The 115,343-nt window shown below is 72.5% G+C and carries 95 protein-coding genes (1 of these 95 only partly in view); 63 read left to right on the plus strand and 32 right to left on the minus strand.

Translation table 11 applies throughout. The features are described 5' to 3' along the window. The 3 genes from ACFPLC_RS36135 to ACFPLC_RS36145 form a co-directional block, all read left to right on the plus strand. Window positions 1–201, plus strand: partial view of a pyruvate dehydrogenase gene (locus tag ACFPLC_RS36135; RefSeq protein WP_378192524.1) — the end only. Its footprint begins 1,533 nt before the window's first position; only the last 201 of its 1,734 coding nucleotides appear in the window; its start codon lies beyond the left edge, outside the window; it ends in the stop codon at window positions 199–201. A gap of 134 nt (window positions 202–335) precedes the next feature. After that, window positions 336–1,361, plus strand: coding sequence for a hypothetical protein (locus tag ACFPLC_RS36140; RefSeq protein ID WP_378192526.1), 1,026 nt, complete (start codon window positions 336–338; stop codon window positions 1,359–1,361). 89 nt (window positions 1,362–1,450) lie between these two features. Beyond that, complete coding sequence (locus ACFPLC_RS36145) at window positions 1,451–2,119, plus strand: HNH endonuclease family protein (protein ID WP_378192528.1); 669 nt, start codon at window positions 1,451–1,453, stop codon at window positions 2,117–2,119. On the opposite strand, the gene ACFPLC_RS36150 is transcribed toward ACFPLC_RS36145, so the two are convergent. Next, the gene (locus ACFPLC_RS36150) at window positions 2,116–2,868 is read right to left on the minus strand and encodes a fructosamine kinase family protein (RefSeq protein ID WP_378192530.1); all 753 of its coding nucleotides are present in this window, start codon (window positions 2,866–2,868) and stop codon (window positions 2,116–2,118) included. The two genes, ACFPLC_RS36145 and ACFPLC_RS36150, sit on opposite strands and share 4 nt — an antisense overlap. A gap of 54 nt (window positions 2,869–2,922) precedes the next feature. Between ACFPLC_RS36150 and ACFPLC_RS36155 the strand changes: the two genes are divergently transcribed. Beyond that, the gene (locus tag ACFPLC_RS36155) at window positions 2,923–3,279 is read left to right on the plus strand and encodes an MmcQ/YjbR family DNA-binding protein (protein ID WP_191309524.1); all 357 of its coding nucleotides are present in this window, start codon (window positions 2,923–2,925) and stop codon (window positions 3,277–3,279) included. On the opposite strand, the gene ACFPLC_RS36160 is transcribed toward ACFPLC_RS36155, so the two are convergent. From ACFPLC_RS36160 to ACFPLC_RS36170, 3 genes are all read right to left on the minus strand, one after another. Next, on the minus strand, window positions 3,204–4,061 hold the full coding sequence (locus ACFPLC_RS36160) for a GNAT family N-acetyltransferase (RefSeq protein ID WP_378192532.1): 858 nt from the start codon (window positions 4,059–4,061) through the stop codon (window positions 3,204–3,206). The two genes, ACFPLC_RS36155 and ACFPLC_RS36160, sit on opposite strands and share 76 nt — an antisense overlap. A gap of 41 nt (window positions 4,062–4,102) precedes the next feature. Then, window positions 4,103–6,169, minus strand: a complete 2,067-nt coding sequence (locus ACFPLC_RS36165; RefSeq protein WP_378192764.1) for a putative Ig domain-containing protein — start codon at window positions 6,167–6,169, stop codon at window positions 4,103–4,105. A 218-nt stretch (window positions 6,170–6,387) separates the two neighbouring features. Next, entirely contained in the window at window positions 6,388–9,363 is a 2,976-nt protein-coding gene (locus ACFPLC_RS36170; protein WP_378236046.1) for an AfsR/SARP family transcriptional regulator, read from the minus strand. Window positions 9,364–9,596: 233 nt separating this feature from the next. Between ACFPLC_RS36170 and ACFPLC_RS36175 the strand changes: the two genes are divergently transcribed. Continuing rightward, window positions 9,597–10,094: a DUF488 domain-containing protein gene (locus ACFPLC_RS36175; protein WP_378236047.1), complete on the plus strand. Its 498-nt coding sequence runs from the start codon at window positions 9,597–9,599 to the stop codon at window positions 10,092–10,094. Between the two features lie 80 nt (window positions 10,095–10,174). Here ACFPLC_RS36175 and ACFPLC_RS36180 read toward each other — a convergent pair whose 3' ends face one another. Together ACFPLC_RS36180 and ACFPLC_RS36185 are read right to left on the minus strand one after the other, a co-directional pair. Next, window positions 10,175–12,505: a glycoside hydrolase family 2 protein gene (locus ACFPLC_RS36180; RefSeq protein ID WP_378192538.1), complete on the minus strand. Its 2,331-nt coding sequence runs from the start codon at window positions 12,503–12,505 to the stop codon at window positions 10,175–10,177. Between the two features lie 76 nt (window positions 12,506–12,581). Further along, window positions 12,582–13,628 carry a LacI family DNA-binding transcriptional regulator gene (locus tag ACFPLC_RS36185; protein ID WP_378192540.1) on the minus strand — a complete coding sequence of 349 codons (1,047 nt, stop codon included), beginning with the start codon at window positions 13,626–13,628 and terminating at the stop codon, window positions 12,582–12,584. 174 nt (window positions 13,629–13,802) lie between these two features. Between ACFPLC_RS36185 and ACFPLC_RS36190 the strand changes: the two genes are divergently transcribed. Genes ACFPLC_RS36190 through ACFPLC_RS36230 form a run of 9 tightly spaced genes read left to right on the plus strand, consistent with a single transcriptional unit; the run spans window position 13,803 to window position 24,757 of the window. Then, the gene (locus ACFPLC_RS36190) at window positions 13,803–15,320 is read left to right on the plus strand and encodes a sugar ABC transporter ATP-binding protein (protein ID WP_378192542.1); all 1,518 of its coding nucleotides are present in this window, start codon (window positions 13,803–13,805) and stop codon (window positions 15,318–15,320) included. Continuing rightward, window positions 15,317–16,357, plus strand: coding sequence for an ABC transporter permease (locus ACFPLC_RS36195; RefSeq protein ID WP_378192544.1), 1,041 nt, complete (start codon window positions 15,317–15,319; stop codon window positions 16,355–16,357). The genes ACFPLC_RS36190 and ACFPLC_RS36195 overlap by 4 nt, the downstream gene beginning before the upstream one ends. Continuing rightward, on the plus strand, window positions 16,350–17,348 hold the full coding sequence (locus ACFPLC_RS36200; protein WP_378192546.1) for an ABC transporter permease: 999 nt from the start codon (window positions 16,350–16,352) through the stop codon (window positions 17,346–17,348). The genes ACFPLC_RS36195 and ACFPLC_RS36200 overlap by 8 nt, the downstream gene beginning before the upstream one ends. Window positions 17,349–17,353: 5 nt before the next feature. Continuing rightward, on the plus strand, window positions 17,354–18,415 hold the full coding sequence (gene rhaS / locus ACFPLC_RS36205) for a rhamnose ABC transporter substrate-binding protein (RefSeq protein ID WP_378192548.1): 1,062 nt from the start codon (window positions 17,354–17,356) through the stop codon (window positions 18,413–18,415). Continuing rightward, on the plus strand, window positions 18,415–18,750 hold the full coding sequence (locus ACFPLC_RS36210; protein WP_378192549.1) for an L-rhamnose mutarotase: 336 nt from the start codon (window positions 18,415–18,417) through the stop codon (window positions 18,748–18,750). The genes rhaS and ACFPLC_RS36210 overlap by 1 nt, the downstream gene beginning before the upstream one ends. After that, the gene (gene rhaI / locus ACFPLC_RS36215) at window positions 18,747–19,910 is read left to right on the plus strand and encodes an L-rhamnose isomerase (protein ID WP_378192551.1); all 1,164 of its coding nucleotides are present in this window, start codon (window positions 18,747–18,749) and stop codon (window positions 19,908–19,910) included. The genes ACFPLC_RS36210 and rhaI overlap by 4 nt, the downstream gene beginning before the upstream one ends. 2 nt (window positions 19,911–19,912) lie before the next feature. Continuing rightward, window positions 19,913–21,931 (plus strand): bifunctional aldolase/short-chain dehydrogenase, encoded by a 2,019-nt coding sequence (locus ACFPLC_RS36220; RefSeq protein ID WP_378192553.1) that lies wholly within the window; start codon window positions 19,913–19,915, stop codon window positions 21,929–21,931. A 10-nt stretch (window positions 21,932–21,941) separates the two neighbouring features. Further along, window positions 21,942–23,360, plus strand: a complete 1,419-nt coding sequence (locus ACFPLC_RS36225; protein WP_378192555.1) for an arabinose isomerase — start codon at window positions 21,942–21,944, stop codon at window positions 23,358–23,360. 44 nt (window positions 23,361–23,404) lie between these two features. Continuing rightward, the gene (locus ACFPLC_RS36230) at window positions 23,405–24,757 is read left to right on the plus strand and encodes a rhamnulokinase (RefSeq protein WP_378192766.1); all 1,353 of its coding nucleotides are present in this window, start codon (window positions 23,405–23,407) and stop codon (window positions 24,755–24,757) included. Here ACFPLC_RS36230 and ACFPLC_RS36235 read toward each other — a convergent pair. The 4 genes from ACFPLC_RS36235 to ACFPLC_RS36250 form a co-directional block, all read right to left on the minus strand. After that, a complete protein-coding gene (locus ACFPLC_RS36235) occupies window positions 24,754–25,350 on the minus strand; it encodes a mycothiol-dependent nitroreductase Rv2466c family protein (protein WP_378192557.1) in 597 nt (198 codons plus the stop codon). The genes ACFPLC_RS36230 and ACFPLC_RS36235 overlap by 4 nt on opposite strands. Before the next feature lie 66 nt (window positions 25,351–25,416). Continuing rightward, a complete protein-coding gene (locus ACFPLC_RS36240; RefSeq protein WP_378192558.1) occupies window positions 25,417–26,025 on the minus strand; it encodes a response regulator in 609 nt (202 codons plus the stop codon). Next, a complete protein-coding gene (locus tag ACFPLC_RS36245) occupies window positions 26,022–27,083 on the minus strand; it encodes a sensor histidine kinase (RefSeq protein WP_378192560.1) in 1,062 nt (353 codons plus the stop codon). Before ACFPLC_RS36245 ends, ACFPLC_RS36240 begins: the two co-directional genes overlap by 4 nt. Window positions 27,084–27,093: 10 nt before the next feature. Continuing rightward, window positions 27,094–27,468, minus strand: coding sequence for a hypothetical protein (locus ACFPLC_RS36250; protein WP_378192562.1), 375 nt, complete (start codon window positions 27,466–27,468; stop codon window positions 27,094–27,096). A gap of 132 nt (window positions 27,469–27,600) precedes the next feature. Here ACFPLC_RS36250 and ACFPLC_RS36255 point away from each other — a divergent pair, with 132 nt between their 5' ends. Next, entirely contained in the window at window positions 27,601–28,641 is a 1,041-nt protein-coding gene (locus ACFPLC_RS36255; protein ID WP_378192564.1) for a LacI family DNA-binding transcriptional regulator, read from the plus strand. 192 nt (window positions 28,642–28,833) lie between these two features. Beyond that, on the plus strand, window positions 28,834–32,043 hold the full coding sequence (locus tag ACFPLC_RS36260; RefSeq protein WP_378236048.1) for a TIM-barrel domain-containing protein: 3,210 nt from the start codon (window positions 28,834–28,836) through the stop codon (window positions 32,041–32,043). A gap of 139 nt (window positions 32,044–32,182) precedes the next feature. Here ACFPLC_RS36260 and ACFPLC_RS36265 read toward each other — a convergent pair whose 3' ends face one another. Both ACFPLC_RS36265 and ACFPLC_RS36270 read right to left on the minus strand, forming a co-directional pair. Further along, window positions 32,183–32,713 carry a DUF305 domain-containing protein gene (locus ACFPLC_RS36265; protein WP_378236049.1) on the minus strand — a complete coding sequence of 177 codons (531 nt, stop codon included), beginning with the start codon at window positions 32,711–32,713 and terminating at the stop codon, window positions 32,183–32,185. Then, window positions 32,710–33,642, minus strand: a complete 933-nt coding sequence (locus tag ACFPLC_RS36270) for a DUF1996 domain-containing protein (protein ID WP_378192569.1) — start codon at window positions 33,640–33,642, stop codon at window positions 32,710–32,712. Before ACFPLC_RS36270 ends, ACFPLC_RS36265 begins: the two co-directional genes overlap by 4 nt. Window positions 33,643–33,856: 214 nt before the next feature. On the opposite strand from ACFPLC_RS36270, the gene ACFPLC_RS36275 reads away from it, so the two are divergent. Next, window positions 33,857–35,989, plus strand: coding sequence for a discoidin domain-containing protein (locus ACFPLC_RS36275; protein ID WP_378192571.1), 2,133 nt, complete (start codon window positions 33,857–33,859; stop codon window positions 35,987–35,989). A gap of 1 nt (window position 35,990) precedes the next feature. Here ACFPLC_RS36275 and ACFPLC_RS36280 read toward each other — a convergent pair whose 3' ends face one another. After that, a complete protein-coding gene (locus tag ACFPLC_RS36280) occupies window positions 35,991–36,329 on the minus strand; it encodes a VOC family protein (RefSeq protein ID WP_378192573.1) in 339 nt (112 codons plus the stop codon). Window positions 36,330–36,432: 103 nt separating this feature from the next. Here ACFPLC_RS36280 and ACFPLC_RS36285 point away from each other — a divergent pair, with 103 nt between their 5' ends. From ACFPLC_RS36285 to ACFPLC_RS36300, 4 genes are all read left to right on the plus strand, one after another. Beyond that, complete coding sequence (locus ACFPLC_RS36285; RefSeq protein ID WP_378192574.1) at window positions 36,433–37,269, plus strand: helix-turn-helix transcriptional regulator; 837 nt, start codon at window positions 36,433–36,435, stop codon at window positions 37,267–37,269. 326 nt (window positions 37,270–37,595) lie between these two features. Next, a complete protein-coding gene (locus ACFPLC_RS36290) occupies window positions 37,596–38,030 on the plus strand; it encodes an XRE family transcriptional regulator (protein WP_378192576.1) in 435 nt (144 codons plus the stop codon). Between the two features lie 20 nt (window positions 38,031–38,050). Beyond that, a complete protein-coding gene (locus ACFPLC_RS36295) occupies window positions 38,051–38,641 on the plus strand; it encodes a hypothetical protein (RefSeq protein ID WP_378236050.1) in 591 nt (196 codons plus the stop codon). A 9-nt stretch (window positions 38,642–38,650) separates the two neighbouring features. Further along, entirely contained in the window at window positions 38,651–39,712 is a 1,062-nt protein-coding gene (locus tag ACFPLC_RS36300) for a hypothetical protein (protein WP_378192580.1), read from the plus strand. A gap of 8 nt (window positions 39,713–39,720) precedes the next feature. On the opposite strand, the gene ACFPLC_RS36305 is transcribed toward ACFPLC_RS36300, so the two are convergent. Next, on the minus strand, window positions 39,721–40,233 hold the full coding sequence (locus tag ACFPLC_RS36305) for a 2'-5' RNA ligase family protein (RefSeq protein WP_378192581.1): 513 nt from the start codon (window positions 40,231–40,233) through the stop codon (window positions 39,721–39,723). Window positions 40,234–40,365: 132 nt separating this feature from the next. Next, window positions 40,366–40,785: a hypothetical protein gene (locus tag ACFPLC_RS36310; protein ID WP_378192583.1), complete on the minus strand. Its 420-nt coding sequence runs from the start codon at window positions 40,783–40,785 to the stop codon at window positions 40,366–40,368. Between the two features lie 155 nt (window positions 40,786–40,940). Between ACFPLC_RS36310 and dinB the strand changes: the two genes are divergently transcribed. From dinB to ACFPLC_RS36335, 5 genes are all read left to right on the plus strand, one after another. Continuing rightward, window positions 40,941–42,131, plus strand: a complete 1,191-nt coding sequence (gene dinB, locus ACFPLC_RS36315; RefSeq protein ID WP_378192585.1) for a DNA polymerase IV — start codon at window positions 40,941–40,943, stop codon at window positions 42,129–42,131. Window positions 42,132–42,760: 629 nt separating this feature from the next. After that, entirely contained in the window at window positions 42,761–43,171 is a 411-nt protein-coding gene (locus ACFPLC_RS36320; protein ID WP_378192587.1) for a histone-like nucleoid-structuring protein Lsr2, read from the plus strand. Between the two features lie 465 nt (window positions 43,172–43,636). Continuing rightward, window positions 43,637–44,935, plus strand: a complete 1,299-nt coding sequence (locus ACFPLC_RS36325) for an OFA family MFS transporter (RefSeq protein ID WP_378192589.1) — start codon at window positions 43,637–43,639, stop codon at window positions 44,933–44,935. Window positions 44,936–44,945: 10 nt separating this feature from the next. Continuing rightward, window positions 44,946–45,086: a hypothetical protein gene (locus tag ACFPLC_RS36330; RefSeq protein ID WP_378236051.1), complete on the plus strand. Its 141-nt coding sequence runs from the start codon at window positions 44,946–44,948 to the stop codon at window positions 45,084–45,086. Further along, the gene (locus ACFPLC_RS36335; protein ID WP_378236052.1) at window positions 45,053–45,682 is read left to right on the plus strand and encodes an MFS transporter; all 630 of its coding nucleotides are present in this window, start codon (window positions 45,053–45,055) and stop codon (window positions 45,680–45,682) included. The genes ACFPLC_RS36330 and ACFPLC_RS36335 overlap by 34 nt, the downstream gene beginning before the upstream one ends. A gap of 30 nt (window positions 45,683–45,712) precedes the next feature. On the opposite strand, the gene ACFPLC_RS36340 is transcribed toward ACFPLC_RS36335, so the two are convergent. After that, window positions 45,713–46,450, minus strand: a complete 738-nt coding sequence (locus ACFPLC_RS36340) for a GntR family transcriptional regulator (protein WP_378192593.1) — start codon at window positions 46,448–46,450, stop codon at window positions 45,713–45,715. A 168-nt stretch (window positions 46,451–46,618) separates the two neighbouring features. Here ACFPLC_RS36340 and ACFPLC_RS36345 point away from each other — a divergent pair, with 168 nt between their 5' ends. The 14 genes from ACFPLC_RS36345 (at window position 46,619) to ACFPLC_RS36410 (ending at window position 62,631) form a co-directional block, all read left to right on the plus strand. Beyond that, window positions 46,619–47,608: a 2-dehydropantoate 2-reductase gene (locus ACFPLC_RS36345; protein WP_378192595.1), complete on the plus strand. Its 990-nt coding sequence runs from the start codon at window positions 46,619–46,621 to the stop codon at window positions 47,606–47,608. Window positions 47,609–47,620: 12 nt separating this feature from the next. Then, entirely contained in the window at window positions 47,621–49,117 is a 1,497-nt protein-coding gene (locus tag ACFPLC_RS36350; protein ID WP_378192597.1) for a molybdopterin oxidoreductase family protein, read from the plus strand. A 1-nt stretch (window position 49,118) separates the two neighbouring features. Further along, complete coding sequence (locus ACFPLC_RS36355; protein ID WP_378192599.1) at window positions 49,119–50,864, plus strand: NAD(P)H-dependent oxidoreductase subunit E; 1,746 nt, start codon at window positions 49,119–49,121, stop codon at window positions 50,862–50,864. Then, window positions 50,861–51,718: a 2Fe-2S iron-sulfur cluster-binding protein gene (locus ACFPLC_RS36360; protein WP_378192601.1), complete on the plus strand. Its 858-nt coding sequence runs from the start codon at window positions 50,861–50,863 to the stop codon at window positions 51,716–51,718. Before ACFPLC_RS36355 ends, ACFPLC_RS36360 begins: the two co-directional genes overlap by 4 nt. A gap of 138 nt (window positions 51,719–51,856) precedes the next feature. Continuing rightward, complete coding sequence (locus ACFPLC_RS36365; RefSeq protein ID WP_378192603.1) at window positions 51,857–52,669, plus strand: hydroxypyruvate isomerase family protein; 813 nt, start codon at window positions 51,857–51,859, stop codon at window positions 52,667–52,669. Next, on the plus strand, window positions 52,666–53,553 hold the full coding sequence (locus tag ACFPLC_RS36370; protein WP_378192605.1) for an NAD(P)-dependent oxidoreductase: 888 nt from the start codon (window positions 52,666–52,668) through the stop codon (window positions 53,551–53,553). Before ACFPLC_RS36365 ends, ACFPLC_RS36370 begins: the two co-directional genes overlap by 4 nt. 1 nt (window position 53,554) lies before the next feature. After that, window positions 53,555–55,243: a glyoxylate carboligase gene (gene gcl / locus ACFPLC_RS36375; protein WP_378192606.1), complete on the plus strand. Its 1,689-nt coding sequence runs from the start codon at window positions 53,555–53,557 to the stop codon at window positions 55,241–55,243. 241 nt (window positions 55,244–55,484) lie between these two features. Further along, entirely contained in the window at window positions 55,485–56,354 is an 870-nt protein-coding gene (locus ACFPLC_RS36380; RefSeq protein WP_378192608.1) for an FAD binding domain-containing protein, read from the plus strand. Then, a complete protein-coding gene (locus tag ACFPLC_RS36385; RefSeq protein ID WP_191305953.1) occupies window positions 56,345–56,815 on the plus strand; it encodes a (2Fe-2S)-binding protein in 471 nt (156 codons plus the stop codon). Before ACFPLC_RS36380 ends, ACFPLC_RS36385 begins: the two co-directional genes overlap by 10 nt. Next, the gene (gene pucD, locus ACFPLC_RS36390) at window positions 56,812–59,103 is read left to right on the plus strand and encodes a xanthine dehydrogenase subunit D (RefSeq protein WP_378192610.1); all 2,292 of its coding nucleotides are present in this window, start codon (window positions 56,812–56,814) and stop codon (window positions 59,101–59,103) included. Before ACFPLC_RS36385 ends, pucD begins: the two co-directional genes overlap by 4 nt. A 1-nt stretch (window position 59,104) precedes the next feature. Further along, entirely contained in the window at window positions 59,105–59,587 is a 483-nt protein-coding gene (locus tag ACFPLC_RS36395; protein WP_378192612.1) for a nucleoside deaminase, read from the plus strand. A 113-nt stretch (window positions 59,588–59,700) separates the two neighbouring features. Further along, window positions 59,701–61,146 (plus strand): NCS2 family permease, encoded by a 1,446-nt coding sequence (locus ACFPLC_RS36400; RefSeq protein WP_378192614.1) that lies wholly within the window; start codon window positions 59,701–59,703, stop codon window positions 61,144–61,146. Between the two features lie 10 nt (window positions 61,147–61,156). Continuing rightward, a complete protein-coding gene (locus ACFPLC_RS36405) occupies window positions 61,157–61,534 on the plus strand; it encodes an allophanate hydrolase-related protein (RefSeq protein ID WP_191305957.1) in 378 nt (125 codons plus the stop codon). Next, window positions 61,531–62,631, plus strand: a complete 1,101-nt coding sequence (locus tag ACFPLC_RS36410) for a glycerate kinase (protein ID WP_378236053.1) — start codon at window positions 61,531–61,533, stop codon at window positions 62,629–62,631. Before ACFPLC_RS36405 ends, ACFPLC_RS36410 begins: the two co-directional genes overlap by 4 nt. On the opposite strand, the gene ACFPLC_RS36415 is transcribed toward ACFPLC_RS36410, so the two are convergent. Continuing rightward, on the minus strand, window positions 62,610–63,605 hold the full coding sequence (locus ACFPLC_RS36415) for an aldo/keto reductase (protein ID WP_378192618.1): 996 nt from the start codon (window positions 63,603–63,605) through the stop codon (window positions 62,610–62,612). The two genes, ACFPLC_RS36410 and ACFPLC_RS36415, sit on opposite strands and share 22 nt — an antisense overlap. Window positions 63,606–63,690: 85 nt before the next feature. On the opposite strand from ACFPLC_RS36415, the gene ACFPLC_RS36420 reads away from it, so the two are divergent. Both ACFPLC_RS36420 and ACFPLC_RS36425 read left to right on the plus strand, forming a co-directional pair. Beyond that, window positions 63,691–64,386, plus strand: a complete 696-nt coding sequence (locus ACFPLC_RS36420) for a TetR/AcrR family transcriptional regulator (protein ID WP_378236054.1) — start codon at window positions 63,691–63,693, stop codon at window positions 64,384–64,386. Window positions 64,387–64,671: 285 nt separating this feature from the next. Beyond that, window positions 64,672–66,897, plus strand: coding sequence for a glycoside hydrolase family 15 protein (locus ACFPLC_RS36425; RefSeq protein WP_378192622.1), 2,226 nt, complete (start codon window positions 64,672–64,674; stop codon window positions 66,895–66,897). Between the two features lie 21 nt (window positions 66,898–66,918). Here the strand turns inward: ACFPLC_RS36425 and ACFPLC_RS36430 are convergent, their stop codons facing one another. Both ACFPLC_RS36430 and ACFPLC_RS36435 read right to left on the minus strand, forming a co-directional pair. Then, the gene (locus ACFPLC_RS36430) at window positions 66,919–67,788 is read right to left on the minus strand and encodes an NAD(+)/NADH kinase (RefSeq protein WP_191305962.1); all 870 of its coding nucleotides are present in this window, start codon (window positions 67,786–67,788) and stop codon (window positions 66,919–66,921) included. Then, window positions 67,785–68,786 (minus strand): SPFH domain-containing protein, encoded by a 1,002-nt coding sequence (locus ACFPLC_RS36435; protein WP_378192624.1) that lies wholly within the window; start codon window positions 68,784–68,786, stop codon window positions 67,785–67,787. The genes ACFPLC_RS36430 and ACFPLC_RS36435 overlap by 4 nt, the downstream gene beginning before the upstream one ends. 78 nt (window positions 68,787–68,864) lie before the next feature. On the opposite strand from ACFPLC_RS36435, the gene ACFPLC_RS36440 reads away from it, so the two are divergent. Continuing rightward, a complete protein-coding gene (locus ACFPLC_RS36440; RefSeq protein ID WP_378192626.1) occupies window positions 68,865–69,542 on the plus strand; it encodes an NUDIX hydrolase in 678 nt (225 codons plus the stop codon). Between the two features lie 27 nt (window positions 69,543–69,569). On the opposite strand, the gene ACFPLC_RS36445 is transcribed toward ACFPLC_RS36440, so the two are convergent. The 3 genes from ACFPLC_RS36445 to ACFPLC_RS36455 all read right to left on the minus strand — a co-directional run bounded on the left by ACFPLC_RS36445 (window position 69,570) and on the right by ACFPLC_RS36455 (window position 75,000). Next, on the minus strand, window positions 69,570–72,407 hold the full coding sequence (locus tag ACFPLC_RS36445) for a glycoside hydrolase family 2 TIM barrel-domain containing protein (protein ID WP_378192628.1): 2,838 nt from the start codon (window positions 72,405–72,407) through the stop codon (window positions 69,570–69,572). A 99-nt stretch (window positions 72,408–72,506) separates the two neighbouring features. Continuing rightward, window positions 72,507–73,508, minus strand: a complete 1,002-nt coding sequence (locus tag ACFPLC_RS36450; RefSeq protein WP_378192630.1) for a LacI family DNA-binding transcriptional regulator — start codon at window positions 73,506–73,508, stop codon at window positions 72,507–72,509. A gap of 103 nt (window positions 73,509–73,611) precedes the next feature. Then, window positions 73,612–75,000 carry an amino acid permease gene (locus tag ACFPLC_RS36455; protein WP_378192632.1) on the minus strand — a complete coding sequence of 463 codons (1,389 nt, stop codon included), beginning with the start codon at window positions 74,998–75,000 and terminating at the stop codon, window positions 73,612–73,614. A 150-nt stretch (window positions 75,001–75,150) separates the two neighbouring features. Between ACFPLC_RS36455 and ACFPLC_RS36460 the strand changes: the two genes are divergently transcribed. Then, window positions 75,151–76,056, plus strand: coding sequence for a glutaminase (locus ACFPLC_RS36460; RefSeq protein WP_378192634.1), 906 nt, complete (start codon window positions 75,151–75,153; stop codon window positions 76,054–76,056). 12 nt (window positions 76,057–76,068) lie between these two features. On the opposite strand, the gene ACFPLC_RS36465 is transcribed toward ACFPLC_RS36460, so the two are convergent. From ACFPLC_RS36465 to ACFPLC_RS36475, 3 genes are all read right to left on the minus strand, one after another. After that, window positions 76,069–76,686, minus strand: a complete 618-nt coding sequence (locus ACFPLC_RS36465; RefSeq protein WP_378192636.1) for a helix-turn-helix transcriptional regulator — start codon at window positions 76,684–76,686, stop codon at window positions 76,069–76,071. Then, window positions 76,683–77,792, minus strand: a complete 1,110-nt coding sequence (locus ACFPLC_RS36470; RefSeq protein ID WP_378192638.1) for a threonine synthase — start codon at window positions 77,790–77,792, stop codon at window positions 76,683–76,685. Before ACFPLC_RS36470 ends, ACFPLC_RS36465 begins: the two co-directional genes overlap by 4 nt. A gap of 126 nt (window positions 77,793–77,918) precedes the next feature. Continuing rightward, entirely contained in the window at window positions 77,919–78,065 is a 147-nt protein-coding gene (locus ACFPLC_RS36475) for a hypothetical protein (protein ID WP_378236055.1), read from the minus strand. Between the two features lie 496 nt (window positions 78,066–78,561). Between ACFPLC_RS36475 and ACFPLC_RS36480 the strand changes: the two genes are divergently transcribed. From ACFPLC_RS36480 to ACFPLC_RS36510, 7 genes are all read left to right on the plus strand, one after another. Next, window positions 78,562–85,341: an SDR family NAD(P)-dependent oxidoreductase gene (locus tag ACFPLC_RS36480; RefSeq protein ID WP_378192640.1), complete on the plus strand. Its 6,780-nt coding sequence runs from the start codon at window positions 78,562–78,564 to the stop codon at window positions 85,339–85,341. A 5-nt stretch (window positions 85,342–85,346) separates the two neighbouring features. Further along, window positions 85,347–89,684: a beta-ketoacyl synthase N-terminal-like domain-containing protein gene (locus tag ACFPLC_RS36485; protein ID WP_378192642.1), complete on the plus strand. Its 4,338-nt coding sequence runs from the start codon at window positions 85,347–85,349 to the stop codon at window positions 89,682–89,684. After that, on the plus strand, window positions 89,681–89,986 hold the full coding sequence (locus tag ACFPLC_RS36490) for an acyl carrier protein (RefSeq protein WP_378192643.1): 306 nt from the start codon (window positions 89,681–89,683) through the stop codon (window positions 89,984–89,986). The genes ACFPLC_RS36485 and ACFPLC_RS36490 overlap by 4 nt, the downstream gene beginning before the upstream one ends. Then, window positions 89,983–90,789: an alpha/beta fold hydrolase gene (locus ACFPLC_RS36495; RefSeq protein ID WP_378192645.1), complete on the plus strand. Its 807-nt coding sequence runs from the start codon at window positions 89,983–89,985 to the stop codon at window positions 90,787–90,789. Before ACFPLC_RS36490 ends, ACFPLC_RS36495 begins: the two co-directional genes overlap by 4 nt. Then, the gene (locus tag ACFPLC_RS36500; RefSeq protein WP_378192647.1) at window positions 90,789–91,955 is read left to right on the plus strand and encodes a glycosyltransferase; all 1,167 of its coding nucleotides are present in this window, start codon (window positions 90,789–90,791) and stop codon (window positions 91,953–91,955) included. Before ACFPLC_RS36495 ends, ACFPLC_RS36500 begins: the two co-directional genes overlap by 1 nt. 137 nt (window positions 91,956–92,092) lie before the next feature. Further along, window positions 92,093–92,929 (plus strand): SDR family NAD(P)-dependent oxidoreductase, encoded by an 837-nt coding sequence (locus ACFPLC_RS36505; RefSeq protein WP_378192649.1) that lies wholly within the window; start codon window positions 92,093–92,095, stop codon window positions 92,927–92,929. Between the two features lie 62 nt (window positions 92,930–92,991). Then, window positions 92,992–95,022: a DHA2 family efflux MFS transporter permease subunit gene (locus ACFPLC_RS36510; protein ID WP_378192651.1), complete on the plus strand. Its 2,031-nt coding sequence runs from the start codon at window positions 92,992–92,994 to the stop codon at window positions 95,020–95,022. A gap of 30 nt (window positions 95,023–95,052) precedes the next feature. Here ACFPLC_RS36510 and ACFPLC_RS36515 read toward each other — a convergent pair whose 3' ends face one another. Next, window positions 95,053–95,889, minus strand: coding sequence for a PHP domain-containing protein (locus ACFPLC_RS36515; RefSeq protein ID WP_378192652.1), 837 nt, complete (start codon window positions 95,887–95,889; stop codon window positions 95,053–95,055). Window positions 95,890–95,929: 40 nt separating this feature from the next. On the opposite strand from ACFPLC_RS36515, the gene ligD reads away from it, so the two are divergent. Beyond that, entirely contained in the window at window positions 95,930–96,874 is a 945-nt protein-coding gene (gene ligD, locus ACFPLC_RS36520; protein ID WP_378192654.1) for a non-homologous end-joining DNA ligase, read from the plus strand. A 69-nt stretch (window positions 96,875–96,943) separates the two neighbouring features. On the opposite strand, the gene ACFPLC_RS36525 is transcribed toward ligD, so the two are convergent. Continuing rightward, window positions 96,944–98,140 (minus strand): thiolase family protein, encoded by a 1,197-nt coding sequence (locus ACFPLC_RS36525; RefSeq protein ID WP_378192656.1) that lies wholly within the window; start codon window positions 98,138–98,140, stop codon window positions 96,944–96,946. A 130-nt stretch (window positions 98,141–98,270) separates the two neighbouring features. Between ACFPLC_RS36525 and ACFPLC_RS36530 the strand changes: the two genes are divergently transcribed. The 5 genes from ACFPLC_RS36530 to ACFPLC_RS36550 all read left to right on the plus strand — a co-directional run bounded on the left by ACFPLC_RS36530 (window position 98,271) and on the right by ACFPLC_RS36550 (window position 106,402). Then, window positions 98,271–98,708, plus strand: coding sequence for a winged helix-turn-helix transcriptional regulator (locus ACFPLC_RS36530; protein ID WP_191305981.1), 438 nt, complete (start codon window positions 98,271–98,273; stop codon window positions 98,706–98,708). Window positions 98,709–98,899: 191 nt separating this feature from the next. Continuing rightward, window positions 98,900–102,475: a discoidin domain-containing protein gene (locus tag ACFPLC_RS36535; RefSeq protein WP_378192658.1), complete on the plus strand. Its 3,576-nt coding sequence runs from the start codon at window positions 98,900–98,902 to the stop codon at window positions 102,473–102,475. A gap of 56 nt (window positions 102,476–102,531) precedes the next feature. Then, window positions 102,532–103,320, plus strand: coding sequence for an SDR family oxidoreductase (locus ACFPLC_RS36540; RefSeq protein ID WP_378192659.1), 789 nt, complete (start codon window positions 102,532–102,534; stop codon window positions 103,318–103,320). 72 nt (window positions 103,321–103,392) lie between these two features. Then, a complete protein-coding gene (locus ACFPLC_RS36545) occupies window positions 103,393–105,696 on the plus strand; it encodes a glycosyl hydrolase family 95 catalytic domain-containing protein (protein WP_378192661.1) in 2,304 nt (767 codons plus the stop codon). Between the two features lie 37 nt (window positions 105,697–105,733). Further along, window positions 105,734–106,402 carry an HAD family hydrolase gene (locus ACFPLC_RS36550; RefSeq protein ID WP_378192663.1) on the plus strand — a complete coding sequence of 223 codons (669 nt, stop codon included), beginning with the start codon at window positions 105,734–105,736 and terminating at the stop codon, window positions 106,400–106,402. 6 nt (window positions 106,403–106,408) lie between these two features. On the opposite strand, the gene ACFPLC_RS36555 is transcribed toward ACFPLC_RS36550, so the two are convergent. Next, window positions 106,409–106,570 (minus strand): hypothetical protein, encoded by a 162-nt coding sequence (locus tag ACFPLC_RS36555; RefSeq protein ID WP_191305986.1) that lies wholly within the window; start codon window positions 106,568–106,570, stop codon window positions 106,409–106,411. A gap of 152 nt (window positions 106,571–106,722) precedes the next feature. Between ACFPLC_RS36555 and ACFPLC_RS36560 the strand changes: the two genes are divergently transcribed. Then, window positions 106,723–106,941, plus strand: coding sequence for a hypothetical protein (locus ACFPLC_RS36560; RefSeq protein WP_378192665.1), 219 nt, complete (start codon window positions 106,723–106,725; stop codon window positions 106,939–106,941). 66 nt (window positions 106,942–107,007) lie between these two features. Here ACFPLC_RS36560 and ACFPLC_RS36565 read toward each other — a convergent pair whose 3' ends face one another. After that, window positions 107,008–108,183 (minus strand): CaiB/BaiF CoA transferase family protein, encoded by a 1,176-nt coding sequence (locus tag ACFPLC_RS36565; RefSeq protein WP_378192666.1) that lies wholly within the window; start codon window positions 108,181–108,183, stop codon window positions 107,008–107,010. A 127-nt stretch (window positions 108,184–108,310) separates the two neighbouring features. Here ACFPLC_RS36565 and ACFPLC_RS36570 point away from each other — a divergent pair, with 127 nt between their 5' ends. Next, entirely contained in the window at window positions 108,311–109,234 is a 924-nt protein-coding gene (locus ACFPLC_RS36570; RefSeq protein WP_378192668.1) for a LacI family DNA-binding transcriptional regulator, read from the plus strand. Here ACFPLC_RS36570 and ACFPLC_RS36575 read toward each other — a convergent pair. From ACFPLC_RS36575 to ACFPLC_RS36585, 3 genes are all read right to left on the minus strand, one after another. Next, the gene (locus ACFPLC_RS36575) at window positions 109,213–109,821 is read right to left on the minus strand and encodes an HAD family acid phosphatase (protein ID WP_378236056.1); all 609 of its coding nucleotides are present in this window, start codon (window positions 109,819–109,821) and stop codon (window positions 109,213–109,215) included. The two genes, ACFPLC_RS36570 and ACFPLC_RS36575, sit on opposite strands and share 22 nt — an antisense overlap. Before the next feature lie 88 nt (window positions 109,822–109,909). Then, window positions 109,910–110,116, minus strand: a complete 207-nt coding sequence (locus ACFPLC_RS36580) for a hypothetical protein (RefSeq protein WP_378236057.1) — start codon at window positions 110,114–110,116, stop codon at window positions 109,910–109,912. A gap of 239 nt (window positions 110,117–110,355) precedes the next feature. Continuing rightward, window positions 110,356–110,937, minus strand: a complete 582-nt coding sequence (locus ACFPLC_RS36585; protein ID WP_378192672.1) for a dihydrofolate reductase family protein — start codon at window positions 110,935–110,937, stop codon at window positions 110,356–110,358. A gap of 101 nt (window positions 110,938–111,038) precedes the next feature. Between ACFPLC_RS36585 and ACFPLC_RS36590 the strand changes: the two genes are divergently transcribed. The 4 genes from ACFPLC_RS36590 to ACFPLC_RS36605 all read left to right on the plus strand — a co-directional run bounded on the left by ACFPLC_RS36590 (window position 111,039) and on the right by ACFPLC_RS36605 (window position 115,336). Next, window positions 111,039–112,046, plus strand: a complete 1,008-nt coding sequence (locus ACFPLC_RS36590; RefSeq protein WP_378192673.1) for a sigma-70 family RNA polymerase sigma factor — start codon at window positions 111,039–111,041, stop codon at window positions 112,044–112,046. Between the two features lie 57 nt (window positions 112,047–112,103). After that, window positions 112,104–113,042, plus strand: coding sequence for a PfkB family carbohydrate kinase (locus ACFPLC_RS36595; RefSeq protein WP_378192675.1), 939 nt, complete (start codon window positions 112,104–112,106; stop codon window positions 113,040–113,042). Then, window positions 113,030–113,770, plus strand: a complete 741-nt coding sequence (surE, locus tag ACFPLC_RS36600; RefSeq protein WP_378192676.1) for a 5'/3'-nucleotidase SurE — start codon at window positions 113,030–113,032, stop codon at window positions 113,768–113,770. Before ACFPLC_RS36595 ends, surE begins: the two co-directional genes overlap by 13 nt. A 204-nt stretch (window positions 113,771–113,974) precedes the next feature. Continuing rightward, window positions 113,975–115,336, plus strand: a complete 1,362-nt coding sequence (locus tag ACFPLC_RS36605) for a beta-1,3-glucanase family protein (protein WP_378192678.1) — start codon at window positions 113,975–113,977, stop codon at window positions 115,334–115,336. The last annotated feature ends 7 nt before the right edge of the window (window positions 115,337–115,343 follow it).

Consider the following 115,343-nt stretch of genomic DNA (forward strand, 5'->3'; position numbering starts at 1 on the left):
CTGGAGAAGGCGTTCGCCCACCCCGGCCCGGCGGTGGTCGAGGTGGTGACCGACCCGAACGCGCTGTCGATCCCGCCGCGGATCACCGGGGAGATGGTGCGCGGGTTCGCGCTGGGGGCGACGAAGACGGTGCTCAACGGCGGTGTCGGCAAGATGGTCGACCTCGCCCGCGCCAACCTCCGCAACACCCCGCGGCCGTAGCCTCCGGGAGAGGCGGGTGCGGTCCACTGTGGACCGCACCCGGGGTGCCGGCCGGCCTCGGCTACGCACGGTGGTGATCGACCACTCGTTCGGCTGCTGGGGGCGCGGTGGGGTTGCCTCTTACCGTCGAGGGAGTGCTCGCCGTCGGCGTCGTGGGAGGTGTGACCGGCGTGCTCGTGGCCCTCCAGCGAACCGGCGAAGACCGCCCGCTCCCCCCGGCGGCGGCGCACCTGGTGGCGTTGCTGCGATCGTGGGGCCCGGGCCCGGAACACCTGACGGGGCTGGCACTGGCGGGCATCACGCTCCCCGGCCGGCTCGGCCCCCGGGTGGTGGACGCGCTGGTGTTCACCCGCTGCGGAGTGGTGGTCATCGCGGCGCACGAACCCGGCCCGGCGGAGTGGCCGGGCCCGGGCGACCGCACGGGGGCGGCGGTGGCGGCGGCCAGGGGAGCACTGGCCGGCCACGAAGGCGGGCGGCACGTGACGGGCCTGGTCGCGGTGGTTCCCCCGGCGGGAGTGCCCGGGAGGGGGAGCGCGCAGGACCTGCGGTTGGGCGAGTGGGCGGCAGTCAGGCCGGAGAGCGCACCGCAGATGGCCGCCGGTGCGGGCGAGCCGACGGCGGTCCCGGAGGTGGGTCCGCCCGAGATGACGGGTCACGCACGGGAAGCCGAGCGGGCGGACAGCGTCGAGACAAGCCCTGCGCAGCAGCCCGCTCTGCGGTGGCCCGACCCGCACCCCGTGCCCGGCGTCGCCGTCGTTCTGGCCGATCCGCGTGGGCTGCGGCGGATCATCGCCCAGCACAACCGGTGGCGGACCGTCTGGTCGGCCGATGACGTTCTCGATGCCTGCTACGCCCTCTCCCTCGCGCACCTCGCCCCGCCGCGGGCCGCGCTCATCGCCGACGGGTTCCCGGCGCGGCTTCCGGTGCTCGACCGGCTGCCCGAACTGCCCGCCGTGATCGCCGTGCCGCCGCCGGAACCGCCGCCGGTGGCCGTCGAAGACGATCCCGGCGTGTGGACTCCATCGGCGCGGGCGGTCGTCTTCCCGCGGCAGCGGCCGATCCGGCAGATCCCCTGGGGCCTGCTCTTCGTGCTCGTCGTGCTGGTCACCATCGGCGTCGTCGCCGCTGTGTTCGTCGGGCAGGTCTTCCACGGCTCTTGACCCGATTGGATCGCGTCAACTAGGCCATCTGCACCGTTTCCCGCACGCGTCGGCTGGGCACCTCCCGGTAGATGTGAAAGGGGTTCACGATGCCGCGCACCCGAGCGCTTGTCCTGCTCGCCGTCCTCGCCGGATCCTCCCTCACCGGGTGCAAGCTCGCCGACGAGCTGGCGTCCGGAGCCGGGCCGGTGACGCGGGGACCCGAAACGGCCGCCGCGCCGCGGATCGCGCCCGCCGACGCGCGGAACGAGCTCGCGGCTCTGCAGGTCGCCGTGCGCGGCACCATGGACGGCTACAGCCGGGACGAGTTCCCGCACTGGGACAAGGTCGACGCGAACTGCGACGTCCGCGAAGAGGTGCTCAAGCGCGACGGCAAGGACGTCCAGACCGACTCGCGCTGCGCCCCGAAATCCGGCACCTGGGTCAGTCCCTACGACGGGGAAACGTGGCACAAGGCGTCCGATGTGGACATCGACCACACGGTTCCGCTCGGGCAGGCCTGGATCAGCGGCGCGAAGAGCTGGACGCGGGAACGGCGCGAGCAGTTCGCGAACGACCTCGTCCGCCCGCAGCTGAAAGCCGTCACCGACAACCTCAACGAACAGAAGAGCGACAAGGGCCCGGACGAGTGGAAGCCGCCGCTCGTGTCGTACTGGTGCGCCTACGCCACCGATTGGATCGTCGTGAAGCACGACTACGGCCTGACGATCACCGTGCCCGAACGGGCCGCCCTGGAGTCGATGTTGCAGCACTGCTAGAACGAGCGGGCCGCCGCCACCGCCTGCGCGGCGTAGGACTGTCCGAACAGGACGGTGTGCACCAGCAGCGGGAAGAGCTGGTGCAGCCCGATCCGGTCGCGCCGGCCGTCGGCCAGTGGCGCCGACTCGTCGTAGGCGGCGATGACCCGATCGAGGTGGGGGCAGCCGAAGAGGTGCAGCATCGCCAGGTCCGTCTCGCGGTGCCCTCCGTGGGCCGCCGGGTCGATCAGCCACGCCTCGCGCCCGTCCCACAGGACGTTGCCGTTCCAAAGGTCGCCGTGCAGCCGCGCGGGCGGCTCGGCCGACGCCGGGATCCGGGCGCAGGCCCGTTCGAACAACGCCGCTTCGGCCGGCCCGAACGTCCCGGCGTCCACCGCCAGCCGCACGTAGGGCAGCACGCGATCGGCGGCGTACCAGGACGCCCAGTCGTCCGCCGGGACGTTGGCCATCGGCGCCCGGCCGATCCACGCCTCCGTGGGTCCGTCCGGCGGCGGGGCGCCGAAGGCCGGGGCCCCGGCGGCGTGCAAGCCGGCCAGCCCGCGACCGAAGCGTTCCGCCGCCGCGGCCGACGGGCGCCCGGCCGGGACGCGGTCGATCACGAGCTGGTCCTGGTCGAAACTCCGCACGGTGGGCACCGGCACCGTGCCCGCGGCCGCGAGCCAGCGCAGGCCCGCCACCTCGGCCACCGTCGCGCCGGGAGCGTGGCCCCGCTTGACCACCACCTCACGGCCGTCTTCGGACTCGCTCATGTCCCGCACGGTACCGGCGCGCTACGGTGGTCGCCGGAGACAGGGGGAACGACGGTGACGGTGCAGGTCCGGGAACTCGAACAGCTGCTCGGAACGCTGGCGGAGGTCCAGCGTTCGGAGGCGCGCGACTACTCGTCGTTCAGCGTGCGCGGCAAGCGATTCGGGTACTTCTGGCCGCGGACCCGGACCGTCGGTCTCAAGCAGACCGTCTCCGAGCAGCTGGCGCTGGTTTCCGAGCGGCCGGACGTCTTCGAGGTGCAGTTCACCGCGGGCGGCTTCGGCTGGGTCGTCGTCTACTTGGACGGTATCGACGCCGACGAACTCGCCGAGCTCCTCTACGAAGCCTGGCGGCTCTCCGCTCCGGAGGACCTGGTGGCGGAGGTGCCCTTCACCAGGATCGCCCGCGCGTAGAGCAGGTCGAACCCCTGCCGCTGCGCGTTCTGGTGCGACTTCGACCCGGGCTGCGTGGTGACGACGGCGAGGTCGCACCCGGCCTCGGCGGCCGCCGCGAGCCGAGCCTGCAGCAGGGCGGTCTGGACGCCGCGGCGGCGGTGGGCGGGCAGGGTCGCCGCGCCGCTGAACTGCGCGATCCCGTCGGTGACGCGGAAGCTCGCGCCGCCGGCGAACTCGCCGTCCCGCTCCGCGAGGTACCGCCGGACGCCTGCCATGTCCCGCAGGGCGTTCACGAGCAGGTCGCGGGGGAAGTCTTCGTGCGAGGGCACGCCTTGCTCGTCGGCCACCAGGGACGCTTCGGCGACCGCGGACAGCCAGGTCTCCAGCTCGTCGTCGCGGCAGGCCCGGACACCTGCGGGGAAGCCGCCGTTCCCGATCCGCCGCCCGAGCACGTTCTCGTAGGACTCCAGGCGGTAGCCCCGGGCGGTCAGGAAGGCGCCCACCGCCGGGTCGGCGAGCTGGGAGAGTTCGACCTGCACCGGCGCGCCCCGCTCGGCGAAGGCTGCTTCGACCTCGTCGAGACCTTCGGGCAAGCCCGCGAAGCCCAGTCCGGCGATCTTGTTGAACGGCGAGCCCGCCTCGGCGAAGGTCGTGACACCCCCGGCGAGCGGGCGGGTGAAGCCGCGGCCATCGCCGAGCCGCCGCCGGGCCGCGTCGGCGCACGCGCTGACGAACCGCGTCTCCGCGCGTTCGATGCGCTCGGCCAAGCCGACGTCACAGAAAAGCCGTTCCCCGTCCACGTCCCCACAGTGGCGGACGCGGACGGGGAACGCCAACCGGTTTAGCCCTCCACGCGGTGCGAAGCCCAGAACGACGTCAGGTCGGTCGACCCGGCCGCCGCCTGCGCCGCGGCCTTGAACTCCGCGGTCGTCGACACGCCGTACCAGTGCGACTGGGCGTAGGACTTCAGCAGGTTCGCCATCGCCGTGTCGCCGATCAGCCGCCGCAGGTCGTGCAGGGTGCACTTGCCGTAGTTGTAGACCACTGTGGAGTACCGGGACGAGTGCGCGTCCCAGTAGGCCATCGAGTTGGTCAGCTTCTCCGCGCTCGACTGCCACGTGATGCCGCAGCCGCTGCCGGTGATCCCGCGGTAGAGGTCGGTGGCGTAGTCGGTGAAGCTCTCGTCCAGCCACGGGGAGTTGTACTCGTCGTCGCCGACGATCCCGTAGAACCACTGGTGCGCCAGCTCGTGGGGGAGTGCCGTGGTCGAGACGAGGTCGAGCACGAAGCCCGGGTACTCCATGCCGCCGAACCAGAAGTTGTTGTCCAGCACCACGTCGACTTCACCGTAGGGGTAGTCGCCGAACCGGCCCGAGTGGACGTCGATGGAGTCGGCGGCCAGGGACAGCATCTGGTTCGCGCTGCTGGTGGAGATCCCGCTGACCGAATAGACGTTGACGCGCACGCCCTTGCCGGACGTCGTGGTGATCTTCGCGAACGGCCCGGCGGCCCACGCGAAGTCCCGCACCTTCGCCGCGACGGCGTGCGTGGTGGTCGTGGTGCCGCTGGTCGTCTCGGTCGAGGTGCCGGTGGCCGGGGTGAGCAGCGACGCCGGGTGCACGAGGGTGACGTCGAAGTCGCTGATCACCGTGTAGAACGACTCGCCGTTGTTCGTGTACGGGTCCAGGTGCCAGCCCGCGCCGTCGCGGACGGCGAGCACCGGCAGCGCGTTGCCGATCATGTTGTACGCGCCGTCGTGGCCGAACCGGTCGGCGCCGCTCGGCACGACGATCTTCAGGTCGAACCCGATGGTCGCCGACTGGCCCTGGGCCAGGGGCGCGGGGAGCGTGATCTTCATGGCCGTGCAGTTGACGCTCAGCGCGGACGCCGTGCCGCCGGTGACGTTCGTGACGGTGATCGGCGTCGTCGGGCAGGCGCCGTGGTAGTTGTCCCAGAGCCGCAGGTACACCTCGGGCAGCGCGGTCGAGGAGCCGTTGGTGAAGCTGACGCTCTGGTGCCCGGTCCACGTGTCGCCCGCGGTGTTCGACGTCAGGTTCACCGCGTAGGCGGGGTTGACCGGCGTGCGCGTCGAGTCGGCGGGGGCGGCCGAGATCGTCCAGGTGAAGGTGGCGCTGCCGCTGTTGCCGGCCGGGTCCGTGGCCGTCACGGTCACCGAGGAGGTGCCCGCGGTCGTCGGCGTGCCGGTGATCTTGCCGGTGCTCGCCCCGATCGTCAGGCCCGCGGGCAAGCCGGTGGCGCTGTAGGTGAGCGCGTCGCCCTGCGGGTCGCTCGCCTGGATCTGCAGCGACGCGGCCTGGCCGACGGCGCCGGTCTGGGCGCCCGGTGCGGTGACGACCGGGGACTGCGAGGTCCCGGTGGTGGTCAGGGAGAAGTCGTCGAGGACGAAGTTGGTGGCCAGGCTGGAATCCTCGGTGCCGGTGACCTTCAGCGTCACGGTCTGGCCGAGGTAGCGGGAGACGTCCACGGTGCGCTGGACGTAGCCGGTGTTCTTGTCCAGGTTGGAGTAGCTCGCCAGGGTGTCGGAACCCGCCTGCACCACCAGCTTGTCGTACTTCGTGCCGGTCGTCGTCTCCTTGGTGTCGATGTGCTGCCACCACGAGAGCGTGGCCGACGCGCAGCCGGCGGGCAGCGTCAGCGACTGGGACAGGGTGTCGGTGTGCGTGCTGCCGGTGCCGTCCAGGCGGGCGAGCATCGTCCCGCCGTGCGCGGGTTGCGCCGTGGTGGCCGCGGTGATGACGCCGCTGGTCTGGGTCCACGGCGCGGTACCGCTCTCGAACCCGCCGTTGCCGACGATCTGGTCACCGCAGACCGCGGCGGCCTCGGCCGGCGCGGCGACGGCGACGGTGCCCAGCAGGCCGATGGCCACGCCGAGCACGGCAGGAAGCACCCTCGATCTCATGGAGGTCGTCCTTTCCCGGCTCCGCCCGTGGGAGCCAGGAGAAGCGTCCCCTTCGGCCCGGAAGGGCGGAACCCGCCAAGAGTCGGGTTCCGTGCCGCTTTCGTCGTGTATGCGCGGCAAAGTCCGGCTGTGCACCACTTTGCGAGCCGAGCAGTCTGCCGCAGCCGGTCGTGAGTGGTAAGGCGGGTTCTAACCCTCCTTGCCACTCACGAGGGGTCGAGGACGCGGGCGGCTCGCGTTTCCAAGGGCCGGTAGCCCGCCTGGGCGGCGAGCTTGACCGCCGCTTCGCCGTGGGTGCGCGCCATTTCGGTGTCGCCCACGGCGAGCGCCGCTTCGGCGAGGCCGGTCAATGCCGCGGCTTCACACCACGTGAAGCTCGTTTCGCGGGCGATGTCCAGTGCCGCCGTCAGGTGCTCGACCGCCTCCGCCGCGCGGTCCAGCCGGAGGCACGTTTCGCCGAGCGCGGCCAGCGCCGACGCCTCGGTGCCACGGTCGCCGATGCGGCGGGTCAGCTCCACGGCGTCGGCCGCGTCGGTCAGCGCCCGGGTGGCGTCGCCCGCCCGGGCCTCCATGACCGCGCGGCCGGACAGCGCCGCCGCTTCGCCGTACTGGTAGCCGAGTTCCCGGTTGGCCGTCAGGGCCCGCTCGTAGAAGTCGGCCGCGACGGCGTGGCCGAGATCCCGGTGGACGTGCCCGAGGTCGACCAGCAGCACGGCGACGCTGAACCGCGCGTCGTCGCGTTCGGCGATCTCGAGCGCGCGGGAGAAGTGGCCGAGCGCGGCGTCGAAGTCGCCGACCTGGCCGCAGGCGAACCCGAGGTTGGCCAGTGCCATCGTGATGCCCGGCATGGCCGCTTCTTCGCACAGCCGCAACGCTTCCAGGCCGCACGCGATCGCTTCGTGCGCGTCGCCGAGGCGCTGGAGCACGGCGCTGAGGTTGTTGAGCGCCGCGGCGCGCCCGGCCGGCCACTCCGCCGCCAGGCCGTCGGCCAGCACCGTCGTCAGGTGGGCGCGGGCGTCGGCGTAGCGGCCGCTGTTGACCCCGGCGAGCGCGATGGACAGCCGCATCGCCGCCTGCGCCTGCCGGTCGCCGTCGGCCTGGGCGGCGGTCAGCGCCGTCGTGGCCGTGTCGATCCATTCCGTGTGGTGACCGCGGTGGTGGAAGAAGGCCCGGAGCGCGTCGGCCAGGTGCCACGCGTATTCGCGCGGCCCGTGCGCCGCCGCGTGCTCGACGGCGGCGGCGAGGTTCGGCCACTCGGTGTCCAGCCAGGCCAGCGCGTCTTCGGTGCCTTCGAACACCGTTTCGGGATCGGGCCGGGGGAGCCGGAGGAAGTGCGGGATCAGCAGGCGGCCGGCCGCGTCGGCCGTCGCGAGGTAGTGGTCGAACAGCCGTCGCCGCGCCGCCGCCCGTTCGGCGGGGGTGTCGTCGGCCGCGACCCGCCCGCCCGCGTAGCTGCGCAGCAGGTCGTGGAAGCGGTAGCGGCCGGGCAGGTGCCGTTCGACGAGGTTGGCCGCGGCGAGGGCCTTGAGCTGCCGGCCCGCCCGGCCGTCGGCGACCTGGGCGAGCCGGGCGGCCACCGGCGCGGTGAACGTCTGGCCCGGCACCAGCGCCAGGCGCCGGAACAGCAGCCGGTGTCCGGCGGGCAAGGCGCGGTACGACACGGAGAACGCCGTCGTGACCGCGCTTTCTTCGGCACCGTCCACGCTCAGCCCGGCCAGGGGATCGCCGTCGGCGAGTTCCCGCGCCAGCTCGGCGATGCCGGACACCTCGCCGGCGCCGAGGTTGGCCGCGGCCAGCCGCAGCGCGAGCGGGAGGTGCCCGCACAGCCGGGCCAGCTCCGCCGCCGCGGCCGGCTCCGCGGCGACCGCGGGGGGCCCGAGCACGGTTTCCAGCAGCTGCCGGGAATCCTCGGCCGGCAGCACGGACAGCGGCACCGCCCGCGCGCCGGTGCGGGCGATGAGGTCGCCGAGCCGCTGGCGGCTGGTGATCAGCACCGTGCCCGACGGCGGCAGCAGCGGCGTCACCTGGGCGCTGTCGCGCGCGTTGTCGAGCAGGACCAGGACCTGCCGGTCGGCCAGCAGCGAACGCCAGAGCGCGGTGCGGCCGTCCGGGTCCGGCGGAATCGCGCGCGGGTCGGTGCCCAGCGCGCGCAGCAGCTGCGCGGCCGCGACGGCCGGGGTCAGCGGCTCGTGGTCGGGGTCGAACCCGCGCAGGTCGAGGTAGAGCTGGCCGTCACCGAACCGGTCGCGGACGCGGTGCGCCCAGCGGACGGCGAGCGCGGTCTTCCCGACGCCCGCGGTGCCGGTGACCACGCGGATGTCGGCGCCGGGGCCGGGAGCCGCCGGTTCGTCGAGCCGGGCCAGCTCGGCGGCGCGGCCGGTGAAGCCGCGGACGTCGTGGGGCAGCTGGGCCGGGCGGACCGGTTCCGGTGGCGGCTCCGGCACGAGGTCGAGCGCGGGGTCGGCGGCGAGGATCGCGGCCTCGAGCCGGGTCAGGTCCGGCGACGGGTCGAGCCCGAGGTCGGCGACCAGCCGGGCGCGCAGGGCGCGGAACGCGGCGAGGGCGTCGTCGGTGCGGCCCTCGCGGTGCAGGGCGAGCATGAGCTGGCCGACGAACCGCTGGCGGAACGGGTGCGCGGCGACCAGCGTCGTCAGCTCGGCGAGCAGGTCCCGGCCCCGGCCGAGCCGCAGCTGCGCGTCGATGCGGTCTTCCAGCGCGCTCCAGCGGGCTTCGGTCAGCCCGGCCAGGAGCAGCTCGGCGACCGCGCCGGACGCGGTGCCGGCGAGGGCGTCGCCCCGCCAGAGCGCGAGGGCCTCGTCGAACAGCTCGACGGCGGCCTCGTCACCGGCCGCGCGAGCCCGGCGGACCAGTGCGGTGAACCGGTGGGCGTCGATCGTGTCCGGGTCGGCGCGCAGGACGTACCCGTGCCCCTCGGTGACGAGTTCGGGGCCGCCCGCGGTGCGGAACACCGCGCGCAGGCGGGAAACCAGCGCCTGGACGGTGTTGCGCGCGCTCGCCGGGGGATCGTCGGGCCAGAGCAGGTCCACGAGGTTCTCGACGGTGACCGGGCGCGGGGTTTCGAGGAGCAGGACGGCGAGGACGAGGCGCTGCTTGCGGGAGCCGAGGTCGACCGGGTCACCGTCCGCCGTCGCCTCGACGGCGCCGAGGACGCGGAACTCCACCCCGTCACCTCCACTCACCCGATCGGGGGTGCAAGCGTACTGCAAGCGTGGTGCAGTCCCGGTCCGCCATCCTGACGGGGCTGCAGGACATGCTCCCGACGATGTCCACGGCCGGCTCGGTCGCCGGGGAACCGGCGGATTCGGCTGTCGTTGTTCGCGGGCGGCACGAGCTGGGGGTAGGACCACCGCGGCGACCCCTCCACGGTCGCCGTGGTGGCCCTTTTTTTCGTTCGTTGCCCAGGGCAGCTTCCGCCGCAGGCTGTGGCGCCCGGTCCATCCTCCCGGGCGCGGCGATCACGGATGGTGACCACCACGGCGTTCCGGTGGCGGAGGGCGTTCGCCGGACGCAGAATGCGCGCATGCAGCCGACGGTCGTCCGGGTGGCGCGCCTGGCCGACCCGGCCGGACCCGCCGACGGCGTCCGCGTGCTCGTCGAACGGCTCTGGCCCCGCGGCACGGCCCGCGCCGCGGTGGTCCTCGACGGCTGGTACCGCGGCTTGGCCCCCTCCGACGAGCTCCGCACGTGGTACGGCCACGACCCGGAGCGGTTCGCGGAGTTCGCCGAGCGTTACCGGGCGGAGCTGCGCGAGCCCGATCGGGTGGCGGCGCTGGAGCGGCTGCGGGCCCTGGCCGGTGACGGCCCGGTGACCTTGCTGACGGCGAGCGGGTCCCCCTCGATCAGCCAGGCGGCCGTGCTGGCGGCGGTGCTCACCGGAGCCGAAATGCAGTGAATGACTCATTCCTGGCCTCCGACGCCAGGAATGAGTCATTCACTGCACCCGGCCACGCTGCCGCCGGTCGGCGTGCGCGGTCAGGAGCGGGTGGCGTTCGGGGTCACCTGGACCGTGGCCGTGGCCGAGCCGAGGGTGTCGTGCGTGGCCGTGAGCACCAGTGTTCCGGGCGGTCCCGCGGACGGGCGCAGCCACACCGCCGCCGCGCCGCCGGTGGCGCCGAAGTCGAGCACCGGGTCGCCGATCAGCTCGCCCGGGCCGGTCAACGTCAGCCGCACCTCGCCCGCCGTTCCCGCGCGCAGCGTCCCGAAGCGATCCGTCGCCGCCACCACCACCCTGGTGGCGTCGCTGCCGTCCGAGCGGAGTTCCGGGTCGTCCGGCACGCAGCTGAGCACGTCCGCACCGCGGTCGCCGCTGAAGCGCCGGCTGACGACCAGCCGCCCGCCCGCGTAGCCGTCGATGCGCAGCTCGGGCCGCCGTCCCTTCGGCACGGCCAGGTCCGCGGCGAACGGCGGGTACCGCAGGTGCGGGAAGTCCGCTTTCCGGCTGCGGGCCTCGCCCGCGGGCCGGCCGTCGAGGAACAGCAGCAGGCGCTCGCAGTTGGACCAGATCGTCGCCCCCGGCCCGGGACCGGACGGCTGGGCCGTGAAGTCCCAGGCGAAGCCGGGCTCGGCGACCGCCCGGACCCGCGGGTCGCCCTGCGAGGCGTAGAAGGCCGCGGCGGGCTTGGCGATCCGGAAGATGTCCGACACCCCCGCGTACTTCACCCCGTCGACCGACCGCTGCCAGCCCGAGGGGTAGTCGAACGCGCACCACGCGAGCAGCCCGCAGTACCGGTCGTCCGCCGCCGCCAGGTCGTGGGCCTTCGCGTGCAGCTCCGCCTGCTGCTCCCGGACGCCGGGGGCGTCGGTGCGGCGGTACGCCCGGGCCCCGGCGAGCGTGCCGATCGTCTCCGTCACCAGGTACGGCACCCCCGGCCGCGGCGGGCGCAGCCGGAAGGGCGTGCCGCGCCGGGCGGTGTAGTCGTTGTAGGCCAGGATTTCGACGTCGCTGCCGGCGAACCGCCCGAGCGTGGTGCTGGCCAGCGCGCCGCTCGTCGGCCGGGACGGGTCGAGCCGCCGGGCGAGCTGCCCGGTCCGCTGGTACATCGCCGTCGTGCCGTTGGCCTCGTTCACCCGGGTGCCCCAGACGACGATGCTCGGGTGGTTGCGGTCGCGCACGACCATTCCCTCGACGTCCGCCAGGTTCCGGCGCTGCCAGGCGTCGTCCCCGACGTGGCCCCAGCCCGGGATCTCCTCCCACACCAGCAGGCCCAGCTCGTCGCAGGCGTCGAGGAACGCGCTCGACTGCGGGTAGTGCGAGCAGCGGACCATGGTGCAGTTCAGCTCGCGGCGCAGGATTTCGGCGTCACGCCGCTGCACGCGGTCCGGCAGCGCGCCGCCCGCGAACGGGTACCACTGGTGGCGGTTGAGGCCGAACAGCCGGAGCCGCCGTCCGTTGAGGAAGAAGCCCTCGGTGGTGAACCGCGCGTCGCGGAACCCCGTCCGCACCACCCGCTGGTCCAGGGTTCGCTTCCCGGCTTCGACCGTCACCACGACGTCGCACAGGGCAGGATCCTCGACGTCCCAGAGGCGCACCCCGCCGAGCCCGCCGACGTCGAACTCGACCGTCCTGCCCCGCACCGGCGCGGCACCGCGGGCGAGTTCGCGGCCCGCCTGGCGCACCGACGCGGTCACCTGCCCCACGACGGGCACGTCGAGCGTGCACGTCAGGTGCAGCGACCGGCCGGGGGAGAGGACGTCGACGGGCCGGGCGAAGACGTCGGCCAGCCGGATGCGGGGCACCGCGCCGACCGTGGCGGGGCGGTAGATCCCGGCCGGCTGGAAGAAGTCGATCACCGACGGCCCGCCGCGCGGCAGGTTCGGCGGGACGTCCAGCGCCCACCGCCCGTCGACCACCACGGCGAGCACGTTGTCGCCCGCCACGACGTCCGGCAGCTCCACTTCGAACGGCAGGTAGCCGCCCTCGTGCGTGGCGACGAGCCGGCCGTTGAGGTGCACCTCGGCGTTGGTCATGACGCCGTCGAAGCGGGCGGTGTGGCGTTCGGTCGCCGACCCGGTGAAGTGCTTGCGGTAAATCCACCGGTCCTGCCAGGACGCCGGGTCCCACCCCGTCCACGAAAGCGGGGTGACGCAGTGGGGCAGCTGCACCGGCGAGAGGTCGATCTCGTCGAAGCCGAGTTCGGTACAGCCGTCGTCGTACCGTCCGAACAGCCAGAAATCGCCCAGCTGCGCGGAACCCGCGCCGGCCGCGACGTGCCCGGCCGAGCCCGCGACGACGGCGCCGAGCAGCGCGGCCCCGCTCGCGGTCAGGAATCCGCGCCGGGACAGCCGTGGTTGCCAGTCGGCCATTCACGACCTCCGTGCTCGGGCTCCCCTGGGATATCGCCGGTGACCGGTAAGACGTCACAAACGATCAGCGGGTTGCTCAGCGCAAGGTGGAGGCGCGGACCACCAGCTCCGGGGTGAACACGACCTTCCGGTGTTCGTGGGCGGTTTCGGACGCTTCCGCCAACAGCAGTTCCACGGCCGTGCGGCCCAGGCGCCGCCGCGGCTGGCGCACCGACGTCAGCGGAACCGCGGCCGCCGCGGCGAACTCGATGTCGTCGTAGCCGACGATCGCCAGGTCGTGCGGGACGCTCATGCGCAGGTTCGCGCACGTCTGGAGCAGGCCGAGGGCGACCAGGTCGTTCGCGCAGAAGGCGGCGGTGGGGCGGACCGGCGCCGGGAGGCCCGCCAGCCGCTCGCCCGCGCCGCGGCCGTCGGCCACCGTCAGTGCCGTGGTCGTCAGGTCGACCAGGTGGTCCGGGCCGAGCCCGGCCGCGTCCAGCGCCCGCAGCGCACCGAGCCGCCGGTCGCGGACCTGGCCGACGGTCGTGTGGTTGCCGATGAAGGCGATCCGCTCGTGGCCCTGTTCGACCAGGTGCCGCACGGCGATCTCCCCGCCGTAGACGTCGTCGACCGCCACCGAGCAGTGCGTCGTGCCCGCCGGCGTCCGGTCGACGACGACCACCGGCGTGCCGCGGCGCGCGATCTCGCCCAGCAGCGGGGCGTCGGGGTCGACCGGCGTGATGAGCACGCCTTGCACGCGCTGCTGTTCGAGGCGTCCGAGGTAAGCCTCTTCCCGCGCGGGCTGGTGCGCGCTGTTGCACAGGAAGAGGGAGAGGCCGCCCTCACCGGCGGCGTCCGCGGCGTCTTCCATGCCGGCCGCGACGTCGGTGAAGAAGGGGTTGCTGCCGTCGAGCATGACGTAGGCCAGCACCCGGCTGCGCCCGGCCCGCAGCTGCCGCGCGGATTCGTTGCGCACGAAGCGGAGTTCGGCCATCACGGCCTCGACCCTGGCCCGGGTGGCCGGGCTGACCCGATCGGGCCGGTTGAGCACATTGGACACCGTGCCGAGGGAGACGCCGGCCGCCGCCGCGACTTCCTTCATGCCCGCCGCGCGGGGCTCGGCACCGGGCTCCCTGACCACCATCGCAACCCCCTCTTCGATCAGCATTGCGCGGCCCGGTTGAAACGTAACATCACCAGGAAGGAGCTGGTGAAGATGCCGTTTGGCCACGCCTTCGCCGATCCATTGACTTCTCGTTCCGTCGCATAGTAGCTTCACCGCACCAGATTTGTGAAACCTTTCAATCCGGAGGTCGCGATGACGCGGCAGGACCCCGCCGGAGCCCCTCTGCTGGAGGTGCGCGGCGTGACGAAGTCGTTCGGCGCGGTCGCGGCCGTCGCCGGCGTGAGCTTCGGGCTGCACGCCGGGGAGGCCCACGCACTGGTCGGGGAAAACGGCGCCGGAAAGTCCACGATCGTCAAGATGCTGGCCGGGGTGCACAAGCCCGACGACGGCACGCTGTTGCTGGACGGCGAGCCGGTAGAGTTCGGCTCGCCCGCCGACGCCAAGGCGGCCGGCATCGCGGTGATCTACCAGGAGCCCACGCTGTTCCCGGACCTGAGCGTCGCGGAGAACATCGTGATGGGCCGCCACCCGCGCAAGAGCCTCGGCCGGATCGACCGGGCGGCGATCCGCGCCGAGGCCGAGCGGCTGTTCGCCCGCCTCGGCGTCCGGATCGACCCCGCCCGGCCCGCCAGGGGTCTGTCGATCGCCGACCAGCAGATCGTCGAGATCGCCAAGGCGCTCAGCGCCGACGCCCGCGTGCTGGTGATGGACGAGCCGACCGCCGCGCTGACCCGGATCGAGGTCGAGCGGCTGTTCACCGTGGCCAGGGCGCTGCGCCAGGAGGGCGCGGCCATCATGTTCATCTCCCACCGCTTCGAGGAGATCACCGAGCTCTGCCAGCGCGTGACGATCATGCGCGACGGCAAGCACGTCTCCACCGACGCCCTGGACGACGTCACGGTCGAAGAGATGGTGAAGCGGATGGTCGGCCGCGATCTGGACGCCCTGTTCCCCAAGCAGGACGTCGAACCCGGCGCGGTCGTGCTCGAAGTCGAAGGCCTGGCCCGGGAAGGCGTGTTCCGCGACATCTCCTTCTCCGTGCGCGCCGGGGAAATCGTCGCGTTCGCCGGGCTGGTCGGGTCCGGCCGCTCGGAGGTCGTCCAGGCCGTCTTCGGTGTCGACGAGCGGGACGCGGGAGTCGTCAAGGTGAGCGGCAAGAAGCTGAAGCCGCACTCCTCGCGCGCCGCGATGGCCGCCGGGATGGCCCTCGTTCCCGAGGACCGGCGTCAGCAGGGCCTGATCATGGACCTCTCGATCGAGCGGAACGTGACGCTGCCGCGCTCGCGCGCGCTGTCGAAGCTCGGCTTCCTCACCGGCGCGAGCGAACGGCAGGAAGCCCGGCACTGGACCGAGCGGCTGCGCACCAAGTACCGCCGGCTCGGCGACCCCGTCGGCACGCTGTCCGGCGGCAACCAGCAGAAGGTCGTGCTGGCCAAGTGGCTGGCGATGGCGCCTAAGGTGCTCATCGTCGACGAGCCGACGCGCGGCATCGACGTCGGCACCAAGGCAGAGGTCCACCGGCTGATGTCCTCGCTGGCCGCCGAAGGGGTCGCGGTCGTCATGGTGTCTTCGGAACTGCCGGAGGTGCTGGGCATGGCCGACCGCGTGCTGGTGATGCGGGAGGGCCGGGTCGTGGCCGAGCTCCCGCGCGCCGAAGCGACCGAAGACTCCGTCATGTTCGCCGCGATGGGGCAGGGGGCCGCCGCATGACCGTGACGAAGGAGGCGCCCGTGACCGCGCAGGCCACCGTCCACTCCGGACGCTCGTGGACCGCGAACGTGCTGAAGGCCCGCGAATCCGGCATCATCCTCGCCCTCATCGTCCTGGTCGCGTTCACCGCGACGCAGAACTCGCGGTTCCTGTCCGGGCAGGGCATCCGCGACATCCTGCTCGGCACGGCCATCCTGGCGGTGCTCGCGGTCGGGCAGGCGATCGTGATGATCACCCGCAACATCGACCTCTCGGTCGGCTCGGTCCTCGGCCTGTCCGCGTTCGCCGTCGGCACGCTGATGAAGGACCACCCAGGCCTGCCGGTGATCGTCGCGATCCTCGCCGGGCTCGGCGTCGGCGCGGTGTGCGGACTGGTCAACGGCGCGCTCGTGCGCTTCGGCCAGGTGCCCGCGCTGGTCGTCACGCTCGGCACGCTCTACGCCTACCGCGGCGTCAGCTACTTCTGGGCCGGTGGCCAGCAGATCAACGCCGACAAGCTGCCGGCGTCCTTCCTGGACTTCGGCACCGCGTCGCTGCTCGGCGTGCCGTGGCTGGTGCTCATCGCGGTGCTGGTCCTGGTCGCCGCTGGGATCGTGCTCCGGAGCTACCGCGCCGGGCGCGAGCTGTACGCGATGGGGTCGAGCCCGCAGGCCGCGCAGCTGGCCGGCATCCGGGTCGGCCGCAACACCAGCGCGGCCTTCCTGGTCAGCGGCGCCCTCGCCGGGCTCGCCGGAGTGTTGTTCGCGGCCCGGTTCGGCACCGTGGACGCGGCCGCCGGCACCGGCTACGAACTCAACGTCGTCGCCGCGGCCGTCGTCGGCGGGGTCGCCGTGTTCGGCGGCAGCGGCTCGGTCTGGGGCGCGGGCCTCGGCGCGCTGCTGCTGACCGTCATCGGCAGCGCCCTGGCCGTGCTCGACATCAACCAGTTCTGGCAGCAGGCCATCGTCGGTGCGCTGATCCTCCTCGCCATCGGCGCGGACCGGCTCGTCGCCGTCCGGGTCGCGAAAGCACTGAAGAAGAGGGACGCCCATGTCTGACCGAGGGAACCGGCTCGGCCGGCTGCTCAGCTGGGACGCCGCCGTCGTGCTGGTGACGGTGATCGTGCTCGTCGTCGCTTCTGGCGCGGTCGAGAACTTCGGCACCAGCCGCAACTTCACCTTCCTGCTGCTCGACCTGCTCCCGATCGCGCTGGTCGCGCTGCCGATGACGTTCATCATCGTCACCGGCGAGATCGACCTCTCGGTGGCGAGCACGCTCGGCCTGACCTCGGCGGTGATGGGCTCGCTGTGGGACGCCGGGATGACGATCGAGACGATCATCCCGCTCTGCATCGTGCTCGGCGCGGTCCTCGGCGCGCTGAACGGCTTCTTCGTCACCGTGCTGAAGCTGCCGTCCCTCGCCGTCACGATCGGCACGCTGGCGCTCTACCGCGGGCTCGCGTTCGTGGTGCTGGGCGACGGCGCGGTGGCCGACTTCCCCCGCGACTACACGACCTGGGTCACCGGGACGATCGGCGACGGCCCGATCCCGAACGTCCTGATCCCGCTGGTCGTGATCGCCCTGATCTTCGGCGTGGTGCTGCACGCGACCCCGATCGGCCGCGGGGTGTTCGCGGCCGGCGCGGGGGAGCAGGCGGCCCGGTTCGCCGGCATCCGCACCGGGCGGCTCAAGTTCTGGCTGTACGTCGTGAGCGGCGCGGTCGCGGGTCTCGCCGGGGTCCTGTGGACGCTGCGGTACTCCAGCGCCCGCGCCGACAACGGGTTCGGCCTCGAGCTGGCCGTCGTGGCCGCCGTGCTGCTCGGCGGCGTGTCCATCTTCGGCGGCAAGGGCACGCTGCCCGGCGTGCTCGCCGGGGTGGTCCTGCTGGCCTCCCTGCAGAACGCGCTGCGCCTGCAGGACGTGTCCAACGAAGCCCTCAACATCGTGACCGGCGTGCTCCTCATCGTGTCGGTCCTGCTCCCCAACATCGTGACTTCGGCTCGCACGGCAGTGCGTCGCCGTCGGCAAGCGGTAACTCCGGAAAGGTGACGAAGATGTCCCGACGGTTCCTCACCGGCGCACTGTCGGCCGGGCTGGTGCTGGTCCTGGCCGCGTGCAGCGGCACGACCAAGAACGACAACGCCGGCTCCGGCGGCCGGCAGTCCACCGCCGCGGCCAACCCGAACGCCGCGGCCGCCACCGGCGTCAAGATGGCGTTCCTGCCCAAGCAGCTCAACAACCCCTACAGCGACATCGAGGTCAGCGGCGGCAAGGCGGCGCTCGAAGAGCTGAAGGGCGAGTACAAGCTGGTCGGGCCGAACGACGCCAGCGCGTCCTCGCAGGTCAGCTACATCAACACGCTGATCCAGCAGCAGCAGGACGTCATCGGCATCGCCGCGAACGACCCGAACGCCGTGTGCCCGTCGCTCAACCAGGCCCGCAGCGCCGGCATCAAGGTCGTCGCGTTCGACTCCGACGCCGCCAAGGACTGCCGCGACGTCTTCATCAACCAGGCCACCACCCAGGGCATCGGCGAGGCGCTGGCCAAGCAGGCCAAGGACCTCTCCGGCGGGTCGGGCGAGATCGCCGTCCTGTCCGCGACGCCGAACGCCACCAACCAGAACGCCTGGATCGAGGTCCTCAAGAAGGAACTGGCCAAGCCGGAGTACTCGGGCCTGAAGCTGGACAAGATCGCCTACGGCAACGACGACGACCAGAAGTCGTTCCAGGAGGCCCAGGGCCTGCTCCAGTCGTTCCCGAACCTGAAGGTGATCGTTTCGCCGACCACCGTGGGCATCGCGGCCGCCGCGCGGTACGTCAGCTCCTCGAGCTACAAGGGCAAGGTCGCGGTGACCGGCCTCGGCACGCCGAACCAGATGCGCGCGTTCGTCAAGGACGGCACGGTGAAGCAGTTCGCGCTGTGGAACCCGGCCGACATCGGCTACCTCGCCGCCTACGCGGGTGTCGCGCTCAAGTCCGGCCAGATCACCGGCAAGGAAGGCGAGAAGTTCAAGGCGGGCAAGCTCGGTGACTACACGATCGGCGCCAACGGCGAAATCGTGCTCGGCCCGCCGACGACGTTCGACGCGAACAACATCGACAAGTTCAACTTCTGATGCCCCGGTACTGCTTCTGCCTCCAGGTCAAGCCCGACCGGAAAGCCGAGTACGCCGAGCGGCACCGGGCGGTGTGGCCCGAGATGCGGCAGGCCCTGCACGACACCGGCTGGCGCAACTATTCGCTGTTCCTCCGCGACGACGGCCTGCTGATCGGGTACGTCGAGGCGGACGACCTCGAAGCCGCGCGGGCCGCCATGGCGGAGACCGACGTCAACACCCGCTGGCAGGCGGAGATGGCGGAGTTCTTCACCGGTCTCGACGGCGGCCCGCCGGACGAAGGGTTCCAGCTGCTCGACGAGGTCTTCCACCTCGACGTCCGGGAAGGACAGTGATCGCTGTGGATATCAAAGCGGCCCTGCGGGCGCAGCGCATCGAGACGCCGTCGTGGGCGTACGCGAACTCGGGCACTCGGTTCAAGGTGTTCCCGCAACCCGGGGTGCCGCGCACGCCGGAGGAGAAGATCGCCGACGCCGCGGTGGTGCACAAGTTCACCGGGGTGGCGCCGAGCGTGGCGCTGCACATCCCGTGGGACAAGGTCGACGACTACGCCGCGCTGACCGCCTACGCGCGGGATCTGGGTGTGGAGATCGGGGCCATCAACACCAACGTGTTCCAGGACGAGGACTACAAGCTCGGTTCGGTGACCAACCCGGACGCCGGGATCCGCCGCAAGGCGACCGACCACCTCCTCGAAGCCATCGACATCATGGACGCCACCGGCTCGCGCGACCTGAAGCTGTGGTTCTCCGACGGGATCAACTACCCCGGCCAGGACGACCTCCGGGACCGGCAGGACCGCCTCGCGGCGGCGCTGAAGGAAACCTACAACCGGCTGGGCGAGCATCAGCGGATGCTGCTGGAGTACAAGCTGTTCGAGCCCGCGTTCTACGCCACCGACGTCCCGGACTGGGGCACGTCCTACGCCCACTGCATCGAGCTGGGGGAGCGGGCGACGGTCTGCATCGACACCGGCCACCACGCGCCGGGGACGAACATCGAGTTCATCGTGGCGTTCCTGCTGCGGGCGGGGAAGCTGGGCGCGTTCGACTTCAACTCCCGCTTCTACGCCGACGACGACCTGATGGTCGGGGCGGCGGACCCGTTCCAGCTGTTCCGGATCATGTACGAGATCGTCCGCGCCGACGCCCTCGATCCGGCGTACGGGATCGCGTTCATGCTGGATCAGTGCCACAACATCGAGGCGAAGATCCCGGCGATCATCCGGTCGGTGATGAACGTCCAGGAAGCGACCGCGAAGGCACTGCTCGTGGATCGGCCCGCGTTGCGCGCGGCCCAGCAGTCGGGGGATGTGCTCGGCGCGAACGCCGTGCTGATGGACGCCTACAACACCGACGTCCGGCCGCTGCTGGCCGAGCTGCGGGAGGACGCCGGGCTGGACCCGGACCCGATCGCTGCCTACGCCCGCAGCGGGTACCAGGAGAAGATCGTGGCCGAGCGCGCCGGCGGCACGCAGGCCGGATGGGGAGCATGAGGATGACCGTGCCGGAGCAGCTCATCGCGCGCAGCAACGCGCTCGGGGCCGACCCGCGCAACACCAACTACGCCGGCGGCAACACCTCCGCCAAGGGCGCGGTGACCGACCCGGTCACCGGCTCGCCTGCCGACGTCCTGTGGGTCAAGGGCTCCGGCGGCGACCTCGGCACGCTGACCGAGGCCGGGCTGGCGGTGCTGCGGCTGGACCGGCTGCGGGCCCTGGTGGACGTGTACCCCGGTGTGGAGCGCGAGGACGAGATGGTCGCCGCGTTCGACTACTGCCTGCACGGCCGGGGCGGGGCGGCGCCCTCGATCGACACCGCGATGCACGGTCTCGTGGAGGCCCCGCACGTCGACCACCTGCACCCGGACTCCGGGATCGCCCTCGCGACGGCGGCCGACGGCCCGGCGCTGACCAAGGAGTGCTTCGGCGACCGGGTCGCCTGGGTCGACTGGCGGCGGCCCGGGTTCCAGCTGGGCCTGGACATCGCGGCGGTCAAGGCGGCCAACCCGCAGGCCATCGGCGTCATCCTCGGCGGCCACGGCATCACCGCGTGGGGCGCGACCTCCGAGGAGTGCCAGGCCAACTCCCTCGAGATCATCCGCACGGCCGAAGCCTTCCTGGCCGAGCGGGGCGCTCCCGAACCGTTCGGCCCGGTCGTCCCCGGCTTCGAAGCCCTCCCCGAAACCGAGCGGCACGCCCGCGCCGCGGCGCTGGCGCCGGTGATCCGCGGCCTGGCCTCGACCGACCAGCGGGTCGTCGGCCACTACACCGACAGCGACGTCGTGCTGGAGTTCCTCTCCCGGGAGAAGCTGGCGCCGCTCGCCGCACTCGGCACCTCGTGCCCGGACCACTTCCTGCGCACCAAGGTCCGCCCGCTGGTCGTGGACCTGCCCGCGACCGCCCTCCTGGACGACGTCGTCGCGCGGCTGAAGGAACTGCACGCGGAATACCGCGACTCCTACCGCGCCTACTACGACCGGCACGCCGACGCCGATTCGCCCGCCATGCGCGGCGCCGATCCGGCCATCGTGCTCGTCCCCGGTGTCGGGATGTTCTCGTTCGGCAAGGACAAGCAGACCGCGCGGGTGGCGGGGGAGTTCTACGTCAACGCCATCAACGTCATGCGCGGCGCCGAAGCCGTCTCCACCTATGCGCCGATCCCCGAAAGCGAGAAGTTCCGGATCGAATACTGGGCCCTCGAAGAGGCCAAGCTGCAGCGCATGCCCAAGCCGAAACCGCTGGCCGGGCGGATCGCCCTGGTCACCGGCGCCGGTTCGGGCATCGGCAAGGCCATCGCGCAGCGGCTCGCGGCCGAAGGCGCGTGCGTGACGATCGCCGACCTCAACGGCGACGCGGCCGCGGAGGTCGCGGCGGAGATCGGCGGCACGGCCGTCACCGCCGACGTCACCGACGCCGCGGCGGTCCAGGCCGCGATCGACACGACCGTGCTTGCCTTCGGCGGGATCGACCTGGTGGTCAACAACGCCGGGCTGTCCATTTCGAAGCCGCTGCTGGAGACCACCGAACGCGACTGGGACCTGCAGCACGACGTCATGGCCAAGGGCTCGTTCCTGGTCGCCCAGGCGGCGGCCAAGGCGATGATCGGCCAGGGCATCGGCGGGGACATCGTCTACATCTCGTCGAAGAACTCGGTGTTCGCGGGCCCGAACAACGTGGCCTACGGCGCCGCGAAGGCCGACCAAGCCCACCAGGTCCGGCTCCTGGCCGCCGAACTCGGCGCGCACGGCATCCGCGTCAACGGCGTCAACCCCGACGGCGTGGTCCAGGGCTCCGGCATCTTCGCCGGCGGCTGGGGCGCCCAGCGCGCGGCCGTCTACGGCGTTCCCGAGGAGAAGCTCGGCGAGTTCTACGCCCAGCGCACCATCCTCAAGCGGGAAGTGCTGCCCGAGCACGTGGCCGCCGCGGTGTTCGCCTTGACCGGCGGCGAGCTGACCTACACCACCGGCCTGCACGTGCCGGTGGACGCCGGAGTGGCCGCCGCGTTCCTGCGCTGAAGGAGGACCGATGATCGACCGCATCACCCCGCGCCGCACGCGGGTCGGGCTCGTGTCCGGTGGGCTCGGCGCGTACTGGCCGCAGTTCCCGGCCCTGCTGCCGCAGCTGCAGGCCTCGGCCCGGCGCGTCACCGAGCGTCTGTCCACGATGGACTGCGAGGTCGTCGACGCCGGGTTCGTTTCCGACCCCCGGGAGGGCGCGGCCGCGGCGGAAAAGCTGCGGGTGGCCGGGTGCGACCTGATCATCGGGTTCCTCACGACGTACCTGACGTCCAGCATGCTGGCGCCGGTCGCGCAGCGCTCGGGCGCGCCGGTGCTGCTGCTGAACCTGCAGCCCACCGAGGTGATGGACCACGAGTCCTTCGACACCGGCGCGTGGCTGGCCTACTGCGGCGCCTGCCCGCTGCCCGAGATGGCCAACGCGTTCCGGCGCCTCGGCGTCGAGTTCCGCTCGGTGTCCGGCTACCTCGAGGACGAGCGCGCCTGGACGCGGATCTCCCGCTGGATCAAGGCCGCCGGAGTGCGGGCGGCGCTGCGCCGCGGTCGCCACGGCCTGCTCGGGCACCTGTACCCGGGCATGATGGACGTCTCGGCCGACCCGACGCTCGTCTCGGCCCAGCTCGGCGGGCACGTCGAGATCCTCGAGGTCGACGACCTGCGGGTGCGCGTGGAGAAGGTCACCGAGGCCGAAACGAAGGACCGCGTCGAACTGGCCCGCGAAGTGTTCACCGTGGACGAGTCCGTCGTGGACGAAGACTTCGCCTGGGGGGCCCGGGTTTCGGTGGCCCTCGACCGGCTTGTCGACGACTTCTCGCTCGACTCGCTGGCCTACTATCACCGCGGCCTAGACGGCGAGACGCACGAACGCGTCGGCGCCGGGTTCATCCTCGGCGCGTCCCTGCTCACCGCCCGCGGCATCCCGGCGGTCGGCGAGTACGAGCTGCGGACGTCACTGGCCATGCTGGTCATGGACCGGCTCGGCGCGGGCGGCTCGTTCACCGAGCTGCAGGCGCTGAACTTCCGCGACGGCGTGGTCGAGATGGGCCACGACGGCCCGGCCCACCTCGGTATCAGCGCCCGCAAGCCGCTGCTGCGCGGCCTGGGCGTCTACCACGGCAAGCGCGGCTGGGGCGTGTCGGTGGAGTTCGACGTCAAGCACGGGCCGGTGACGCTGTGCGGGCTCGGCCAGGGCCGCGACGGGACGTTCACGCTCGTCGCCTCGGAAGGCACGGTGGTGCCCGGGCCGCTGCTGCGGATCGGCAACACGACCTCCCGCGTCGACTTCGGCTGCGACCCGGGGGAGTGGACCGACGCCTGGTCGGCCAGCGGCATCGCGCACCACTGGGCGCTGGGTACCGGCCACCGCGTCGCCGAGCTGACGGCGGTCGCGGACCTGCTCGGCCTGAAGCTGACGGTGGTCCGCCCGTGAAACGAGTCGCGGCCGTCGACCTCGGCGCGTCCAGCGGACGGGTGATGGCCGGGACCGTCGGCTCGTCGGTGCTGGAGGTCTCGGAGGTACGGCGGTTCGCCAACGGCGGGATCCAGGCGGGCCCGGTGCTGTACTGGGACGTCCTGGGTCTCTACCGCGAGACCGTGGCCGGAATCCGCGAGGCCGGGCATCTGGACGGCGTCGGCATCGACTCGTGGGCGGTCGACTACGGGCTCCTGGACGAGCGCGGCGCACTGCTCGGCAACCCCGTCCACTACCGCGACCCGCGCACGGACGGGATCACCGTCCCGGTGCCCGACCGGGAACTGTACGACGTGACCGGGCTGCAGCAGCTGCCGTTCAACACGCTGTACCAGCTGGTGGCCGAAGGCGACCGGCTCGCCGCGGCGCGGACCGTGCTGCTGATCCCCGACCTGCTGAACCACTGGCTGACGGGAGAGATCGGGGCGGAACGCACCAACGCGTCGACCACGCAGCTCTACGACGTCCGCGCGCGGACCTGGGCCACCTCGCTCGCCGACCGCGTGGGGATCCCGCCGCGGCTGCTCCCGCCGTTGCGCGACCCCGGCACGGTGGTGGGCACGGCCCGCGAACTGTCCGGTTTGCCGGTGATCGCGGTGGGTTCGCACGACACGGCGTCCGCGGTGGTCGCCGTGCCCGCTTCGCCCGGCACGAACTTCGCGTACATCTCCTCGGGAACGTGGTCGTTGGCGGGCTTGGAGCTGCCGGCGCCGGAGCTGAGCGACGCCGCCCTCGCGGCGAACTTCACCAACGAGGGCGGCGTCGACGGCACGATCCGCTTTCTCCGCAACGTGATGGGCCTGTGGGTGCTGTCGGAGACGCTGCGGACGTGGTCCACTTCGGACCTGCCCGGCCTGCTCGCGGCGGCGGCGGCCGCGCCCGCGCTGGCGGCGGTGGTGGACATCGACGCCCCGGCGTTCCTGCCACCCGGTGACATGCCGGCGCGCCTGGCTGCCGCTTGCGAGGCGACCGGCCAGCGGCCGCCTGCGGAGCGGGCCGCGGTGGTCCGGTGCATCCTCGACAGCCTCGCGTTGGCCTACCGCCGCACGCTGCGGGAGGCGGCATCGATCACCGGCCGCACGATCGACGTGGTCCACATCGTCGGCGGCGGGGCGCGCAACGAACTGCTGTGCCGGTTGACGGCGGACGCGTGCGGAGTGCCGGTCCTGGCGGGCCCGGTCGAGGCTGCGGCGCTGGGCAACGTCCTGGTCCAGGCCCGGGCGCTGGGGGAGGACCTGCCGGATCTGGCGTCGATGCGGGCGTTGGTGCGGGAAACCCAGGAGGTCCGGCGCTACGAGCCCTCGGGTGTCGGGGATTGGGACGCGGCGGAGGCCCGTCTGACGCGAAACACCTAGCTCGTCACCGGCCGGCCGCGGCCCCGCTTCAGCTCGGAAAACCCGGGCGTGCCGGTCACGAGCAGCACGCCGTCCCACAGCCGTCCGGCTTCCTCACCGCGCGGGACCGGGCTGACGACCGGGCCGAAGAAGGCGTGGCCGTCCACGTGGATCGCGGGGACGCCGAGGTCCTCGCCGATCGGGTCGAGCGCCGCGCGGTTCCCGGCACGCAGGTCCGCGTCGAGGTCCGGCGACTCGGCGGCGTCCGCCAGCGTTGTGGGCAGGTCCACCGAGGCCAGCGCGGCGACGATCGTTTCGCGCGTCACCGGTTCCTTGTCGCGGTGGAAGCGCGTGCCGAGCGCGGTGTAGAGCTCGCGCAGGACCTCGTTCCCGTGCGCCCGCTCGGCGGCCAGCGCGACACGGGCGGGGCCCCAGCGCTCGTCGAGCCAGCCGCGGTACCAGTCGTCCACCTCCCGCCCTTCGTTGTGCAGCGACAGGCTGAACACGTGGAACCGCGTCCGGACCTCGCGGACGGCCTCCACCTCCAGCAGCCACCGGGAGGCGATCCACGCCCACGGGCACACCGGGTCGAACCACAGGTCAACGGTTTTCACCCGGCCAACCTAGGGTGGCGGGCGGCCCGGCAGAAGATCCAATTCCGGGCGGGCGGACCGGGCCAATCAGAGCCAGCCGCGCTCGTCGGCGATCCGCACCGCCTCGACCCGGTTGCGTGCGCCGGTCTTGGCGATCGCCGCCGAGACGTAGTTGCGCACCGTCCCTTCGGACAGGTAGAGCCGGGACGCGATCTCGGCGACCGTGGCGCCGGTCCGGGCGGTGACGAGCACGTCGCGTTCCCGGGCGGTCAGCGGCGACTCGCCCGCGGCGAGCGTGGCGACCGCCAGCGCCGGGTCGACCACGCGCTCACCGGCCCGCACGCGGCGGATCGCGTCGGCGAGGACGTCGGCCGGGGCGTCCTTCACGACGAACCCGGCCGCGCCCGCGTCCATCGCGCGGCGCAGGTAGCCCGCCCGGCCGAAGGTCGTGAGCATGACGACGCGGCAGCCCGGCACCTGCGCGGCGAGCACCGCCGCGGCGGAAAGACCGTCCAGGCCCGGCATTTCGATGTCGAGCAGGGCCACGTCGGGGCGGTGCTCGCGGGCCGCGGCGACGACCTCGTCGCCGCGGCCGACGGAGGCGACCACCTCGAAGTCGTCCTCGAGCGCGAGGAGCGCGCACAACGCCTGGCGGACCAGCTCCTGGTCGTCCGCGAGCAGCAGCCGGATGGTCACACCGTCACCCGCAGCCGCCAGCCGCCGGGCCGCACCGGCCCGGCGCCGAACTGCCCGCCGGCCGCGTTGACCCGCTCGCGGAGGCCGGCCAGCCCGGAGCCTTCCCCGGCGGACCCGCCGACGCCGTCGTCGACCACCTCCACAGTGGACTCCGAGAGGGTGACCGTGCACCGGGTCGCGCGGGCGTGCCGGGCCACGTTGGTCAGGCCTTCCCGCACCACCCACCCGAACAGCTCCTGGTGCGCCGGGCCGACGACGTCGGTCGCGGTCGGCAGGTCGGCGGTGACGCCGCACGCGCGCAGCAGCTCGCGCCCGCGCGCCAGTTCGCCGGCCAGGGTGACCTCGCGGTAGCCGGACACCGCCGCGCGGACGTCGGTCAGCGCCTGGCGGGCGAGCGTTTCGACGGCGGTCATCTCCTCGCCCGCGCGGGCCGTGTCGGCGTCCACGAGCCGCCGGGCCAGGGTGCTCTTGACGGTGATCGCGGTGAGCGAATGGCCGAGCAGGTCGTGCAGGTCCCGGGCGATGCGGGTGCGCTCGGCCTCCGACGCCAGCCGCGCGACCTCGGCACGCGCCTCGACGAGCGCGGCGTTGGCCCGGATCGCCTCGGCGAACGCGGACACCATGAGCACGGTGAACACGAGTGCGACCGCCTGCGTCCACGCCGGTCCGCCGGGCCAGGGGCCGATGACGGCGGCCAGTGCGGCTGCGGCCACCAAGCCCGCCCCAACGCGGCGGGGGAGCCGGGGCACGGCCAGGGAGAGCACGACGGCGGCGAGGAAGAACGCGTCGGCCTGGGCGAACGGGAACGCGGCGGCGAACAGCACCGCACAGCCGCCGGTCAGGAGCCAGAACGGCCGCGTCGCCCGTCGTGCGGCCGCAGCCGCGGCGAACAGGTAGCTCACGGCGAACGCGGCCACGACCAGGCATCCCGCGAAAGCGTTCGAGGAGTGCTGCAGCACGCTCGCCATGGTCACGGCGGGATAGACGAGCATCCCGGCGTCGAGCAGCCGCAGCCGCCAGCCGTGCACCCAGCGCTGCACGTCCCTCGTCCCGTCCACCTCCGGCACGCTACCGGGCCCGGACCCGCCGTCCGTTGACGAGCACCGTGACACCGAGCAGCAGCAGCCCGCAGACGGCCTGCTCGATCCGCAGCCACACCGGGAACAACCCGGGCAGAGCGACGATGACGACGATCGCCACGAGCATCGCCGCGGCGACGATCCGCAGCCTCAGCAGGCCCTTCCGCGACCCGCGCGCCGCGCTGCGGGCGAAGGCGAACGTCAGCAGCGAACTGGCGACGACGAGGGTGGCGCGCACCCAGACCGCGTCGGTCACCAGGGCGTGGTCGTTCCGGAGGAGCACGATCGCGACGAGCGTGAGGACGCTGAGGACGGCGTAGCCGCCGGTGAGCAGGAGAACGGGCCGGAAGGCGGTGGTGGTCATGCCGGAAACGCTGGTCTCGCCGGTGGTCCGGGGGCAGTGCCGTCCCGCACCGGGCGCCCATGACATTTGTCATCGGCGCGCCGCCGGTCCCAAGGCTGGGAGAGCGCTCTCACAGCGTGCTACAAAGAAGGGGTGACGACGCACCCGCCCTCGGCGCCGCCGACCCTGGAGGACGTCGCGCGGGTCGCCGGCGTCTCGCGGGCCACGGTGTCCCGCGTGGTCAACAGCGTGCGCAACGTCGACCCGAAGCTGCGGGAGACCGTCGAACGCGCGATCGCCGCCACCGGGTACGTGCCGAACCGCGCGGCCCGGTCCTTGGTCACGCGCCGCACGGGTGGGATCGCGCTGGTGGTGTCCGAGCCCGAACGGCACATCGAAGCCTTCGGCGGCGTGTTCGGCGACCCCTTCTTCGGCCGGGTCGTCGAAGGTGTGATCGCGCACTTGCGCCCGCAGGGCCTGCACCCGATCCTGATGCTCGTCGACAGCGACGAAGAGCGGGAGAAGCTCGTGCCGAAGCTGCGGCAGGAGCAGGTGAGCGGGGTGCTGCTGATCTCGCTGCACCCGGCGGAGGACCCGCTGCCGCGGATGCTGACCGACGCGGGTGTCCCGACGGCGCTGTTCGCGCGGCCGGGCCGCCCGGCGCCGGTGAGCTACGTCGACGTCGCCCACCAGGACGGCGCCCGGCTGGCCGCGGACCGGCTGGTGTCCCGCGGGTGCCACCGGGTCGCGACGATCGCGGGCCCGGCGGGGACACCGGCTGGCCAGGACCGGCTGGCCGGGTTCCGCGACGCGATGGCCCGCCACGGTCACGCGTACGTGGCGGTCGCCGAGGGCGACTTCACCGAGCACGGCGGCGAGCGCGCGATGGAGCGGCTGCTGGCCGAGGAACCGGCGCTGGACGGGCTGTTCGTGGCCAACGACCTGATGGCGTACGGCGCCCTGACGGTGCTGCGCGAGGCGGGCCGCCGGGTCCCGGACGACGTGGCGGTGATCGGCTTCGACGACAGCCGGGTGGCGCTGAGCTGCCGCCCCAGACTGACGACGGTCCGCCAGCCGGTCGAGGAAATGGGCGCGGCGATGGCCCGGATGGTCCTGGACCGCATGGCCGACCCGCAGCGGCGTGCGGAATCGGTGATCTTCGACCCGGAGCTGGTGATCCGCGAGTCGGCTTGAGCGAGCCGTCCAGTACCACCCCCGTGACCGGTTCGCCCCGGTACTCCGCCCGCGTGGCCTGCCGGGCAGTGACACGGGCTGTCCGGACAGATCTTCCCGCTGGCCTGGACATCCGCCCAGCGCCTGTGCTCAGATCGGAACGCCTTTTCCAACGTTGTAAAACTGGTCCCCTGACCGGAACGGAGTTCCGCCGTGCGGCCGAGAGCAGTCAGATCCCTCCACCTGGTGAGCGTCCTGGCGGTCGCCGCCGCGGTCGTCACCGTCGCGGCGCCCGCCGACGCCGGACCCGCCGCGCGCGGGACCGTCGCGGCGGGGAACGCGCGCTTCCAGGTCCTGTCCCCGACCTTGATCCGCACGGAGTACGCGGGCGACGGCCGGTTCACCGACGCCGCCACGTTCAACGCCGTCGGCCGCGGCTCGTTCACGCCCCCGCCGTTCACCGCCACGACGGCGAACGGCGTCCTGACCATCCGCACGAGCGCGACGACCCTGACCTACCAGCTGAACTCCGGTCCGTTCGATTCCGGCAACCTGCAGATCAAGACCACGGCGGGCGCACCGGTGACCGCGGCGCCGTGGCGCCACCTGACCTGCGCGACCGGCGCGCTCTGCGAGGCCGAAGACCTCACGGCCGACGGCCTGGGCGTGGCCACCGACCACACCGGCTACACCGGCGAGGGCTTCCTCGCGGGCTTCGAGAGCACGGGGACCTCGGCCACCGCCGACGTCTCCGCCGCCACGGCCGGGACGTACAACGTCACCGCCCGCTTCGCGAACGGCACCGGCGGGGACGGCCAGCACGTCACGCGCACCCTGAGCGTGTCCGTCGACGGCGGCGCGGCCCAGAAGCTGACCCTGCCCACGACGGCGGACTGGAACAGCTGGGCCACCGCCTCGGTGCCGGTCACCCTCACCGCGGGCCGCCACAACCTCCGCCTCGAGCGGACCGCGAGCGACTCCGGCAACGTCAACGTCGACGCGATCGCGGTGCTGCCGCCCGGCGCGTCCTTCCCGCCGGCGTCGGCGCGCGCGATCACCGGCTGCGCCCTCGACGTCAGCTGTGAAGCCGAATCCGGCCTTCGCACGGGCTCGGCCGTGGTCGCCACCGACCACACCGGGTACGCCGGACGCGGGTTCGTCGCCGAGCTCAACCGCGGCTCTTCACTGACCCACCGCGTGGTGGCGGTCCCGAGCGCCGGCACCTACCAGCTGGCCGTCCGCTACGCCAACGGCACCGGCGGCGACGGCCTGCACCAGACGAGGACCGCGACGGTCGCGGCGTCCGGCGTGACCCGCACGCTGTCGCTGCCGGCCACCGCGAACTGGGACACCTGGGGCACCGCCTCGGTGCCGGTCGACCTCAAGGCCGGCGCGAACGACGTCGTCCTCGGCTGCCCCGACGACGCGAGTTGCCACGTCAACCTCGACACGGTCGCCGTGACGCGCACCGGAGCCGCGGTGCCGCAGCCGCACCTCGCGCTCGGCGGCTACCGGCGCGGCCTCGACGGCGTCAACGGTGACAACGGCACGCCGTCGCTCACCGAAGGACTCCTGCACTCCGACGGGTGGTACCTGCTCGACGACAGCCCGTCCGCGCTGTACGACACGGCCACCGAGAAGGTGACGCAGCGGCCGTCGCACGGCGGGAACCCCTACCAGGACGGCTACGCGTTCACCTTCGGCCACGACTACAAGGCGGGGCTGCGGGACCTGGCCACCCTGACCGGGCCGTCGGAGCTGCTGCCGCGCTGGGCCTACGGCGTCTGGTACTCCGAGTACATCGACCGCACGGCGGCCGACTACCGCGACAAGATCCTGCCGAAGTTCCGCAGCGAGGGCGTCCCGCTGGACGTGCTGGTGACCGACACCGATTTCAAGGCGCCGGACACGTGGAACGGCTGGCAGTTCGACACGAACAAGTTCCCCGACCCGGCGGCGTTCTTCGCCTGGTCGCACTCGCAGGGCCTGCACAACACGCTGAACATCCACCCGAGCATCATGGGTTCGGACCCGCAGTTCGCCCGCGCGCAGGCCACGGCGAAGGGCAAGCTTGCGAAGTCGAACTGCGGCACGGACTGCTACGTCTTCGACTGGGGCGACCCCGACCAGCTCAAGGCGTACCTGGACCTGCACGGTCAGATGATGAACCAGGGCAACGACTTCTGGTGGCTCGACTGGTGCTGCGACGCGTCGAAGTCCAGCCTGCAGGGCGTCACGCCGGACTCGTTCATCAACCAGAAGTACGCCGACCTGTCCGCGCCCGCGATCGAGCGGGGCTTCGCGACTTCGCGGGCGTACGGCTCGCTGCAGGCCGGTGGCTACGGCGGCCCGGTCGGGCTGTCGACCGGGCCGTGGGCCGACAAGCGCAGCACGGTCCACTTCACCGGCGACACGTCCTCGACGTGGGGCACGCTGCGGATGGAGGTCGGGATCACCCCGGCCGAGTCGGCCGCGACGGGCCTGTCGCCGATCAGCCACGACATCGGCGGCCACAACGACACGACCGGGCTGCGCGGCAGCGAGACCTACACCTCCGGCGGGCAGCAGCACCAGACGTTCAAGCTGCCGGACGACCTGTACGCGCGGTGGGTCCAGCTCGGCACGTTCCAGCCGATCGACCGGCTGCACAGCAACCACAGCGACCGGCTGCCGTGGCAGTACGGCGACGCGGCGAAGGCGTCGGCGACGAAGTTCCTGAACCTGCGCGAGAACCTGGTGCCCTACACCTACACGCTGGCCCAGCAGGCGGCGACGACGGGCGTGCCGGTGGTGCGGCCGACGTACGTGGAGTACCCGGACGACCCGGCGGCCTACGCGGCGGCGTCGAGCGAGTACTTCTACGGGCCGGACATGCTGGTGGCGCCGGTGACGAACCCGGGGACGTCGGCGACGACGTCGGTCTGGTTCCCGCCGGGGCAGTGGACGGACTACTTCAGCGGCCGGGTCTACCAGGGCGGGAGCACCCAGCAGGTGACGTCCGACCTCGGGACCATGCCGGTGTTCGTCCGGGCGGGCGGTATCACGGTGACCCGCACGGCCGACGTGACCAACGACGTCCAGAACCCGCTGAACCGCGCCACGGTCACGGTGGCGCCCGGGGCGTCGGGGTCGTTCTCCCTGTATGAGGACGACGGGAGCTCGTCGAAGCACAGCTCGACGACGCGGATCACGTACTCCGAGCGGCGCGGCGCCCACACGGTGACGGTCGAGCCGACTCGCGGGCGGTCCCAGGTCAATTCGCGCGAGTGGACGGTGAAGTTCCTCGGCGTGCCGTCGGCGCCGTCGCGGGTGCGGGTCGGCGAGGGCTGGGCGCCGTCGCAGAGCTGGAAGTGGGACGCGGCAACGCAGACGCTGACAGTGACGGCCCACGCCGGAAGGGGTCCGGTGACAGTGACGTACTGAGCGCAGCCGAGCCGGTGAACTGCCGCCGGGGCCACCGCACGGGGTGGCCCCGACGGCACCGGCTCGGCCACCCTGTGGGGTCGGTGGCCTCCGCGGCCCGAGCTTCGGCTCGGGCCGAGTCGTGTTTCCGCGTGTTCAGTCACCCCAGGCCGGTCAGCGCCTTCTCCTGCCGCGCCCCTTCGGCGCCGACTTCACCGGCCAGTTCCCGCGTTTCCGCATCGCCGCCCGAGGTCTGCTCACCCCGCGCCAGCACCACCAGCTGCGCCGCGTGGGCTCGCAGCAAGGCGACCAGACGCCGGTCGAACTCCTCGCCGGTCCCGGTGCGCAACGCCACCAGGTCCGCCGCCGTGACCATGCCCGGCATCCTGTGTCCACCGTGGACATCGGCCGCCGGCAGCCCGGCCCGGTCGCGGGCCGACTTCAGCCGCGTCAGCAGCCGTTCCGCCGGCGCCGCCACCGAGTCCGCGGCCGCGCGCACCGCCGGGCTCGCCGCGTGGCCGGGCGCCAGCCGGGCGGCCGCCAGCGCGTTCTCGGTCATCGGCACCACCAGCTGCAGCCACGCCACATCGGTCGGGTTGAAGGGCGAGGCGGCGGGGGCGGGGCCGGTGGTGGCGCAACCGCCCACGATCAGCGCCACCACCGCCACCGCCCCCGGGAACGGCCGTCTCACGGACGGCCGGGCAGCCGGTAGTTCGGTCCGAGCACCGTGCCGCGGTCCGGCTTGTAGAGGTCGAACCCGCGCGGGTCGCACTGCAGGCCGCCGTTGATGCAGTGCTTCACCAAGGCCTCCAGCGTCGGCGGGTCCCACGCGTTGAAGAAGTCGTAGTGCCACGAGTACCCGCGCCCGCTGGCCAGGTGCACGCCGGACATGTCGCCGCTGACCGGGAACGCCATCTTGAACTCGAGCATCGGCACCGGCACCGGGTGGTCGGCCGGGCACGTCAGCGTCGCCCGGTCCGGGTACGCCATGTGGCTCTTGTGGTCGGCCGAGTCCAGGTGGACGCCGTCCCAGCAGCTCGGCGCCTGGTAGCGGATGTTGAGCTGGCTGCCGGCGACGCACCGGACGGGGATGTCCCAGTTGTGGAAGCTGTCGCCGCACTCCCAGCCCTCGACGGCGCCGGTCGCGTGCTGGAACTCGTCCTGCGTGGCGGTGACGCTGCCGACGACGTACCGCAGCCCGGGCGGGAACGGCACGACCTTGGTGTAGTCGAGGATGCCGGACTTGTAGTAGACGACCTGCGCGAAGTTCGGCAGCACCACCTGGTTGCCGTTCAGGACGGTCGGGAACCAGTACGCCGACAGGTCGTCCGGCGCCAGGCACGTCGTGTTGCCGACGCCCGCGTTCTGCAGCGACTGCAGGGTGGTCGCCGCGTTGGTGGTCTTGTTGCCGAGGAACGTGTGGTCGTGCGACGCGCCGGGCAGCCCGGGGAAGACGATCGGGTCGTCCGGCTGGTGGTGGCTGGGGGAGCAGTTGACCTGGAACTCGTGGTGGGTCACCAGGTCGTCGGCTCCGGCGGGCGACCAGGTGGCCGCGGTCAGGAAGGCGCCTGCCAGCACGGTGGCGGCGGTGCAGGCGAGGAGCGCGGCTTTCGTTGCCAAGGGTCCTCCACGGTGAGGGGCCAAGGATGGGAGAGCGCTCTCCCACAGCATGCGCACCCGGCCCCGGCCGTGTCAAGGAGCACCCGGATCGTCCGCCGGACAGTCATTGTCGGGTTCAAAGGCGAATCTTGACAACGCGGGGGCGCGTGCCGAACCATCGAGCGCGCCGGAGAGCGCTCTCCGTCTCCGTTCCCCTTGTCGTACGGGAGTCATCGTGGACCGACCGTCGCTCCTCCGTGCCGTCCCGGCGCTGGTGGCCCTGCTGGTACTGGGCCTGCTCGCCGGCCCCGCCCCGGCCCACGCGGCCACGCTGCTCTCCCAAGGAAGACCCGCGACCGCGTCGAGCAGCGAAGGCGCCGGGACCCCGGCGTCGGCGGCGGTCGACGGCAACGCCGGAACGCGCTGGGCGAGCGCCTGGAGCGACCCGCAGTGGCTGCAGGTCGACCTCGGCGCGCCCGCGGACATCAGCCAGGTCACCTTGAACTGGGAAGCCGCCTACGCCACCGCGTACGAGATCCAGGTCTCGGACGACGCCACCGCCTGGCGGACCGTCTACAGCACGACGACCGCGACCGGCGGCACCCAGAACCTCACCGTCACCGGCCACGGCCGGTACGTGCGCTTCTACGGCACCCACCGCGTCGGCGGCTACGGCTATTCACTGTGGGAATTCCAGGTCAGCGGCACGCCGGGGACGCCGACGCAGGACGGCCCCGGCGTCACGCGGGTGACCGGGTCGCCGGGCAACTGGCAGCTGACCGTCGACGGGACACCGTGGACCGTGAAGGGCCTGACGTGGGGACCGCCGGTCAGCGAGGCGGGAACGCGGATGCCCGAGCTGCACGCGATCGGCGTCAACACGGTCCGGACGTGGGGCACCGACGGGAGCAGCCGGCCGCTGTTCGACGCCGCCGCGGCCAACGGCATCAAGGTCGTCGCCGGCTTCTGGCTGCAACCCGGCGGCGGCCCGGGCAGCGGCGGCTGCGTCGACTACACCACCGACACGAACTACAAGAACACGATGCTCGCCGAGATCCGGAACTGGGTGGACACCTACAAGGCGAACCCCGGCGTGCTGATGTGGAACGTCGGCAACGAGTCGATCCTCGGGATGCAGAACTGCTACTCCGGCACGCAGCTGGAGCAGAACCGGATCGCCTACACGCGCTTCGTCGACCAGGCCGCGCAGGCGATCCACGCGATCGACGCGAACCACCCGGTCACCTCGACCGACGCCTGGACGGGCGCGTGGCCGTATTACAAGGCGTACGCGCCGAGCCTCGATCTTTACTCCGTCAACTCCTACGCCCAGGTCTGCCAGGTGAAGCAGGACTGGCTCGCCGGCGGCTACACGAAGCCGTACATCGTCACCGAGACCGGCCCGGCCGGCGAGTGGGAGGTGCCGAACGACGTCAACGGCGTGCCCGCGGAACCGACCGACCAGCAGAAGCGCGACGGGTACGTCAACGCCTGGAACTGCGTGCTCGCGCACCCGGGCGTGGCGCTCGGCGCGACACTGTTCCACTACGGCACCGAAGGCGACTTCGGCGGCGTCTGGTTCAACATCACGACCGGCAACGAGAAGCGGCTCTCGTGGTACGCCGTCCGCAGGCTCTACAGTGGACAGACGGGCGGCAACACGCCGCCGGTGATCTCGTCGATGAACCTCAGCCGCGTCACCGACGTCCCGGCCGGCTCGACGTTCACCCTCACGGCGAACGTGTCCGATCCGGACGGTGACCCGATCACCTACACCATGGGTTACAACAGCAAGTACATCGACAACGCGTCGGGGCTGATCCCGGCGCAGTTCACCGGCACCGGCACGTTCACCGTCACCGCGCCGCAGCGGCTGGGCGTCTGGAAGATCTACCTCTACGCCCGGGACGGCCACGGCAACGTCGGCATCGAGACGCGGTCGCTGCGGGTGGTCGCCCCGCCGGTGCCGGGCACGAACCTGGCCCGGGGCAAGGTGACCACGGCGTCGACCTACCAGGCCGACGGTCCCGGCGCGCCCTACCCGCCGCAGGCCGCCACGGACGGCGACGCCGCGACGCGCTGGGCGAGCGCGTGGGCCGATCCGCAGTGGCTGCAGGTGGATCTGGGCAGCAGGCAGGCGTTCGACCACGTCCAGCTGATCTGGGAGGCGGCCTTCGGGAAGGCCTACGAGATCCAGGTGAGCGACGACGCGGCGAACTGGCGGACGGTGTACTCGACGACGACGGGCGACGGCGGCGCCGACGATCTCGCGATCGCCGCCACCGCCCGCTACGTCCGGGTGTCCGCCACCCAGCGCGGCACCGCGTACGGCTATTCGCTGTACGAGTTCGGCGTGTACCGCCGCTGACTCACCCCGGGATCAGGCAGAAGAGGTGCCCTTCGGGGTCTTTCAGGACGACCCAGTCGGCGCCACCGGGCTGGAACTCCGGCTTGGTGGCGCCGAGCGCCTCGAACTCCTCGACAGCGGCGGCGAGATCGCCGACGCGGAGGTCGAGGTGGGCGTGCTTGGCGTCGTCCGGCCAGGACGGTCCCCGGTACCCGGCGACGCGCTGGAACCCGAGGATGCCGAGCTGGACGGTGTCGTCGTCCTGATAGGTCACCTCGAGGCCGAGTCCCTTGGCGTAGAAGGCGGCGAGCGCGGCCGGGTCGGCGCAGTCGAGGACGATCGTGGTGAGTTCCGCGGGCATTTCCCGACTCCTTTCGTTCTGCGGTCACTCTTCCGGGTGGGCCGGGCCGCGGTCTTGAAGATCCTTGCGGGAACTGTCGTACCCCCGGCGTAGCGTCCGGGCCGTGTTGGAAGCAGTGGAAATCGCGGCCCGCCCGGGGTACGCGGTGAGCGTGGTGACGTGCGCGGACGATCACCGGGGCTGGTCCCCGCCCGAGGTGGTGGAGGGATACCGGATGGTGCTCGTCCGCCGCGGCCGGTTCCGCCGTCACGCGCGCGGGGTGGTCGCGGACACCGACCCGGCGGTGGGGTACGTCGCGGAGCCGGGGGAGGAGGAGCGGTTCGCCCACCCGGCGGGCGGAGACGTGTGCACGTCGGTGACGTTCGGGCAGCACCGCTGGCACCAGCTGGCGGGTTCCCCGCCGGCCCGGCCGACGGTGTACGTCGACGCGCGGCTCGACTTGGCGCACCGCCGGGTGGTGGCGTCGGTGGCCGACCCGGACTACGCGCTGGCCGAGGGGTTGGTGGAGCTGGTGGGCCTCGCGATCACGCAGGCGGCTTCGGCCCCGGTGCCGGGCGGCCGGGGTGACGACGGCGCGCTGGTGTCGCGGGCTCGGGAGGCGCTTGCCGCGGACGTGCCGGCTGCCGTGGGGTTGTTCCCCCTGGCGGAGCTGCTGGGGGTGTCGCCGTACCGGTTGAGCCGGGCTTTCCCGCGCGAGGTGGGGGTTTCGCTGACGCGGTACCGCAACCGGATCCGGGTGGGCCGGGCGCTGGATCGCTTGGAGGCGGGGGAGGAGGAGCTGGCGAGGCTGGCGGCGGAGCTGGGCTTCGCGGACCAGGCGCATTTGACGAGGACGGTCCGCGAGCACACCGGAGCGACCCCGGCCGCACTCCGTCGGCTGCTGGCGGGTGAGCGGGCGGGGGCTGCCGAGGTGGCAGGCGCGTTCGAGCGGAGGGGGTGACTGGGGGTTGAGTGCGTTCGAGTCCCGCGCGAGCTGAGACTGTGGGCTGATTCCTGCCGCGCGGCGCTTTCGCCGAAGGACCCCCCTCTCCGGCCACGGCGAGGGGAATGACTGAGATGGGGCGGCGCGGCGGGAACCGGGTCAGGCGCGTGGTCACCCCCAGCGGCCACGTGAGTCACCCGCGGGCCGCTGCGCCACCCCGGGCCGGTGTCACGTTTCCGAAACACCGGACAGGAGTATCGTAGTCTTTCCGGTACAGGCGGTGTCAAGTTTTCGGAACAGCTACCCTGTTCGGTGTCACGTTTCATGGCGGCAGGTGGTGTGTGGTGAGCGAAGAGCGCAGTTTCGCCGAACGGCTGGCGCACCTGATCGCGACCGTGCACCCGCCGGACCGCAAGCCGTACTCCTACCGGGAGATCGCGCACGGCGTCGCCGAGCAGACCGGCGTCACGATGTCGGCGACCCACGTCCAGCAGCTGGCCGTCGGCGCGCGCAAGGATCCGAAGCGCTCCCACATCCAGGCGCTCGCCCAGTTCTTCGGCGTGCCGGTGACCTACTTCTTCGACGACGAGGTCGCCGGGCAGGTCGACCGGCAGGTCGAGGACGTCGTGGCGTGGCGCGACAGCGAGGCGCGGAACCTCGCGCAACGAGCCATGCGGCTCTCGCCGCGCGACCGCGAAACCGTGACCGCCCTGCTGGATCAGCTCGGCAGCTACGACGACACCCGGCGTCGCGCGGGCCGGCGGCGGAAGCCGGAGTGATCGCGCGCGCCTCGGCTACGATGACCTCGTCCGTGTTCGCGCCCCGGTGCACCCGGCTGGCGCCCGCTGACCGGGGAGGACCTATCGACGAGCACGGCCTGCCGGCCCTCCGCCACCGGGCACGCGAGCGCGTGCGGGCGCTGCTCGCCGCCGTCCCGCTGCCGCGGCCGTGGTCGATGAACGCCTGGGTCGACGCCCTCGAGGCGTGGCGCGGGCGCGAGATCGACCTCGTCCCGATCGCGTACCGGCCCGGTCAGCCCTCGGGTGCGTGGCAGGCCCGCCCGGACTACGACCTGATCGCCTATACCGAGCACACGTCGGCGCTGCACCAGGACCACATCATCGCCCACGAACTGGCCCACATGCTGTGCGCGCACACCGGGACCTGCCTGCTGTCGGAGGCCGAGGCCGCCGAGCTCGCCCCGGACCTGGCGCCGCGGGCGCTGTCGCACCTGCTCACCCGGGTCACGACCGGGACCGACGAGTACGAGGCCGAACTGATCGCCGTCCTGCTGCTGAGCGCGGCGACGAGCGAGCCGCCCGCCGTTCAGCCGGGCGCGTCCGGCCGGGCGGCGGACCAGGCTAGGCGGCTGGCGGCGCTGCTGGGATAGTCACGTCCCGTGATCGACCTGCTTTTCTTCGGAGTGGGGCTCTTCGCCCTCGGCGCCGGCATCTGGCGAGCGGCCCGCGCGCGACGCACCGGCGCGGGCGCGGGCCTGGCCCTCTCGCTCATCGCGCTGGGCGCGGCGTTCTGCTTCCTGGCGAACCGGGCGCAGCAGTTCGAGAGCGAGATCTACCCGAGCCTCGGCCGGCTGCTGTCGAACCTGGCGACGATGGTCGCGGCGTACGGCATCGGCCTGACGGTCGCCGAGATCAGCGGCACCCGCGACCGGGGCCGCCGCACCCGGCTGATCGCCCTCGGCGTGGCGTTGGCGGTGCTGGTGGTGACGTTCTTCAGCACGCCGGACCTGCCGCGCGGCCTCGGCCTGTTCGACGCGCTGTACCGCACGCACCCGACGCTGGTCGTCTACGTCTTCACCTACACGGTGTATTTGGGCTTCGCGGTGCTCGACATCGGCTTCATCGCGGCGGTGACGATCCGGGCGAGCGGCGGCGCGCTGCGTGCAGGGCTCGCCCTGTTGCTGCTGGCGTCGGCGTTCGCGGTCGCCTACCTGGGCGGGAAGGTGGTCGCGACGATCCGCGCCCTGCAGGCCGACCACCCGGCGAAGGCGGTGTGCCGCGGGCCGTTCTCGACGCTGTCGTGCGCCCTGGACGTCGGGTTCCCGGCGGTGTCGGTGTTGCTGATCGTCGTGGGCTTGACGATCCCGGCGGTCCCGGGCCTGGCGGCGTCGCGCCGGGACGCCCGGACGCTGCGCCTGCTCCGGCCCCTGCGTGCCCACCTGACGCGGCGGTTCCCGGAGATCGCCCGCATCGACCCGGCGGGGCCGTCCCGGCGAGAGCGTCTGCTGACGGCGATGAGCGAGACCAACGACGGCCTGATCCTGGCGGGCGTCACCCCGGACCTGCCCGCCGCGACGGCGGCGAGACTGGTACGCGACCTGCCGGACGAGCCGCGCGAGACCGAGCCGCCCACCGCGGCGGCCGAACCGTTCGCCGCGGACGTGGCGCGGCTGCGGGCGATCGCCCGCGCGTACCGGAAGCTGGAGAACGCCGGCCCGTAGGCGGCCGTTCACCCGCCGAACGGTGCCTCCAGCCGCAGTTCCCAGCCGCGATCCGTGAGGGCCACCAACTGCAGGGCCGCCGCGCGGTCGACCAGCGGCAGCAGTGGCCGCACTTCGACGGCGACCTGCTCGAGAGTCTCGGCCGAGCCGCCCATCGCGACCGTCACGTGCGCGGCCGGGCGCGGACCGAACCGGCCCCCGTACGGGAGAACGTCCGGCCACCGCGCACAAACCGCGTCGGCGATGGCCTGCAGGGCCGGAGCCGCGAGAGCCACGAAGCCCGGGGTGACCACCAGTTCGGTGAGCGGCACTTCGGGAGGCGGAAAGCCCGCGGCGAGGGACCGGACCGCCGCCAGGACCTCATCGGTCAGGGAGTGGTCCGGCAGGAACGGATAGAGCGCCGTCACGTGGGCGGGCAAGCCGGGACGGACGAGAGCGGGATCGACCCGCCGGGCCGCGGCCAGCGCCGGCTCGGCGGCGGGCAACAGGATCAGCAACGCGGTGGTTCCGGGTGCGGGCACCCCCGCATGATGGCAGCAGCCGCGCGAGGAAGGTCGCCGGGAACGGGCTCGACGGCACGGGAAGCCCGCCAACGGCCGACGTGGCCATCGGGCGGCAGCGTCTTCAGCGCCAGGCCGGGGTTGCCATCGCTCTCAGGCGGCAGCCGTCTTCGGGAAGCGGTTCGAACGGGCCAGCGCCAGGCTCCTCCGGCACAACTCGACCAGCTCCTGGTTGGCCCGGCTGAGCGGAATCCGCCCGCAGAGCCCGCACCGGATGGTCACCTCACCCGCGAGCTCGTCCACCGCGACCAGCGCCCGGTGATCGCAGCGACGGCACCACCGGTACCCCGTCGCCGGGTTGCTGTGGACCGGCGAGGCCACGCAGTCGTGCAGCCAGCGGCGGTGGATGCGGCAGGTCACGCGGTCGGTCGGATCCAGGCCGCCGGTGTCTTCCGTGCAGTCTTCGCGCGCCAGCGTGGCGGCCAGCAGCGGCTGCCGCGGTGCGGCCGGCCTGTCCTGCGGACTCGGCATGGCCCACGCGTGGTGGTCGCCGCATCGGCACTTCTCGGTCATGTCGCCCCCAGTCGTCGGGTTGTTCGTTGGGTCGAGTGTGAGCTGGGTTACACGGCGTGGACAACCGGAAAAACGCCTAATTTCGACCGGCGGCACGTCACCCGCGGTAGGCGGACGAGCGGACTTCGGCGCGCGGGTATGCGAACATGTGTTCTATGACCGACGAGGGGCCCATCCTGCACGCCGACCTCGACTCGTTCTACGCGTCGGTCGAGCAGCGCGACGATCCCGCGCTGAAGGGGCGGCCGGTGATCGTCGGCGGCGGGGTCGTGCTCGCCGCGAGTTACGAGGCCAAGGCGTACGGCGTGCGCACCGCGATGGGCGGCGCGCAGGCCCGCCGGCTGTGCCCGCACGCGGTCGTCGTGCGCCCGCGGATGTCGGCGTACCTCGCCGCCAGCCGCGCGGTGTTCGAGGTCTTCCACGACACGACTCCGTGGGTGGAAGGCATCTCGATCGACGAAGCGTTCCTGGACGTCGGGGGATTGGCGAGGATCGGCGGGCGGCCGAGCCAGGTCGCCGAACGGCTGCGGGCGGCCGTCGCCGAGCGGGCCGGGCTGCCGATCACCGTCGGGGTGGCGCGGACGAAGTTCCTCGCCAAGGTCGCCAGCCGCGTCGCCAAGCCCGACGGCCTGCTCGTCGTCCCGCACGACGGCGAGCTGGCGTTCCTCCACCCGCTGCCGGTCTCGGCGCTCTGGGGTGTCGGCAAGGTCACCGCGGAGAAGCTGCGGGCGCGCGGGATCACGACCGTCGGCCAGCTGGCGGCGTCCGAGCACGTCGACCTCGTCGGCCTGCTCGGCCGGGCCGCCGGGGCGCACCTGCACGACCTGGCGCACAACGAAGACCCGCGCCGCGTCGAGATCGGCACGCGACGGCGCTCGATCGGGGCCCAGCGGGCCCTGGGGCGCGGCAGGCGCACGCCCGCCGAGCTCGACGTCGTGCTCGTGGCGCTGATCGACCGGATCGCCCGCCGGTTGCGCGCCGCCCGCCGGGTCTGCCGGACCGTCACGATCCGCCTGCGTTTCGCCGACTTCTCCCGCGCCACCCGCTCGCACACGCTGAACGACCCGACGGCCGGCACCGGCGTGCTGCTCGCCGCGGCGCGGGAACTGCTCGTCGCCGCGCTGCCGCTGATCGCCGACCGGGGGATCACCCTGCTGGGCGCGGCGCTGTCGAACCTGGCCGACGAAAACCCTTTCCAGCCGACGCTGCCGTTCGAACGGCAGCGGGCGACGGAGCTCGACACCGCTCTCGACGCGGTGCGGGACCGGTTCGGGAAAGCGGCGGTCACCCGCGCGGTGCTGCTCGGCCGTCCGGACGACCTCGAAGTGCCGATGCTGCCGGACTGAGCGGAAAAGCCGGCGCCACGATTTCCGGGCCAAGTGACACCGAGCCAGCTGGCGAACACGGGGCGAAACGGTCGAGTCCACTCTGGACGAGCCGTTCCGGGGATCGCCGGGTGGTCGGCCCCGGACACCCGGAATCGTCGTGACGTGCTCCGATCCGCGAACGAATCGAGCCCGGTGGTCGAAATCACATACTGGTCTATACCGGAATTGACGCGCATCAGGGGCGCTCCGGCTGACCGCTTCGGTGCGGGCACCGGTCAGGATCGCGTGAGTGTCGTGGAGCCGGTGGTAGCGCAGCAGTTCCTCGGCGCGGAGCCGAGCAGGCGCGCCGTCGACGAGCAAATGTGCTGCCTGCGCGACGGCGGCGTAGCTGATCCGGGGCCTATTAGCCAGAAATCCGGCCGAGGTGATGTCGCCACGGTACCGATTCGATTTCGAGCATATCACGAAATCAAATTCGCGACAGGACGACGAGCATTTCGGCTCGGTTGCGGGTCACTCTGGACGCGGGCGAGCCGCTCGCCCGAGCGGCCATTGTGGACGCTTACGGGTGTCGCGCGTGCCGGGCATGATTCGACAGGTTAGGGTCTGTCCGACCGTGTTGTGGAGAAGATGAGGAACGACGAATCATGGCGCAACGGGTGCAGGTCCAGATGGTGGACGACCTCGACGGCAGCGAGGCTTCGCAGACCGTCCCCTTCAGCCTCGACGGGGTGACGTACGAAATCGACCTGTCGGAGGAGAACGCCTCGGCGCTGCGGGACGAACTGGCTCGCTACGTCGCCGCCGCGCGGCGCATCGGTGGCCGCAAGGTTCGCCTGGCGAGCGGGCAGTCGCTGGCCGGCCCGTCCGGCTCGGGCACCGACCGCGAGCGCAACCGGCAGATCCGCGAGTGGGCGCAGGCGAACGGCTACGAGGTCGCCGAGCGCGGCCGCCTGTCCAGCGAGATCATCGCCGGCTTCGAGGCCGACCAGGCCGCGGCGGCCGAACCGGCCGAAGCCAAGACGGCGCGCAAGCGAGCGACCCGCAAGAAGGCTTGAAAGCCGGACCCGTGCCGGCGGGGCCGCGCCACCCGGCGCCGCTCCGCCGACCGGTCGCCGCTTGAGTTCACACGTGGCGTTCGGTGTCTTTTCCGTGCCGCGCCGTCACGCCGGGTGTTCGATGTGGACGGCTTTGCCGGTTCTCGGCCTCGTCAACCGGACAGTTCCCCGGCCGGACGGGCGGTGAAGGCTTGTCGGAGAGCGGCTCCGATGGCCAGACTGTCAGTGCTCCGCGCGGCCGGTACCGCGGCGGAGCACCGGTCCGGTGGCCGCCTCCTCCCTCGATGGCCACCGGGCCGCCTCCTCTTAGTGGCGTGAGAGCCGCTCCGCCGGGCCGCCCGCGCTCCGGCCGCCCGCTCGGCCATCCGGGCACGACCGCCCACTTCCGGTAGACAACCGCCGCGCCCTGGCGCACACTCGGGCTACTCCATACTGCATACAATCGTCCAGCAGGAGGCGGTCGTCATGGCCGAGGTGCGCGAGCTCCGGGATGTCTACGGACGGCGGTACCGCGTCGGGGAGTCCGACCGGGACCTGCTCGGCCGACCGCGGGCGTGGATCACCTGGCTCGCCGCGGCCGCGATGCTCGCCGCCGGGGTGCAGCAGTACGGGTTCGGCGCGATCGTGCCGTCGCTGGGCCGGCTGCCCGGCTGGACGTTCGGCGGCATCGTGCTTTCGCTCGCGGTGTGGGCGATCTGCCAGGCCGGGGCCGCCTTCCCGGTCGCGTGGCTCCGCGACCGCGGCCTACTCCCCGCGCCCGTGGCGATGGCCGCCGGCGCGGTTCTGTGCGCCGCCGGGCTCGTGACGCTCGGCCACGCCACCAGCCTGCCCGCCGTGTTCCTCGGGTACTCGGTGCTCGGCGGCCTCGGTACCGGGCTGGTCTACGCGACCTGCGTCGGCGCGGTGCTCGCCTGGTTCCCGGACGGCACCGGCCCGCGCGCGGGCATCGTGAGCGGGGCGTTCGCCTGCGGCAGCGTGCCCTTCGTCCTGCTCGCCGCCGCTCTGCCGGCCGCGCGGCCGGTGCTCCTGGACGTCACCGCCGCCGTCGTGCTCGTCGTCATCGCCGGGTGCGCCGCGCTGCTGCGGTACCCGCCGCGGAACTGGTGGCCCGCCACACCCGAACCCCGCACCTGGGCGCTCGACCGGGCGCACAACCGGCGGCCCGCGGTCCGGCACTACCGGCCGGCCGAACTGTTCCGGTGCCGGACGACGCTTTCGCTATACCTCGTGGTCGTGCTCGCCGCCGCCGTGCTGCTGTTCGACCTGGCCTACCTGGCGACGTTCACCGCCGCGCGCAGCGGGCCCGTGCTCGCCGCCGCCGCGCTGGCGCTGCTCGCCGCGGCCACCGGCGGCGGCCGTGTCCTGATCGGACGGCTCGCCGGCCGGCTCGGCCGGCACCGGATCCTGCGCTTCGCCCTGCTCGCCGGCGGACTGGCCCAGTTCGTGCTCTTCTACTCCGGTGAGCACCGGCACGCCGTCGGCCTGCTGCTGGGCGTCGCGCTCGCCGGGCTGGGGAACGGCTGCTGCTACACGCTGCTCGTCGGCCTCGTGCGCGAGTTCTTCGGGGAGGAGTCGGTGGCCCAGAACTTCGGCATCCTCTACAGCGCCAAGGCCGTCGGCGCGGCCGTCGGGATCGGGCTGGCCACGCTCGTCGTGACGGAGCACGGGTTCGTCGCGGCCGGCGTGCTGAGCCTCGCCGGGGCGGTGCTGTCCGGGCGGCTGACCCAGCCCGGCCGGCCCGAGTCGCTGCTCCCGGCGGCCTGACGTGGGGCGGATGACGAGCAGGCGGCGGGTCCTGCGCGTGCACGACGGCGGGCACACCACGCGGCCGGACACGCTGACCGTGGAGGAACCCCTGGAGATCCGGGTGGCCGGGAACCGATGGAGGCCGTCCGGACCGGGATGCTGCCGCTGATGTGGGTGTGCCTGGTGATCATCGGCGGGGTGTCGCTGTTCGGCATCAACTTCCAGGTGCCGTTCGCGAAGGTGAGCCACTTCGGCGCGTTCGTCGCGGCTTCTTCGGCCGGCGTGCTGGCGATCGTGAACGGGACCGGCCGCGCGGTCGTCGGCTGGGCGTCGGACAAGCTCGGGCGGCGGCAGACGCTGACGCTGGTGCTGGTGATCGCGGCCGTCGCGCAGTTCGGGGTGCTGTACGCCGGGAACACGCACAACCTGGTGCTGTTCATGGTGTTCGCGTTCCTGACCGGCTTCGGTGGTGGCGCGTTCTACCCGCTGTTCGCGGCGCTGGTGCCGGACTACTTCGGCGAGAACAACAACGCGTCGAACTACGGGCTGGTCTACAGCGCGAAACTGGTCGGTGGCGTCGGCGGGGGCGGGCTCGCCGCGGGCGTCATCAGCGTGTGGGGCTACACGGGCGCGTACGTCCTCGCCGGGTGCATCGCGCTCCTTTCGGCGGTGCTGACGCTGTTCCTGCGCCAGCCCGGCCGGAAGCGCCACCAGCTCGCCGAAACCGAGCTGGTGGCGCGACCGTCGGCCGCGGCCGACGGCTGATCCGGTTCAAGCGCCCCGGTCCTGCCGAAATCAGGATCGGGGCGCCTCCGGACGTTCGTGGTAGGCCTGGCGGGTTCGTTCGGTGTGCTTGGCCATGATCTTCTCGGCCGTGTCGGTGTCCTGGGCGGAGATGGCCTGGATCAGCTCTTCGTGCTCGTGCCAGGCGTCCTGGCCGCGGGGCCGGGCGATGGGCGTGTAGTACCAGCGGACCCGGCGGTCGACCAGGCCGATCAGCTCCGCCAGCACTTTGTTCCCGGACAGCTCGGTGATGAACGCGTGGAGGGCGGCGTTGGCCGCGACCAGTCCCTCGGTGTCCTCGTCGGCCAGCGCTTTGAGCCCGGCCTCCTGCAGTTCCCGCAGGCGGCCGACGTCGGCGGGTGTCGCGTTGCCGGCGGCGAGCTTCGCCGAGTGCGTCTCCAGCACGCTGCGGACGCTCAGCAGCTGGTCGGCTTCCTCGTCGGTGGGCAGGTGGACGAACGCGCCCTGGGCGGGGCGGAGGTCGACCCAGCCTTCGCTCTGCAGCCGCTGCAGTGCTTCCCGGACCGGCTGCCGGCTCACGCCGAGGTACTCGGCGAGGTCGGCCTCGACCAGGTGCTGGCCGGGTTCGAGGGTCCGGTTGATGATCAGTTCGGCGAGGGCCTCGTAGACGACCTGCCGCAGCGGCGCGGGCCGTTCGACGCGCTTGGCGGCGGTCGAGCTGAGTGAGCCCTTGGCCGTGCGGCGGCCGGTCGGGCCGCGGTCGGGCAGCGGGGAAGCGGGCTGGCTCACGGGACACCTCGAGTCGGGAGGAAAGCGGTGATCGACCACCAGGATACAGGTTTTGGTATGCAAAATCCCAGGATCGCCGCGTCGGGAGTTTCACGCCCTCTCGACCTGGCCTTTGGCTCGGATCCAGGATACTGTATGCAATCGAGTCCTCGAGCAAGGAGGCGCATCATGAAGGTGGCTGTTCTCGGGGCCGGGGCGATCGGCGCCTACGTCGGGGCCGCGCTGCACCGCGGCGGGACCGAGGTGCACCTCATCGCCCGCCGGGCCCATCTCGCGGCGATGCGCGAGCACGGCGTCCGCGTCCTCAGCCCGCGCGGTGACTTCACCGCCCGCCCGCACGTCACGGACGACCCCGCCGAGGTGGGCGAGGTCGACTTCGTGTTCCTCGGCCTGAAGGCCAACTCCTACGCCTCGTGCGGCGAACTGCTCGCCCCGCTGCTCGGCCCGGAGACGGCGATCGTCGCCGCGCAGAACGGCATCCCGTGGTGGTACTTCCACGGCCTGCACGGCCATCCGCTCGAAGGGCAGCGGGTCGAGACCGTCGACCCCGGCGGCTCGGTCACCGCGGTGCTCGAGCTCCGGCGGGCCATCGGCTGCGTCGTCTACTGCTCGACGGTCATCGAGGAGCCGGGCGTCATCCGGCACCTGGAGGGCACCCGGTTCTCCCTCGGCGAGCCGGACGGCGAGATCTCCGCGCGCTGCAAGGTGCTCAGCGCGGCGATGATCGCCGGTGGACTCAAGGCGCCGGTCGAGGCCGACCTGCGCAACGACATCTGGATCAAGCTGATGGGCAACGTCGCCTTCAACCCGCTCTCGGCGCTGACCCGGGCGACCATGGCCCAGATGTGCGAGCACGAGGACACCCGCGAGCTCGTCGCCACGATGATGACCGAGACCCTCGCGATCGCCCGCGCCGCGGGCTGCGACCCGGGGGTCTCGGTGGAAAAGCGCATCGACGGCGCCTGGCGCGTCGGCCACCACAAGACGTCGATGCTGCAGGACCTGGAAGCCGGCAAACCCCTCGAGATCGACGCCATCATCGGCGCGGTCGTCGAGCTGGCCGGCCTCACCGGCGTGCCCGCACCCGCCCTGCGGTACGTCCACGCCGCCATCTCCCTGCTCGACCACACCAGCAAAGTCCCCGTCGGGTCGCACTGACCGGAGGTCCCCGTGAAGCGCAGGAACACCGAGCCGTACGTGCGGCTCACCCAGCCCCTGGTGCGCGATTCCGGCGTACTGCGACCGGCGACCTGGGAAGAAGCCCTCGACCGGGCGGCCGCCGGGATCCGCCGCACCCTGGACGGCAAGGGACCCGAGGCGTTCGGGATGTTCTCGTGCGCCCGCGCCACCAACGAGATGAACTTCGTCGCGCAGAAGTTCACCCGCGCGGTGATCGGCACGAACAACGTCGACTCGTGCAACCGCACCTGCCACGCGCCCAGCGTCGCCGGGCTGGCCCGCGTGTTCGGCAGCGGCGGCGGCACGTCGTCCTACCAGGAGATCGAAGACGCCGACGTCATCGTGATCTGGGGCGGCAACCCCCGCGAGGCGCACCCGATCTTCTTCCAGCACGTGCTCAAGGCCGTCCACCAAGGAGCGAAGCTGTTCGTGGTCGACCCGCGGCAGACCAGCACGGCGAGCTGGGCGCACCGGCAGCTGCAGCTCGAAGTCGGCACCGACATCCCCCTTGCCCACGCCATCGCCCGGGAGATCATCCACTCCGGACTGGCGAACACGACGTTCATCGAGCGCGCCACCGAGGGGTTCGCCGAGTTCGCCGCGTCGGTCGAGCCGTGGACGCCGGAGGTGGCCGAGAAGACCACCGGTGTGCCGGCCGAGCTGATCCGCGAACTCGCCCACACGTACGCCCGTGCCGACCGCGCGCAGCTGTCCTGGACCCTCGGCATCACCGAGCACCACAACGGCACCGACAACGTCCTGGCGCTGATCAACCTGGCGCTGCTGGCCGGGCAGGTCGGCCGGTACGGCGCCGGGCTGAACCCGCTGCGCGGGCAGAACAACGTCCAGGGCGGCGGCGACATGGGCGCCATCCCGGACCGGCTGCCCGGTTTTCAGGACGTCCTCGACGCCGGCGTCCGGGCCAAGTTCGACACCGCGTGGGGTTCGTCGATCCCGCCGCACAAGGGCCTCAACCTCACCCAGATGCTCGACGCGATGGAACGCGGCGATCTGACCTGCGTGTACGTCATCGGCGAGAACCCGGTGCAGTCCGAAGCGGACTGCGAGCACACGATCAAGCGGCTGGCCAACGTCGACCACCTGATCGTGCAGGACATGCTCACCGAGGAGTTCCCGATCCGGCTCACCACCGGGCGGCGGCTGGACTCCTACAACACCGGCGTCCAGTCCGGCGGGTTCCCCTCCCCGCTGCGGCAGGGCGAGACCCTCGACCTGTGTCCGGAGGACGCGCGGGCCCTCGGCGTCGAACCCGACGAGCTGGTGCAGATCTCGTCCCGGCGCGGTGCGATCGTCGCACCCGTCCGGCTGGACAAGGGGCTCAAGCCGGGGCTGGCGTTCATGACCTTCCACTTCCCGGACGAGGTGGACGTCAACGTCATCACCATCGAAGCGACCTGCCCGATCGCCGGGACCGCCGAGTACAAGGCCGCGGCCATCCGCGTCGACAAGCTCCCGGCCGAGGTCTGAAGTGGACCTCAAGCTGCTGGACGCCATCGCGTCGCACGAAGAACGGGAGGCGGTCGCCGGGTTCGCCGGCGGCGGCCGTGACCAGCTGCTCCCCGCCCTCCACGCGGCCAACGACCGGGTCGGCTGGATCAGCCAGGGCGCGCTGAACCTCATCTGCGAGACGTTGCACGTGCCGCCCGCCGACGCGTACGGCGTCGCGAGCTTCTACTCGCTGTTCGCGTTGGCGAAGCGGCCGGAGCGGGTGGTGCACGTGTGCACCGACCTGGCCTGCCGGGTCAACGGCGCGGACACGGTGTGCGACGTCCTCACCGAGCACGTCGGCGCCGCGGGGAAGGCGCGCGGCGGGGTCACGTGGCTGCGCAGCCCGTGCCTCGGCGTCTGCGAACGGGCCCCCGCGGCGCTGACGTTCCAGGCCGGCGACCCGGCGACGACCGAGCTGCTGGCCCCGGCGACCGGCGCGTCGGCCGTGCTCGCCGCCGGGCGGGCACCGTCGGTTTCGGAGGGTGCGCCGCCGGTGATCCACCAGAAGGAAGGGCTCCGGCTGCTGCGCCGGGTCGGCGTGGTCGATCCGTCCAGTTTGGACGACTACCGGGCGGCCGGTGGTTACGCGGCCCTGCGCAACGCCCTGCGCATGGGGCAGGCCGCGGTGATCCGCGAGGTCACCGACTCCGGCCTGCTCGGCCGCGGGGGCGCGGCCTTCCCGACCGGGCGCAAGTGGGCGGCCACGGCCGCCCAGCCCGCCGGGCCGCACTACCTGGTGTGCAACGCCGACGAGAGCGAGCCCGGCACGTTCAAGGACCGGGTGCTCCTGGAGGGCGACCCGTTCGCGCTGGTGGAGTCCATGACGATCGCGGCGTACGCGATCGGCGCGACCCGGGGGTTCGTCTACCTGCGCGGCGAGTACCCGCGAGCGCTGCGGCTGCTGCGCAACGCGCTCGACGTCTGCCGCGAACGCGGGTTCCTCGGCGCGGACATCATGGGCCACCAGGGGTTCTCCTTCGACATCGAGATCCGGCGCGGCGCGGGCGCCTACATCTGCGGCGAGGAGACCGCGATCTTCAACTCGATCGAGGGCTTCCGCGGCGAACCCCGGACGAAGCCGCCGTTCCCGGTCGAGCAGGGGCTGTTCGGCAAGCCGACGGTGGTGAACAACGTCGAGACCCTGGTCAACGTGCCGCTGATCCTCACCGAGGGCGCGGCCGCCTACCGTGCCCTCGGCACGGAGGCCTCGGCCGGGCCGAAGCTGTTCTGCCTGTCCGGCAACGTCGAACGGCCGGGTGTCTACGAGGTGCCGTTCGGTACTTCGCTGCGTGAGCTGCTCGCGCTGGCCGGGGGAGTGCCGGAGGGTCGCACCCTGCGGGCGATCCTGCTGGGCGGCGCGGCCGGCGGGTTCGTCCGGCCGGACGAGCTGGACCTGCCGCTGACGTTCGAGGACGCGCGGGCGGCGAAGACGACGCTCGGCTCGGGGGTCGTCCTGGTCCTCGACGACCTGGCCGACCTCGGCGGGTTCCTGCTGCGGATCGCGGAGTTCTTCCGCGACGAGTCGTGCGGCCAGTGCGTCCCATGCCGGATCGGGACGGTGCGCCAGGAGGAGGCGATCCGCCGCGTCCTGGCGGCCAAGTCCGACGAACGCCCGCTGCTGCGCGAGGTCGGCGGGGTGATGCGCGACTCGTCGATCTGCGGTCTCGGCCAGACCGCCTGGAACGCCATCGAATCCGCCATCGACCGGCTGGGAGCCCTGCAGTGACCATTGTGGACATCGGTATCCCGAAGCGGCTGGTCGAGTTCACTGTGGACGGCGAGACCGTCCGGGTGCCCGAAGGGGCGACCATCATCGACGCGTGCACGGCGGTGGGCAAGAATATCCCGACGCTCTGCTACGGCGACACCCTCGAACCGGCGAACGCCTGCCGTGTCTGCATGGTCGAGGTCGAAGGCTCCCGCACGCTCGTGCCATCCTGCTCCCGCAAGGCCGAGGCCGGGATGGTGGTGCACACCGATTCCGAACGGACGCGCACCAGCCGCAAGGTCGTCCTCGAACTCCTGGCCTCGGCGACGGACCTGTCGACCACCCCGGGCGTGGCGGAGTGGATGGCTTCGACAGGGGCCGATCCGGACCGCTTCGGCCCGGACGCCGCGACCGTCGCGCAACCGGCCCTGGTGGACAACGAGCTGTACGTCCGGGACTACGGCAAGTGCATCCTCTGCTACAAGTGCGTCGACGCGTGCGGCGAGCAGTGGCAGAACTCGTTCGCGATCAGTGTCGCCGGCCGCGGCTTCGACGCCCGGATCTCGACGGATTTCTCGAACCCGTTGCCGGACAGCGCCTGCGTGTACTGCGGCAACTGCGTCGAGGTCTGCCCGACCGGCGCACTGAGTTTCAAGCGCGAATACGACAAGCGCGAGGACGGCACCTGGGACGAGTCCCGGCAGAAGCAGACCACGACCGTGTGCACGTTCTGCGGGGTCGGGTGCAACCTCACGCTGCACGTCCAGGACAACGAGATCGTGAAGGTGACTTCGCCGCACGACAGCTCGGTGACGCACGGGAACCTCTGCATCAAGGGCCGCTTCGGCTGGCAGCACGTCCAGAACCGGTAGCGGTACCCCCTCGCGCGAAGGCGCCGTGACTCGCCGAGTCACGGCGCCTTCGTCGTCCGGGCGTTGACCCCGGCGCAGGTCAGCGGCTATTCTCGATATGCGAAAGAAAAATTCCGGATAGCGAAATTAGAGGTCGCGATGCCTGAAGAGGGCCACTCCCTGCCGTACGTCGCCAACCTGTCGATCCTGTTCAAGGAGGTACCGCTGCTCGAGCGCGCGGGCGCCGCGCGGGACGCCGGGTTCACCGACGTCGAGTACTGGTGGCCGTTCGACTCCGCGGTGCCCGCGCGCGACGAGGTCGACGCCTTCGTGAAGAGCCTGGACGGGGTCCGGCTGCGGGGGCTGAACTTCTACGCCGGGGACATGGCCGCGGGAGAGCGGGGTCTCGTCTCCTGGATCGGCCGGGAGGCCGAGTTCGCCGACAGCCTCGTCGTCGCCCTCGGCATCGCCGAACGCACCGGCTGCCGCAGCTTCAACGCCCTCTACGGCAACCGGCTCGACGGCGAAGACCCGGCCAAGCAGGACGACCTGGCCCGCGTGCACCTCGACCAGGCCGCCGACGCCGCCGCGCGGATCGGTGCGCAGCTGGTTCTCGAACCGCTCTCCGGCGCGGACCGCTACCCGCTCAAGACCGCCGCGGACGCCGTGGCCGTGCTCGACGACCTCGGGCGCGACAACGTGCGGCTGCTGGCCGACCTGTACCACCTGGCAGTCAACGGCGACGACCTGGACGCCTTGGCGACGCGGCACATCGCCCGGATCGGGCACGTGCAGATCGCCGACGCGCCCGGCCGTCACCAGCCCGGCACCGGCTCCCTCGACCTCGGCGGGCACCTCGCGAAGCTGCAGAACGCGGGCTACGCGGGATTCGTCGGAATCGAGTACGTCCCGGAACCCGACACCGAAACGTCGCTGGCCTGGCTGCCGAAGACCCGAAGGGGACGAGCATGAAACTGGGATTCATCGGACTGGGCGTGATGGGTGCCCCGATGGCCGCGCACCTGGTCGCGGCCGGCCACGACGTCAGCGGCTACGACGTCACACCCGCGGCGGGGGAGAAGCTGGCGGCCGCCGGTGGCCGGGCCGCGACCGGCGTCGCCGACGCGGTGGCCGGTGCGGACGTCGTCATCACGATGCTGCCGAACCACCCGCAGGTCGAGGAGGTGGTGCTGGCCGCGGGCGGCGTCCTGGACACCGCCGGGCCCGGCACGCTCCTGATCGACATGAGCACCATCCGGCCCGAGACGTCGATCGCGATCGCGGAAGCCGCGCGGGACCGGAAGATCCGCGTCCTCGACGCCCCCGTCTCGGGTGGTCAGGCCGGTGCCGAGCAGGCGTCGCTGTCGATCATGGTCGGGGGGCTCGACGAGGACTTCGCAGCGGCCAAACCGGTCCTGGACGCCGTCGGCAAGACGATCGTGCACGTCGGGCCGCACGGCGCCGGCCAGGTCGTCAAGGCGGCCAACCAGCTCGTCGTGGGCGGGATCTACGGCCTCGTGGCGGAGGCGATCGTGCTGCTCGAAGCGTCCGGAGTGGACGCCGCCACGGGCCTCGACGTGCTCGCCGGCGGCCTCGCGGGCAGCCGGATCCTCGAGCTCAAGCGCCGGTCCATGGTGGACCGGCAGTTCGCGCCCGGCTTCCGGATCGACCTGCACCACAAGGACATGGGAATCGCGCTGGCCGCCGCCCGGCAGGCCGACGTCGCGCTCCCGCTCACCGGGCTGGTCGCCCAGCTCGTCGCCGCCGGCCGCGCCATGGGGTACGGCTCCCTGGACCACTCGGCCTTGCTGAAGGTCGTCGAACAGTTGTCGGGCCGCGTCCCGGCGGAGGTGTGACATGCCCAGAATCCCCGCGATGCAGGCGGTCGTCGACGTCCTGGAGAGCGAAGGCGTCGACACCGTCTTCGGCTGCCCGGGCGCCGCGATTCTCCCGCTGTATAACGCCCTACAAGGCCGGGCGATCGAGCACCTGATCGTCCGCCACGAAGAGGGCGCGACGCACATGGCCGACGGCTGGGCAAGGACCAACGGCAACGTCGGCGTCGCCATCGGCACGTCCGGTCCCGCCGGGACCAACATGATCACCGGGCTCTACACCGCGCACGCGGACTCGATCCCGATGATCTGCATCACCGGCCAGGCGGCGACCACGAAGCTGCACCAGGAGGCCTTCCAGGCCGTCGACATCGTCGAGATCGCCAAGCCGGTGACGAAGTGGGCGGTGCAGGTCAAGGAGGCCGCGCAGCTGCCGTGGATCTTCCGCGAGGCGTTCCGGATCGCCCGGTCCGGACGGCCCGGCCCGGTGCTGATCGACCTGCCGATCGACGTCCAGAAGCAGGACATCGAATGGGACTCCTCGATCGACTCGCCGCTGCCGGTGACCCGGGTGACCCCGGCACCCGCGCGGGTCGAGCGCGCGCTGGACCTGCTGCTGGCCGCCGAACGCCCGCTGATCCTGGCCGGTGGCGGGGTCGTGCTCGGCGAGGCGAGCGAGCAGCTGCGGGCCGCGGCCGAGCGCCTCGACGTCCCGGTGCAGGTGACGCTGATGGGCAAGGGCAGCTTCCCCGAGGACCACGAGCTGTTCGCCGGGATGGCCGGCATCCAGACGTCGCAGCGCTGGGCCAACGCGGCCTTCCTCGAGGCCGACCTGGTGCTGGCGCTGGGCGCCCGCTTCGGCGACCGGCACACCGGCGAGCTGGCGGTCTACCGCGGCGAGCGGAAGTTCATCCACGTCGACATCGAGCCCACCCAGCTGGGCAAGGTGTTCGGCCCGGACCTCGGGATCGTCTCGGACACGCGGGAGTTCCTCGACGCGCTGCTGGCGGCCGTGGCGAAGCGCTCTCTGACGCCGCGGCGCGAGTGGGTCGGCCGGATCGGCGAGCTGAAGGAAGCGCTGCCCCGGCGTGACGACTTCGACAGCCTCCCGATCAAGGCGCCGCGGGTGTTCAAGGAGATCAACGAGACCTTCGGCGAGGACACCTACTTCGTCACCGCGATCGGGCTCTACCAGATCTGGTCGGGCCAGTTCCAGAAGGCGCACAAGCCGCGCCACTACCAGGTCTGCGGCCAGGCCGGCCCACTCGGCTGGGAGATCCCCGCCGCCATCGGGGTCAAGAAGGCCCGGCCGGAGGCCGAGGTCGTCGGCGTCGTCGGCGACTATTCGTTCCAGTTCCTGGTCGAGGAGCTGGCGGTCGCCGCCCAGTACGACGTCGGGTTCGTGCTGATCATGCTGAACAACGAGTACCTCGGGCTCATCCGGCAGGCCGAGACCGGGTACGAGATGAACTTCGAGGTCGACATCCACTACGACTCGATCGGCACGGACAACGTGAAGATCATGGAGGCCTACGGCTGCTCCGGCACCCGCGTGCACGAGCCGGGCGAGATCCGCACGTCGCTGGAGTGGGCGCGCAAGGAGGCCGAGCGCACCAGCCGCCCGGTTCTGGTGGAGATCATGATCGAACGCGAGGGCAACGCCGCGATGGGCGCCGCCCTCGACGCGGTCCGCGAGTTCGAACCCTGCTGACCCTCGTGAGTGGTAAGGCGGGTTAGAACCCGCCTTACCACTCACGACCACCGGGGTGACCACGGCCGCCGCACGAGTTCAGGACTCGTGCGGCGGCCTTGGCGTGCCCGGGGGACGGGCGTTGGAGGAAAGTACAAACGCGGGCCGGAAATTCACCCGTCTTTCAGGGGTTTTGCCGTGGTCGCGGCCACAGCCCAGCGTGTGTACTTCTTGCCGAAGCAGCCCCGAAAGGACGTCCACAGTGGAATTCCTCCGACCCGACTCGCTGGCCGGCGCGCTCGCCGCGAAGGCCGCGAACCCCGGTGCGGTCCCGATCGCCGGCGGCACGGACGTGATGGTCGAGCTCAACTTCGACCACCGCCGTCCGGAGTCCCTGCTCGACCTCGGCCGCGTGCCGGAGCTGCACGAGCACGGCACCGACGGCGGCCGGATCCGGATCGGCGCGGCCGTGCCCTACACCCGGATCATCACCGAGCTCGGCACGCGGCTGCCCGGGCTCGCGATGGCCGCGCGGACCGTCGGCTCGCCGCAGATCCGCAACCGCGGTTCCGTCGGCGGCAACCTCGGAGCGGCCTCGCCCGCGGGCGACTCCCACCCGGCGCTGCTGGCCGCGGACGCCGAGGTCGAGATCGCCTCGGTCCGCGGGACGCGGATCGTCGCGGCAAAGGACTTCTACACCGGCGTCAAGCGGAACGTCCTCGAGCCGGACGAGCTGATCACCGCGGTGCTCCTGGCGCCGGCCACCGGGCCGCAGCAGTTCAGCAAGATCGGCACCCGCAACGCCATGGTCATCGCCGTGGCCGCCTTCGGGCTGGCCCTGCACCCGGAGCAACGCCGGGTCGGCACCGGTGTCGGCTCGGCGGCCCCCACGCCCCGCCGGGCCTTCGACGCCGAGGAGTTCCTGGCCGCCGAGCTGGACTGGGACGCGCCGAAGCCGATCGCCGACTCGGTGAAACGCCGCTTCGGCGACCTGGTCGCCGCGGCCGCGTCGCCGATCGACGACGTCCGGGGCAGCGCGGCCTACCGGCGGCACGCCCTCGGCGTCATGGCGCGGCGGACGCTGACCTGGGCTTGGACCGAATACTGCGGAGGGAGCGCGAAGTGCGCGTGAACGTCACCGTCAACGGCGAACCCCGCCGGGCGGACAACGTCTGGGAAGGCGAGAGCCTGCTCTACGTCCTGCGCGAGCGGCTCGGCCTCCCCGGCTCGAAGAACGCCTGCGAGCAGGGCGAATGCGGTTCGTGCACGGTCTACCTCGACGGCGTCCCGGCGTGTGCCTGCCTGGTCGCGGCCGGGCAGGCCGAGGGCCGCGAGGTCGTCACGGTCGAAGGCCTGGCCGACGGCGAAGCCCTCGACCCGGTGCAGGAGGCGTTCGTCGAGCGCGGTGCTGTCCAGTGCGGGTTCTGCACGCCCGGCCTGCTGGTGGCCGCGCACGACCTGATCGAGCGCACGCCGGACCCCACGGACGTCGAGATCCGCGAGGCCCTCGCCGGCAACCTCTGCCGCTGCACCGGCTACGAGAAGATCCTCGACGCCGTCCGCGACGCCGCCGCGAGGAAGGCCGTCCGATGAGCGCCCCGGCCCGGTCCCCGCAGGCGCTGCACGACACGATCGCCGGCGGCATCGGCGAGAGCCCGCTGCGCCCGGACGGCACGCTCAAGGTCCGCGGCGAGTTCGCCTACTCCTCGGACCTCTGGCACGAGGACATGCTGTGGGGCGCGACCCTGCGCAGCCCGCACCCGCACGCCCGGATCGTCCGCCTCGATGTCTCCCGCGCGCTGGCCCAGCCGGGCGTGCACGCGGTGCTGACGCACGAGGACGTCCCCGGGGAGAACGTCTACGGCCTCAAGTACCAGGACACCCCGGCGCTGGCCGACGGCCTGGTCCGCTACCAGGGCGAACCGGTCGCCATCCTGGCCGCCGACCACCCGGAGATCGCGCGGCAGGCGCTCAAGGAGATCGTCGTCGAGTACGACGTCCTCGAGCCGATCACCGATCCCGAGCGGGCCGCGCACGACGACACGCTGCCGAAGCTGCATCCGGGCGGGAACCTGGTCCGCCACCAGCGGATCGTCAAGGGCGACCCGGCCGCCACCGCGGATGTCGTGGTGTCCGGTGTCTACGAGATCGGCATGCAGGACCAGGCGTTCCTCGGGCCGGAGTCGGGGCTCGCGGTCCCCGCCGAGGACGGCGGTGTCGACCTCTACCTGGCCACCCAGTGGCTGCACGTCGACCAGCGCCAGACGGCGAAGGCGCTCGGCCTGCCGCTGGAGAAGGTGCGGCTCACGCTGTCCGGGGTCGGCGGCGCGTTCGGCGGCCGCGAGGACCTGTCCATGCAGATCCACTCGTGCATGCTGGCCCTGCGCACCGGCCGTCCGGTGAAGATGAGCTACAACCGCCTGGAGTCGTTCTTCGGGCACGTCCACCGCCACCCGGCGAAGATGTACTACGAGCACGGGGCCACGAAGGACGGCAAGCTCGTCTACGTCCGCGCGAAGCTGTATTTCGACGGCGGCGCGTACGCGTCCAAGACCCCGGTCGTGGTCGGCAACGGCACCACGCTGAGCGTCGGTCCCTACGACGTCCCGAACGCCCGCATCGAGGGCTGGGGTGTCTACACGAACAACCCGACCTGCGGCGCCATGCGCGGGCTCGGCGCGGTGCAGCCGACCTACGCCTACGAGTCCCAGATGGACAAACTGGCCGCCGCACTGGACATGGACCCGGCGGAGCTGCGGATCCGCAACGCGCTGAGCGAAGGATCCACTGTGGTCACCGGGCAGGTGGTCGACTTCCCGGCGCCGGTGGCGGAGCTCGTCCAGCGGGTCCGCGACCTGCCGCTCCCGCCCGAGCCCACCGGCGCACGCGACATCCGGGAGCTCCCGGGCGGCGCGTCCAACACGACCCACGGCGAAGGTGTCGTGCGCGGGGTCGGCTACGGCGTGACGATCAAGAACATCTCCTACGCCGAAGGCCTCGACGACTACTCGACCGCCCGCGTCCGGCTGGAGGTGATCGGCGGCGAAGCGGTGGCGATGGTGCACACCGCCGCCGCGGAGGTCGGCCAGGGCCTGGTGACGCTGCAGCAGCAGATCGCCCGCACCGAGCTGGGCGTGCCGCGGGTGAGCGTGCACCCGGCCGACACGAGCGTCGGCGACGCGGGCTCCAGCTCGGCGTCCCGGCAGACCTACGTCACCGGCGGCGCGGTCCGCAACGCCTGCCGGGCGGTCGCGGAGACGGTCTTCGCCCGGCTCGGACGCGACACCGAAGGCATGACCCTCGCCGGGGGCAAGGTGGTCGCGGCCGACGGCGAAGTCGTCGCCGACCTGGCCGAGCTGCTCGGCGACACGGCGATCGAGGAAACCCGCGAGTTCCACCACCGCCCGACCTCCCCCCTGGACCCGGAGACCGGCCAGGGCGACGCCCACGTCCAATACGGCTTCTCCGCCCACCGCGCGGTCGTCGACGTCGACCTCGACCTCGGCCTGGTCAAGGTGGTCCAGCTCGACTGCGCCCAGGACGTCGGCAAGGCGATGAACCCCGACGCCGTCGTCGCCCAGATCCAGGGCGGCTCGGCGCAGGGCCTCGGCCTGGCCGTGATGGAGGAGATCCTGGTCGAGGGCGGCAAGGTGCGGAACCCGTCGTTCACCGACTACCTCATCCCGACCATCCTCGACATGCCGCCGATGCAGGTCGACGTGCTCGAACGGCCCGACCCGCACGCGCCCTACGGCGTCCGCGGCGTCGGCGAGCCGCCCACGATCTCGGCCACGCCGGCGATCGCCAACGCCATCCGCGCGGCCACCGGCCTCGAGCTGCCGCGCGTCCCGATCCGCCCCGAGCACATCACCGGAGTCTGAGATGACCACGTCGATTTCCGTCGAGACCGAATGGCTCGACGAAGCCGTCCGTATCGCCACCCACAACGTCGAGAACGGCGGTGGCCCCTTCGGCGCGCTGATTGTGAAAGACGGCGAGGTCGTCGCGACCGGTGTCAACCGCGTCACCGCGAACCTGGACCCGACCGCGCACGCCGAAGTCGTCGCGATCCGCGCGGCCTGCCAGGCGCTGGGCACGTTCAAGCTCGACGGCTGCGTGCTGGTCTCCAGCTGCGAGCCGTGCCCGATGTGCCTGTCGTCGGCGCTGTGGGCGCGCGTCGACAAGGTCCTCTTCGCCGCCGACCGCGACGACGCGGCCAAGGCCGGCTTCGACGACCGCGCCTTCTACGAACTCTTCGACCGTCCCCGTGAAACGTGGACGGTCCCCGTGACTCGACTGTCCGCAAAGGACGGTTTCGCCCCCTTCGCGGCCTGGCTCGACAAGAGCGACCGCACCGACTACTGACCCACGAAGTCAGCAGCTGACCGGAGCACACCCGAATCGAACGTCCCGCTCGGCCAGGCACGGCGTGGTGCCTGGCCCTGGCCGAGCACCCCCCACCGGCAAGGGCAGGACGCATGACCCAGACCGAAGTCCCCACCCCAGTAGTCGACGAGGTACCCGAACAACGCCGTTCGCTGCTCGACAAGCTGTTCGAGCTGCGGGCCCGGCAGAGCACGATCGGCCGCGAAGTCCGCGGCGGAGTCACCACGTTCGTCGCGATGGCCTACATCGTGCTGCTCAACCCGCTCATCCTCGGCGCCTCCGCCGACATCACCGGCGCCCGGCTCTCCGCCGCGCAGGTGACCACGGCGACCGCGCTGTCCGCCGCCGTGATGACCGTCCTCATGGGACTCGTCGGCAACGCGCCCCTCGCGCTCGCCGCCGGCCTGGGCATCAACGGGATCGTCGCCTTCCAGATGGCGCCGTCGATGACCTGGCCGCAGGCGTTCGGGCTGGTCGTGCTCGAAGGCGTGTGCATCGTGCTGATGGCGGTCAGCGGGGTCCGCGAGCGGATCATGAACGCCATCCCGCGGCCGCTCAAGATGGCGATCACCGTCGGGATCGGGCTCTACATCGCCCTGGTCGGCCTGGTCAGCGCCGGGTTCGTGACCCGGATGCCGGACGCGGCGCAGACCACGGTCCCGGTGCGCCTCGGGGCCAGCGGGCACCTGCACGGCTGGCCGATCGTCGTGTTCTGCTTCGGCCTGCTGCTGATGATCGTGCTGATGGCCCGCAAGGTCCCGGGCGCGGTGCTGATCAGCATCGGGGTGGCGACCGTGCTCGCCGTCGTGCTGCACGAAGGGTTCGGCGTCGGCGGCTGGGGGCTCACCACTCCGGCGTTGCCCGCCCACGTCGTCGCCGCTCCCGACTTCGGGCTCTTCGGCCACATCGACCTCTTCGGCGGGTTCGCCTCCGCGGGCGCGCTCGCGGCCACGGTCTTCCTGTTCACGCTGGTGCTCTCCGGCTTCTTCGACGCCATGGGCACGATCACCAGCGTCTCCGACGAAGCCGGCCTGTCGAAGAACGGGAAAGTGCCGCGGATGGGCCGGATCCTGCTGGTCGACGGCGCGGGCGCGATCGCGGGCGGGGTCACCGGCTCGTCGCCGAACACGGTGTTCCTGGAATCGGCGGCGGGCGTCGGCGAGGGCGCGCGGACCGGGCTGGCGAGCGTCGTCACCGGCCTGCTGTTCGCCGGGACGCTGCTGTTCACGCCGCTGGCCGGGGTCGTCCCGGCCCAGGCCGCGGCGCCCGCGCTGGTCGTCATCGGCGGCCTGATGGTCGCGCAGTGCCGGACCATCCCGTGGCACGACCCGGACTACACGATCCCGGTCTTCCTGACCGCGGCGCTGATCCCGTTCACCTACTCGATCACCAACGGCGTCGGCGCGGGCCTGATCGCGTTCGTGCTGATCAAGATCGGCCGCGGCAAGTGGCGCGAGGCCGGCTGGCTGCTGTCGGTGCTGGCGCTGGTGTTCGCGGTGTACTTCGCCATCGACGGTGTCGAAACCCTTTTCCGGTAAGGAGTTCCCCGTGCCCCTGATGTTCTTCAACGGCGGTGCCATGCGCGGCGAGCCGCTGCACCACCTCCTCGACGGATCGCCGTTCGTGGCGACGGCGGACACCGCGCCGAAGTACCGGTTCTACGCCGTCGGCGACCAGTGCCCGGCGCTGTACCCGGTGTCGCACGGCGGCGCGGCGGTCACCGGCGAGGTCTACGACGTCTCCCTGGACACCCTGCGGGACCGGGTGCTGCCGGCCGAGCCGCACGAGCTGGAACTGGGCGTGGTGGAGCTGGCCGACGGCAGTTCGGCGTTCGCGATGCTGCTGCGGCGGCCGTACACCTCGCACGTCGCCCTGCGGGACATCACCGACATCGGCGACTGGCGGGCGTTCAAGGCGAGCGCGTGAGGGTCCTGGTCGCCCCGGACAAGTTCAAGGGCTCGCTCACCGCGGGGGAGGTGGCGTCGGCGGTGGCTTCCGGTCTCGCCGACGTCCACCCCGCGGTGGCGGCGCGGACCCTCCCGGTGGCCGACGGCGGCGAAGGCACGGTGGACGCCGCCGTCGCCGCCGGGTACGCGCGGGTGCCGGTCCCGGCCCGCGGGCCGACCGGGGCACCGGTGACGGCGTGCTACGCGGTCCGCGGGGACACCGCGGTCGTCGAGCTGGCCGAAGCGTCCGGACTGCACCGGCTGCCCGGGGCGCCGGAGCCGCTCGTCGCGACCAGCGCGGGAACCGGCGACGTCATCGCCGCGGCCGTGCGGGCCGGGTGCCGCCGGATCGTGCTCGGCGTCGGCGGCAGTGCCTGCACCGACGGCGGCGCGGGGATGCTGACCGCGCTGGGCGCCCGGCTCCTGGACTCTGCGGGCCGTGAGTTGCCCGCCGGGGGTGCGGCCCTGTCCCGGCTCGCCTCCCTGGACCTGTCGGACGTGCCCGAAGTGGACATCGAGCTGGCGTGCGATGTGGACAATCCGCTGTACGGGCCGCTCGGCGCCGCCGCGGTCTACGGGCCGCAAAAGGGCGCGTCCCCGGCCGAGGTCGAGACCCTGGACGCCGCGTTGCGGCACTGGGCGTCGATCGCCGGACCTTCGTTCGCCGAACGGCCGGGCGCCGGGGCGGCCGGGGGAGTGGGGTTCGCCGCGATGGCGGTGCTGGGCGCCCGGATGCGGCCGGGCATCGAGCTCCTGCTGGACCTTCTCGATTTCGACGCGGCCCTGGCGGGTGCGTCGCTGGTGATCACCGGCGAGGGATCACTCGACGAGCAGACGTTGTCGGGCAAGGCCCCGGCCGGGGTGGCCCGGGCGGCGGCGGCCCGGGGCATCCCCTGCGTCGCGGTGTCCGGACGCTGCCGGCTGTCCCCGGCCCAGCTGGCGGACGCGGGCATCTCGGCCGCGTACGCGCTGACCGACCTGGAACCGGACCCGGCGCGGTGCATGGCGGAGGCGGCGCCGTTGCTGCGCCGCCTCGCGCACCGCGTGGCGGCCGACTACTTCTCGCTGTCCAGGTGATCGAGCTGGGCGGCGGCGTACCGGCCGCCGGCCGCGGCCCCGGCCGGGACGGCGGCTTCGATCTCCGCCAGCTCGGCGCCGGTCAGCTCGACGTCCGTGGTGCCGAGGGACTCGGCGAGCCGGACCCGGGTGCGGGCGCCGACCAGGGGGACGATGTCCTCGCCCTGCGCGGCGACCCACGCGATGGCGAGCTGGGCGGTCGTGACCCCCTTGGCGGCGGCGAGCTTGCCGAGTGCGTCGGTGAGGGCCAGGTTGCGATCGAGGTTTTCGCCCTGGAACCGCGGGCTGTGGCTGCGGAAGTCGGCCGCGGTCAGCTCGCGCGACGGCGTCCAGTGGCCGCTGAGGAGGCCGCGGGAAAGGACGCCGTACGCGGTGACGCCGATGCCGAGCTCGCGCGCGACCGGCAGGATCTCCGCCTCGATTCCGCGTGACAGCAGGGAGTACTCGATCTGCAGGTCCGAGATCGGGTGCACGGCGGCGGCGCGGCGCAGCGTCTCCGCGCCCACTTCGGACAGTCCGATGTGGCGGATGTAGCCGGCCTGCACCAGTTCGGCCAGCGCGCCGACCTGGTCTTCGATCGGCACGGCCGGGTCGAGCCGGGCCGGGCGGTAGACGTCGATGTGGTCGGTGCCGAGCCGGCGCAGGCTGTAGGCGAGGAACGTCTTGACGGCCTCGGGGCGGCTGTCGTAGCCGAGCCAGGCGCCGTCCGGGCCGCGCAGCGCGCCGAACTTGACGCTGATCACCGCCTTGTCGCGGTCGCGTCCGCGCAGGGCCTCGCGCAGCAGCAGTTCGTTGTGGCCCATGCCGTAGAAGTCGCCGGTGTCCAGCAGGGTGACACCGCCGTCGAGGGCGGCGTGCACCGTGGCGACGGACTCGGTCTCGTCGGCCGGGCCGTACAGGTCGGACATGCCCATCAGGCCGAGGCCGAGGGCGCTGACGGCCGGACCGGTCCGGCCGAGGGTGCGGGTGCGCATGGAATCTCCTGTTTCCGTCGATACCTGTCCAACGGTATCACTGATACCGAACGAGTGCTACCGAGGACTTGTTATCATTGGAACCATGGCAACGAAGACGGCGGTGGACACGCGCGTGCGCATCCTCGAAGCGGCGGCGGCGCTGCTCGCGGCGGAGGGCCGCGACGGCCTCTCGACCCGAGCGGTCAGCGCGGCGGCCGGCGTCCAGCCGCCGGCGCTGTACCGCCTCTTCGGCGACAAGGACGGCCTGCTCGACGCGGTCGCGGCCTACGGCTTCGACGAGTACTTGAAGAGCAAGCGCGCGATGGGCTCCACCGGCGACCCGGTCGAGGACCTCCGCCGCGGCTGGGACCTGCACATCGAGTTCGGCCTGGCCCGCCCGGAGTTCTACGTCCTGATGTACGGCGACGCCCGCCCGGGCCGCACCTCACCGGCGGCTCGCGAAGCCGAGGCGATGCTGCGGGCCATCGTCGAGCGCGTCGCCGCCGCCGGGCGCCTCCGGGTGAGCGTGGAGCGAGCAGCCCGTCTGACGCACGCGGCGGGCATGGGCGTGGTGCTCTCCCAGATCGCGACACCGGAAGACCAGCGCGACCCCGAGCTGTCGGCAACGGCCCGGGAGACCGTGCTGGCCCGCATTCTCACCGGCACCGAGGAACCGGCGGGTTCGGACCTCCCGGAGCGGGCGATCGCCCTGCGGGCAGGCCTCGACGGCGCAACAGCACTGACGAAGGCCGAACGAGTCTTGCTCGCAGAGTGGCTGGACCGCATAGCCGACGCTTGAGCGGCCGGTCTCAGGGCTCCCGGAAAGCCCGGCAGCCCACCCACCGAAACCCACACCCCCGCAACCCCGATCCGAAGCCCCAACACGGCCGGCAGCGCCGGGTCAAGGCACGCTTTCCCGCCTTGACGCGGCGTTGCCGGCCGTAGTCACAATCGCGGCTTCGGGGTTGCGGCAACGAGCAGGCCTGCATCGATACAGACCCATCGGACATTGCCTGTCATCCCCGCACCCCTCAATATGTTGCGACCCACAACATATCCACGACAACGCCGTCGGAGGGACCCGATGATCAGGTGGAAAGCAGTCCTCGCCTGCGCCGGAGCGAGCATCCTGCTCGCCGGGGCGGTGCCCGGCACGGCCTCGGCGAGTGGCACCGCAACAGACTGCTGCGGCGGCGGAGCCTCCTGGGCAACGGGCAACAAGTCCGCGCTCGGCACGTCGACGACCACCGCCAGCCCGGTCTGGTTCACCGTCGCCAACGGCGTCACGTCCGAGGTCTTCTACCCCCGGGCCGACGTCCCGAACATGCAGGACATGCAGTTCGTCGTCACCGACGGCTCGACCTTCGTCGACCTGGAACGCGACGCCACCAACCACGTCGTGACCATGCCCGACGAGAAGGCGCTCCAGTACACGATCACCAACACGGCGAAGAGCGGGAAGTACCGGATCACCACGAACTACATGACCGACCCGGCCCGCGCCACGCTCGTCACGAACACCCGGTTCCAGTCCCTCGACGGCGGCACCTACCGCCTCTACCTGCTCGCCAACCCGTCGATGGCGGGTGGCGGGGCCAACGACAACGCCTGGTGGGACACCACCGGTGCCCTGATGGCGAGCGGCACCGAGACGTTGTTCGGCGGAACGGCCACCACGGTCGTCTCCGCGCTGCGCGTCTCGACCGGCTTCACCGCGCACGACAACGGCTACAGCGGCGCGGCCAGCGACTGCCTGGTCGACCTGCGCGCCGACAAGACACTGAACAACCAGTTCGACGCCGTCTCCGGCACCGGCAACGTGGTCCAGTGCGGCCAGATCCCGGTCGGCTCGGACACGACCTTCACCGTGGCACTCGGCTACGGCGGCACCGCGGCCGCCGCGTCCTCGGCCGCGAGCGCCTCGCTGAGCAGCGGGTTCGCCGGCGTGTCGGCGTCCTACCGCAGCGGCTGGAACACCTACGTCGGTGGCCTCAAGCCGGCTCCGGCCAGCGTTTCCGGGGACACGCAACGGCGTCGTGCCTACTACGTCGCGGCCATGGCGCTGAAGACGGCCGAAGACAAGCAGCACCCCGGCGCGAGTGTCGCGGGCCTGGCGACGCCGTGGGGTGACTTCACCAACGGCGACCACCTCAACGACGGCTACCACCGCGTCTGGGGCCGCGACCTCTACCAGCAGGCGACCGGTCTCCTGGCCGCCGGCGACAGCGCGCAGGCCAAGCGGATGGCCCAGTTCCTCTGGAACGCGCAGTGGATCGGCAGCCCCACGGCGGGCGACGGCACGACGTACCCCGCGGGGTCCTTCCCGCGCTACAGCCCGGTGTCCGGGGTCGCGGGGGCGAGCGCCCAGCAGCTCGGCTGCTGCGGGCAGCTGGACCAGGACGCCGACGCGATCCTGCTGGCCTGGCTGACCGGCCTCACCGACGCGTCGACCTACGCGAAGGTCAAGACGACCGCGAACCACATCGTCACCACCGGCCCGGACACCACCGAACGCTGGGAGGAGCAGTACGGCAAGTCGCCTTCGTCGGTGGCGGCGGAGATCGCCGGGCTGATCGCGGCCGGGGCCATCGCGCGGGCGAACGGCGACACGGCGAGCGCGTCGACGTGGGAGTCCACCGCGGACTCCTGGCGGAACTCCCTGGCCGGCTGGACCGTCACGACGTCCGGCTACTGGGGCGGCCACACCTACTACGAGCGGCTCGACCGGGCCGGCAATCCCAACGACACCGCGACGATCTGCTTCGACGAAGGCTGCTTCTACGAGCACGACGTCACCGACTTCGGTTTCCTCGACCTGGTGCGGCTCGGCATCCGGCCGGCCGGGGACGCGACGATCGCCAACTCGGTGGCCCCGACGGCCGCTGCGTCGGACGGCAACGCGGCGATGCAGGTGACGTTGCCGAACGGGGACGTCTACTTCCACCGCTACCCGCACGACAACTACGGCGAGAGCACCGCGAACTGCAGCGGCTGGCCGGCCGGCGGCACCCAGCGGTTCGGGCGGCTGTGGCCGGTGCTGTCGGGGGAGCGCGGGCAGTACGAGCTCGCCAACGGCCGCTCGGCAGCGGTGTACCTGAAGTCCATGGCGGACTCGGCCAACGACGGCTACTTCGTGCCCGAGCAGGTCTGGGACCGCGCCGACGTCGGCTGCTTCGGCCTCGGCCGCCCGACCGGCAGCGCGGGCCCGCTGATGTGGGCCGAGGGCCAGTACCTGCGGCTGGCGCAGAGCATGGACGCGGGCCACAACCTCGACACGCCGTCGATCGTCAAAGCCCGCTACGGCACCTGACACGCCGTGTCGTCCGTTCGGTCAGCGCACCAGGCGGACGGTCTTCGCCGCGGGGGCGAAGGTCGCCGTCTGGCCGCGGGTGAGGGCGACGGTATCGGCTTCGAGACCGTCGCCGAACGCGACCAGGCGGTCGGATTCGACCTCGACCGTCAGCGGCGCCCGCGTCAGTTCGCCTTCGGTGCAGGTGGTCCCGGTCGTCGGTGACGGCCACGCCTCCCGCACGAACCACACCAGCCGGGCCTCGCCGGGGGCCGGCAGGGGCAGCTCGCTGCGGCGTTCCCGCCACACCGAGCCGCACCAGCCGGTCGCCCCGGTGCCCGTCCCGACCAGGATGCCCGACGACGCCTGGCGTTCCGGCCGCCCGCCACCGACCCCCAGCCGGTAGCGGGCGGTCTGGTGGCCGGGGTGCCCGAGGTAGATCTCGTTGAGGGCGAGCAGCCGCTGGCCGTCGTCCGCGGTGAGCTCGGCCATCGTCCGGTGCTCGACGTCGGCCGGGGACCGCACCAGGTCCGCGACGGCCTCGACCGGGTGCTTGACCAGGACACCGGGCTCGCCGGGCGCGACGCCGATCACCGGCTGGCCGTCGAGGTACTTGGCCACGTTGGCGATCAGGCCGTCCTGCCCGACCACCACGACGACGTCCTCGGGCGTGAAGAGGAACCGATCGAGGTCGGCGCGTTCGACCTCGCCGCGCCGCCAGTCCAGCGGGATGGCGGCACTGGCCGCGGCGAGCGCGGCGCGCACGGCCGCGTCCGCCGCGGTGACCTCGGCGAGGTCGCGCCCGCGGGTGCGCAGGAAGAACTCCGCCTGGCCGCGGGTGCCGTGGCGGGCGACGAGCTCGTCCAGCTCGGTGCGGCGGTGGACGAGCACGACCCGCGGGGCGAGGCTCACGACCGGACGCCCAGCTTCGTCAGCAGCGGCGCCAGCAGGTCCGGGGTGAGCACCAGGCTGTCGATCCGCGGCAGGTTGCCGGCCAGTTCCTTCAGCGCCAGCCCGGTCAGCACACCCGCGGGCAGGTCGCGGTACGCGGCCAACCGGGCCGCCTCGCCCGCCGCTTCGGCCTCGCCGAGCGCTCGCTTCCCCTCGGCCTTCACCTGCGTCAGCCGCTCTTCGCGCGACGCCTGGGCCTCCGTCTCGATCCGATTCGCCGCCGCGGCTTCTTCCGCCTGACGCCGGGCGTTCGCACCGCGCTGGGCGAGTAGCTGCTCCTCCCGGCGGGCCAGCTCGATCTGGTTCTGCAGCTCGTTTTCGCTGATCGCGCGTTCGCGTTCGACGGCGAGCGCGCGCCGCTCGAAGGTCGCGCGGTCGGCCTCCTGCTGCACCTTTTCCCGTGCGGTCGTCTGCAGTGCCTTCTCGACCTCGGGTTCGGCCCGGATCGCGACGACGCGGACGTCGATCACGGCCGAGCCGGTCTGCGCGAGCCGGGTGTCCTCTTCGGCCAGGCCCGCGCGGATCCGGTCGCGGACCGCGCGGACGCCGTCGACGAGCGCGGTGGCCAGGGGCGTGCGGGTCAGCACCTCGACCGCGTACTGCTGGACGTTCTCGGTGAGCAGCCCGCTGATCTGCGCCAGGGGATCGCTTCTCCAGCGGCCGGTGTCCGGGTCGATGGAGAAGTCGATGCGCTGCGCGGCCAGCGCCGGGTCCTCGATCCGGAAGGTGAGGGCGAGCTGGACGGTGACGTCCTGGAAGTCGGCCGTGCGGGCGTGGAACAGCAGCGGGAGCTCGCGGTCGTCGACCGGGACCTCCGAGACGACCGCGGTCAGCGGCCGGTACCAGAACGACAGCCCGACGCCGTCGTGCGCGAGCTTGCCGCGGCGGTAGTGCCGGATGTGCACGGTGGGCGCACCGCGCAGGTGCCGGAACCCGAACCGGCGGTCGATGTGAGCCATGGAGCCCTCCTCTTATCGTCGCCGTGACGATATGGGGTGGACTCGCTAATCGTCAAGCTGACGATTAGGGTGGGTGGCATGGGTCACCCGCCGTTCGCCGTCACCGTCGACCTCGTCGTGCTCACCCTGACCGGGGACGAGCTGTGCGCACTGCTGGTGCGCCGCGGAATCCCGCCGTACGAGGGGGAGTGGGCGTTGCCGGGCGGATTCGTCCGGGAGGACGAGGACCTGGCGGACGCGGCGCGCCGGGAACTGGCGGAGGAGACCGGGCTGGCGCCGGGGACCGTCCACATCGAACAGCTGGCGGGCTACGGCGCGCCCGACCGCGACCCGCGGATGCGGGTCGTGACGGTGGCGTACCTGGCGCTGGCGCCGGACCTCCCGGTGCCCCGCGCGGGGACGGACGCGGCGGAGGCGCGCTGGGCACCGGTGCGTGCGCTGCGAACCGAGCGCCTGGCGTTCGACCACGACCGCATCCTGGCCGACGGTGTGGAGCGCGCTCGCGCGAAGCTGGAGTACTCCCCGCTGGCGACGGCGTTCTGCCCACCGGAGTTCACGGTCGCGGAGCTGCGGAGGGTGTACGAGCTGGTGTGGGACACGCGGCTGGACCCGCGCAACTTCCATCGGAAGGTGACGGGAGCGGAGGGGCTGCTGGAGCCGACGGACCGAACGACCACCCGCGACGGCGGCCGCCCGGCCCGGCTGTACCGGCGAGGCGCGGCGGACCTGCTCTACCCACCAATGCTGCGAAGCTGACCAGCCGGCGAGCCGGCCGGCGCGGAACTAGCGGCCCGGCACCGGCCGGAACCACAGCGTGAACTCCGTCTTCTGCGGCACCAGCCGGTACCGAGGCAGTACCCCCGGCCCGCACGACGCCGTCCCCAGGCCGTGCTGGGCCACGTCCAGCGTCAGGTGCACCAGCTCGTCCGGCACCAGGTCATCGGTGTGCCGCGCCTCCTCCAGCGCCGCGGCAGTCCAGCGGCGGGCCGTGAAGTCGAAGACCGGTTCGCCGTCGATGCGGAGGCCCGCGCCGTCCGGGGCCGTCAACGCGGCCCAGCGCACCGCCGTCCGGTTGCCGTTCTCCTGCGGGAAGACGTACGGCGTCTGCAACCCTTCGACGCTGCTGGAAAACCGGCCGATCCGGGCCGCCTGGCGGCTGTCCGGGTACGCCTCGCCCGGGCCGCCGCCGAACCACTCCGCCGAACCCCACGCGCCCGGGATCGCCATCGCCAGCCCGAGCCGGGGGAGGGTGCCGGGGAACTCGCCGTCCGGGGTCACCTCGACGCGCAGCCGGAGGCGGTCGTCGAACGCCGTCCACGTGTAGTCCGCGAACAGCCCGAACGGCTGGGCCGGCGGCGCGACCCGCGTGCGCACCACCAGCTCCTCGCCGTCGGCGTCGACCGCGATCACCCGGTGCTGCATCCGGTGCAGCCCGGCCTCGCGCCATTGGTCGGCGTCGGGCCGTCCCGCGAACGTGCCCCGGTCGTTGTCGGTCGTCGCGCGCCAGACGTCCAGGCGCGGCCCGGCCACGACGTGCCCGCCGAGGGCCGACAAGGTGCCCGTCACCGGGTCGAACTCACCGGCGCCCAGCACCAGCCGCCCGCCGGTGCGGAACACCGGTCCGCGCGGCGGGAGCGCTGCCGCGACCGGTGCCTCCGACACCGCCAGCTGGCCCCACCCGACGACGTGCCCGGCCGGTGCCCACGCCGTCGACGAGGTCAGCGCCGCGGACACCGTCAACCAGGACTCCCCGCTCGTCGCGGGCAAGGCGGGCCGCGACACCACCGTGCTCTGTCCCGACAGGACCGGAGGGACCTCGAGAACGCTTTCGGCGACGGCGATTCCTTCGTCTTCGAGCACCCACGTGAAGGTGAGGTGCCCGGCGTCGACGAAGTCGTAGTGGTTGCTCACCCGGATCCCGGACGTGTCCGCCTCGATCCGGACCGGCTCGATCACCTTCGCGAACTCGGCCAGCCCCGGCGACGGCGTCCGGTCGGGGAAGACCAGGCCGTCGATGACGAAGTTGCCGTCGTGGATCGGCTCGCCGAAGTCGCCGCCGTAGGCGAAGTGCCCGTCGGCGGCCAGGCCGTGGTCGATCCACTCCCAGACGAACCCGCCCTGGCAATTCGGGTACCGCTCGAACAGCTCGCGGTACTCCAGCAGCCCACCCGGGCCGTTGCCCATCGCGTGCCCGTACTCGCACTGCAGGAACGGCAGCTCCCGGCGCCGCGCGTTGTCGTCGTCCTTGCGGCCGATCCGCTCGACCTCCTCGTGCGTGGCGTACATCCGGCTGTGCACGTCGACGTAGGCGCAGTCGTGGTCGCCTTCGTAGTGGATCGGCCGGGTCGGGTCGCGGTGGCGCACCCACTCGGCCATCCGCGCGAGGTTCTCCCCGGTGTGGCTTTCGTTCCCCAGCGACCAGAGGATCACGCTGGGCCGGTTCTTGTCCCGCTCGACCGTGCGCCGCATCCGGTCGAGGTACGCCTCCGCCCAGATCGGCTCGTCGCTCGGGTTGCCCGCCCAGCCCAGCGGCTCGAAACCGTGGGTCTCCAGGTCGCACTCGTCGATCACCCACAGGCCGTAGGTATCGCAGAGCTCCAGAAAGGCCGGGTCGGGCGGGTAGTGGCTGGTCCGGACCGCGTTGACGTTGTGCCGCTTCATCAGCAGGACGTCGGCCAGCGCGGTCTCCGGCGAGACCACCCGCCCGGTGCGCGGGTCGTGCTCGTGGCGGTTGACCCCGCGCAGCATCAGCGGGCGCCCGTTGACCTTGAGCTTCCCGTCCTCGATGGTCACGGTCCGGAACCCGATCCGCACCGGCACCCGCTCGGCCGCAGTGGCCAGCGTGCCCTCGTACAGCCGTGGCGTCTCGGCGCTCCACGGCTCGACCGGCAGCTTCAGCGCTTCCCCCGCCGGGTGCCCGCTGACGCCCAGCTCGGGAATGTCCAGCACGACGTCCGGACCGGTCTCGACCCGAACCGTGCCCAGGCCGGTGCCGTGGTCGTAGTCCGCGCGGATCCAGTAGTCGCCGATGCCGCCGTCCGGGCGGGCGAGCAGGGTGACGGCGCGGAAGATGCCCGAGGCCCACCACATGTCCTGGTCTTCGAGGTAGCTGCCCGCCGACCACTGGTGCACGCGCACCACGAGGACGTTCCCGGTCGGCCGCAGCAGCGGCCCCACCTCGAACTCCGACGGCAGCCTGCTGCCCTGCGTGACGCCGAGCTCGGTGCCGTTGAGCCAGATCCGGCCGCAGGAGTCGATGCCGTCGAAGCGCAGCACCGCGGACCCGGCGGGCCAGTCCGCGGGCAGGTCGAACCGCAGCCGGTGGTCACCGGTCGGGTTGTCCGACGGCACGTGCGGCGGGTCGACCGGGAACGGGTAGGGCACGTTCGTGTAGGCCGGCCGCCCGTGGCCGTGCAGCTGCCACAGCGACGGCACCGGCAGCTCGTCCCAGGCCGAGTCGTCGAACCTCTCGGCTTCGATCCCCGCCGGCGCGGCCGCGAGGCTCGGCGACAGCCGGAACCGCCACGTGCCGTTCAGTGACAACGATGGCGCGTCGGAGGTGAACGCCGCGCGCGGCGGAAGCGAACCGCGGCCGGGGCCGGGGTCTTCGAGGTACGACATGGGGTCCTTTCCGCGTCCGCCAGGCGCCCGAGAACGTTCCCGTGAACGTTCACGGACCGCCTCGCAGTGTGCTGCGCGGCGGGACCGGGTGTCAAGGGATCAGGCGGATTCGCGCAGGTGGAGGCGGGCGCGGACGATCAGTTCGGCGGCTTCGAGGGGTGCCGCGCCGGTGACCAGCCGGGCCGCCTGCTCGACGGCCAGCCCGCCGACCGCCCGGGTGTCGATCGCGACGCTGGAGAGCTCCGGCTCGACCAGGGTGCCGAGGGTGAGCCCGTCGAACCCGAGCACGGCGAGGTCGGCGGGCACACGCAGGCCGAACCGGCGGGCCTCCCGCAGCGCCCCGATGGCCATCACGTCGTTGAAGGCGAACAGGGCGGTGACGTCGGGGTGGGCAGCGAGCAGGGTGGCCAGCGCGGCACCGCCGCCGTCGACGCTCTGGGCGCCGGCGGCGATCCAGCCGGGCTGCACGGGTACCCCGCACTCGGCGGCGGCCCGCAGAAACCACCGGCGGCGGACGCTCGGGGCGGGCTGCCCGTCGAGCATGCCGATCCGCCGGTGCCCGCGCGAGACGAGGTGGGCGACGGCCTCGCGGACGCCGTCCTCGCCGTCGATCACCACCCCGCTGAACCGCGGCGTGCGTGGTTCGCGGTCGATCAGGACGACCGGGATGCCGGCGGTGAGGCGGTCGAGGTCTTCGTCGGACCGGCCGAAGTAGCCGGTGACCGCGTCGACCTGGGTGCCGATCACCCGCAGCGTGGCCAGTTCCTGCTCGGGGTCGTCGGCGGTGTCGTGGACGACGACGTGCCAGCCGCGGGCGCGGGCCGCCTCCAGAGCCCCCTTCGCGACCTCGGTGAAGAAGGGGTTGAGCAGGTCCGGCACGACGAGGCCGATCGTGGTGGTGTCCGGCCGGACCAGGCCGCGGGCGAAGCGGCTGGGGCGGTACCCGAGTTCGCGGACGGCGTCGAGGACGCGCTGCTTGGTCGAGCCGTCGATCTCGGCCTTGTCGTTCAGCGCGCGCGAGACGGTCTGCCGGGAGACCCCGGCCGAGCGGGCGACGTCGTGGATCGTCACCCGCCGGGGTTCCGTGCTGCTCGAGGACACGCGTCGAGTATGCCCGCCCACCCTCGGCGCGCATGCAGTGAATGACTCATTCCTGGCGTCGGACGCCAGGAATGAGTCATTCACTGCATCGAGGGGCCGGGTGCTAGGCGGCCGGGGTGCGTTCGCGGCGCTTCACGAAGCGCCAGCCCACCGCGAGAACCACCGCGAGCACCGGGATCGAGTAGAACGCGATCTTCTCCGCGCCGTCCGAGAAGCCCATCAGCACCACCACCAGCGCCAGGAATCCGAGCGTGGCCCAGCCGCTGTACGGCGCCCACGGCATCCGGTACGACGGGCGCTCCAGCTCGCCGCGCAGGGCGGCTTGGCGCAGCCGCAGCTGGCAGAAGATCAGCGTGGCCCAAGTGCTGATCACGCCCAGCGACGCGATCGCGATGGCGATGTCGAACGCCTCCTTCGGCACGAGGTAGTTCAGCACCACGCCCAGCACGTACGCGACCGACGTGAACAGGATCCCGCCGTAGGGCACCTGCCGCCGGCTCATCCGGCTGACGAACGACGGCGCCTCGCCCTGTTCGGCCAGCGACCGCAGGATCCGGCCCGTCGAATAGAGACCGGAGTTGACGCTGGACAGCGCCGCGGTCAGCACCACCGCGTTCATCACGTCGCCGATCCCCGGGATACCGAGCCGGCTGAACACGGTGACGAACGGGCTTTCGTCGCCGCTGTAGAACGGCCACGGCAGCAGCATCGCCAGCAGCAGCACCGAGCCGACGTAGAACACGCCGATCCGCCAGACGACGCCGTTGATCGCCTTCGGCAGCACCTTGCGCGCGTCCTTCGTCTCGCCGGCCGCGATGCCAACGACCTCGATGGCCGAGTAGGCGAAGATGACCGCCTGCAGAGTCATCAGCGCGATGCCGATGCCCGCGGGGAAGAGTCCACTGTGGCCGGTCAGGTGGTGCACGCCGGCGGGGGTGCCGCCGATGTCCGCGCTCGTCAGCACCAGGCCCGCGCCGACCACCAGGAACACGACGATGGCCAGCACCTTGACCACCGAGAACCAGAACTCGAGCTCGCCGAACACCTTCACCGACAGCAGGTTCACCACCAGCAGGACACCCAGCGCGATCAGCGCGGTGATCCACTGCGGCACTTCCGGCAGCCACTTGTGCACGTAGATGGCGACCGCGGTGATCTCCGCGATCCCGGTCATCGCCCAGTTCACCCAGTACATCCAGCCGGAGGCGAAGCCGGCCCACGGCCCGATGAACTTCCGCGCGTAGGTGACAAAGCTGCCCGAGCTGGGCTCGTGCAGGACGAGTTCGCCGAGCGCGCGCATCACGAAGTAGGCGGCGAGCCCGCAGATCGCGTAGGAGAAGATCAGCGACGGGCCGACCTGGTGGAGCTTGCCGCCGGCGCCGAGGAACAGCCCGACGCCGATCGCGCCGCCGATGGCGATCATCTGCACTTGGCGGTTGCCCAGTGCTTTCGAGTAGCTTTCACCTTTTTCGGTGAGCAGCGAGGAATCCATGGTTACCGGACGCTAGAGCCGTGTGCGGGAGGTCACCAAGCGGGCTAAGGAAAACTTAAGGTGTGCCGGACATCACGGCGGGAACGGCCCGCTTCCGATTCGACCGGGGGCGCCCGCGGTCCGGATCGGACCGCCTTCTACGCTCGGCCCGTGGATCTCGCGGCGCTGCTGGACCGGATAGCCGACGACGTCGCGCCGGAGATCGGCCGCGGCGCCGTCGCGGACTACATTCCCGCGCTGGCCAGGGTGGAACCGGGGCGGTTCGGCATGGCGGTGGCCGAAGTGGACGGTGCGGTGCACGGCGTCGGCGACTGGGAGCGGCCGTTCTCCGTGCAGAGCATGTCCAAAGTGTTCACACTGGCGCTGGCCCTTTCGCGGAGCGACGGCGTGTGGGCGCGGGTCGGGCGCGAACCGTCGGGTGACCCGTTCAATTCGCTGGTCCAGCTCGAACACGAGGACGGCATTCCGCGCAACCCGTTCATCAACGCGGGCGCGCTGGTGGTGACCGACGAACTCGCCCGCCACGGCGACGCGGCGGACGCGCTGCTGGCCTTCCTCCGCCGGGAAAGCGGCCGCCAGGAGATCGCCGTCGACCTCGAGGTGGCGGCCTCGGAGGCGGGGCACGCCGACCGCAACCGCGCCCTCGCCTACTTCATGGCCTCCTACGGCAACATGCGTCACCCGGTGCCGTCGGTGCTGGACCAGTACGTCCGCCAGTGTTCGATCGCGATGAGCTGCGCCGACGTCGCCCGGTCGGCGTTGTTCCTGGCCCGCCACGGAGTCCGCAACGACGGCTCGCGGCTGCTCGGGCTGAGCGCGGCGAAGCGGATCAACGCGGTGATGCTGACGTGCGGCACGTACGACGCGGCGGGGGAGTTCGCCTACCGCGTGGGCCTGCCGGGCAAGAGCGGCGTGGGCGGCGGCATCGTGGCGATCGTCCCGGGCCGGTGCGCGGTGTGCGTGTGGAGCCCGGGACTGGACGCCCGCGGCAACTCCGTCGCCGGTGTGGCCGCGCTGGACCGGTTCACGACGCTGACCGGCTGGTCGATCTTCTGAGTCGGCCCGGGCTCAGCGCAGGTAGTTGTAAACGCTGGCCCGCGAGATCCCGAGCAGGTCGGTCAGCGCCGGCACCGCGTTCTTCAGCTCCAGGAAGCCCCGCTCTTTCAGGGCGCGCACCAGGTCCTTCTTGGCCGCTGCCGGAAGGCTGCGCGGGGTGTGGCCGCGCTCGGTGGCGTAGTCCTCGACCACCGCGCGCAGCTCGTCGGCCGTGCGGGCGCGCAGGGACTCGGTGAGCGGGGCCGGTGCGTCGGTCGCCGCGAGCCGGGTCAGGGCGTGGGCCGCCGAGCCCAAGAGGGACACGTCGAGGTTGAGGCACAATGCCGCGACATACTCGCCGCGGCTGTTGCGGAGGCCGATCGAGGTGCTCTTCGCCGGCCTGCCGTCGGGGAAGCGGTTCGGGTAGTTCTGCAGCACGTCCGGGAAGTCCGCGTCGGCGATCCGGGCGAGGCCCAGCTCGGTGGCCGGGTCGCCGACCGCGCGGCCGGACAGGCCGCCTTCGATCGCGCGGATCGCGTGAGCCGGGTCGCGCAGGTCGTGCAGCACCACCTCGCACAGTCCGGGGAACATCCGGCCGACGGCGTGGGCGATCTTCTCCGCCTCGCGCAGCAGCAGCTCGTCCTCGGTCATCCGATCAGCTCCCGCAGCTTGTCCGCCGCCTTCAGGCCCGAGCCGGTGAGCACGACGACCGTGGTCTCCCCGGGCCGGATGGCACCCCGCGCGCGGAAGACGTCGATCGCCGCCGCGGCCGTGGCGCTGGTCGGCTCGGCGTAGAGGCCGAGGGACGCCAGGCGGCGGGCGGCCGCGGCGATGGCGTCCTCCTCGATCGCGGCGGTGTCGCCACCCGAGCGCCGGATCGCCGCGACGACCTCCGGCAGCCGCACCGGACGGCGGATCGCCGTTCCCTCGGCGACCGTCGGGGCGAACGGCGGCGGCTCCCGGTCGTGGAAAGCCGCGTCAACGGGGGAGCAGTTCCGCGGCTGCGCGACGAGCAGCCGCGGGCGCTTCGCGATCGACCCGGCTTCGAGGAGCTCCCCGAACCCGAGGTCGCAGCCCAGCACGATGCTGCCCGCGCCGGCCACGGTGACGACGGCGTCCGGCGCCCGGAAGCCGAGGTCCTCCCACAGCTCGTAGGCGAGGGTCTTGGTGCCCTGCAGGAAGAACGGGTGCCAGTTGTGGCTGGCGTAGGTCGTGCGGTCCGAGCGGCGGACGGCTTCGGCGGCGGTGTCGTCGCGGGTGCCCGGCACCAGCTCCACGACCGCGCCGTACGCGCGCGTCTGCAGCACCTTCGCCGGCGAGGTCCCCTCCGGGGCCAGGACGGTCGCCGCGATCCCGGCCGCGGTGCTGTAGGCCGCCACCGACGAGCCGCCGTTGCCGGAGCTGTCCTCCAGGAGCTCGCGGACGCCGGCACCGGCCAGCGCGGAGACCATGACGCTGGACCCGCGGTCCTTGAAGCTGCCGGTCGGGCTGAACCATTCGAGCTTGAACCGCACGTCGGTGCCGCCCCAGACCTGCGGGACGAGTGGGGTGCAGCCTTCCCCGAGCGACACCGGGCGGAGGTCGCCGGGCAGCGCGGCCCGGTACCGCCAGAGCGAGCGGACACCCGTGTCGACGTCTTCCGGGCGCAGGCCGGGCCGGGCAGCGACGGTCAGCGGAGCGCCGTCGTCGCCTCGCCAGCGCCGGGGGTCACCGGGGTAGCGCCTCCTGGACCGCTCGTCGGTGTACCAGTACTCCACCCCTACCTCCTCGCCTGGACGAACAGTCCAAGCTTAGACGTACTGTCTAGTGCTACTCCGCAGTACGCGAAATGTCTTCAGCTTCTTCTCAGGAAAAGCTTGTAACGCGCGGGCGGAAAATTTCGATCACCCGTGCCGGCCGGCGTACCGCTGGTGGCTGCCCGAATACTGCCGGTCGTCCCCGGCGGGGTGGCCATGGCCGCCGATGTCCCCCGTTCGTGGTCTTGTGAGCACCGAAAATCCGGCGGGCGCGACCACTCCACTGTGGACCACCGGCGCTCTGCGCGGGGCTGCCGCGTATTCTCCTCTCGATTCGTCCGATGCTCCGGAAATGCACCACGAAATCACCGAAAACAACCGGGGAAGAGTGGTGTGTTCGGGTTATCGAAGCGAACATCTCCGCACACCCGCTTTACCGGCGGGATAAGCGCGGCGAGGCGCGGGGAAACCGCGGACCCGACGGTCGGCGTGGTCCGGCCCGGGCAACGCGGCCGCGTCCGTCGGGCGGGATGGCTTGCGCCGTGCGGCGCCGCGGGCCGGGTGGACCACGCCGGGGAACCGGTCTGCCGCGTCCGGTCCGGGCAATGGTGGCACCCCCGCGAGGGCGAGAACGTGACGGCGACGTTAAATTCTTGCGCCGTCGGCCTGGTCGATCCCGAATTTTCTGAACCTCGGCTATGAAATCGCGGTGGGTTGTTGACGGCACCGAAGGAACCCGCTTAAGTACTCCCCGTTACCCATCACCCTTTCGTGCGTAGCGGGAGTTCCCATGCGTCTCTCGAAAGACGACTCCGTGCCGGCCGAGCTGGTCGTCGCCGTGTCGCCGCTGCGATGGCCGTCGGCGCGCGGGGTCGCCGCCGCGGCGCGCGGGGGCGGGCTCGGCGTGCTCGACCTGACGGCCGGGGGTGCCGCCGCCGCGGAAGAACTCGCGCTGCTGGCCGAATGGGGTGTCCCGGCGTTCGGCGTCCGGGTGGCGCGACCGGCCGACCTGCCCGACGCCGTGACCACCGTGCTGCTGACCGAGGACGCCGGGTGCACACCGGGGGACTTCCCGGGGCGGCACGTGCTGGCCGAGGTCACCTCCCGCGCCGCGGCCCGCCGGGCCGTCGCCGCCGGTGTCCACGGCCTGATCGCCCGCGGCCACGAATGCGGCGGCCGGGTCGGGGAACTGAGCACGTTCGTGCTGCTGCAGGCCCTGCTCGCCGACGAGACCCTCGCCGTCCCGGTGTGGGCGGCGGGCGGCATCGGACCGCACACCGCCGCGGCCGCCGTCGCGGGCGGCGCGGCCGGGGTCGTCGTCGACACGCAGCTCGCGCTGCTGCCGGAAGCCGAACTGCCCTCGGCGCTCACCACCGCCGTCACCGGGCTCGACGGCTCGGAAACGACCGTCGCCGACGGTGTCCGCGTCCTGGCCCGGCGGGGCATCGAACCCGTCGAGGCAGGCCAGGACGTCTTCCTCGCCACCCGGTTCCGCGACCGCTGGGGCACGGTGACGGCGGCGGTGCGCGGCCTGGCCGACGCCGTCGGCGAGGCGCTGCGCCTGCCGGACGCGGTGCTGGGCCCGGGCAGCGCGGGCAGCCGCGCACTCGGCACGGCGCTGCCGGTCGCGCAGGGCCCGATGACCCGGGTCAGCGACCAGCCCGCCTTCGCGGCGGAGGTCGCCTCGGGCGGGGCGCTGCCGTTCATCGCGCTCGCCCTCTCCGGCCCCGACCAGACCCGCGACGTGCTGGAACGAACCCGCGCGGCCGTCGGGGACGCACCCTGGGGCGTCGGTGTCCTCGGCTTCGCCGCCGACGACGTCAAGGCCGCGCAGCTGGCCGTCATCCGCGAACTGCGGCCGACGCACGCGATCATCGCCGGCGGCCGCCCGGCCCAGGCCGCGGCCCTGGAAGACGCCGGCATCGCCACCTTCCTCCACGTGCCCTCGCCGGGCCTGCTGAAGCAGTTCCTCGAGGCGGGCGCCCGCAAGTTCGTCTTCGAAGGCTCCGAATGCGGCGGGCACGTCGGCCCGCGCACCAGCTTCCCGTTGTGGGAAGCCCAGCTCGGCGTGCTCGCCGACTTCCTCGCCACCACCCCGGACGCGGCCGCCGACCTGCAGCTCCTGTTCGCCGGCGGCATCCACGACGAACGCTCGGCCGCGATGGTGGCCGCCCTCGCCGCCCCGGTGGCCGCGCGCGGTGCGGCGATCGGCGTGCTGATGGGCACCGCCTACCTCTTCACCCGCGAGGCCGTCGACGCGGGCGCCGTGCTCCCGCTGTTCCAGCGCCGGCTCCTGGAAGCCGAGCACACCGACCTGCTCGAAACCGCGCCGGGCCACGCCACCCGGTGCGTGCGCAGCCCGTTCACCGAGGAGTACGCGGCGATCAAGGCGGACCTCGCCGAGCGCGGCGTGCCCAGCCGCGACGCCTGGGAGCAGCTCGAAACGCTCAACGTCGGGCGGCTGCGCCTGGCGAGCAAGGGCATCGAGCGCGTCGGCGCCGAGCTGCGGGACGTCGCCGAAGACCGGCAGCTCGCCGAAGGCATGTTCATGGCGGGCGAGGTCGCCGTGCTGCGCTCGGCCGTCACCACGATCGCCGCACTGCACACCGCGGTCGGCGAGGGAGCGAACGCCTTCCTGCGGGCGCGGGCCGCCGAGTTCGGCGTCACCAAGACCGCACCGCCTGCGCCCGAACCGCTCGACATCGCGATCGTCGGCATGGCCTGCATGTTCCCCCAGGCCCCCGACCTGGCCGCGTTCTGGGCGAACGTCCTGGCCGGCGCGGACGCCGTCACCGAGGTGCCGCCGCAGCGCTGGGACACCTCGCTGTACTACGACCCGGACGGCCAGGGGGAGCGGACGCCGTCGCGCTGGGGCGGTTTCCTGCCCGAGATCGGTTTCGACCCGCTGAAGTACGGCATCCCGCCGTCGTCGCTGGCCAGCATCGAGCCCGTGCAGCTGCTGGCCCTGGAGGCCGCGCACCGCGCGCTGGCCGACGCGGGGTACGTCGACCGCGCGTTCGACCGCGCCCGGACGTCGGTGGTGTTCGGCGCCGAGGCGGGCAGCGACCTGTCGAACGCGATGACGCTGCGTTCGGTGCTGCCGTCGTACGTCGGCGAGCTGCCGTCCGAACTGGACGAACGGCTGCCGAAGATCACCGAGGACTCCTTCCCGGGCGTGCTGGCCAACGTCATCGCCGGGCGGATCGCCAACCGGCTCGACCTGGGCGGGGCCAATTACACCGTCGACGCCGCGTGCGCGTCTTCGCTGACCGCGGTCGACGTCGCTTGCAAGGAGCTGACCGCCGGGACCAGCGACCTCGTCCTCTGCGGTGGCGCGGACCTGCACAACGGCATCAACGACTACCTCCTGTTCGCCTCGGCACACGCCCTTTCGCCCACCGGCCGGTCGGCGACGTTCGACAGCGCCGCCGACGGCATCGCCCTCGGCGAAGGCGTCGCGTGTATCGCCCTGAAGCGCCTGGCCGACGCCGAACGCGACGGCGACCGCGTGTACGCCGTGATCAAGGGCGTCGGCGCGGCTTCGGACGGCCGGGCGCTGGGGTTGACGGCGCCGCGGCCCGAAGGCCAGTACACCGCGCTGACCCGCGCGTATCGCAACGCCGGTGTCTCGCCCGCGCACGTCGGGCTGGTCGAGGCGCACGGCACCGGCACCGTCGTCGGCGACCGGACCGAGCTCGGCACGCTGACGAAGGTGTTCACCGAGGCCGGGGCCGCGCCCGGCGCGTGCACGATCGGCTCGGTCAAGTCGCAGATCGGGCACACCAAGTGCGCCGCCGGCCTGGCCGGGCTGATCAAGGCCGCCCTCTCCGTGCACACCGGCGTCAAACCGCCGACACTGCACCTTTCGGCGCCGAACCCGGCGTGGGACCCCTCGACCAGCCCGTTCGTCTTCCAGCCGGCCGCGCAGCCGTGGACCGCCCCGCCGGCCGAGCGGTTCGCCGGGGTCAGCGCGTTCGGCTTCGGCGGCACCAACTTCCACGTGGTGCTCGGCGCGCACGACGGCGTCCCGCCCGCGCAGGCCGCGGACGAGTGGCCCGCGGAACTGTTCACCTTCGCGACGGAACCGGCGGCTCGGGAGCTGCTGGACCTGGCCACCGACGTCCCGGCGGGCCGGGAGCCGTGGCGGCTGCGGGACCTGGCGCTGGCGGCCGCGCGGCGGGCGCAGGGTCGCCCGGCGCGGCTCGCCGTCGTCGCGTCCACCGTGGACGAACTGGCCGGACTGCTGCGGCAGGCGCTGGCCGGGCACGACGCGCCCGGCGTGTTCCGCGCGGACGACGCGGTGGCGGGCGAGGTCGCGGTGCTGTTCCCCGGCCAGGGCAGCCAGCGGCCGGGCATGTTCGCCGAACTGTTCGTCGCCTTCCCCGACCTGCAGCGTTACCTGCGGCTCGACCCGGCGACGACCGAGACCGTCTTCGGCCCGGCGGTGTTCGGGGAGACGGCGCGGCAGGAGGCCCTGGCGCGGGTCACCGACACGCGCGTCGCCCAGCCCGCGCTCGGGATGGCCGGGCTCGCCGCGTTCCGGCTGCTGACCCGCGCCGGCGTGCGGCCCGCGATGCTGGGCGGCCACAGCTACGGCGAGCTGGCGGCGCTCGCCGCGGCGGGCGCCCTCACGCCGGAAGGGCTGGTGCACGCGAGCCACGTCCGGGCGGCGGCGATCCTCGACGCGGTCCCGGACGGCGACCCGGGCGCGATGGCCGCGGTGTCGGCGTCGGCCGCCGAGGTGCAGGCGGTGCTCGGCGCCTCGCCGGTCGTCCTGGCCAACCACAACTCGCCCCGGCAGACGGTGATCTCCGGGCCCACGGCCGACGTCGAGGCGGCGGTCGGGCAGCTGCGGGACGCCGGGCTGGGCGCGAAGCGGATCCAGGTCGCGTGCGCGTTCCACAGCCCGCTGGTGGCGTCCGCGGGGGAGGCGTTCGGCGCGGCGCTGGACGCGATCGGTGTCGTGCGCCCCGCGGTGCCGGTCTACGGCAACCGGACAGCCGCGCCCTACCCGGCTTCGCCGGACGCGATCCGCGATGAGCTGGCCGCCCAGCTGGGCGCGCCGGTCCGGTTCGTCGAGCAGGTCGAGGCGATGTACGCGGCCGGGGCGCGGGTGTTCGTCGAGGCCGGGCCCGGGACCGTGCTGGGCAGGCAGGTCGCCGCCATCCTCGGCGACCGGCCGCACCGGACGGTCGGGTTCGAACAGCCGGGCCGCCGCGGCCTGCCGGGCTTCCTCGGCGCGCTGGCGCAGCTGGCGGTGGCCGGTGTGCCGGTCGAGACGGCCTGGCTGTTCCGCGGCCGTGACGCGGTGGACACGTTCGTGGTGCCGCGGCCGAAGCGTCCCGGGTGGACGGTCGACGGCCACCTGCTCCGCGCGGCGGACGGCACGATCCCGGCGGGTGCGCTGCGTCCGGCGGAGCGGATTTCGCTCGGCGTGGTGGCCGCGGCGCCCGCCACCTCGGAGGCGATGGTCGCGGACTTCCTGCGCACGAGCCGCGAGATGATCGCGGCCCAGCGGGACGTGCTCCTCGGCTTCCTCGGCACGGAAGCGCCGTTGCCGGTCTCTGCGCCGATCACGGTCCCGGTCGTCGAGCCGCCGGTGGTGGTGCCGGTCGCGCCGTCCGGCGCGGCGTCGGTGCTGGAGACCGTGGTGGCGGTGATCGGGGAGCGGACGGGGTATCCGGTCGAGATGATCGAGCCCGACCTCGATCTGGAAGCCGACTTGAGCGTGGACTCGATCAAGCGCGCGGAGATCGCGGGCGAGCTGGCGTCCCGGCTGGGGCTCGCGGGTGGTGACGTAAAGGAGTTCGCCAAGGCCCGGACAGCGGCCGCGATCGCGGAGCTGATCGGCGCCCCGGACCCCGCGGCGGCTTCGGTGCTGGAGACCGTGGTGGCGGTGATCGGGGAGCGGACGGGGTATCCGGTGGAGATGATCGAGCCCGACCTCGATCTTGAGGCTGACCTGAGTGTGGATTCGATCAAGCGCGCCGAGATCGCCGGGGAACTGGCGTCCCGCCTGAACTTCAACACCGGCGGCGACATCGAGGAACTGGCCAAGGCCCGCACGGCGGCGGCGATCGCCGACCTCATCGACAGCGAGCGCCCCAAGGCCGCCTTGGGGGGTGCGTCTGACGCACCGAAGGCCACATTGGGGCGCTCTGGACCGGGTGAGCCTGCGCCGCTCATTGTTGCGCCGAGACGGCTGATCATGGCCGAGACCGAGCTGGCACCGGCGGGGGCTCCCGAGGTTGCCGGGCGGAAGTTCCTGCTCCTCGGCCACGGCCCGCTCGCCGAGGCCGTCCGGGCCCAGCTCACCACGCTGGGCGCCACCGCCGAGGTCGCCGACGAGGTGCGCGCCGGGTTCGACGGTGTCCTGTTCCTGCCGGGGACCGCGCTGCCGTCCGCCTTCCCGCAGTACCAGGCCGCCCTCGCCACCAAGCCGAGATGGCTGCTGACCGCCGGCCCCGGCGAAGGCCTGCGCGGCTTCCACCGCAGCCTCGCCCGCGAATACCCGGACACGCTCACCCGCGTGGTCGAACTGCCACCGGACGAAGCGCCCGAAGCCCAAGCAAGGGCGCTCGTCCAAGAACTGTCCACAGTAGACCGGGAACCGGTCGTCGTACGCAAAGGCGGCAACCGCACCGGCTTCCGGATGACGGAGCAGGACCTCGGCCCGCTCGGCAGCAGCGGCGCCGGACCCGCGGGCGACGGAGCCGCCGAAGCCGCCGCGATCGGGCTGGACCGGGACTCGGTCGTCCTGCTCGTCGGCGGCGCCAAGGGCATCACCGCCCGGTTCGCCGCGATCCTGGCCGCGGCCGCCGGCTGCCGGATCGAACTCCTCGGCCGGACCCCGGTGCCCGCCGGCCAGGACGAATACCCGCAGGCCACAACGGCCAACGGCCTCCGCGCCGCGCTCATCGAAAACGGACTGAAGAGCCCCGCCGAGATCGAACGGACCGTCCGCCGGATCCAGGGCGAACGCGAGGTCCGGCGGACGCTGGCCCAGCTGGAAGCCCTGGGCAGCCCGGCGCGCTACCAGTCGGTCGACATCCTCGACGCCGAAGCCGTGCACCGCGCGGTCAAGGAGATCCACGCCGAGCACGGCCGCCTCGACGGCATCGTCTACGCGGCCGGCGTGATCGAGGACAAGCTCGTCGCCGAGAAGACGCCGGAGTCGTTCGAGCGCGTGTACGGCACCAAGGTCGACGGCGCCCGCACCCTCCTCGAAGCCACCGCCGACCTCCCCGACGAGCCCGCGTTCGTGGTGCTCTTCGGCAGCATCGCCGCGGCGCTCGGCAACCGCGGCCAGTCCGACTACGCCGCCGCCAACGACGCCCTCGAAACGCTCGGCCGCCGGTGGCCCGCCGGACGCGCGGTGACCGTCCACTGGGGACCGTGGGCCCCGACCGGCGAACACGACGGCATGGTGACCCCCGAGCTGATGCGGGACTACGCCCGCCGCGGCATCGCGCTGATCGACCCGGAGGAGGGCACCCTCGGCCTGCTGCGCGAGCTGGCCTGGGGCCGTCCGGACACCGGGGCCGTCGTCCACACCGCCTCGGGCTGGTGACGGACATGCGCGTCGCCAGCAGTGTTGCCATCGTCGGGATGTCGGTGCTGCTGCCCGGCGCCCCCGACCTGGCGAGCTACTGGCGCAACCTCGCCGGCGGCGTCGACGCGATCACCGAGGTCCCGCCCGGCAAGTGGGACCACGCGCACTACGCACCGGACGAGCAGCGCCGCGCCGACCGGCTCTACTGCCGGCGCGGCGGGTTCGTCGACGAACTGGCCGAAGTGGACGTCACCGGGTTCGGGATCATGCCGCACTCCGTGCCCGCCACCGAGCCCGACCAGCTGATCGCGCTGCGCGTCGCGGCGCAGGCCGTCGCCGACGCCGGTGGCCCTGACCGGCTGCCCGCCGACCGCGCGAAGGTCGGCGTGGTGCTCGGCCGCGGCGGCTACCTGACGCCCGGGCTGGTCCGCCTCGACCAGCGCGTCCGCACCGCGAGCCAGCTCGTCCGCACCCTCGGCGAACTGCTGCCGGACCTGGACGCCGACCGCCTCGACGCCGTCCGGCAAGCGTTCACCGACCAGCTCGGCCCGGAGGCACCCGAGTCGGCGATCGGGCTGGTGCCGAACCTGGCCGCCTCGCGGCTGGCGAACCGCCTCGACCTGCGTGGCCCGGCGTACACCGTGGACGCGGCGTGCGCGTCCTCGCTGATCGCCGTCGACCACGCCGTGCGGGAACTGGCCACCGGCCGGTGCGACGTCGTCCTCGCCGGCGGGGTGCACCACTGCCACGACATCACCTTCTGGAGCGTCTTCACCCAGCTCGGCGCGCTCTCGCCGTCCGAGCGGATCCGGCCGTTCCACCGCGACGCCGACGGCGTGCTGATCGGCGAAGGCACCGGCGTCGTCGTCCTCAAGCGGCTCGAAGACGCCCAGCGCGACGGCGACCGGGTGTACGCCGTGATCACCGGCACCGGCGTCGCCTCCGACGGGCGCACCGCGAGCCTGGCCAGCCCCGACTCCGGCGGCCAGGTCCGGGCCGTCCGCCAGGCGTGGGCCGCGGCGGGCCTCGACCCGGCCGCGCCGGACTCGATCGGCCTGCTGGAGGCGCACGGCACCGCGACCCCGGCGGGCGACGCGGCGGAACTCGCCACCCTCGCCGAGGTTTTCGGAACCCGGGGGAGCGCGGTACTCGGGTCGGTGAAGTCGATGATCGGCCACACGATGCCCGCGGCCGGGATCGCCGGGCTCGTGAAGGCGGCCCTGGCCGTGCACCACGGCGTTCTCCTGCCGACCCTGCACTGCGACGACCCGCACCCGGGTCTGGCGAGCACCCGTTTCTCCACTTTGGACACGGCCAGGCCGTGGGACGCGCCGGTGCGCCGCGCCGGGGTCAACGCCTTCGGTTTCGGGGGCATCAACGCCCACGTCGTGCTGGAACAGGCGCCCGGCCGGGCGAAGCCGGTCGTCGTGCGGGAGCCCGAACGCGTGCTGCGGCTCGCCGCGCCGACCGTCGACGCGCTGCGCGAAGCGTTCGACCGGCCCGGCCCGCCGGAAACCGGCGACGGCCCGGTCCGGCTGGGCATCGTCGACCCGACGGAGAAGCGGCTGGCCCTGGCCAGGAAGGCCCTCGCCCGGGGCCGGGCCTGGCGCGGGCGCAACGACGTCTGGTTCGCCGACCGCCCCCTGCTCGGGCCGGGCGGCGGCAAGATCGCGTTCCTCTTCCCCGGCCTCGAGTCGGAACTCACGCTCAACTGCGCCGACGTCGCCCGCCACTTCGGCCTGCCCTGGCAGCACGCCGACGTCGAAGTCGGCGACGTCGGGCGGCAGGGTGCCGCGGTGTTCGAGCTGGGCCGGCTGCTGCACGCCGCCCTCGGCCGGCTCGGTGTCACGCCGGACGCCGTCGCCGGGCACAGCCTGGGCGAATGGACGGCGATGGCCGTCGCCGGCGTCTACGCCGAAGCCGAGGTCGACGCCTTCCTCGCCGGGTTCGACCCGGACGCGCTCGTCGTCCCCGGGCTCGCCTTCGCCGCGGTCGGGGCGCCCGCGCCGCGGGTGCTCGAGGAGCTGGCCGGGCGCGCGGACGTCGTCCTCTCCCACGACAACTCCCCGAACCAGGCCATGATCTGCGGGCCGGAAGCGGCCGTCGGCGCGCTCGTGCAGCGGTTCCGGGACGCCGGGGTCGTGGCGCAGGTGCTGCCGTTCCGGTCCGGCTTCCACACCCCGATGCTGCGGCCGTACCTGGGCCCGATCCGCGAAGCGGCCGAGCGCTTCACGCTGCACCCGCCGGCCCTGCCGCTCTGGTCGGCGACGACGGTGTCGGAATACCCGTCGGCCGCGGCCGAGGTCCGCGACCTGTTCGTGCGGCACCTGCTGCAGCCGGTCCGGTTCCGCCCGCTCGTGCGGGCACTGCACGACGCCGGGTTCCGCGCGTTCGTCCAGCTCGGGGCCGGCCAGCTGGGCTCCCTGGTCGGCGACACCCTGCACGGCGAAGAACACCTCGTGGTGGCGGCGCACTCGGGGCAGCGTCCCGGGCTCGCGCAGCTGCGCCGGGTCGCGACCGCGCTGTGGGCCGACGGCTTCGACGTCGACTTCGCGCGCCTGCCCGGCGAGCGCCCGGCCGCCCCGAAGGCGGTCAAGCTCGACCTCGGCGGCCGCCTGATCTCCCTCGACGAACAGGTCCGCGCGCGGATCGCGCTGCCGGCCACCCGGAAGTCAGGCGTGGACGACCTGGCCGCGAAGGGGCCGCTCGCCGCGGAGTTCGCCGCCCTGCTGGCCGACACCGCCGAGCTGGCGTCCACTGTGCTCGCCGGCCGCCCCGAAACACCACTTCCCCGCGAAAGTGACGCCTCAGGAGGGCACTTTCACGTGAAAGTGCCCCCGCCGGGGGAGCTGGAGACGACGCTCACGGTGTCGCTGGAGGCGATGCCGTACCTGCTCGACCACTGCTTCTTCAAGCAGCCGCCGCAGGCCGACCCCGGCGACCGCTGGCCGGTCGTGCCGGCCACCACGGTGATCGACCACCTGATGCGGTTCGCCGAGCAGGCCGCACCCGGGCGGCACGCGGTCGCCGTGCACGACGTCCGGCTCAGCCAGTGGATCACCGCGGTGCCGTCGGTCACCGTGCCGGTGCGCGTCCGGCCACAGGGCGCCGACCGGGTGCACGCGGCCCTCACCGGCTACTCGCAGGCCGTCGTCGAACTCGCGCCGCAGTACCCGGCCGCCGCGCCGGCGCCGTGGCGGTTCCCGGCGTCGGCCGAGCAGGTACCGGAAACGACGGCGGCGCAGCTGTACGACGAGCGCTGGATGTTCCACGGCCCGCGCTTCCAGGGCGTCACCGAGCTGACCGCCGTCGGCGAACGCCACGTGCGGGCGGTGCTGACGACGCCGGACGCGCCGGGCGCGCTGCTCGACAACGTCGGCCAGGTGCTCGGCTACTGGATCATGTCCCGGCTGCCCGAGCGGACCACCGTCTTCCCGGTCGCGATGCGCGAAATCCGGTTCCACGGCCCGCACCCGGCGCCCGGCGAGCGCCTGGAGTGCCTGGTCCGGATCACCGCGCTGACCGACGAGTTCCTCGACGCCGACATGCAGCTGGTCCACCACGGCGCTGTCTGGGCCGAGTTCACCGGCTGGCGCGACCGGCGGTTCGACAGCACCGCGCACATCCGCCAGGCCGACCGCACCCCCGAGCGTTCGACGCTGTCGCACGAACAGCCGGGCGGCTGGGCGCTGGTGCACGAGCAGTGGCCGGACCTGGCCACCCGCGAGCTGATCATGCGCAACTACCTCGCCGGTCCCGAGCGCGAGGCCTACGACCGCCGTCCACCGCGGGGGCGGCGCCAGTGGCTGCTCGGCCGGATCGCGGCCAAGGACGCGGTCCGGCAGTTCCTCTGGGCCCGCGGCGAACCCGAGATGTTCCCGGCCGAGCTGCGCATCGGCAACGACGAGGGTGGCCGTCCGTTCGCGACCGGCGCCTACGGCCGGGAGCTGCCGCCGGTGACGGTTTCCGTCGCGCACCGCGCCGAAGCCGGGGTGGCGATCGCCCGCCACGGGCCGTGCGGCATCGACGTCGAAGAGGTCGCCCCGCGCTCGGAGTCCACTGTGGAGGCCGCGCTCGGGCCGGGCGAGCTGGCGCTGTTCGCGGGCCTGTCCGGCGATCCGGAGGTCTGGTTCGCCCGGTTCTGGACGGCGAAGGAGGCCGTGGCGAAGCTGCGCGGCACCGGCCTGCGTGGCGAACCCCGGGACTTCGAGGTCGTCGCGGCGGCCCCGGACGAGCTGACCGTCCGCGTCGCGGGCCGCGCGTACCGCGTGTGCTGTGCCGACGTCGAAAACCCGCCCGGTGCGCCGCCGCGCCGCTACGTCGTCGCCTGGACCGAAGAGACGAAGGAGACTGCCGGATGAGCATCGAGACCACGGCCGCGAACGAGGTGACCGTGCTCGCCCAGCTCAGCGAAATGCTGCGCGAGCTGCTCGAGGAGTACGGGCTCGACGACGCCGAAATCACCATGGAGACGACTTTCCACGACGACCTCGAGCTGGAGAGCGTCGACCTGGTGGCGCTGTCCGGGCAGCTGCGCGAGCACTACGGCGACCGCGTCAACTTCGCGACCTTCATCGCCGAGCGCGACCTGGAGGAGATCATCGCGCTGACCGTCGGCGAGCTCGTCCGGTACATCGTCGCCTCCCTGCGGGCGACGGCGTGAGCCGGATCCGCGCGGGCGAGCTGGACGTGCACGTCCAGCGGCTCACCCCGGACACGCCGCCGGACGGTGACGCGCCGATCGTGGTGTGCGTCCACGGCCTGCTCACCGACAGCCTGGCCAGCTACTACTTCACGCTCGGCCCTGCCTTCGCCGAACGCGGCCTCGACGTGCTGATGTACGACCTGCGGGGGCACGGACGGACCACGCGGCCCTCGTCCGGGTACCACCTGGAGCGGTTCGTCGACGACCTCGTCGCGGTCCTCGACGCGTGTGACGTCACCCGGCCGGTGCACGTCGTCGGCAACTCCTTCGGTGCGTCGGTGGCGTTCGGGCTGGCCGCCGCGCGGCCGGACCGGGTGGCGAGCGTGGTCGTGATCGAGGGCGAACCACCCACCGAGGAGTGGACCCGGCACATGGCCGACGGGCTCGCCGACGCCAAGACCCGGCTGGCGATCGACGAGGTCATCGGCTGGATCGCCGACAACCACGGCGCGCACACCGCGCGGCTGTCCAAGGCCGCGAACAAGATCCTGCAGACCACCACGATCGCCGAGGACATCCCGCGCAGCGCGACGATCGCGGCGGACCTCTCGGCGGTGCGCTGCCCGGTGTTCGCCATCTTCGGCGGCGACTCCGGGCTGGCGGCGCAGGTGCCGCACTTCCAGACGCAGCTGGCCGGCTGCCACTGCGTCGTGCTGCCCGACCAGGGACATTCGGTGCTGGTCGAGCGGACCGCGGAGGTCATCGACCTGATCGCCGACTGGGTTCGCGACACCGCGCGCACGCAGGCCCGGGTGCGGTAGTGGCCCGGTTCCTGTTCGTCGTCCCGCCGCTGGTCGGGCACGTCAACCCGGCCGTCGGCGTGGCGGCCGAGCTCACCGCGCGCGGCCACGAGGTCGCCTGGGCCGGCCACGGCGAACTGCTGTGGCAGCTGGCCGGCCCGGACGCGCTCGTGTTCTCCTGCGCCGTTCCGGACCTGGCCGTGCGCCCGGCCGCGCTGAAGGGACCGGCGGCGCTGCGGTTCCTTTGGCAGGACTTCCTCGTTCCCCTGGCCGACGCGATGGCTCCCGGCGTGGCCGCGGCGCTCGACGCCTTCGAGCCGCACGTCGTGGTCGCCGACCAGCAGGCCCTCGCCGGTGGCCTGCTCGCCGACGCCGCCGGCCTGCCGTGGGTCACCTCGGCGACGACGTCGGCCGAGCTCGTCGATCCCCTCGCCGGGATGCCGAAGGTCGGGGAGTGGGTCGGCGCGCTGCTCGACGGGTTGCGCGCGCGGATCGCCGGCGGCCGGGGCGCGGCGGACCCGCGGTTCTCGCCCCACGGCGTCCTCGCCTTCACCACCCGCGAACTGCTCGGCCCGGCCACGCTTCCGCCGTCCGTCCGGCTCGTCGGTCCCGCGCTCGGCGCACGGCCGTCCACGACGGACTTCCCGTGGGACTGGCTCGACCGGCCGCGCCCGACGGTGCTGGTCTCCCTCGGCACGGCGAACACGTCCGCGGGCGCCGGGTTCCTGGCGGCGACGGCCGAGGCGTTCGCCGGGTCGCCCGCGCGCGCGGTGATCGCCGACCCGGGCGGCGCGCTCGGTGACGTCCCGCCGAACGTCCTGGTGCGGCCGCAGGTCCCGCAGCTGCCGCTGCTGCCGCGAGTCGACGCGGTGCTGTGCCACGCCGGCCACAACACGGTCTGCGAAACGCTGTGGCACGGCCTGCCGCTGGTGGTCGCCCCGATCCGCGACGACCAGCCGATCGTGGCGGCCCAGGTGGTCGCGGCGGGCGCGGGCATCCGCCTGAGGTTCGGCCGCGCGGACGTCCCCCGCATCGCGGCGGCGATCGAGGAGGTCCTGACGGAACCGTCGTACCGACGCGCTGCCGAAGTGGTGGCGGCTTCGTTCCACTCGGCGGGCGGGAGTGCCGCGGCGGCGGGGCATCTGGAGCAGCTGGCGCTGGAAAGCCTGGCGCACCTGCGGACGTAGGTTCTGCCGGTCCCCAGGGGGAACCGGCGCAGTGATCGTGCAGGTGTACGCGCAGGAAGACGGTGCACTCGCCGGTGCGCAGCGCGCGGGATGACTTTGACGCGCAGCTGAGCCGATCCCGCGTCACACTGGAAACCATGGGCTTCCTGGACGGGCGGGCCGTGGTAATCACCGGTGCCGGACGCGGGCTGGGGCGGGCCTTCGCCCGGCACGCGGCCGCCAGTGGCGCCGCGGTGGTCGTCAACGACGTCGATGCCGGACCGGCCGGCGAGACGGTGGCCGCGATCGTGGCCGACGGCGGCACCGCCGTGGCGAGCGTCGGCTCGGTGGCCGACCCGGACTACGCCCGGGCGCTGATCAGCCTGTGCGGCAAGGAGTTCGGGGCGCTGGACGGGCTGGTCAACAACGCCGCCGTCGGTTACCACGCGGCGCCGTGGGAGGACGACGACGCCGAGCGGACCCGCGCGCTGGTCGAGACCAACGTGCTCGGCCCGTTCCACTGTGGCACCGCGGCCGCGAAAGTCATGTGTGCCCGGGGCCGTGGCGTCATCGTCAACGTCACGTCCGGGTCGATGATCGGGCAGCGCCGCGCCGCCGCGTACTCCGCGTCGAAGGGCGCGGTGGCCTCGATGACCTATTCGTGGGCGGGGGATCTGGCGGAGCACGGCGTGCGGGTCAACGCCGTCAGCCCGATCGCCTGGACCCGGCTGATGGCCGCCGACCCGAACGGCAACCGTGACGCGCCGCCGCCCGAACGGGTGGCGCCGCTGGTGACGTACCTGCTCAGCGACCTCTCGGCCGGCGTCACCGGGCAGGTGCTGCGGCTCGCCGACGGGCACCTGCACGCCGTCCGCCAGCCCGCGATCATCCGCCCCGTCCTGCACCGGGAGACCTGGACCGTGGAGGAGATCGCCGCGGCCGTCGACGGTGAGCTCCTCCTCGAATCGCCGCCGCGGGAACGCTGGACCCTTTGAGGGACAAGGACCACCGGAACGGGTGGCTATCCACAGTGGACGACGGCTACTAGCTTGGAGAGATGACGGCCACCGCGGAGGTCACCCCCGGCGCCGCGGGGCCGCCCGTCCTGAGCCGCGGCCGGGTCAACGCCGTGTTCGGGGCCGTGCTGCTCGGCATGCTGCTGGCGGCGCTGGACCAGACCATCGTCGGGACCGCCCTGCCCACCATCGTCGGCGACCTCGGCGGCGCCGGGCACCTGTCCTGGGTGGTCACGTCCTACCTGCTGGCCGAGACGATCATGACGGTCGTCGTCGGCAAGCTCGGCGACCTGTTCGGCCGCAAGCTGATGTTCCAGCTGTCGGTGGTCGTGTTCGGCATCGGCTCGTTCTGCGCCGGCTTCGCCGACAGCATGGTGTGGCTGATCGTCTGGCGCGCGGTGCAGGGCCTCGGCGGCGGCGGGCTGATGGTCACCTCGACCGCGCTCATCGCCGACGTCGTCCCGCTGCGTGAACGCGGCAAGTACCAGGGCGTGCTCGGCTCGGTGTTCGGCGTGGTGACCGTGGCGGGCCCGATGCTCGGCGGCTTCTTCGTCGACCACCTGTCGTGGCGGTGGGCGTTCTACGTCAACATCCCGCTGGTCGTCGTGGTGCTGGCGGTGGCGTCTTCGGCGATGCCGAACGCCCGTGCGGCGGTCAAGCCGGTGATCGACTACCTCGGCATCCTGCTCATCGGCCTCGCCGCGACCGGCCTGACCCTGGTCACCAGCTGGGGCGGCACGCAGTACGCGTGGGGCTCGCCGGTGATCATCGGGATGGCGATCGGCTCGGTGGTGCTGCTGGCCGCGTTCGTCTTCGTCGAGCTGCGGGCGAAGGAACCCATGCTGCCGATGCGGCTGTTCCGCAACCCGGTGTTCACCGTCGGCGGGATCATGAGCTTCGTCGTCGGGTTCGCGATGCTGGGCGCGCTGTCCTACCTGCCGACGTACATGCAGTACGTCCAGGGCACTTCGGCGACGACGTCCGGGGTCCGGCTGCTGCCGATGGTGCTGGCGCTGCTGGTGGCGTCGATCGCCGCGGGCAACGCGGTGAGCCGGACCGGGCGCTACAAGATCTTCCCCCTGCTGGGGGCGGCGGGCATGACGATCGGGCTGTACCTGCTTTCCCGGCTGGACACCGATACCGGGTTCTGGGAGGCGTCGGCGTACATGGCCGTGCTGGGCCTCGGCATCGGGCTCGGCATGCAAGTGCTCACCATCGCGGTGCAGAACACGGTCGACTACGCCGACCTCGGGGTCGCGACCTCGGGCGTGACGTTCCTGCGGTCCATCGGCAGCTCGTTCGGGGCGGCGATCTTCGGCACGGTGTACGCGAACCAGCTGACGCCCAAGCTGGCGGCGCTTCCGGTGCCGCCGGGGGTGGACCCGCGGGCGCTGCAGGTGCCGACGGCGTTGCACGCGCTGCCTTCGTCGGTGTCGGCGCCGGTGATCCGCGCGTACAGCGACTCGCTGCACGTGGTGTTCCTCGCGGCGGCGCCGGTCGGGTTGGTGGCGCTGGTCCTGGCGTTCTTCCTGAAGGAGGTCCCGCTGCGCGACACGGCCCGCGCGGCGGCCCCGGACCTCGGCGACGGCTTCGCGATGCCGGAGGCGCGCACCGACGACCGCGAGCTGGAACGCGCGGTGGCGACGCTGTTCTTCCGCGAGCGCCGGAAGGTGGCACCGGCGATCATCGAGCGCGCCGGTGGGGACCTCGACGAGGGCGGGATCTGGTGCCTGCTGCAGGTCCACCTGCGGGAACGCCGCGGGTCGCCGGCCACGCTGCGGGAGATCGGTTCGTCCTTCGGCGTGCCCGCGCAGGTCCTGGAGCCGGCGTTCAACCGGCTGGAGCTGACGGGCCACCTGAGGTACACCCGCGACGGCTGGGTGCTGACGGCCGCGGGCCGCGAGGAGTTCGAGAAGGTGGTCCGCGCCTGGCACGACTGGCTGGCCGACCGCCTCGGCGACTGGGGGGCGGCCAACCGCCCCGAGCTGGACGCGGCGATCGGCCGGGTCGCGGCCCGGTTGATGGACCAGAGCGCGGAGTCTCGCACCTCCGGCCGCCACGCCCTGGCCTGAACCATGACCCTGGGGCGGGTGCCGCGAGCGTCAGCGGCGCCAGAAGTCGTGCGGGGTGCGGCCAGGACGGAAGCCGCAGGACTCCACCAAGGCCGCTGCCTCCTCGAAGCCGTGGCCGACCAGGCCCGGCTCGTGGGCGTCGCTGCCAAACGCCACCGCCTCGCCGCCCACCTCGAACCACCACCGGATCACCTCGCCCGGCAGCGGGACCTTCGTGTTCACCTCGAGCGCCCGGCCGCTCGCCCGCAACGCACGCAGCACCGTCCGGAACTCCTCCTCGAACTCCGCCGCCACGAACGGCGGACCCTCGCCGGGCCACGAGCGCACCGCGTAGTCGATGTGGGCCAGCACCGCGAAGTCCGCCGTCGACTCGACCAGGCCGAGCACCTCGCCGAGGTAGGCCCGCAGCAGCTCGTCCGGCGGCCGGTCCGAAACCAGCGTCACCTCGTGGTGGTGCTCGCCGCCCGGCAGGGAGTGCACCGAGCCGAGTACGCGGTCGAAGTCGTGGGCGGCCAGCAGCGCGTCGGCGCGCGGGCGGTGCCAGTGCGGCTCGCTCAGCTCCACGCCCGACAGGATCCGCAGCTCCGGAAACCGCGCCCGGCAGTCCTCGATGCACGCCAGGTACCCCGCGACGTCCAGCTCCGGTGCCTCCAGGACGCCGTCCGGACGCAGCCGCACCCGGAAGTGGTCCGGCAGCAGCGGGCGCACCGGCTCCGGCACCAGCCACGGCGTCAAGTCCGCGTGCTCGGTGAACGCCACGGACGGCAGGCCCAGCTCGACGGCCCGCTCGCACGACCCGCGCATGGAGCCGGTGATCGTGTCCCAGGACCATTCGGTGTGGACGTGCCCGTCCGTCGGGAGGCTCACCAGGCCACCGTAGCGGCGTTTTTGGGTTAGCGTCTGTCCCATGGCGTCCAAGGCTGTGGAACTGGAAGTCGGCCCGCACACCGTGCGGATCTCCAGCCCGGACCGGGTCTACTTCCCGGCCCGCGGCGAGACCAAGCTCGACCTGGTCAACTACTACCTGTCAGTGGGCGACGGGATCGTCAACGCCCTGCGGGAACGGCCCTGCATGCTGCACCGGTTCCCGTCCGGGGTGGCCGGGGAGAAGGTGCACCAGAAGCGGGTGCCGAACGGTGCGCCGCCTTGGCTGGAGACCGTCCGGGTCACCTTCCCGCGCTACAACCGGCACGCCGACGAGCTGTGTGTCACCGAGCTCGCGCACGTGGCCTGGGCGGTGCAGATGTCCACTGTGGAGTTCCATCCGTGGAACTCGCGGCGGGCCGACACCGAGAAGCCGGACGAGTGGCGGATCGACCTCGATCCGATGCCTGACTGCGGTTACGACCGGGTCCGGCGGGTTGCGCACGTGGCCCACGAGATCCTCGACGAGCTCGGCGCGGTCGGCTGGCCGAAGACCTCCGGTGGGCGTGGCCTGCACATCTACGTCCGGATCGAACCGCGGTGGGGGTTCGCCGACGTCCGGCGGGCTGCGCTGGCCTTCGCGCACGAGGTTGAACGGCGAGCCCCGGATGACGTCACCACGACCTGGTGGCGGAAGGATCGGGATCCGCGGCTGCTCTTCGTCGACTACAACCAGAACGCGCGGGATCACACGATCGCCAGTGCTTACTCGGTGCGGGGGAATCCGGAAGGGACGGTGTCGACGCCGATTCGGTGGTCGGAGATCGACGACGCCGAGCCAGGGGACTTCACCATTGCCACGGTTCCGGCCCGGTTCGCCGAGCTCGGTGACTTGCACGCCGGGATCGACAAGGCGGTGTTCTCGATCGAGCCGCTGCTCGAGTGGGCCGAGCGGGACGGGGTCGAGGAGCCGCCTGATCCGGAGTGACGTCTCCGGCGACACAGGCGCTCGTGAGTGGTAAGGCGGGTTCTAACCCGCCTTACCACTCACGAGACGTCAGTCCAGGCGCTCGATGATCGTCGCGTTGGCCAGGCCGCCTGCTTCGCACATCGTCTGGAGGCCGTAGCGGCCGCCCGTCTGCTCCAGGACCGAGAGCAGCGTGGTGGCCAGCCTGGCCCCGCTGCCGCCCAGGGGATGGCCGAGGGCGATTGCGCCGCCGTTGACGTTCACCTTGGCCGGGTCGGCGCCGATCTCGTGCTGCCAGGCCAGCACCACGCTGGCAAATGCCTCGTTGACCTCGAACGCGTCGATGTCCGACACGTCCAGGCCCGCCTTGGCCAGGACCTTGCGCGTGGCCGGGATGATCCCGGTCAGCATCAACAGGGGGTCGTCGCCCGCGACCGCGAAACGGTGGATCCGGGCTCGTGGCTTCAGGCCCAGGTCCGCCGCCGTCTCGCTGCTGGTGATGAGCAACGCCGCCGCGCCGTCGTTGATCGGGGACGAGTTGCCGGCCGTGATGTGCCAGCCCAGCTCCGGGAAGCGCTGTTCCCAGACGTCTGCGCGGAAGGCCGGCTTCAGCCCGGCGAGGATCTCCGGGGTGGTGCCCGGCCGGACCGTCTCGTCGGTCGTGACCTCACGCAGGGTTCCGTCGGGGCCGGGCGCCTTGAGGGGTGCCACCTCGCCCGCGAACCTGCCGTCCGCCCACGCCTTCGCCGCCCGCTGGTGGCTTTCCGCGGAGAACTCGTCCAGCTGCGTCCGGCTGAAGCCCCACTTCGCGGCGATCAGCTCCGCGCTGATGCCCTGGGGCACCAAGCCGTCCGGGTAGCGCGCGGCGACCTGGGGGCCGAACGGGTCACGGCCGGCCACCTGGCTGCCCATCGGGACCCGGCTCATCGAATCGACGCCGGAGGCGATCACGACGTCGTACGCGCCGGCGATGACTCCCTGCGCGGCGAAGTGGATGGCTTGCTGGCTGCTGCCGCACTGGCGGTCGACCGTCACCGCGGGCACCGACTCCGGCAGCCCGGCGGCGAGCGCCGCCCAGCGGGCGGTGTTCATGCTCTGCTCGCCGATCTGGCCGACCGCGCCGCTGATCACGTCGTCGATCCGGGCCGGGTCGAGGCCCGTCCGGTCGACGAGCGATCGCAGAGCGTGGGCGTGCAGGTCGACCGGGTGCACCCCGGCGAGGGTGCCGTTCGGCTTGCCCTTGCCGATCGGGGTCCGTACCGCGTTGACGATCACCGCGTCCGTCATGGCGTCTGCCTCCTCGCAGATCGGGATGTCTTCGGTATACGCCCAGCGGGTTGGAAACCACAACTCACCTGTTCGGCACGTCACACCCGGTTGACGTGCTAGGTTGGATTTTCAATCCCGTGGAGGTGGCATGGTCCGGCGTGGTCGCGAGTGCTCGGTCGCCGAGGCGCTGGAGGTCGTCGGCGAGCGGTGGAGCCTCCTGGCGCTGCGCGAGATCATGCTGGGGGAGCGGCGGTTCAACCAGATCGCCGAGAACACCGGAGCCAGCCGGGACATCCTGGCCGTCCGGCTGCGCAAGCTCGTCGACGCAGGCGTCCTCGAGAAGGTCCAGTACGAGGCCCACCCGCCGCGCCACGAGTACCACCCGACCGAAGCCGGCCGCGCGCTGCAGCCGATCCTGCTCGGCCTGATGGCCTGGGGTGACAAGTACGTCCACCAGGGCGAACCGCCGACCCTGTGGCGCCACGCCTGCGGCGAAGTCCTCGAACCGGCCACGGTCTGCGCCCACTGCGGCGACCCGGTCGACGCCCCGGGCACCCGCGCAATCCGGCTCGGCGCCGTGCACTGACCTCACCCCCGGAAAGGCCTCCTCGCCCCGCGCGAGGAGGCCTTTTCCGTACCCGGCCGTTGACTTGTGGCCGCCGTCACTGTAACTCTTGAACGAATCAGCGCAAGAACCTGACAGGTGACCGGCAGATCACAGCAGCTGTCAGGAAGATTTCGGTTCGTCTCCCTCCTCCCCGGATCAGAGGACCCCTCATGAGAACGAAGCGAGTGTTGTCACCCGCGGCGGCCTTCGCCGCCTTGTCCCTGCTCCTCGCCGCGCCCGCCGCTCCGGCGAGCGCGGCCGCGGTGCCCGTGCAGGCCGCCGCTCAAGCTGCCTCCGCCACCTACACCGCAAGCAGCCAGCTCGCCGGGTATCCCGCCGCCAACGTGGGCGACGGCAACCAGGCCACCTACTGGGAAAGCGCGAACAACCAGTTCCCGCAGTGGATCCAGGCCGACCTCGGCGTGCCGACGGACGTCGCGCAGCTCGTACTCAAGCTGCCGGCCGCGAACTGGGGCGCCCGCACCGAGACCTTCAGCGTCCAGGGCAGCAGCGACGGGACCACCTTCACCGACCTGAAGCCCTCAGCCGGGTACGTGTTCGACCCAGCCAAGGCGAACACGGTCACCGTGGACGTCACCGGCAAACCGCGGTTCGTGCGGCTGAACGTCTCGGCCAACACGGGCTGGCCCGCCGCGCAGCTGTCGGAGTTCGAGGTGCACGGCCCCGCCGGCGGCGACACCCAGCCGCCGTCCGCGCCCGGCAACCTCGCCTACACCCAGCCCACGAGCGGCCAGATCCGGCTGACCTGGTCGGCTTCGACGGACAACACCGGTGTCGCCGGTTACGACGTCTACGCGAACAACCAGCTTCGCGGCAGTGTCGCCGGGAACGTCCTGACCTACACCGACAGCCAGCCCGACGGCACGACCGTCTCCTACTTCGTCCGGGCGAAGGACGCCGCGGGCAACCAGTCGGCCGACAGCAACTCCGTGACCCGCACCGGCACCCAGGCCGGGACGAACCTCGCGCTGGGCAAGCCGATCACGGCGTCCTCGACGGAGTGGACGTACGTGGCGGCCAACGCCAACGACGACTCCCTGGCCACGTACTGGGAAGGCGGCGGCGGGACGTACCCGAACCTGCTGACCGTCGCCCTCGGCGCGAACGCCGACCTGAACCAGGTGGTCGTCAAGCTCAACCCCGACCCGGCGTGGGGCCCGCGGACCCAGACGATCGCCGTCGAAGGCCGCGAGCAGAGCGCGTCCGCCTTCACCACCCTGTCCGCCGCGCAGACCTACAGCTTCAGCCCCGCGACCGGCAACGCCGTGACCATCCCGCTCGGCGGCCGCGCCGCCGACGTCCGCCTGCGCGTCACCGCCAACTCCGGCGCGGGCGGCGGGCAGGCCGCGGAGTTCCAGGTCTTCGGCGTCCCCGCGCCCAATCCCGACCTGACGATCTCGGGTGTGTCCTGGTCGCCGCAGAACCCGGTGGAGACCGACGCGATCACCGCGTCGGCGACCGTCCGCAACGCCGGGACGGCGGCTTCCGGCGCGACGAACGTCAACCTCTACCTGGGGACGACCAAGGTCGGGACCGCGAACGTCGGCGCGCTCGCCGCCGGGGCGTCGACGACCGTGTCGGCGAACATCGGCACCCGGGACGCGGGCAGCTACCAGCTGACGGCCAAGGTCGACGAGGCCAACGCCGTCCTCGAGCAGAACGAGGCCAACAACTCCTACACGAGCGCGTCGGCCCTGGTCGTCAGCCCGGTGCCGAGCTCCGACCTCGTCGCCGCGACGGCGTGGTCGCCCGGCAACCCGTCCGCAGGCAACACCGTCACCTTCACCATGACCCTGCGCAACCAGGGGACCGTGACCAGTGCGGGCGGCACCCACGGCGTCACGGTGACGATCACCGACCAGAACGGCACCGTCGTCAAGACGCTGACCGGCAGCTACACCGGAGCCATCGCGGCGGGCGCGACCGCGGCGCCGGTGACCGTCGGCACCTGGACCGCGGCGAACGGCCGGTACACGGTCAAGACGGTCGTGGCGAACGACGCGAACGAGCTGCCCGTCAAGCAGGCCAACAACACCAGCACCCAGTCGCTCTTCGCCGGCCGCGGCGCGAACATGCCCTACGACATGTACGAAGCCGAGGACGGCGTGCTCGCCGGCGGGGCGGCCGTGGTCGGCCCCAACCGCACGATCGGCGACCTCGCGGGCGAGGCGTCGGGCCGCAAGGCCGTGACGCTGAACTCGACCGGCTCGTCGGTGGAGTTCACCACCCGCGCCTCGACGAACACCCTGGTCACGCGGTTCTCCATCCCGGACTCCGCGGGCGGCGGCGGGATCAACTCGACGCTGAACGTCTACGTCGACGGCACGTTCCTCAAGGCGATCGACCTGACCTCGCACTACGCGTGGCTCTACGGCGCCGAAACCGGCCCGGGCAACGCCCCGGGCGCCGGACCGCGCCACATCTACGACGAGGCGAGCACCCTGCTCGGCACGACCGTGCCCGCCGGGCACCGGATCAAGCTGCAGAAGGACGCGGCGAACACGACGAACTACGCGATCGACTTCGTCAACTTCGAGCAGGCGACCGCGGTCACGAACCCGGACCCGGCGCACTTCGCCGTGCCCACCGGGTTCACCCAGCAGGACGTGCAGAACGCCCTCGACAGGGTCCGGCAGGACAGCGCCCTCACCGGCGTCTACCTGCCGGCCGGGACCTACTCCCTGTCGAGCAAGCTGAACGTCTACGGCAAGGCCGTCACCGTCACCGGTGCCGGGCCGTGGTTCACGAAGTTTTCCGCGCCCGCGGGCCAGGAGAACACCGACATCGGCATCGACGTCCAGGCGAGTGCGAACGGCTCGACGTTCAGCGGGTTCGCCGTGTTCGGCAACTACACCTCCCGCATCGACGGCCCCGGCAAGGTGTTCAACCTGACGAACGTCGCGAACCTGACGATCGACAACATCTGGGTCGAGCACCAGGTGGTCATGGTCTGGGGCACCAACGTGGACAACACCACGATCAAGAACTCCCGGATCCGCGACACCTTCGCCGACGGCGTCAACCTGACGAACGGGAGCACCGGCAACCACGTCACCAACATCGAAGCCCGGTCCACCGGCGACGACAGCTTCGCGCTGTTCGCCGCCACGGACCTCAACCCGGGCAACCAGTACGACAACGTGTTCGAGAACCTGACCGCGCTCACCCCCTGGCGAGCGGCCGGGCTGGCGGTGTACGGGGGGTACAACAACACCTTCCGGAACCTCTACATCGCGGACACGCTGACCTACTCGGCGATCACGATCAGCTCGCTCGACTTCGGCTACCCGTTCCTCGGGTTCGGGCCGCAGCCGACGACGGTCCAGAACGCCTCCCTGGTCCGGGACGGCGGCCACTTCTGGGGCCAGCAGACGTTCCCGGCGCTCTGGCTGTTCTCCGCGTCCAAGGAGTTCCGCGGCATCCGGGTGTCCGATGTGGACATCCAGAGCCCGACCTACAGCGGCATCATGTTCCAGACCAAGTACAACGGCGGGCCGGAGCACCCGGTCGAGGACACCGTGCTGACGAACGTGTCGATCACCGGCGCCCACCGCAGCGGGGACGCCTTCGACGCCAAGTCCGGGATCGGCATCTGGGCCAACGAGCTGCCGGAACCGGGCCAGGGCCCGGCCGTCGGCTCGGCGACCTTCATCGGGCTGACGTTGAGCGACAACGACGAGGACATCCGCAACCGGACGACCACGTTTACCATCAACCGCAACTGAGAACACCGTGTGGTGCCCGCCGGGAACCGTTTCCCGGCGGGCACCGCCGTGCCAGGATGGCGCCGGAGGTGGTCGACGTGCGGATCCTGGTCACCGGCGGCACCGGGCAGCTCGGCTCGGCGGTCGTGGCGCGGCTGCGGCCAGCGGGTGCGGAGGTCCGGGTGCTGAGCCGCCGGGCCGCCCCGGACGTCGTCCGCGGCGACCTGCGGACCGGGCGGGGCATCGACAGCGCCGTCGCCGGGGTGGACGCGGTCGTCCACTGCGCCACCGACTACTTCGGCCGGGAAGCGCAGCTCGCGCGCACGCTGATCGAGGCGGCGCGGTGGGCGAGCGCGCCGCACCTCGTCTACGTCTCGATCGTCGGGGTCGACCGCGTCCCGCTGGGCTACTACCGGGCCAAGCACGAGACCGAGGAGCTGTTCGCCGGCTCGGGCCTGCCGTACACGATCCAGCGGGCGACCCAGTTCCACGGCCTGGTCCGCGCGCTGCTGGCGGGTGCGTCCCGGCTGCCCGTGGTGCCGGTTCCGCGGATCTCGTTCCAGCCCGTCGACGTCCGGGACGTCGCCCGCCGCCTCGCCGAGCACGCACTGGACGACCCGGCCGGGCGGGCACCCGACTTCGGCGGCCCGGAGATCCTCACCGCGACCGAGCTGGCCCAAGCCGTCGGCGAGGCGGCCGGGCGGCACCGGCGGATCGTGCCGCTGAAGGTGCCGGGGGAGACGTTCCGGGCCTACGCCGACGGCGGGCACCTGACCCCGGAACACCGCGAAGGCGAAATCACGTTCCGCGACTACCTGGCCGGGCGAGTCGATCACGGGGAGCGGGACCATCCCGGCGATTCTTGACCGCCGGCCCGGATAGGTCATATGTTTGGCGGGCTTCGCGGCCGTTTTCCGCCCTCGCCGAACGGATGACCCATGCCCGAACTGCCATTCCCGCCGTCGCGGCGGTCCTTCCTCAAACTCGGTGGCGCGGTCGGCGCCGGCGTGGCGCTGGGCGGCCTCCGTCCCTTTGCTGCCAACGCCGACGTCGTCCGCCCGGCCGGTGAGGACCTCGTTCCCGAGTCCCGGGCCACGACGCTGTGGTACCCGTCGCCCGCGAACGAGGGCAAGATCATCGAGCAGGGCCTGCCGATCGGCAATGGTCGGATCGGCGCCCTCGTCGGCGGTGATCCGGCGGCCGACTTCCTCTACCTCGCCGACGCGTCGCTGTGGACCGGCGGCGCCAACGACGTCCTCCAGGACGACGGCCAGTTCCCCTACGACACGGAGAAGTTCGGCACGCTCGGCCTGCTCGCCAAGCTGCGCATCGCGGTCCCGGCGCACACGGGTGTCACGGACTACCGGCGCACGCTCGACCTGAGCAACGGCCTGGTCGTGCTCACCTACCGGCACCAGGGCGTGCAGTACCGCCGCGAGTACTTCGCCAGTCACCCGGACGATGTCGTGGTGGTCCGGCTCAGCGGCGGACCCGTCACCGGCTCGGTGACGCTGGAACCGACCCGCGGCGAGCCCGCCGCCGGCGCGGGGGCGTTCACCGGCACCTTCGCCAACGGCCTGAAGTACGCCTGCACGGTGACCACGACCGGCTTCAGCGGCTCTGACGTCGTCATCGTGTTCAGCGGCGGCACCAACTACGTGCCCGACGCCGCCCGGAAGTTCCTCGACGCGTCCCTCGACCCCCTGGCCCTGGCGAAGCGGAAAGCAGCCGCGGCGCTGGCCGCCGGTGCGCGCGCCCTGCGGGCGACCCACGTCGCCGACTACCGGCGGCTCTACGACCGGATGAGCGTGGACCTCGGCCAGTCGCCGCCGGCGAAGCGAGCCCTGGACACGTGGGCGCGGCTGGTCGCCCGCCACGACGAGCCCGGCGTGCCCGACCCGGAGCTGGAGGCGAGCTATCTGCAGTTCGGGCGCTACCTGACGATCACCGGCTCGCGCGACGGCCTGCCGATGGGGCTGCAGGGCCTGTGGCAGAACACCAACACGCCGGACTGGATGAGCGACTACCACACCGACATCAACCTGCAGATGAACTACTGGCTGGCCGACCGCGCGGCGCTGCCCGAGAGCTTCACTGCCTTGGCCGATTACTGCCTCGCGCAGCTTCCGGTGTGGACCGACAGCACGAACCGGCTGTTCAACGACCCGAGGAACCGCTTCCGCAACACGAGCGGGAAGGTCGCCGGCTGGGCGGTCGCGTTTTCCACCAACATCTACGGCGGCTCCGGCTGGTGGTGGCACCCCGGCGGCAACGCCTGGCTGTGCAACTCGCTGTGGGACCACTACGCCCACACCCAGGACAAGGCGTACCTCGCGCGGATCTACCCGCTGCTCAAGGGCGCGGCCGAGTTCTGGGACGCGCGGCTGCTCCCGATGACCGTCGACGGCCGCGAGGTGCTCGTCGACGACCACGACTGGTCACCCGAGCACGGCCCACAGGACGCCCGCGGGATCACCTACGCCCAGGAGATCGTCTGGGACTTGTTCGAGCACTACCGCGAGGCCGCCGCGGTCCTGGGCCGGGACCGCGCGTACGGCGACCGGATCGCCGGGCTGCAGAAGAAGCTGTACCTGCCGGAGGTGAGCCCGTCGACCGGCTGGCTCGAGGAGTGGATGTCGCCGGACAACCTCGGCGAGACCACCCACCGGCACCTGTCACCGCTGATCGGCTTCTTCCCGGGCGACCGCATCGCGGCCGACACGGCCCCGCGCGAGCTGCTCGACGGCGTCCGGGCGCTGCTGGTCGCGCGCGGGATGGACAGCTACGGCTGGGCCACCGCCTGGCGGTCGGCGTGCTGGGCGCGGCTCAAGGACGCCGACCGCGCGTACCGGCTCCTGCTCACCGTGCTGCGTCCGTCGGTGGACAACGGCAACGGCACCGCGCCCAACTTCTTCGACATGTACAGCCAGGGCAGCTACACGATCTTCCAGATCGACGCGAACCTCGGGGCGCCGGCCGCGATGCTCGAAATGCTCGTCCACTCGCGGCCCGGGGTGCTGGAACTGCTGCCCGCGCTGCCCTCGGCGTGGGCCGCGTCGGGCCGGGTGACCGGGATCGGCGCCCGGGGCGGGTTCGAGATCGACCTGGCCTGGCGCGAGGGGAAGGTCACCCGGGCGGTGATCCGCAGCGTCGGCGGCACCCGGCTCGAGGTGCGCGCCGGGACGTGGCGGCGGACGATCACCCTGCGGCCCGGGGCGTCGGTCACGGTCCGGCCGGGCTGAGCCGCGGCGCCCTGGCCGACGCGAGGAAGGGGAGGGAATGATCCGCTGGGCGACGTTCGACTGCTTCGGCACGCTGGTGGACTGGCGCCACGGCATCGCCACCGGGCTCGAGCTGCTGTTCCCGGGCCGCGGCGCGGAGCTGCTGGAGGTCTACCACGGAATCGAGCCGCAGGTGCAGGCCGAGCTGCCGGTGCGGCGATACCGGGAGGTGCTCGCCGAGTCCGTGCGCCGGACCGCGGCCGAGGCCGGGCTGGAGCTGGTGCCGGACGACGCGTCCGTGCTCGGGACCGGGCTGCCGTACTGGCCGGTGTTCCCGGACACCCGGCCGGCGCTGGCCGCGCTGCGGGAAGCGGGCTGGCGGCTCGCGCTGCTGACCAACTGCGACCGGGACCTCATCGGGGAGACCCAGCGGCGGCTCGCGGTGCCGATCGACGCGATCGTGACCGCGGAGGACGTCGGGGAGTACAAGCCGGGCCACGGCCCCTTCCGGCGGTTCGCGGCCTCCTTCGACGCCACGGCCGGGAACTGGGTGCACGTCGCGCAGAGCCACTTCCACGACATGGTTCCCGCCCGGGCGCTGGGCATCCCGCGCGTGTGGGTCAACCGGCACGCCGACCCGGCGGACCCGGCGGTGGCGGACGCGGTCCTGCCCGGCCTGGACGGCCTGACCGAGACGGTCGAGCGGGTGCACGCCGGGGGCGGCTGACCGCCGTCACGGGTGACGCACCTCGACCCGGCGGTGCGGGAACAACGCGGCCCGCAGCGCCTTCCACGGGTGCGAAGCCGGCCGCTCCCGCACCACCGGCACCGGCCGGGGGCCGGCCCGGTACGCCATCTCCACCTGCACCCAGTCGTGGATCCAATCGCCTCGCATGGGGTGCTCCTTTCGTCGTGGAGCCCACGTTCGTCCTGAGGGGCCGGCGGCCGCATCGGGTGATCACGCAGTCCGGCGCCGGCGGACCCCTTACCCGCTATCGTGGCCGGGTGGTTCGGTGAGGGGTCGCTCTCGTCGACACCGCACGTCGGGTGGAACGCGCCGCCGAGCCGGCCGCGGTGCCCTCGGTGCGGCGGCCGGCGTTCGGGAGGCGTGGACCTGGCGGCCTCGCTCAGGTGGCGCCGGAGGACCGGGAGCCGTTCGCCTACGCGCGTTCGCGGCTGGTGATCGCGTCGGCGGCGGCCCCGCCGGTGGACGGCGTCACCACGGACCTCCACGACTCCGCGCGGCTTTCGGAGGACCTCCGATAAGGCGTTCTACGAACGGCTGGGCTTCGCCGAGACCGGCCGCCCGCGCGAACACAAGATCGCCCTCCGCTACACCGCACCCTGACGGCGCAGCGTCTCCGCGTCGAAGCCGAACTCCGCCAGCACCGCGTCGGTGTGCTCGCCCAGTGCCGGGACCGCGTCCATCCGCGGCGCGCGGCCGGGGACGGTGATCGGCGGCAGCGTGGCCCTGACCGGCCCGGCCGGCGTCGCGACCTCCGCGAACCGGTCGCGGGCGGTGAGCTGGGGGTGGGCGAGGACCTCCGGCAGGGCGCGGCGGCGGGCGTGCGCGATGCGGCCCGCCGTCAGCCGGGCCTCCAGTTCGGTGCCCGTGAGGTTCGCGAAGATCCGCTCGATCTCGCCTTCGAGCGCCTCGCGGTTCGCCACGCGCGCGCTGCCCGTGGCGAACCGCGGGTCGGTGATCCAGTCCGGGCGGACGACCGCGTGCTCGCAGAACGCCGCCCACTCGCGGTCGTTCTGCACCGCCAGCACCACTTCGGTCCCGTCGCCCGCGCGGAACGTGCCGTAGGGGGCGATCGCGGCGTGGCTGGTGCCCGTCCGCGGCGGCGGTGTCCCGCCGTACCCGGCGTAGTACAACGGAAAGCCCATCCATTCGATCAGCGCATCGAAGAGGCTGACCTCGAGTTCGGTGCCCTGCCCGGTGCGCTCGCGGTCGTACAGCGCGGACAGGATGCCGGAGAACGCGTACATCCCGGCACCGATGTCCGCGGCCGGGATGCCGCTCTTGGCCGGCTCCGCCGCGGACCCGGTGACCGACACCAGCCCGGCTTCGGACTGGATGAGCAGGTCGTAGGCCTTCGCGTCGCGATACGGCCCGGTCGAGCCGTAGCCCGAGACCGAGCACGTGATCAGCCGCGGCCGCGTCGCGCGCAGGGCGGCCGCGCCCAGCCCGAGCCGGTCCGCGACGCCGGGGGCGAAGTTCTGCACGAACACGTCGGCGCGGTCCAGCAGCGCGGCCATGACGCCGGCCGCCGCGTCGCTCTTGAGGTCGAGCGTGACGCTCTCCTTCGACCGGTTCAGCCAGACGAAGTGACTGGAGAGACCGTGCACGGTTTCGTCGTAGGCGCGGGCGAAGTCGCCGCTGCCCGGCCGCTCGATCTTGAGCACCCGGGCCCCGAGGTCGGCCAGGTGCCGGGTGGCCAGCGGCGCCGCGACCGCCTGTTCGCACGACACGACGGTGACGCCGTCGAGGGGCAAGGAGCGCATGGCGGCATCCTGCCACCCGGTACGGCCGGGCCGGATCCGCGGGAGTTTCGGGCAAAGCCGTTGACGCGTTCCGAAGCGGGCTTGCACTCTGAATCGATCAGCTGACCCCGGCGAGCGAGGTACCCCGATGGGCAGGGTCCGGCAGACCGACATCGCGCGCGTGGCCGGGGTTTCGCAGGCCACGGTGTCGGTCGTGCTGGGCGGCAACCGCACCGGGGTCCGGCTTGCGGAGTCGACGCGGCTGCGCGTGCTGAAGGCGGCGGAGCAGCTCGGTTACGCCGACCCGCTGGTGAAACGGCCGTCGCACACCGGCCTCTTCGGCATCCGCGCCGCCACCCCGGCGTTCGAGGCGCACCCGGCGATCCTGGCCGGCATCGAGGCCGAGGCCGCCGCGCTCGGCAAGGACCTGATCGTGTTCACCACGGCCGGCCGCACCCGGCTCGCCGACGGCTGCCTGTTCCTCGGTGGGCCCGTCCCCGCCGAGCTGCTCGCCACCGGGTTCCCGATCGTCCACATCGGACTCCGTCCGGAGCTCGGCGACCGCGTGCTCTCCGTGGACGCGGATTATGCGTCGGCGTCCGCCGAAGTGGCCGCCCGGCTCCGCCAGGCGGGGCACCGGCGGATCCGTTACCTGCGCGAGTCCGGCGACACGCCGGCGGCGCGGGAGCGCGAGCGTGGGCTCGGCGGTGCTCCCGGCTCGGTGGTGCGTACCGACGGCACCGGCCTCGCGACGGCGATCCGCGGCTGGCTCGCCGAAGGCGTGACCGCGCTGGTGGTCGACGAGGCGGTGTCCGTCCCGGCGCAGCGAGCCCTGCACGCGGCGGCGGTGTCGGTTCCCGGCGACCTCTCCCTGGCGGTTCTCGGCCGCCCGCCGTCCGCTCCGGAGGTCAGCGGGTTCGAGGTGCCCCGGCACGCGCTCGGGCGCGAGGCGGTGCGCCTGCTGGCCACCGTCGTGGCGACGGGGGCAGGTGAGCACCGGCTGCTCACCTGCCCGCCGGTGGCCGGGTCGACGATCGCGCCGGTGAACCGTCAGGACAGCGCGCCGTCGTAGTCGGGCAGCTTGAAGGTCCGCTCGGCGTGCCCGCCGTCGAGGTCGGTCACGTTGTTGCCGATGTTCGCGACGATGGTGTATCCGGCCTGCTCGATGGCGGCCCGGGCCTTGGTCTTGTTGGTCTGGACCGGGTCGAAGTTGAACAGGGGACGCAGGGAGAGCCCGTCGTTCGGGTAGCCGACCGCCTTCAGGTTCCCTTCGGTCGGCCACCGGATCACTTCGGTGCGGTCGCTGACGAAGAAGACCGCGGCGCCCTTGGCCTTGGCGAGCCGGGCGAGCGCCAGGACCGGCTGGACCGCGGGGGTGGTGAACCCGCCGTGGTAGTAGGTCTCCAGGCTGGTGTTGTCGATGTCGAGCACGATCGCGTTCTTTCCGCCCGGGCCGGCGAGCCGCTGGGTGAGGTAGTCGGCGGCCGGCGTGGTGACCGCGGTGACGTCGGCGATCCAGGTGGCGTAGGACGGCGCGGCGGCCGCCACGGCGGCCGGTGTGGCGACGGGGCGGGCATCGGCGGTGCCGGCGCTCCCGAGCAGCACGAGGACGGCGGAGGCGGTGCCGGCCACGGCGAGGCGGGCTTTCGAGGGTGACATGGCTGACAGTCCACCAGCCGGCGGGACGGGAACGTACCGGCAAGTAGCCGAATTTGTTTCATGTTCGGCGGCGACCCGCGACCAGCGATCAGCGTCGGCGAGTGCGGCGTCCGGACGGATTGTTCGCCGCTCGGGGGCGCCGGGGTGGAGCGGGGGAGGGCTCGGGGTCGACGGCGGGGGCCGACGGGTACGCCGGCTGGAGGAACAGGCCTCCGTACCGGTTGTCCTCGGGCGCGGTGAGCGTGCCGGGCCGGGGTTCCTCGACGACCGGGTGACTGAACAGTGCAGTGTCCACTGTGGAAGTGATGATCGGGTCCTTTCACGGCCGCCACCGGTGGTGGGTGGCTCGGCCCAGTGCCCCGGCCGGGCGTGTCCGCGGTGAGCGACGAGACAACAGATCGGCCGGACGGGGATCGAGGACGGCGCAGGATCGACCACTTGCGCTCGAAAAGCCCTCGGATACCACTCAGCGTACACCACGGACGGTGCCGGGGCCGGACGTCGGCTTGACCGTCGCCCGGCCCCGCGCCACAGCTACCGCCGGCCGAGTTCGTACGTCAGCAGGGCCAGGGCGGTCCCGACGCCGCGCGTGCCGATCAGCCGCGCCGGCTTCACCCCGCTCGTCGCCGGGAAGAGCCGTTCGCCCGCGCCGACCACGAACGGGTACGTCATCAGCCGCAGCTCGTCGGCGAGGTCGTGCTCGATCAGTGTGTGGACGAGCCGGCTGCTGCCGTACACGACGATTTCGCCGCTCACCTCCTCCTTCAGCTTCGCGACCTCCTCGACGACATCGCCGGCCAGGACCGTCGGCTCGCCCCAGCCGCCACCTTCGACGGCGGAGGAGGAGACGACGTACTTCGGCAGGCTGCGCAACCGGTCGGCCCACTCGCCGGTGCGGGTGGCCCACCCCCGCCCGAGGAAGTACGCGTGCGTCCGGCGGCCCATGAGCAGCGCCGCGGCACCCAGTGCCTCTTCGTGTTCGACCCGCGCCCACGCGGCGCGGTCCGCATCGCCGATCCAGGTGAACCAGCTGCCGCGGCCCGACCCCTCCTCGCCGGTCGGGTCCTGGACGACGCCGTCGAGGGTTACGTTCTCGCTGATGATGAGTTTTCCCATGCCGGGACCGACGCCGGGGCACCCGGAAAGGGGGCGGCGCCCCTTTCGGGCCGCCGACGGCGTCCGTACCGGGTGGAATCGCGACCGGGGAGAGGCGGCGGATGGGGAACGAACTGATCACCAAGGCGCGGGCGGGGGACGGCGAAGCGTTCCGGGCGCTGACCGAGCCGCACCGCCGCGAGCTGCAGGTGCACTGCTACCGGATGCTCGGGTCGTTCCAGGACGCCGAGGACGCCCTGCAGGACACGCTGCTGTCCGCGTGGCGGGGCCTCGGCGGGTTCGACGGCCGGGCGTCGATCCGCACCTGGCTCTACCGGATCGCCACCAACCGGTGCCTCAGTGCGCTGCGCTCGGCGGCCCGGCGCCCGGCCAAGGCGTGGGACATCCCCGGCGTCGAACCGCCCGAGCCGACGCGGCTCGGGGAAGTCGTCTGGCTCGAGCCCTTTCCCGACGCGCTCCTCGAAGGGGCCTTCGCCGCGCCGCTGGGCCCGGAGGCGCGGTACGAGCAGAGCGAATCCGTGTCGCTGGCGTTCGTGACCGCGCTGCAGGTGCTGCCGCCCCGCCAACTGGCCGTGCTCGTGCTGCGCGACGTCCTGGGCTTCCCGGCGGCCGAGGTCGCCGCGATGCTGGACACGACGGTCGACGCGGTCAAGAGCGCCCTCAAGCGGGCCCGTTCGGCGCTGCGGCACCGCCCGCCCGCCGAACCGGCGCCTCGGCCCGGTTCACCCGCCGAGCACGCGGTCGTGGCGGACTTCGTGCGGGCTTGGGAGAGCGCCGACATCGACGCGCTGGTGGCGCTGCTGACCGACGACGTGTTCGTGTCGATGCCGCCGCTGCCGCTGGAGTACGAGGGCCGGGACGTGGTGGCCCGGTTGTGCGCCGGGCTGTTCGGCGCCGGCCGCCGCTTCGACCTGGTTCCGACGCGCGCCAACGGCCAGCCGGCGTTCGGTGCCTACCTGCGCGGCCCGGCGGGCACCAGCCACGGAACGGGCCTGTACGTCCTGACGGTGGCCGGTCACCGGATTTCGGCCATGACGCGGTTCGAGAACGGAGTGCTGCCGGCGTTCGGCCTGCCGCGGTCACTGCCGGAACGAACCCGGCCGTCGTGATCGGCCGGAGGGGAGGACCTCAAGCATGAAAGCGGACAAAACGGGTATGAAGACGGCATGGCTGAAGGTCGAGTGGCGGTGTTCGCGCCGTCCCCGCAGTTGACCGTGACCGTCGAAGAGATCGACGGGGTACCCGATATCCACGTCCACGCCGGCGGGCAGGGCGTGTGGCAGTCGAGGATGATCGAATCCCTCGGGGCCACGCCGGTGCTGTGCTGTGCGCTGGGCGGCGAGACCGGCCGGGTGCTCGAGCACCTGATCGGGGTGGAGGTGGAAGCCCGCGCGGTGGCCGCGCGCAACGGCGGCTACGTGCACGACCGCCGCGCCGGGCGGCGCGACGAGGTGGTGCGGATGCCGGCGGACGCGTTGTCGCGCCACGAACTGGACGACTTGTACGAGCTGACCCTGGTCACGGCGCTGCGGGCGGACGTCGCCGTCCTCAGTGGACCGGCGGAGGAGGACGTCCCGGTGCCGCACACGGTGTACGAGCGGTTGGCCCGCGACCTCGGTGCCCACGGGGTGCCGGTGGTGGTCGACCTGTCGGGGGAGCGGCTGGCCCACGCACTCACCGGCGGGGCGGAGGTGGTGAAGGTCAGCCACGAGGAGCTGGTGTCCGACGGGCTCGCCGAGTCCGACGCGGTGGCCGACCTGGCGGCGGCGTGCCGGGAGGTGGCGGCGAAGTCCGGTGCCCGGGCCGTCGTCGTGTCGCGGGCCGACGCGGACACCCTGGCCTTGCTCGAAGGCGAGCTGGTGCTGGTCGAATCACCCGGGCTGACGCCGGTGGACCCGCGCGGCGGCGGTGACTCGATGACCGCCGGGCTGGCGGTGGGCCTGGCGCAGGGGCGGTCACTGGAGGACGCGCTCAAGCTCGGCGCGGCCGCGGGCGCGGTCAACGTGACGCGGCACGGGCTCGGCTCGGGCAGCGGCGGAGCGGTGCGGGAGCTCGCCGGCCGGGTGCGGGTGAAGTCGGGGGAGGAGGCCGGATGCGGGCGCTGATCACCAACGACGACGGCATCGGCTCGCCGGGGCTGGCGGCGCTGGCGCGCGGCGCGGTCGCGCACGGCTGGACCGTCGTGGTCGCGGCACCGGCCGAGGAGGCCAGCGGTACCAGCGCCGGGTTGTCGGCCGTCGGCGACGACGGCCGCGTGGTGGTGCAGCGGCGAGAGCTGCCCGGCTTGCCGGACGTGCCGGCGTACGCGGTCGCGGCCCACCCCGGGCTGATCGCGCTGGCCGCGGCCCAAGGATCGTTCGGCGAGGCCCCGGACGTGGTGCTGTCGGGGGTCAACCACGGCGCGAACGTCGGCCGCGCGGTCCTGCACTCGGGCACGGTCGGCGCGGCGCTGACCGCGTCGCTCAACGGGGCCCGGGCGATGGCGGTGTCGCTCGACGTGGGCCTGGAACCGGAGTCGCCGCCGCACTGGGAGACCGCGGTGGCGGTCGCGGCGACGCTGTTCGACCGGCTCGCGGCGCTGCCCGCCGGTGCCGTGCTGAACCTCAACGTGCCGGACCGGGCCGAGGCCGGCGTCCCGCGGCGGGCGGGGCTGGCCGAGTTCGGAGCGGTGCGCAGCCGCGTCCGCGACGAGGGCGACGGCGCGTTTTCCCTCGCCGCCGTGGTCGTCGAAGGCGAGCTTCCGGCGGACAGCGACGCCCGCCTGCTGGCCGAGGGGCACCCGACGGTGACCGCACTGCGCTCGGTGACCGAGGACACCGGCATCGATCTCTGACCAAAGTGTATAACGCCCTATTCGGACTGGCGTAGCTAACTTCGACCTTGTCAACCCTTGACAGAGCAGGGGTGGTGGTATGAACCTTTTCACCGATCGTTCCCGCCGGCCCGCGAGGGCATCCGCCCGGCGCTCAGGGACGAGCCGGACCACGCCGCAGCCCGGCTGCGGTGGGTCCGTCCGTTTCCCGGCCAGGGAGGAACCATGCTCACCCACGCCCGGCAGCGGCGCAGCCGCCGCGGACCCGGTACCCGCTTGGCGACCTTGGCGGCGGCCCTCGCGGTCGCCGCGCTCGGCTTCGCCGTCCCGTCGGCGCAGGCCGCCGACGCGCTGATCTCGCAAGGGAAAACCGCCACCGCGTCGTCGGTGGAGAACGCTGGCACCCCCGCGGCCGCCGCGGTGGACGGGAACACCGGCACCCGGTGGTCGTCGCAGTTCAGCGATCCACAGTGGATCCAGATCGACCTCGGCGGCCCGGCGACGGTCAGCCAGGTCGTGCTGCGCTGGGAGGCCGCTTACGCCACGGCCTACCAGATCCAGGTGTCCGACACGGGGTCCGGCTGGTCCACTGTGTACCAGACGACGACGGGGACCGGCGGCACGCAGACGCTGAACGTGGCCGGTTCCGGGCGGTACGTGCGGTTGTCCACGACCGCGCGGGCCACGCCCTACGGCGTTTCGCTGTGGGAGTTCCAGGTCTTCGGCACCGGCGGCGGGACCACGCAGCCCGGCGCGGGCACGCCACCCGACTCGTTCTGGGGCGACACGAGCACCATTCCGGCCGCGCGGAACGTGCTGACGGTCAAGGTGCTCAACCGGACGAACGGCAAGTACCCGGACAGCCAGGTGTACTGGAGCTTCGGCGGCCAGACCCACTCGATCGCCGAGCAGCCCTACCTTGACATGCCGGCCAACTCGGCCGGGCGGATGTACTTCTATCTGGGGACGCCGAACGGCCAGTACGCCGACTTCATCGAGTTCACCGTCGGCCCGGACGTGTTCAACGGCAACACCACCCGGGTGGACGCCTTCGCGCTGAAGCTGGCCATGCGCCTGCACGCGCACGACGGCTACGACGTGCAGGTCGGCGACGCCTACGAGCTGTTCCAGGAGGACCGTTCGGCCACGTTCGCCCGGTTCCAGAGCGAGGTGCCAGCCGAGTTCAAGGGCCTGGCGACGGTGAACGCGCCGTACCGGATCCCGGCTCCGGGCAGCGCTCCGGACTTCCGCACGGGTGGCAAGTACGCGAACTACTTCACCTCCTACGCCCAGTCGGTGGGGGTCAACGAGCCGACGTCGAACATCACCGGCTGCGCGGGATCGCTGGCCGGCAACCCCGACATGTGCGCGGCGCTGAACCGGCACACGGCCCACCTGCCGCAGTCGCAGTGGCAGGACCCCGCGCGGTACTACCAGGCGGCGCCGGCGAACTACTACGCGAAGTTCTGGCACGACCACGGTATCAACCACCTCGCGTACGGCTTCCCGTACGACGACGTGGCGGGCCAGTCCTCGTTCGTCTCGCACGGGGATCCGCAGTGGCTGGTGGTCGCCGTGGGCTGGTGACCGGGCG

It is taken from the genome of Amycolatopsis plumensis, assembly GCF_042652605.1.
Taxonomy (GTDB): domain Bacteria; phylum Actinomycetota; class Actinomycetes; order Mycobacteriales; family Pseudonocardiaceae; genus Amycolatopsis; species Amycolatopsis plumensis.

What these genes read in the sequence shown, in the direction of transcription:
- gcl (WP_378192606.1), top strand. Translation starts at nt 53,555, where the DNA reads ATGCCCAGAATCCCCGCGATGCAGGCGGTCGTCGACGTCCTGGAGAGC.
- ACFPLC_RS36180 (WP_378192538.1), bottom strand. Translation starts at nt 12,505, where the DNA reads ATGGCCGACTGGCAACCACGGCTGTCCCGGCGCGGATTCCTGACCGCG.
- ACFPLC_RS36455 (WP_378192632.1), bottom strand. Translation starts at nt 75,000, where the DNA reads ATGGATTCCTCGCTGCTCACCGAAAAAGGTGAAAGCTACTCGAAAGCA.
- ACFPLC_RS36505 (WP_378192649.1), top strand. Translation starts at nt 92,093, where the DNA reads ATGGGCTTCCTGGACGGGCGGGCCGTGGTAATCACCGGTGCCGGACGC.
- ACFPLC_RS36540 (WP_378192659.1), top strand. Translation starts at nt 102,532, where the DNA reads ATGGCGCCGGAGGTGGTCGACGTGCGGATCCTGGTCACCGGCGGCACC.
- ACFPLC_RS36280 (WP_378192573.1), bottom strand. Translation starts at nt 36,329, where the DNA reads ATGCCCGCGGAACTCACCACGATCGTCCTCGACTGCGCCGACCCGGCC.
- ACFPLC_RS36365 (WP_378192603.1), top strand. Translation starts at nt 51,857, where the DNA reads ATGCCTGAAGAGGGCCACTCCCTGCCGTACGTCGCCAACCTGTCGATC.
- ACFPLC_RS36435 (WP_378192624.1), bottom strand. Translation starts at nt 68,786, where the DNA reads ATGGCTCACATCGACCGCCGGTTCGGGTTCCGGCACCTGCGCGGTGCG.
- ACFPLC_RS36565 (WP_378192666.1), bottom strand. Translation starts at nt 108,183, where the DNA reads ATGCGCTCCTTGCCCCTCGACGGCGTCACCGTCGTGTCGTGCGAACAG.
- ACFPLC_RS36225 (WP_378192555.1), top strand. Translation starts at nt 21,942, where the DNA reads ATGATCGACCGCATCACCCCGCGCCGCACGCGGGTCGGGCTCGTGTCC.
- ACFPLC_RS36525 (WP_378192656.1), bottom strand. Translation starts at nt 98,140, where the DNA reads ATGACGGACGCGGTGATCGTCAACGCGGTACGGACCCCGATCGGCAAG.
- ACFPLC_RS36605 (WP_378192678.1), top strand. Translation starts at nt 113,975, where the DNA reads ATGCTCACCCACGCCCGGCAGCGGCGCAGCCGCCGCGGACCCGGTACC.
- ACFPLC_RS36310 (WP_378192583.1), bottom strand. Translation starts at nt 40,785, where the DNA reads ATGACCGAGAAGTGCCGATGCGGCGACCACCACGCGTGGGCCATGCCG.
- ACFPLC_RS36200 (WP_378192546.1), top strand. Translation starts at nt 16,350, where the DNA reads ATGTCTGACCGAGGGAACCGGCTCGGCCGGCTGCTCAGCTGGGACGCC.
- ACFPLC_RS36445 (WP_378192628.1), bottom strand. Translation starts at nt 72,407, where the DNA reads ATGTCGTACCTCGAAGACCCCGGCCCCGGCCGCGGTTCGCTTCCGCCG.
- ACFPLC_RS36395 (WP_378192612.1), top strand. Translation starts at nt 59,105, where the DNA reads ATGACCACGTCGATTTCCGTCGAGACCGAATGGCTCGACGAAGCCGTC.
- ACFPLC_RS36370 (WP_378192605.1), top strand. Translation starts at nt 52,666, where the DNA reads ATGAAACTGGGATTCATCGGACTGGGCGTGATGGGTGCCCCGATGGCC.
- ACFPLC_RS36570 (WP_378192668.1), top strand. Translation starts at nt 108,311, where the DNA reads ATGGGCAGGGTCCGGCAGACCGACATCGCGCGCGTGGCCGGGGTTTCG.
- ACFPLC_RS36295 (WP_378236050.1), top strand. Translation starts at nt 38,051, where the DNA reads ATGACCTCGTCCGTGTTCGCGCCCCGGTGCACCCGGCTGGCGCCCGCT.
- ACFPLC_RS36465 (WP_378192636.1), bottom strand. Translation starts at nt 76,686, where the DNA reads ATGACCGAGGACGAGCTGCTGCTGCGCGAGGCGGAGAAGATCGCCCAC.
- ACFPLC_RS36480 (WP_378192640.1), top strand. Translation starts at nt 78,562, where the DNA reads ATGCGTCTCTCGAAAGACGACTCCGTGCCGGCCGAGCTGGTCGTCGCC.
- ACFPLC_RS36250 (WP_378192562.1), bottom strand. Translation starts at nt 27,468, where the DNA reads ATGACCACCACCGCCTTCCGGCCCGTTCTCCTGCTCACCGGCGGCTAC.
- ACFPLC_RS36210 (WP_378192549.1), top strand. Translation starts at nt 18,415, where the DNA reads ATGCCCCGGTACTGCTTCTGCCTCCAGGTCAAGCCCGACCGGAAAGCC.
- ACFPLC_RS36320 (WP_378192587.1), top strand. Translation starts at nt 42,761, where the DNA reads ATGGCGCAACGGGTGCAGGTCCAGATGGTGGACGACCTCGACGGCAGC.
- ACFPLC_RS36230 (WP_378192766.1), top strand. Translation starts at nt 23,405, where the DNA reads ATGGCCGGGACCGTCGGCTCGTCGGTGCTGGAGGTCTCGGAGGTACGG.
- ACFPLC_RS36535 (WP_378192658.1), top strand. Translation starts at nt 98,900, where the DNA reads ATGAGAACGAAGCGAGTGTTGTCACCCGCGGCGGCCTTCGCCGCCTTG.
- ACFPLC_RS36545 (WP_378192661.1), top strand. Translation starts at nt 103,393, where the DNA reads ATGCCCGAACTGCCATTCCCGCCGTCGCGGCGGTCCTTCCTCAAACTC.
- ACFPLC_RS36590 (WP_378192673.1), top strand. Translation starts at nt 111,039, where the DNA reads ATGGGGAACGAACTGATCACCAAGGCGCGGGCGGGGGACGGCGAAGCG.
- ACFPLC_RS36195 (WP_378192544.1), top strand. Translation starts at nt 15,317, where the DNA reads ATGACCGTGACGAAGGAGGCGCCCGTGACCGCGCAGGCCACCGTCCAC.
- ACFPLC_RS36420 (WP_378236054.1), top strand. Translation starts at nt 63,691, where the DNA reads ATGGCAACGAAGACGGCGGTGGACACGCGCGTGCGCATCCTCGAAGCG.
- ACFPLC_RS36335 (WP_378236052.1), top strand. Translation starts at nt 45,053, where the DNA reads ATGGAGGCCGTCCGGACCGGGATGCTGCCGCTGATGTGGGTGTGCCTG.
- ACFPLC_RS36595 (WP_378192675.1), top strand. Translation starts at nt 112,104, where the DNA reads ATGGCTGAAGGTCGAGTGGCGGTGTTCGCGCCGTCCCCGCAGTTGACC.
- ACFPLC_RS36325 (WP_378192589.1), top strand. Translation starts at nt 43,637, where the DNA reads ATGGCCGAGGTGCGCGAGCTCCGGGATGTCTACGGACGGCGGTACCGC.
- ACFPLC_RS36415 (WP_378192618.1), bottom strand. Translation starts at nt 63,605, where the DNA reads ATGCGCACCCGCACCCTCGGCCGGACCGGTCCGGCCGTCAGCGCCCTC.
- ACFPLC_RS36145 (WP_378192528.1), top strand. Translation starts at nt 1,451, where the DNA reads ATGCCGCGCACCCGAGCGCTTGTCCTGCTCGCCGTCCTCGCCGGATCC.
- ACFPLC_RS36220 (WP_378192553.1), top strand. Translation starts at nt 19,913, where the DNA reads ATGACCGTGCCGGAGCAGCTCATCGCGCGCAGCAACGCGCTCGGGGCC.
- rhaS (WP_378192548.1), top strand. Translation starts at nt 17,354, where the DNA reads ATGTCCCGACGGTTCCTCACCGGCGCACTGTCGGCCGGGCTGGTGCTG.
- ACFPLC_RS36345 (WP_378192595.1), top strand. Translation starts at nt 46,619, where the DNA reads ATGAAGGTGGCTGTTCTCGGGGCCGGGGCGATCGGCGCCTACGTCGGG.
- pucD (WP_378192610.1), top strand. Translation starts at nt 56,812, where the DNA reads ATGAGCGCCCCGGCCCGGTCCCCGCAGGCGCTGCACGACACGATCGCC.
- ACFPLC_RS36530 (WP_191305981.1), top strand. Translation starts at nt 98,271, where the DNA reads ATGGTCCGGCGTGGTCGCGAGTGCTCGGTCGCCGAGGCGCTGGAGGTC.
- ACFPLC_RS36510 (WP_378192651.1), top strand. Translation starts at nt 92,992, where the DNA reads ATGACGGCCACCGCGGAGGTCACCCCCGGCGCCGCGGGGCCGCCCGTC.
- ACFPLC_RS36485 (WP_378192642.1), top strand. Translation starts at nt 85,347, where the DNA reads ATGCGCGTCGCCAGCAGTGTTGCCATCGTCGGGATGTCGGTGCTGCTG.
- ACFPLC_RS36150 (WP_378192530.1), bottom strand. Translation starts at nt 2,868, where the DNA reads ATGAGCGAGTCCGAAGACGGCCGTGAGGTGGTGGTCAAGCGGGGCCAC.
- ACFPLC_RS36550 (WP_378192663.1), top strand. Translation starts at nt 105,734, where the DNA reads ATGATCCGCTGGGCGACGTTCGACTGCTTCGGCACGCTGGTGGACTGG.
- ACFPLC_RS36400 (WP_378192614.1), top strand. Translation starts at nt 59,701, where the DNA reads ATGACCCAGACCGAAGTCCCCACCCCAGTAGTCGACGAGGTACCCGAA.
- ligD (WP_378192654.1), top strand. Translation starts at nt 95,930, where the DNA reads ATGGCGTCCAAGGCTGTGGAACTGGAAGTCGGCCCGCACACCGTGCGG.
- ACFPLC_RS36185 (WP_378192540.1), bottom strand. Translation starts at nt 13,628, where the DNA reads ATGGTGGTCAGGGAGCCCGGTGCCGAGCCCCGCGCGGCGGGCATGAAG.
- ACFPLC_RS36585 (WP_378192672.1), bottom strand. Translation starts at nt 110,937, where the DNA reads ATGGGAAAACTCATCATCAGCGAGAACGTAACCCTCGACGGCGTCGTC.
- surE (WP_378192676.1), top strand. Translation starts at nt 113,030, where the DNA reads ATGCGGGCGCTGATCACCAACGACGACGGCATCGGCTCGCCGGGGCTG.
- ACFPLC_RS36330 (WP_378236051.1), top strand. Translation starts at nt 44,946, where the DNA reads ATGACGAGCAGGCGGCGGGTCCTGCGCGTGCACGACGGCGGGCACACC.
- ACFPLC_RS36440 (WP_378192626.1), top strand. Translation starts at nt 68,865, where the DNA reads ATGGGTCACCCGCCGTTCGCCGTCACCGTCGACCTCGTCGTGCTCACC.
- dinB (WP_378192585.1), top strand. Translation starts at nt 40,941, where the DNA reads ATGACCGACGAGGGGCCCATCCTGCACGCCGACCTCGACTCGTTCTAC.
- ACFPLC_RS36555 (WP_191305986.1), bottom strand. Translation starts at nt 106,570, where the DNA reads ATGCGAGGCGATTGGATCCACGACTGGGTGCAGGTGGAGATGGCGTAC.
- ACFPLC_RS36575 (WP_378236056.1), bottom strand. Translation starts at nt 109,821, where the DNA reads ATGTCACCCTCGAAAGCCCGCCTCGCCGTGGCCGGCACCGCCTCCGCC.
- ACFPLC_RS36425 (WP_378192622.1), top strand. Translation starts at nt 64,672, where the DNA reads ATGATCAGGTGGAAAGCAGTCCTCGCCTGCGCCGGAGCGAGCATCCTG.
- ACFPLC_RS36190 (WP_378192542.1), top strand. Translation starts at nt 13,803, where the DNA reads ATGACGCGGCAGGACCCCGCCGGAGCCCCTCTGCTGGAGGTGCGCGGC.
- ACFPLC_RS36490 (WP_378192643.1), top strand. Translation starts at nt 89,681, where the DNA reads ATGAGCATCGAGACCACGGCCGCGAACGAGGTGACCGTGCTCGCCCAG.